The organism is Stenotrophomonas sp. DDT-1 (assembly GCF_001580555.1).
Lineage (GTDB): Bacteria > Pseudomonadota > Gammaproteobacteria > Xanthomonadales > Xanthomonadaceae > Stenotrophomonas > Stenotrophomonas sepilia.
Genome location: NZ_LEKR01000007.1, coordinates 1 through 112,782 on the forward strand (window position 1 = coordinate 1; position 112,782 = coordinate 112,782).

Sequence of the window (112,782 nt, forward strand, 5' to 3'; positions counted from 1 at the left end):
CGCAGCCGCACCGGCCGCACCGGCCGTGGAGGCGCCCGCCGAGGACGCACGTGCGCGCATCGAATCGCTGCTCGGCGATGCCGCGCAGTTCGAGAAGGTCTTCAACGCGTTCAAGACCGCCGTGGTCGGCGGTGATCGTGCTGCGGTGGTCGAGCAAGTGCGCTTCCCGTTGAACATCAGCGGCGGAAAGAAGATCACTGGCCCCGGTGAGTTCCAGCGGAACTACGAGAAGATCATCACCCCGGCGGTGATCAAGGCAGTGTCCGTGCAGGACTTCGGCAAGGTCTTCGTCAACCAGCAGGGCGTGATGATTGGCGATGGACAGGTGTGGTTGAACGGGCAGTGCCTGGACCAGGCCTGCACGAAGACCGAGGTGAAGGTCATCACCATCCAGTAAACGGAAACGGCCCCGCATGCGGGGCCGTTCCGGGAAAAGGTGCCGATCAGGCCTTCGGCGTCAGCTTCAGCAGGCGCGCCTTGCTGCCGTCTTCCAGCAGCCACAGGGCGCCATCCGGGCCCTGTTCCACTTCGCGGATGCGCTCGCCCATGTTGAAGCGTTCGGCCTCGCGCGCGCTGTCGCCGTCGAACGCCACACGCACCAGCGAGGTCGACGACAGGCCGCCGATGAAGCCGCTGCCCTTCCACTGCGGGAACAGGCTGCCGCTGTAGATCACGAAGCCGGCCGGCGAGATCACCGGCGTCCAGCTCACCTTCGGGGCGGCGAATTCCGGCCGGGTATCGTGGTCGGGAATCGGGCGGCCGTCGTAGTGGTCACCGTTGGAAACGATCGGGTAGCCGTAGTTGGCGCCGCGCACGATCAGGTTCAGTTCGTCGCCGCCGGCCGGGCCCATCTCGTGCGCCCACAGCTTGCCGTTGGCATCGAACGCCATGCCCAGGATGTTGCGGTGGCCCAGCGACCACACCTGTGCGGCAACCCCGCCCTGTGAGGCGAACGGGTTGTCGGCGGGCAGGCTGCCATCGTCGTTGAGGCGGATGATCTTGCCGAGGTTGCCGCCCATGTCCTGGGCCGGATCGAACTTCTGCCGTTCGCTGGAACTGATCCACAGCTTGCCGTCCGGGCCGAAGGCAAGGCGATGGCCGTAGTGGCCCTGGCCGCTGACCTTGGGAGTCTGCCGCCAGATCACCTTCAGGTCCTTCAGCTGACCAGCCCCGTTCGCATCCAGCGCCAGCGTGGCACGGGCCACGGCCGCACCGCGGGTATCCAGCGTGCCTTCCTCGGCATAGCTGAGGTAAACGACGTGATTCCGGGCAAAGTCGGGGTGCAGGATGATGTCGCCGAAGCCACCCTGGCCACCGTAGGCGACCTTCGGAACGCCGGTGATCTCATGCTTCTGGCCGCTGGCCAGATCCAGGTGCTGCAGCTTGCCGCGCTTCTCGGTGACCAGCAGGCTGCCGTCAGGCAGGAAGGTCATCGCCCAAGGCTGGTCAAAACGGCTGACTTCGGTGGCGGTGAACGGACGCTGGTCGGCGGCGGAGGAGGCTGCGGGCGCTGCGGTCTGGGCGCCGTTGGCGCCAGGATCGGCGGCGTTGCAGGCGGAGGTGGCGAGGATCGGCACGAGGCCGAGGGCGAGCAGCAGGGGCGTACGGGTCATGGGTATCTCCAGGGCGGGGATGCGGATGGCCGGGCTGCCCCTTGTATACCACCGCAGCCGTGACCGTCGTGGCCCGAAGGTCCTGCGCCCCCTGTGCGACGGCGGCGGGATCGTCTAGGGTGGGCACGCCCGGGCAAAGCATGCCCGTCTGCCTGCCAAGGACCTGCAATGAATACTGCCATGCCTCACAAGCCCTCCACCGCCTTCATCGCCGCCTCGTGGGTGGCCCTGCTGCTGGGTGCGGCGGCCTACCTGATCGGCCTGTTCAATGCCACGATGGCGCTCAACGAGAAGGGCTACTACCTGACCCTGCTGCTGTTCGGCCTGTTCGCGGCAGTGTCGCTGCAGAAGAGCGTGCGCGACCGCGTCGAAGGCATTCCGGTGAGTGGCCTGTACTACGCGCTGTGCTGGTTCGCGTTGCTGTCGGCGCTGCTGCTGCTGCTGGTCGGCCTGTGGAACGCCACGCTGGCACCCAGCGAGAAGGGCTTCTACGGTATGGCGTATGCGCTGTCGCTGTTCGGTGCAGTGGCTGTGCAGAAGAACACCCGCGACCTGATCGCCGCCGGTGGTGGCGAGCGCAAGCGCAGCGCGATCGTGCCGCCGCTGCCGGAACAGGAATGATCGATCCGGTGTAGAGCCGAGCCATGCTCGGCTCAGTCGAGCATGGCTCTACGTTACAGACGTGGTGCGGGAGCCGAGCGTAGGCTCGGCTCTACAGCAGCCTGACGCTATCGCTTCAAGCGCGGATCTGCCAGCTGCGCTTCGTCCCAGCCACGGCGCACGGCGTTACGTGCCTGCGCCCAGTCCAGGCGACTGCGGCCACGTTCGTTGGCCCAGCGCGATTCCAGTTCGGCTTCGACCTGCTCGTACGCGCGGATCATGTCCTGCGCGCGCGCGGCGTGGCCGATCCGGTAGGCCGGCTCGTAGTCCTCGAAGAACAGCTGGTCGTCGTAGTACGGCTCGGCGGTGTAGCGCTCGCGCCAGTAGTTGCTGACCGCGTCGCGCGGCGTGCTGTCGTCCGGTACGCGGCCGGGAATCTGGTACTCGGTCATGGAAGGCTCCGTTGTGGACGAAGCCTGATCGTGCCTGCGTGGCGGTTAACGGCCTGGTCCGGCAGCGTGATCGCCAGATCAATCCGCCGGGCATGGCCCGGCGCTACCGGTCATCCGGCGTCGGCATCCTTGCGCGGCAGCTTGTAGATCACCGCGCCGATGGCAAATGCCACCAGTGCCGCGGCGATGTTCTGCCAGCTGGCACTGGCGAACAGGGCCAGGCACAGCAGCAGCGCCAGCACCGGAATCAGCGGGCCACCGGGCAGCTTCAACGCGCCTGGGCGATCCGCGTAGCGCTTGGCCAGCACCAGGACGGCGGCAGCGGTGCCGATGTAGGCGAACAGGCGCGTGGTCATCGACAGCAGGGCGAGCTGCACGAACGAACCGGACAGCGCCAGTCCGAGCGCGATCAGGCCCTGGCACAGGATCGACGCGGCCGGCGTATGGAAGCGCGGATGCACCTGCGCCAGGATCTTCGGCCCGTAGCCATCGCGGGCCAGTGCGAACAGGAAACGCGGGCCCATCATCATCGTGTTGCTGTTGGTACCCAGGATGGAGATGGTCGCGCCGATGGTGAGGATCAGTGCCAGGGCCTCGCCGCCGAAACCGGCTGCGGCGTCGGCCAGCGGCGTGGCCGAGCTGGCCAGGCCGGCCAGCGTACCCTGCGCCACCACCTGCACCGCGCCATAGATGACGGTGACGGTGATGATCATGGTGATCAGCGCGAACGGAATATCGCGGCGCGGATTGCGGTACTCGCCGGCGGCGGCCGGGATGTTCTCGAAGCCGGCGTAGGCGTACAGCAGCAGCAAGGCGGCCTCGCCCATCCGTTGCAGGTCATGCGGGTCCGGGCGCTGGCCGGAGAAGGCCAGCTGTGGATCGATATAGAACGCGCCGACAGCCACGAACAGCAGCAGCGGCAGCATCTTGCCGATCACCAGCACCACGCCGGTGCGCGCGGCCGAGCGCACGCCGATGATGTTGACGCCGGTCAGGAAGCCCAGCGACACCACGATCACCGCGATGCGGCCCATGCCGGCGCCGGCCCATGGCCAGAAGCGCGCGACCGCATCGGCCAGCGCGTTGCTGAGTGCGGCCGCCGAACTGATGCGGGTCAGCCAGATCATCCAGCCGATCTCGAATCCGGCGAAGCGGCCGAAGGCCTCGCGTGCGTAGAGGTAGCTGCCACCGGGTTCATCGAAGTAGCTGGCGGCCTGCGCGTAGCACAGCACCAGCAGCGCGACGACGATGCCAGCGGCGACCACGCCCCACAGACTGAAGGGGCCGAGCAGGGCGACGGTGGCGGCCGGCAGCAGGTAGATACCGCTACCGATCACATCGTTGATCGACAGGCCGACGATCTGCCAGCGGCTGACCGCGCGCTGCAGCTGTGGTTCGTCCTGCGCGCTCAACGGGCGTCTCCGCTCAGCGCGGGCAGCTGCCACTGGGCCTGCAGGCGTGTGTATTCGCCGCGCGGCAGCAGCACGAAGCGCGGCGTATCCTGCGGCCGCAGCCAGTCCAGCAGCGCCTGCATGCGTGCTTGTGGCATGGCGGTACAGCCGGCGGTGGCCTCGCCGGGCGTGCGCCACAGATGGGCGAAGATGCAGCTGCCCCTGCCGGGCTGGTTGTCCGGGTTGTGGGCGATGACGAAGCCCTCCCGGTAGCGCACGTCGCCCTTGTTGTGCAGGTCCAGCCGCATCGGCTCGGTGGAGCCCTTGACCGCTGTGCTGCCGACCTTCTTTTCATCAACGATGCGGTTATAGAACGGCGAGCTGGGCACGTCCATGCAGTAGCTGCTGTCCAGCATCGGCTGGTAAGGCATCGCGGTGCCGGGGCGTGTGACGGCATAGCCGAACGCGCTGCCGAGCGCGAACACGCCCGCCGGGCTGCGGCCATCGCCTTCCTGCTTCTGCGGGCCGTCGGCCTGCGCCGGGTGCAGGCCCAGGCCCCAGGCACTGCCGGTGCGGCCAAGCGCCACCGGGAACGCCTGTCCATGTGCGTGCCAGCCCTTGCCATCGCGCACATAGGCCTGCAGCTGCCCCTGGGTACTGTCCCAGCCCTCGCTGGTGACCACGATCAGCTGGCGCGCGCCATCCAGCGGCGCCGCGTGAACGGACACCGTCGCAGCAAGCAGCAGCGCAGTGGTAGCGAGGCGAACCAGCGATTTCATCAACAGGTGCTCCGGTCAGGAATCCAGCAGGTGGTCGATCCGCTCCAGGTTCACCGCCAGCTGCTGCTGGCGGTCCGGATTGGTGTGGCAGAGCAGCACGAACAGGAAATCGAGCAGGGCGTGCATGGCGCTACGGTACAGCAGCTGCGCGACCTGCGGCGTGCGGTCGTGCGCGCAGACCACCAGTGCCGCATCAGCATGCGCGCGCAGCGGATTGGCAGTGTGGCGGGTAATGGAAATCACCTTGCCACCCATGTCCTGGAACTGCCGCGACAGCTGCGAAAGCTGTGGCAGGTTGCCGAATTCGGAGAACACCAGCAGCGCATCGCCGGGGCGTGCGGCCGACAGGTTGGCCAGCATCAGGATCGGGTCGGTGTGCGGCACGACCAGCAGCCCGAGCAGCGACAGCCGCATGGCGAACTCGCGGGCATACAGGCCATCGTCACCCAGGCCATGGACGAACAGCTTGGGTGCGCCGTCGAGCAGCTGCACGATGCGCTCGATCTCCCCGCGCGGATTGGCCTGGCGTGTTTCCTCCTCGGCCTGCGCCTTGCTGCGGCGCAGGGCCTCGCCCAGGCGCAGGTAGTCATCGCCGCTGTCGGGTTCGCTGGGCAGCTGTTGTGGATCGGCACCGGCGCGGGCCACGTCCTGGCCGATCGAGTACTTCAGGTCCGGGTAGCCCTTGAAGCCGAGCTTCTGGCTGAACTTCACCACGCTGGACTGGCTGATGCCCAGCGCACTGGCCAGCTGCTGCGACGAGTAGTCGCGCAGCAGGTGGGCGTTGTCGAGGATGAAGTCGGCGATGCGGCGCTCGATGGCCGACATCTGCCCGCGCTCGGAACGGATCTTCAGCAGGGGCGGCATGCGGGGTGTCCGGGCATGTGTGGGCGCGTTGCGGCTGGCAGCGTAGAGCGTGTCATGGAATGGGTCGAGCGGGTTCCAGCCTCGAAGAGGTTACGGAGCGCAGTTGTTGCTTTTGACGTTGAGTCCGCCTTCAAGCGAGCCGAGCACCGCAGGTCCGGCGAGGGCGAAGAGGCGCGGGTGTCTGAGCGCAGCGAGTTCCGCGCCGTCCCTCGGCGGACCGAGGAGCGCAGGGCACCGACGTGCGCAGCACGTCGGCTCGCGGCCGGCGGAGCGTTTCTTTTGGTTACTTTTCTTTTCGCGAAAAGAAAAGTAACGCCCGAACCAAAGTCGGTTTTACGCCAGGCCAGCCGCAAGGCAGGGGTCACCCCAGCATCTCCAGCCCACGCACCTCAGTAATACCCAGCCCCGGCACGTCGCTGATGCTGATCTCCGATTCGTTGAAATGCACACCACCGCTGACCGGGTCGAACTGGCCCAGCGAGGGGCCGTCCAGATCAACCTTGGTGATCACATCGCTCTTGGCCACGGCCAGGTGCACAGCCGCAGCCACGCTGATGCTCGATTCGATCATGCAGCCGATCATGCACGGCACGCCGTAGATGCCGGCGATGTCGGCGATGCGGATCGCGTTGGACAGGCCACCGGTCTTCATCAGCTTGATGTTGATGATGTCGGCCGCGCGCTGCTGGATCAGGTCCATCACCTGGCTGGGGCTGAACACGCTTTCGTCGGCCATCACCGGCGTGTTGACGCGGTCGGTGACGTACTTCAGGCCGCTGATGTCGGCGGCCTTCACCGGCTGCTCCAGCAGCTCCAGTACCACGCCGGCTTCCTCCAGCGTGCGCATCGCATGCACCGCCTGCTTGGCGGTCCAGCCCTGGTTGGCGTCCAGGCGCAGCAGGGCGCGGCCTTCCACGGCGGCATGGATCGCCTTGACCCGTTCGATGTCCAGTCCGATGTCCTTGCCAACCTTGATCTTCAGCGACTCGAAGCCGCGTTCGATCGCCGACAGCGAATCGGCCACCATCTTGTCGATGTAGTCCACGCTGATGGTGATGTCGGTGGTGATCACCGGGTCGCCGCCACCGAGCATCTGGTACAGCGGGGCACCGTGCAGCTGCGCCCACAGGTCGTACAGCGCGATCTCCACCGCGGCCTTGGCGCTGGTGTTGCGCTCCATCGCGGTCTGCACCAGCGTGCACAGGTGGTTGAGGTTGACCACGTCCTGGCCGATCAGGCGCGGGGCGATGAAGTGGCGGATCGCTTCGATGATCGAGCCGTGCGTATCGCCGGTGATCACTGCGGTGGCCGGGGCTTCACCATAGCCGGTGTTGCCGCTGTCGGTGCGGATCAGCACCACCACGTCTTCCACGGTCTCCACCGTGCGCAGCGCGGTCTTGAACGGTGTCTTCAACGGCACGCGCAGCATGCCCAGTTCGATGGCGGTGATCTTCATTCAGGAGTCTTGGCCCGCAGGCGCTGGATGTTGGTGATGCGGTCGATGTAGCGGACGGTGTCGCTGGCCATCATCGGCTCCAGCGGCGTGACCGAAACACCATTGAGATGGGCCTGCACTCGTTTGCCGTCGGTACCGAACCAGCTGCCGCCTGCCGTATCGTGGATGACCCAGGTGCGGCCGTCGACGTGGCCGATGGCCATCATCACATGACCGGGAATGTAGACCAGGTCGCCCACCTGCAGGCGGGTGGCGGCACGGTCGCGCACCGTCTTGCCGTCCTTGCCGGTGAACGGCAGGCGATCCAGCGCCGGACTGACCGCCTGCGCGCTGGTATTGCGTGGCAGCAGCACGCCGAAGCTGCGGTAGATCTCGGAGACGAAACCGCTGCAGTCGCGGGTGTCGTAGTCGTGACCCCAGCCGTAGCGCTCGCCCAGGAACTTGAAGGCCTGCTGCAGCAGCAGGCGCGGGGTCAGCGGCAGGTAATCGGCGGCGGTGTCCTGCGAGCGCGGCAGCAGCGCCGGCACCAGCTTCAATCGACCATCGGCTTCCCGCACCGGCAACTGCACCACCCACGAGGCGTGGGCCTGCTGGCCGTTCACCGGGTCGGCGGCGGGCCAGTCGGCCAGCACCGGCAGGCGCACGCCCATGTCCAGCTGCAGGCGCGAGACGCGCGGCTCCTCCGGGGTATAGGCGGTCTGTGCGGTGGCACCGGTGACGATCCGGTACGGTCCCTTCGCGCCGTAGCCGAGCACCGTGGCCTTGTCGCCGCGGGCAATGGCGTCGGCTTCGATCCACGCGCTGTAGCGCTCGCTGTGCACGAACAGCCAGCGGCCGTCGGCACTGCGATGGACCACGGCGACCTTGTCACCGGGGAACAGTGCCGATTCCTGGAAGCGGTCGATGTCAGTGTCACCGACGCTGCTGAAGACGCGCTCGCGGGTGGGGAAGGTGCGCAGCGCGGCACGCTTCACCACCAGCCCATACTGCGCTGCCACCTGTGTGGGAATCGCATCGAGTCCGAGGTTGGCTTCGATCGCGCTGCGCAGCGCGGGTGTGATCGCCTGGCCCTTGTCGTTGTAGAGGGCGCGGGTGGGCCAGCTCGACAGCGCGGTGATGCTGGCGCGAACCGTCGCCGCATCAAGCTGGGCGGGCAGTGCGGCGATGTCCTGGATGTGGCTGTCCTGCGCCCGCATCCGCGCGTTCTGTGCCTCGATCTGCGCGCGGTCCAGAATCGGCGCATCGGCGTTGTCCAGGCGCGCGGCCCAGTACTGCGGGGTCAGATAGGCCTCGTGCAGGCCGATCACATAGGGCAGCGGCGCACCCGGGTCGGGCGGTGGGGCCGCCTGTGCAAAGGCCGGAGCGGCCAGCAGGCACAGGGCCAGGGTCAAGCGGCGCGGCCAATGCCGGTGCCGTTCGCGGGAAGCCAGGCTCATGCGGTGCACACCCTCCTCGAATGCCTGTTGGAATATTTATTCCTTTTGGCCCCGAAAGCAAGAATAAATTATTGACCAACATCCCGGCCCGTGTTACACAGCCGTTACCACCCGCGCTGGGGAAGTGTCGCTGTGGATCCTGCCGTTCGCAAACCGCGTCTGACTGCCGCCGCCGGCCTGAGTGCCGCGCTGCTGCTGTGGGTGTCGGCCACGCAGGCGGCAGACGGGCGCAGCAGCCAGCAGCGCGCGCGAGGAGTGCAGGTGATCGACCTGATCGACAGCGGCCGTTTCCGCGACGCCGACGCGCTGCTGGCCACTACACCCGCCGCCACTGACGAAGCGTTCCAGCGCGAGCGCATGCGCCGCATCCGCCTGGATTTCGCCCTCGACGAAAACGCCGCCAAGGACGCCGTACGGCGCGGCATTCCCGATCTGACCGACGAGGAATTTGCGCGCTGGGACCAACTCGGCCTGATCGAGCATCTCGATATCGATGGCGAGCGTTGGTACTTCAAGCGCGCACCCTCGAACCTGTTCCTGCTCAGCGACGAAGCACGCGCGCGTCGCCGCGCGGATGCACCGATGCCGCCTCCGGGCCCCAACGAAGTGCTCAATGCCCACCACGCAGGCGTGGTTGCTGCGGCCGAACAGAGTGGCCAGGCGTCGGTTCTGCCGCAGCGCTATGAATTCACCCAGTCGCTCACGGTGAAAGCCGATGTGGTGCCCGCCGGTGAAACGATCCGCGCGTGGATTCCGTACCCGCGCGAGATCCCCGGCCAGCAGGAGCAGGTGCAGTGGCTGGGCAGCGCGCCCGGTAAGGCACGCGTGGCGCCAGCCAGCACCCTGCAGCGCACCGCTTATCTGGAAGCCAAAGCTGTGGCCGGGCAGCCGACCCGCTTCGAGATCCGCTACGCGGTGACGATCTTCGCGCGGCATACCGCGATCGATCCCGCCAAGGTGCAGGCCACACCGAACGATCCCGCATTGAAGCCCTACCTGGCCGAGCAGCTGCCGCATGTGCGTTTCACTCCCGCGCTGAAGCTGTTCTCCGACCAGGTGCTGCAGGGTGAAACGCGCCCGTATGAAGTGGTGCGGAAGCTGTTTGCTACGGTCGACCGCATTCCCTGGGCTGGTGCACGCGAGTACTCCACGATCAGCAACATCAGCGATTACGCGCTGCGGGCCGGCCATGCCGACTGCGGGCAGCAGACCCTGCTGCTGATCGCGCTGCTGCGCATGAACGGTATTCCTGCACGCTGGCAGTCGGGCATGGTGTTCTCCGGCGACGGCAGCGACTACAACAACCTGCATGACTGGGGGCAGGTCTACCTGGCGCCGTATGGCTGGTTGCCGATGGACGTGACCACCGGCGCACTGGCCAGTGATTTGCCGGCTCTCCGTGACTTCTACCTGGGTGGCCTCGACGGCTACCGCATCGCCTTCAACGACGATTTCGGCCAGCCCTTCGTGCCGGCCAAGCAGCACTTCCGCTCGGAAACGGTCGACTCGCAGCGCGGCGAGGCCGAGTGGGCAGGCGGCAACCTGTACTTCGACCAATGGAGCTACGACTTCCAGTGGCGGGTACTGCCAGCCAGGCAACGCTAGCGCGACACATCGCATTCCACACCATTCAATTCTTGCAGGAGAGAGCAGGGGATGAAGGCTTACAGCATCAAGCGGGCGGCATTGTGCGTCGCCCTTGGGGCGTGTCTGGGCGTAGTGCTGCCCGGCATCGCAATGGCACAGAACGTGAGCGGCGCAGTTGCCGGCCGTGCAACCGCGGGTGACCAGGTGACCGTGGTCAGCAACAGTACGGGTCTGACTCGTACCGTTACCGTCGGCGCCGACGGCAGCTACCGCCTCGGCCAGCTGCCGGTAGGTGACTACCAGCTGCAGCTCAGCCGAGATGGCCAGAAGCTGGGCGATCAGGTTGCTGTCAGTGTGGCGGTAGGCGGTACCACCACGGTCAACCTGGCCAGTGGCGGCGGCGTCACCAATCTTGATGCCCTGCAGGTGGTCGGCACCCGAGTGGTCAACCGCGTGGACGTCTACTCCACCGAGACATCCTTCAACATCAATCGTCAGGAGATCTCGCGGTTGCCGGTTGCGCAGGACCTGTCTGCGGTCGCGCTGATGGCGCCGGGCGTGGTCGGCGGCAACTCGTCATTCGGCGGCCTGTCGTTCGCCGGTTCATCGGTGGCCGAGAATGCGGTCTTCATCAACGGCCTGAATGTCACCGACATGTACACCCGTCGCGGCTTCAGCACCGCGCCGTTCGCCTTCTTCAAGGAATTCCAGGTCAAGACGGGTGGCTACTCGGTCGAGTTCGGCCGCTCCACCGGTGGCGTGATCAATGCCGTGACCCGTTCGGGCAGCAACGAATTCGAGGGCGGCGTGGAAGTCACCGCTGAACCCAGTGCATGGCGCTCCAGCGGCGGCGATCACTTCCATCGTGATGGAACCCCGCATTCGTATGGCAGCCGCGACAACAACTCGTTCCTGAAGACCAACGTCTGGGGCTCGGGGCCGATCGTCAAGGACAAGCTGTTCCTGTTCGCGATGTACGAAGACCGCAACGACAAGGGACACACCACCTCGTCCGACGGCAGCACTTGGTTCAAGAATGATTCCGGCAACGGCTTCTGGGGCACCAAGCTGGACTGGAACATCAACGACAATCACAGCCTGGCGCTGCTGGCGTTCTCCGACGAGGGAGACGTCACCAATGCCTCCTATGGGTACAACTGGAACGCAGACGAGCTCGGTGCATGGGGCGGTGATTCGGTCACCGAGACGGGGGGACGCAACTGGTCGGCGACCTATACCGGCCACTTCGGGCAGAACTTCACCGCGCGCGCCATGGTCGGCCAGAACAACCAGCGTGCCTTCACCAATTCATCGCTGGATCAGGCCTGCAGCCCGGTGTTCACCGACAGTACCTACGGCCCGCGCCTGGGCAAGCTGCAGGGCCTGCGCGCAGGCTGCCACCCCACGGGCACGGCAGTGGCCGAGCGTGACGATACTCGTGACGTGGCGCGACTGGACTTCGAATGGCAGCTGGGTGACCACCTGCTGCGCTTCGGTGTCGACCGTGAGCTGATGACCACAAAGCAGTCCACCCGCTACCCCGGCCCGACCGAACTGAGCTACACCGCCTACGTGGCGCGACCCGGCGATGAAGTCTGGGATGGTGCCAATGCCTACGTACCGGCTGGCGTTACCGAAATGCTGCGTGCGCGAAACCGCAAATCGGGCGGCACGTTCGAGACTGAAGCCAATGCCTTCTACGTGGAGGACATCTGGAACATCACGCCGAACCTGATGCTCAACCTCGGCGTGCGCTGGGACCGTTTCGAAAACCGCACCGCCGCCGGCAAGGCGTTCATCAAGATGGATGACCTGATCGCACCCCGTGTCGGCTTCTCGTGGGACATGCGTGGTGATGGCAGCACCAAGCTGTTCGGCAACGCCGGCCGCTACTACCTTCCGGTTACCAACAACATCAACGTGAATTTCGCCGGTGGCCTCACTGACGAATACAGCTACTACGTGCTCAACGGCTGGGAGCGGAAAACCTCGCCGACAGGCTCACCGTACATGGCACCGATCGTCGGCCAGCAGATCGGCCCGACCGACACCCGCATGAACACCGGCGGTGCCGATCTGCGCCAGAGTGTGGATCGCGACCTCAAGGCGGTCTACCAGGACGAGTACATCCTGGGCTTCCAGAACATGATCAACCAGGCATGGTCGTGGGGCGTCAACGCCACCTATCGACGGATGACCCGTGCGCTGGACGACATCCGCATCAATTACACCCCGTGCGGCCCGACCCCGAGCACGCTGTGGCCGATCGCCAACCCGGGCGAGAGCCTGACGATCTGGGGTGACAAGAGCATCGGCTGCGCCAACGAGGGCTGGATCACCATCGATACCGCCAACAGCGGTTATCGCAAGGGTGGCAGCGGCGAGGTGATCGGTTACTCCAAGCCCAAGCGCACTTACAAGGCACTGGAGTTCCAGATCGACCGTGCATGGGACGAGAAGTGGATGTTCAACGCGTCCTACCTGTGGTCGAAGAGCGAGGGCAATTTCGAAGGCCCGGTGAATTCCGATACCAACTACGGCGACACCGGCATGGTTCAGTTCTGGGACCATCCGGCCACCAACGAGCGCTATGGCGTGCTGTTCAACGACTTCCGCCACCAGTTCAAGCTGCGTGCCGCTTACGCGCTGAACAAGCAATGGTCGTTCGGAACCACACTGCAGGTGCAGTCCGGTGGTCCGATCACTGCCTACGGCGTGATGTGGCCAAACGATTCCATCGCCGGTGGCAGTACCTCCAGCGAAGGTAGCGGCGGTGGCACCGGCTGGCTGTGCGTGGCCAACTGTTCCGGCCCGTACAACCAGCGGCAGTTCGAGTACAGCCCACGCGGTGCGTTCGGTCGCCTGCCGTGGACCTGGACCATGGGCGCCAATGTGACCTGGCGTTTGCCGGTGGAAGGCATCGACCTCAGTGCACGGCTGTCGGTGTACAACCTGTTCAACAACCAGAAGACCATCAACGTGCATCAGCGCTATGAAGCGCAGCCCGGCCAGTACCGCGAGGCGACGTTCGCCACCGGGACGCGCTGGCAGGCCCCGCGCTACACCCAGCTGGTGGTGACCTGGAACTTCTGAGGCCACGATCCGCGCCGTCCACCGGTGACGGCGCGGGCAATGGAGGGGCTGCGCGCATGTACCACCTGCTGATCGTCGCGGCGGCACTGGCCGCACCGTCCGCTTCGGCGACCGACATCGCCTCCCTCGATGCCGACGTCGCCGCCGTGGTCCAGCACGAGCACCTGCCCGGGCTGGCCATGGCGGTGGTCGAGCAGGGGCGTGTGGTGTACCAGCATGCCGAGGGCGCGCGCGGCGACGGCGGCCGCATCGACCAGGACACGCTGTTCAAGATCGCCTCCAACAGCAAGGCGATGACCGCCGCGCTGCTGGCGCGGCTGGTGCAGCAGGGCAAGCTGCACTGGGATGATCCGGTGCAGCGGCACTTGCCCAACTTCCGCATGCACGATGCGTGGGTGGGCCAGCAGATGCAGGTTCGTGACCTGTTGATCCACAACAGCGGCCTGGGCCTGGGCGCCGGTGACCTGATGCTGTGGCCGGAGCCGAACACGTTCACCCGCGCCGACATCATCGCCGGGCTGGCGCACCTGAAACCGGTCAGCAGCTTCCGCAGCCGCTACGCCTACGACAACCTGATATATGTGGTGGCAGGTGAAGTGGCGGCGGCGGCGGGTGGCAAACCGTATGACCAGCTGATGCGCGAGCAGGTGTTCGAGCCGCTGGGCATGACGCGCTGCCAGGTGGGGGCGTGGTCGGTGAAGCGCGTGGGCAACGTGGCGCAGCCACACGCTTGGCATGGCGACTACAATGCGGTGGTGAACGCCGATGGGGCGATCAGCCCGGATCTGCCCTCGATGGCGGCCGGGGGCATCCGCTGTTCGCTGCGCGACATGACGCGCTGGATGCAGGTGCTGCTCGATCCCACCCTGGCGCCCGGCTGGTTGGATACGGAGCAGCGCCGCACGCTGTGGACCCTGCACATGCCGATGCCACTGGGCGAGCGCCAGCGGCGCTGGGACAACGCGCATTTCTACGGTTATGGGTATGGCTGGCGGGTGTCGGACATGGACGGGCAGTGGAAGGTGGCGCACACCGGCACCCTGTCGGGCATGTACTCGTCGCTGGCGCTGCTGCCTGACCGCAGGGTGGGCGTGGTGATGCTGATCAACGGTGAAGGCGAGGATGCGCGCATCGCATTGATGCAGGCCGCGCTGAAGCGCTTCACGGCCCCCGATGAGGCGCGTCCGGCGATGGAATACCTGGCCGAACTGAAGGCGGACCAGGCCGCTCGTGCGGCAACCGGGCATCAGCGACCTGTGACTTCATCTGCGCAGCGACTCGCGGCTTCCGATCTGCCGCGCTGGCAGGGCCGCTACACCGATCCGTGGCTGGGGCCGGCCTCGCTTTGCCCTGGCAAGGACGGCCTGCGCTTCAGCGTGGACAAGTCGCCCCGGCTGCAGGGGGCTGTGCTGCAGCTGCAGGGGCGCTGGCTGCTGCGCTGGGATACGCTGGGCGAAGACGCGCAGGCGTGGCTGCAGCCGGGTGAAGGCCTGGCACCGACACTGGACCTGCGCGCCATCGATCCGGACATCGACTTCAGCTATGACTTCCAGGACCTGCATTTCACTCGTACTGGCGATTGCCCTGGCAGCGACCACCCGCGCCGCTGAGCCACCGCGCGTTTCACCGGCCACCGACGCGGCCAGCGCCGGGCTGGTGGAGATCCGAACGTTGTCGCCGCGCATCGACCTGGATATCCGCTATGCGGGTGCCAACAACTTCACCGGCGCGCGCGTGCCCGGCTACGAGGCGCCTTCGTGCTACCTGCTGGCGCCGGTGGCGAAGGCGCTGGCCCAGGTGGAGCAGGACCTGCGCGCCGATGGCTTCGGCCTGCGCCTCTACGACTGCTACCGGCCGGTGCGTTCGGTGCAGGCCTTCATGGCCTGGGTGAACGATCCGCGCGAGCTCTCGCGCAAGGCACAGCAGTACCCGGACCTGGATAAACCGCGCCTGCTGGCCGACGGCTACATCGCCGAGCGCTCCGGCCACAGCCGCGGTGCCACGGTGGATCTGGGCCTGCTGGATTGCCGCAGCGGTGCATGTGCGCCGTTGGACATGGGCACTGACTTCGACTTCTTCGGGCCGCGTGCGCATACGCAGACGAGCGGGCTGAGTGAGACGCAGCAGGCGAACCGGCGGCAACTGGTGCAGGCAATGGCACGGCGTGGTTTCGTGAACTACCCGCAGGAGTGGTGGCACTACACGTTCCAGCCGGAACCGGATCCCGGTACCGCGTACGACGTTCCGGTATGGTAGGGGTATCGGCAGGGCTGCGTCCTGCACCCGCGGTAGTGCCGGCCGCTGGCCGGCAACATCAGACGCAACAGCAACAGCGTGCGTTCCGTGGGTTGGCTGGGCGGTGCCGGAGTGCGGGGACGCCGTAAATCCGTCCATGGAGGCTTGGCAGCCGCATCCATGCGGCTGACACCCCGCACTCCGGCACCGCCCAGCCTCTGACAGTTTCCCGCGCGGTCCGTTGTAGGGCCGAGCCCATGCTCGGCTGCTCTTTGTTCAATCGTCGAACTATTCGATCTCGATGGAGACTCATCCACGCATGGCGTGGATCTACTGTGGCTGCCGATTGGGTCCGAAGTAGATCCCTTACACTGGCCGCCTCTTCATCCCTGCCCACCCGATGAACCTTCCCCTGCACTTCGGCCTGCTCGGCACCCTGGAAGCGGGCGCCATCGCCCTGCTGGTCGGCCTGCTCGTGTACCTCCTGTGGTCGCAGCTGTGCCGCCTGCTGCGGTGGTCGATGGGGCACGCGATCGGCTGGTCCTGCGTCATCGCCGTGATCATCGCCGCCGGCATCGATGCGTGGAAGCTGTTCTACATGGGCATCGTGCGGCTGGAATCGCCGCTGTACGCGCGCATCTTCCTCGCCACCATCCACGATCCGAACGAACTCGGCAGCCGTGTCGTTCTGGAAATCGCCGGTGCGCTCGCCGGTGTTGCTCTTGCATGGGTGTTGTTCAGTTCGCGGTCATCGGAAAAAACCGTCGACTGACGCAGGTTTTTCGTTGCCTGCCGGTTAAATGCAGAGGCGCTGAATGCGCATCTTATGAGCCACTCACTTCACCCTAACCACCGCGCTAACGCATGCGTGGAGGCGAGTGGTTAATCGTCTGTGTGCGGGCCGGTCGCGGCGCAAAATCGATTCAGAAACGCGGTGGCAGGGTAGTGCCGTGCGGAATCAACACGCCGCGCAACACCACCCAATCGGTAGGAGACACCCCTGATGACTATTCGCAACCGCAAGCCCCTGATCGCCCTGATCGTCGCCGCCGGCAGCGTGCTGGCCATCCCGGCGATGGCCCAGTCGGCCAAGCAGCAGGCCGCGCAGGCGCAGAACGAGGCCGCTCAGGCCCAGCAGGCGGCTGCACAGGCCGGCCAGGCCGCCGACCAGGCGACCAATGCGGCCGCAGCGGCATCGGCACAGGCCAATGGCGGTGGCCAGACCTGGGCCAGCATCGATACCGATGGCAACGGCACCATCAGCAAGACCGAGGCGCAGGTGAACGCGGGCCTGGCCCAGGTGTTCGACCAGGCCGATACCAACAAGGACGGCGAACTGAGCGCCGATGAGTACAAGGCCTACGTGGCCGCCCAGCAGGCCGGTGCGGGTGGCGCAGCGCAGGGTGCGCAGGGCAGGTAAGTCCTGCATCGGGGCGTATGGGAACCCGGGCGGCTTCGGCCGCCCGGGTTTTTTTCGTCACCATGGCCCCTGTATCCTTGCGCGATGAACACCCCCACGCCTGCGCCGTCGCGCGCCATCGGCCTGGTCGGTTTTGACGGTGACGATACGCTGTGGAAGAGCGAGGACTACTACCGCAAGGCCGAGCAGGATTACCTTGACCTGCTGTCGCGCTATGTCGACGTGCATGACACCCAGACCGCGCGCCACCTGCTGGAAGTGCAGCAGCGCCACCTGGGCACCTTCGGCTACGGCGTGAAGAGCATGACCCTGTCGATGATCGAAGCGGCCATCGACATTACCGGCCAGCGCATCGAGGCCAAGGACATCCAGCGCATCCTGGAGATTGGCCACGACACCCTGCGCCACCCGGTCGAGCTGATCGACGGTGTGCGCGAAGCGGTGGCGGCCATCGCCGAGCACTACCCGGTGGTGCTGATCACCAAGGGCGACCTGTTCCACCAGGAAGCGAAGATCAAGGTCGCCAACCTGGGCGAGCTGTTCCCGCGCATCGAGATCGTTTCCGAGAAGGATCCGGAGACCTACGCCCGCGTGCTGGCCGAATTCGACCTGCCGATGGAGCGCTTCGTGATGGTCGGCAACTCGCTGCGCTCGGACATCGAGCCGGTGGTGACGCTGGGTGGCTGGGGCGTGCATACCCCGTACGCAGTGACCTGGGCCCACGAGACCCAGCATGGCGTGGCCGACGACGAACCGCGCATGGTCACTGCCGATACCGCCCACGACTGGCCGGCCGCACTGGCGGCGATCGAGGCCAAGGCCGCTGCGGCCTGACAGGGCCCGTCGGCTGCGGCAGAATCGGGGCATGAACCACCGATTGCGCGCGCTGATGTTGTCCCTGCTGCTGGCGCCGGCCACCGTGCTGGCCCAGCAGACGGCTGAGCGTTCGGCCACCTATGAAGTGGACACCGGCGACAGCTGGGTCGATGCCCAGCTGCAGGACATCAACCACTACGCCGAACGCTACCCCGACGCCTTCCTCGACGAAGTGTCGCGCTATGCCGACGTGCCGCGCGGCTACATCAGCGCGCTGTTCACCACCCACGGCTGGCAGGCCGGAGACATCTATTTCGCCTGCTTCTGGGCCAAGGCCAGTGGCCAGACCTGCCGCGACAGCGTGCGTGCCTTCAGCCAGGACCCGGAGGGCGGCTGGGAGGCGGTGGTCAAGCGCATGCCCACCAAGCCGGACAATCTGCACTACCGGGCTGTGCGCCATGCCATCGTGGCCAGCTACCAGCACTGGGACCGGCCGATCACCCTGGATGCCACGCTGAAGCGCCAGTTGAAGCGGTAGTGCCGGCCGCTGGCCGGCAATTGCATCCTTTCCAGGCATCCGGGGTTGCCTGCCAGCGGCCGGCACTACCCGGTCATGTTGCTCTGCGTATCGCCGCCGCCGCGCGCTCCGGCGACAATACGGGTCCGAGCTGTTCCCCGTTCCCGTAATCGAGTGACTGATGAGCGCCTCTTTCGTTTCGCCTGATGTGATCCGCCGCCTGTTCGCGCAGGCCATGTCCCGCATGTACCGCACCGAAGTGCCGCTGTACGGCACGCTGGTGGAACTGGTGGAGCGGATCAACGCGCAGGTGCTTGCCCAGGACCCGGCGCTGGCCGCGCAGCTGCAGCGCAACGACGAGCGTGCGCGGCTGGATGAAGAGCGTCATGGCGCGATCCGCGTCGGTACCGTGCAGGAACTGGCGACACTGCGCCGCCTGTTCGCGGTGATGGGCATGTACCCGGTCGGCTACTACGACCTGTCGGTGGCCGGCGTGCCGGTGCACTCCACCGCGTTCCGCCCGCTGACCGGCGCGGCGCTGGCGCAGAATCCGTTCCGTGTGTTCACCTCGCTGCTGCGCCTGGAGCTGATCGAAGACGAAGCCCTGCGTGCCGAGTCGGCGAAGATCCTCGCACGCCGCCACATCTTCACCGACGGCGCGCTGGCGCTGATCGACCAGGCCGAGCGCGACGGTGGCCTGGCGCAGGCCGATGCCGAGCGCTTCGTCGAGCAAGCACTGGAAACCTTCCGCTGGCACGGCGATGCCACGGTCGATCTGCCGACCTACCAGGCACTGCACAACGCGCACCGCCTGGTGGCTGACGTGGTCAGTTTCCGCGGCCCGCACATCAACCACCTGACCCCGCGCACGCTGGACATCGACGCTGCACAGGCGGCAATGATCGAGCACGGCATGGCGGCCAAGGCGGTGATTGAAGGCCCGCCGCGTCGTGCCTGCCCGATCCTGCTGCGCCAGACCAGCTTCAAAGCGCTGGAAGAGGCCGTGCACTTCCCGGATGCCGAAGGGGGTGATGCCGGCACCCATACCGCGCGCTTCGGCGAGATCGAACAACGCGGCCTGGCGCTGACCCCGAAGGGCCGCGCGCTGTACGACCAGCTGTTGTCGCAGGCCCGCGACGCCGGTGGCGAAGGCAGCACCGGCGGCGACTACGGCCAGCGCCTGCAGGCGGTGTTCGCCAGCTTCCCGGATGACCATGACACCCTGCGCCAGGAAGGCCTGGGGTATTACCGCTACCAGCTGACCGACGCTGGCCGCGCCGCGCCGGAGCGCGTGGCCGATCTGCCCGCTGAAGTGCTGGTGGCCGCCGGCCTAGCCACGGCCGATCCGATCGTCTACGAGGATTTCCTGCCGGTCAGTGCCGCGGGCATCTTCCAGTCGAACCTGGGCGGCGAAGAACAGCGCGCCTATGCCGCACATGCCAACCGTGAGGCCTTCGAGCAGGCCTTGGGCGTGGCGGTGAACGACGAGTTCGAGATCTACGAGCGGCTGCAGGCCGAATCGCTGGCGGCGCTGCGCGGGTAAACCGCTTGCCGTGGAGCCGAGCGTGGGCTCGGCTCTACAGGGATTCTGCGGAGCGGCCCCTTTGTAGAGCCGAGCCATGCTCGGCTGCACAGGGAAGGAGAGTCGAGCATGGCTCGACTCTACAGACGCGGGCCTCAGCCCTTCATCGTGCCGGTATCCAGCCAGCGCTGGTGCCACGACAACGCTTCCGGCAGCAGGTGCGGGGTGTGCTTGCCGTAGCTCTCACGGCTGGCACGGTCGAAGTAATCCTGCAGCTGCGGGCGGAAGTCCGGGTGGGCGCAGTTGTCGATCAGCACCTGCGCGCGCTTGCGCGGGGTCAGGCCGCGCAGATCGGCCAGGCCCTGTTCGGTCACGATCACCGACACATCGTGCTCGGTGTGGTCGACATGGCTGGCCATCGGCACGATCGCCGAGATGGTGCCGTTCTTGGCGGTGGACGGGCTCAGGAACGCCGACAGGAAACCGTTGCGGGCAAAGTCACCGGAACCGCCGATGCCGTTCATGATCCGCGTGCCCATCACGTGCGTCGAATTGACGTTGCCGTAGATGTCCACCTCGATCATGCCGTTCATGCCGATGCAGCCCAGGCGGCGCACCAGTTCCGGGTGGTTGGAGATTTCCTGCGTGCGCATGATGATGCGCTCGCGGTAGAAATCGATGTTCTCCTTGAATGTCTCGTTGGCCTGCGGGCTCAGCGCGAAGCCGGTGCACGAGGCGTAGCTCAGCACGCCGTCGCGCAGCAGGTCGAGCATGCCGTCCTGGATCACTTCGGTGAACGCGGTCAGGTCGCGGAAACCACTCTTGGCCAGGCCGGCCAGCACGGCGTTGGGGATGTTGCCCACGCCCGACTGCAACGGCAGCAGGCTCGGCGGCAGGCGACCCTTCTTCACCTCGTGCTTGAGGAACTCGATCAGGTGCGAAGCGATCTGCTCGCTGGTCGCGTCGATCGGGCTGAACGGGCTGTTGCGGTCCGGGCCGTTGGTACGCACCACGGCCACGATCTTGTCCGGGTCGCAGCGCAGCGCGGTGTCGCCGATGCGGTCGTTGGCGTTCACCAGCGGAATCGGCTTGCGATGCGGCGGCAGCGCGGTGCCGTAGTAGATGTCATGCATGCCGTCGACGCCGGCCGGCTGCCATTCGTTGACCTCGACGATCACCTTCCTGGCCAGGTCCAGCCAGGTCTTGTTGTTGCCGACCGAGGTGGAAGGCACCAGCGAACCATCTTCGCGGATGGCCGAGACTTCGATGACGGCGGTATCGATCTCGCCATAGAAGCCGAACCACACGTGCTGGGCGACGTGGCTGAGGTGGATGTCGATGTAATCCAGCTTGCCTTCGTTGATGCGGTTGCGCGCATCCGGGTCGCTCTGGAACGGCATGCGCATGGCGATGCCATCGGCCTTGGCCAGCGCGCCATCGAGTTCCGGCGCGGTCGAGGCGCCGGTCATCAGCTTGATCTGGAAGGGATTGCCCTGGGCATGCACCGCTTCGATGCGGCGGGCCAGTTCGACGGGAACGGCCTTGGGATACCCGGAGCCGGTAAAGCCGCTCATGGCCACGGTTTCACCGGGCTGGATCAGCGCGGCTGCGGCCTCGGCGGAGACCACGCGGTCACGGAGACGCGCGTTGGCGATGCGATCAACAGACATGACGACAGTGTTTCTGGGGGGAATCCCGATTATCGGCCATCCTCATCCGTACGGGGGGTTCTACCTTTGTGGAATGGCTTTTCCCCCAGGGGCTCACCCATACCCACCGGTTCTGTTTTGCAGTGCAGCGTGCAAAGTGCTTTCGCAGCCCGCACGATGGCCCTGCATCCCGACGTGGGGGAGGGAGCAGAGCCCGCTGGCAGTTCGCTGCAAGCGGGCTTTTTTATTGCCTGTCGCCCAGTATGAATACGCGGCTCCCGGTATCGGTAGTGCCACCCGGCGGCCGGCAACCCCCAGTAACCTTCGGCAGGATCATCGGATTTGCTGGCCAGCGGCCGGCACTACTGGGTCCGTTGCGCCCCAGCCGGGTCGATACAATCAGACCCATGACCCTCGCCCCCGCTGACCTGCCCGCCGCCCTGCAGCCTCTTGTCGACCGCGCGCTGGCGCGCTTGGCCCAGGTCCTGCCCGAGCCCATCCCGCCCGATCTGCTGCCGCTGCTGAGCCGGTTGGCGGTGACCAGCGACTTCGCGCTGGACACGCTGGTGCGGCAACCGGCCCTGCTGGCGCAGCTGGCCGCGCCCGGCTGCCCGCCGATCCCGGCCCCGGTGCTCGATCCGCTGCAACCCAGCGACTGGCCGGCACAGCTTCGGCGCTGGCGCACGGCGATGTCCACGCGGCTGATCTGGCGCGATCTGACCGGTCTGGACGACGTGGCACAGACCCTGGCCGGCGCCACCACCCTCGCCGAGGACTGCCTGCGGCTGGCGCTGGACGCGCTGCAGCAGGAATTCGCCCAGCGGCACGGTGTGGTCCGCGATGGCGAAGGCGCCGCGCAGCAGCTGGTGGTGTTCGGCCTCGGCAAGCTCGGCGGCGGCGAGCTCAACTTCAGTTCCGATATCGACCTGGTCTACGCCTATCCGCACGGCGGCGAATCCGACGGCCCGCGCGCGCTGGCCGCTGAAGAGTATTTCGCCCGCCTCGGCCAGCGCCTGGCCAAGCTGCTGGACGAAACCACCGTCGATGGCTTCAGCCACCGCGTCGACCTGCGCCTGCGCCCGTTCGGCAGCGCCGGCCGCGTCGCGCTGTCGTTCGCGGCGATGGACCAGTATTTCCAGCGCGAAGGCCGCGACTGGGAGCGCTATGCGTGGCTGAAGGCGCGCGCGGTCGCCGGTGATATCGAGGCCGGCGAAGCGTGGCTGCAGACCCTGCGCCCGTTCGTGTACCGCCGCTACCTGGATTTCACTGCGCTCGATGGCCTGCGCGAGATGAAGGCGGCGATCACCGCCGAAGTCGCGCGCCGCGAGCTGCACGAAGACATCAAGCGCGGCGCCGGTGGCATCCGCGAGATCGAGTTCCTGTGCCAGGCGCTGCAGCTGATCCGCGGTGGCCGCGAACCTGCGCTGCGCGAGCGCCGCCTGCTGGTGGCGCTGGACGCGCTGGTGGCTGCGGGGCAGATCGCGCCCGAGGACGGCAGTGCGCTGCGCGAGGCCTACCTGTTCCTGCGCCGGCTGGAGAACCGCCTGCAGATGCTGCGCGATGCGCAGACCCACGTGCTGCCCAGCGATGCACTGGACCGGCAGCGCATCGCCGTCGGCCTCGGCTACGCGGACTGGGACGTGTTGCGCGCGGCGCTGGCCGAACAGCAGCAGCGGGTCAGTACCGAATTCGCGGCGCTGCTGGCACCGCGCAAGGGCCAGGCCGCGCCCGACGCGCTGGCCAATTACTGGCGTAGCCTGCCCGAGGCCAGCAACGCGCCGTTGCTGGCCGAAGCCGGTTTCCTCGATGCCAATGGCGCCGACCAGTCATTGCGTGATTTCGCGCAGGGCACCGGCGTGAAGTCATTGTCCGATGCCGCGCGTGCGCGGCTGGATCGCGTACTGCCCGCGTTGCTGCATGCGGCCACGCGTTCGCCGCAACCCGACGCCGCGCTCAGGCGCGTGCTTGGCCTGCTGCAGGCGGTGCTGCGCCGGACCAGCTATCTCGCGCTGCTGGACGAACAGCCCAGCGCGCTGGCGCGGTTGGTCGACGTGCTGGCGCGCAGCGCGCTGCTGGCCGAGCGGCTGGCCGCGTACCCGCTGCTGCTGGACGAACTGCTGGACGTGCGCGTGTCCGGGCCGATGCCCGATGCGGCCGGCATGCTGGCCGAGTGCCAGCAGGTGCTGGCGGTGGAAGATCCCGAATCCGCACTGCGCTGGCTCAACGAGACGCGGCTGGCGCTCAGCTTCCGCATGGCGATGGCCACGCTGGATGGCCGCCAGGGTGCGGTGGACAGCACGCGGCAACTGGCCGAGCTGGCGCAGGCGGTGGTCACCACCGTGCTGGCGATGGCCGAGGCGGACATGCGCGCCGCGCACGGCGGGATTCCCGGTGGACGTTTCGCGATCATCGGCTACGGCAGCCTCGGCGGGCTTGAGCTGGGCTTCGGTTCCGACCTGGACCTGGTGTTCCTGCACGACAATCCGGCCGGCGTGGAGGCCAGCGATGGCGCACGTCCGCTGGAACCGGGGCGCTGGTATGCGCGGCTGGCGCAGAAGGTGATGGCGCTGCTCGGTGCGGTCACCGCCGCCGGCCGTCTGTACGACATCGACGTGCGCCTGCGCCCGGATGGCGGCAAGGGTTCACTGGTGTCTTCGTTGGCCAGCTACACCGAATACCAGCGCGAACGCGCGTGGACCTGGGAACACCAGGCCTTGGTACGTGCACGCGGCGTGGCCGGTGATGCCAGCCTGCTGGCCGATTTCGAACAGGTGCGTGCACAGACGCTGGGGCGTGAGCGCGATGCCGGTGTGCTGTATGCCGATGTGCTGAAGATGCGCGGCCGCATGCGCACTGAACTGGACCGCAGCGACGCCGCGCGGCTGGACCTGAAACAGGGTGCCGGTGGCGTGGTGGACCTGGAGTTCCTGCTGCAGACCGGCGTGCTGGCGCGTAGTGCGCAGCATCCCGCGCTGCTGCAGCCGCGCGATACACCGTCGTTGATCGATGCGTTGGCGGTTGCCGGTTTCCTGCCGGAAGACACTGCGCAAGCACTGCATGGCGCGCATGCCACGCTGCTGGATGTCGGCCTGGCCTGCACGCTGGACCGGCGCCCGCGACTGGCACCGACCACGCCGGCCATTGAAGAGGCGTGTGCAGCGATTACGGCGGCGTGCAGAGCGGCAGAGCTGCCGTTCGCCTGAGTGCCGGATGGCGGAGGACTGCAGTTGGTAGATGCCAACCTTGGTTGGCATGAATGCCAAGCGCCAACCAAGGTTGACGACTTCCGGATCAATGGCCCTTCGATGGCCCGCTCCTGGTAGGTGCCGACCGTTGGTCGGCACAATCTGTCGGCAGCGATGAGTTCTGCAGGGCGTGCCGACCAACGGTCGGCACCCACCGGCTCGATGGCCCTTCGATGGCCCGCCGTTGGTAGATGCCAACCTTGGTTGGCATGAATGCCAAGCGCCAACCAAGGTTGACGACTACCGGATCAATGGCCCTGCGATGGCCCGCTCCTGGTAGGTGCCGACCGTTGGTCGGCACAATCTGTCGGCAGCGATGAGTTCTGCAGGGCGTGCCGACCAACGGTCGGCACCTACCAGCTCGATGGCCCTTCGATGGCCCGCCGTTGGTAGATGCCAACCTTGGTTGGCATGAATGCCAAGCGCCAACCAAGGTTGGCGACTACCGGCTCAATGGCCCTGCGATGGCCCGCTCCTGGTAGGTGCCGACCGTTGGTCGGCACAATCTGTCGGCAGCGATGAGTTCTGCAGGGCGTGCCGACCAACGGTCGGCACCTACCAGAGCGTGTGCGGTCAGCTGGTCGCGCGCAGCGGCGCCATCTTCCACAGCAGCGCGCGGAATGGGGCCAGCAGGCACACGCCGATCGCCAGCTTCACCGCCAGGTCCCCGGCCGCCCAGCTCACCCACGGCAGGGTGGAACCGGCAAATGCGATCGACCAGAAAATCGTGGTATCCACCGTCGCGCTGCAGGTCGTGGCCACCATCGGTGCGCGCCACCAGCTGCCACGGCGCAGGCGGTCGAACACGGTGATGTCCAGCAACTGCGCCACGATGAAGGCCGAGCACGAGGCAACGGCGATGCGCGGCGTGGCCACCCAGATCGACAACAGCACCGCCACCGCGAAGCCGATCCACGCTACGCGGCGCGCCGGGCCCGGGCCGAAGCGGCGGTTGATCAGGTTGCTGACCAGGAACGCGACCGGATAACTGAAGGCCCCCCAGGTCAGCCAGTCGTTGATCGGGTACTGCACCAGCACGTTGGACAGCAGCACCACCGCGCCCATCGCCAATACCGCCAGCACCAGGGCGCGGGCGGTCAGCGGGGCAAACACAGGGGCAGGACGCACGGACATCGCGAGCCAGGGGGGACAAAGGGGATCGCCCATTATCCGCCCGGCCCGCGGCAAAGCCAAAACCGCTTGTTCAGCTTTACAGCGCTTCGCTCATCACATCGCCCGCGGCATAGGCGGTGGGGACGTAAGCCAGCGCCTGGCCCTGTGCGCTCTTCACGGTCCAGCCGGCACCGGCCTCGGTGGGGTCGAAATGCACCTGCTGGCCGACCACGAAGGCCGCCGTCTGGTCTTCATGCACGCGCGCCGGCCAGCGCAGGGTGGCGGTTTGATCGGCCTTGTCGGGCACCTGCAGCTGCACCTGGCGCTCGCCCGCCGCCGTGGTCTCCACCTTTTTCACTTCCATCGGTGGCAGCGGCACCGCCTTGGTGCGGGCAGCCCTGGCATTGCGTTCGCTGGCCTTGAACGGCGCCTTGGACAGTTCGGACAGGCCCGCCGACGCAGCGAGCGGCACCGAGACCACGATCAGCGAGGTGATCAGCACGCTGGCTTCGCTGCTGTTCAACTCCGGCGCGGCACCGGCATGGACGGTGGGCACCAGCAGCGCGGAGAGCAGCAGGGCAGAAGCGGGAACGCGCAGGCAACGGAACATGGAGACCTCCTGGTCAGCGTGGGGACGGCGGCTCAGCGCCGGGTATCGAAGATATCGCGCGGGCCGGTGGCCTCGGGCAGGTATTCCAGCGGGCGGCCCTGGTTGTCCTTCAGCTGCCAGCCCTGGTCGTTGCCGGTCGGCTCGAAATTCACGGTCTGGCCTACGGTGAACTGCACGGCCGGGTCGCCGATGCCGCGCGGATACTGCATCGATGCGGTGTTCTGCGGATCGTTGGCATCACGCAGCAGCACTTCGCGGCGGCCATCGACGGTGGTGGCGATGGCACTCACCTCCATCTGCGGCAGCTTGATCTGCTGCGGGCGGGTCAGCGGCCGGCCGGCGTCGGCCGCATCCTGGGCTTCCTTCGCTGCTGCGGCGCGGGCCGAGGCCACCATCTGCGTGGACATTTCCAGGCTCGGTCCCTGCGGGCCCGGGTCATGGATGATCACGATGCGGCGTTCGGCGTGGGCGGCCGTCGACCAGGCCAGGCCGGTGACGATCACCATCGACAACACAGAGGCAAGCAGCGGACGCATGTCGTTCTCCTAGCGGAATTCAGGGGGCGGCGGCAGTGGCACCGGCCACCGGCACGTGGGGGATCACCAGTTCCTGCTGCAGCTGGCTGCGCTGGTGCAGGAAGTCGAACACCGATTCCACCGTCACCACCGAATAGTTGCCGGAGATGCGTTCGCCGGCCGGATGGTCGGTGGTGGTGGCGTTGGCCACGAACAGGCGCGCACCCACGCGCTTGCCGAGGCCGATATGCAGCACGCTGGGCTGGTACTTCTGCTGGCGCAGCCACTGCTGTGCCTGTTCGCGCTTGACGATGGCCGGCGCGCCTTCGGCCTGCGCCATCGCCGCCGCCAGCACTTCCAGCACCCACTGGTTGGAGTTCTGGTAGTCGGTGGCGAACGGGTAGGCGACCACGTTGTACTTCGCTTCGTGCAGCGCCTTGGGCTGGATCGAGGGCGGCACCAGCATCGCGCGCAGCGCCGCACGCAACGGCGCCGACGGCACGCCGATGCGCAGGTCGGTATGGCCGCCGCTCTCGCCGACGAAGTTGCCCAGGCCCTCGTGGTACAGCTGCGAGCGGTCGGTCTTGCAGCGGTTGAGCAGGTGCATCGCGCGCCAGCGGCCGTCGTCCTCGCGCAGCAGGAACGCCAGGTGGCTGTGGCGCAGGCCGTAGCGGCTCAGGTCCTGGCCACCGCGCGCGGCCACCGCCACGTCCACCTCGGGCAGCGCGTCCAGGCGTTCGGCGGTGGTCCAGGCCACATCCAGCATCGCCGCCTGCGAGGCCACGCTCGGGTAGCGCTCGCGGCAGGCGGTGCTGTCGGCCCAGGCCGGTGCGGTCGCCAGCAGGCTGGCGATCAGCAGCGCGGCGCGGCGCAGGCGGGAAAAACGATCCATGTCGGTACCTTCAACTGCGGGCAGGCCCGCGCGCCGATCATACGCTGCTCAGCGCAGCGGGCGATCGACGCCCTTGCGCTGGAGTTCCCTGTCGCAGGCATCGCTGATCGGCGCGATCGGCAGCGGCGGGCGCTCGCCCGTCTTCGGATCGCGCAGCGCCGGCTGTTCGCGGTACGCGTCCAGCTGCTGCTGGCATTGATAGGAGATCGGGTCCAGCTCGGTGGGCGCGGTCGAACACGCGGCGAGCAGGGCCAGGGGCAGCAGGAGCAGGGTACGCATGAAGGCATTCGGTCCGATGGGGGACACCGGACTCTAACGATATGGGTGGATTGAAATGTTCAGAAATCGCTGTGCACCCCGGTAGTGCCGGCCGCTGGCCGGCATCGGCAGGGTGTTCGGTAATGCGTGCAGCGTTGCCGGCCAGCGGCCGGCACTACCCCAAGGCCAGGCGCTGCTTCACTTCCGCCGCCACCCGCGCGGTCTCGCGCAGTGGCTCGATGCGGTCGTATTGCCAGTCCAGCCAGTGCGGCTGCAAGCGCCCGCGTTCGCGCAACTGCTGCTGGAAACGGGCCAGCCGGCCCTGCGCGGTATCGGCCAGTGCCACCATCACCGGCATGCGCGTGGCGCAGGCCTCAGAGAGCAGGTTCACCGAATCGGGCGACACCACCACGCGGTTGGCCCAGCCGAGCAGGCCACCATAGGGATTGGTACCGTCGCCACCATCGCCCCAGATCACGTGCGGCAGGCCGACGAACTTCGCGCGCAGGATCTCGGCCAATGCCGGCGGCGTGCGTCGCGAGGTGGTCGCCAGCAGGCTGCCGCCTTCGCTGCGGATCTGCTCGGCCAGCGCCTGGAATACGCCGACCATCGCCGTCTCGTCCCACGGCGCCAGCGGCGTCGGCCCGCCGACCAGCAGTGCGGTGCGCGGGCCGGGCAGGGTGCTGAAGCCGGCGAACGCGGCGCGGCCCCAGGCCAGCCAGTCGTCGTCCACCGGGTTGAGGCTGCCGAGCAGGGTCAGCACATTGCTGCCGCGCAGGGCATCGTGTTCCGGCACCACCACCACGTCCCAATGGCGGGCGCTGATGCGCGGGTCGAGGATCTGCACCACCTGGCTGCCGCGTGCACGCAGCACGCGCAGGGCACCGGCCGCCTGGCGACCACAGCCGATCGCCAGTGCCGGCGCCTCGGCCGCCAGCGTCGCCAAGGCCTCGCCGTAGCCATTCACATCGCCGGGCAGGCGCCGCGGTGACAGCCAGCGCCAGGGTGCGCGCGGTTGCAGGAGCAGCGGTCGGTGGGTGCCCTGGCGCAGTGCCGAGGCCAGCGCGACCGCCTGGCGGACATTGCCCGCACGGCCGTCAGTGACCGTCCATGGCGCGCTCGATCGTTTCACCATTGGCATTAATTCGTTTCAGCCCTGCTGGGTGTTGCAACAGTCGCGACACTCTACACTGCGGCTCGTCGTTTCGCCCCGCGCCGCCCGCGGGCACTGACTTCCTTTCGCCGCCCTGGAGATCCACCGATGTCCCACGCGCTCGACGCCGCCGCCCTTGACCAGCTGTTCCGTACGGCCCGCACCCAGAACGCCTTCCTCGACAAGCCGGTCCCCGAGAGCCTGCTGAAGGAACTGTACGACCTGGTGAAGTGGGGCCCCACCGCGGCCAACACCACGCCGGCGCGCTTCGTCTTCGTTACCTCGAAGGAGGCCAAGGACAAGCTGGCCCCGGCGCTGTCCGAAGGCAACCTGGCCAAGACCATGGCCGCGCCGGTCACCGTCATCATCGGTTTCGACCTGGACTTCCACGAGAAGCTGCCGTACCTGTTCCCGCACACCGATGCCAAGGCCTGGTTCGATGGCCCGCAGGAAGGCCGCCACGAAGCCGCCATCCGCAACGGCAGCCTGCAGGGCGCCTACCTGATCCTGGCTGCGCGCGCGCTGGGCCTGGATGCCGGCCCGATGTCCGGCTTCGACCCGGCCAAGGTCGACGAAGCCTTCTTCGCCGGCACCTCCATCAAGTCGAATTTCCTGGTCAACCTGGGTTACGGTGATCCGGCGGGCCTGTTCCCGCGCCTGCCGCGCCTGTCGTTCGACGAAGCGGCGCGCATCGCGTAAGTCGCTGTATCGGTTTCGGGCCCGCTGTTCCGCGGCGGGCCATTGCTGCACCGTGTACCCACCCTACGATCCGGAGAGTTCCTCAGATGAGCGCCACCCGTAAACTGCTGCTGCCGCTGGCCCTGACCCTGGCCATCGCCGCCTGCTCCAAGCCGGCCGATACCGCTGCCCCGGCGGCCGATGCCGCCGCCCCGGCCACCACCGAGCAGGCCGCCACCCCGGCCGCTGATGCCGCTGCTGCCGCGCCGGCCGCCGAAGCGATCAAGATCGCCTCGGGCACCTACAAGCTGGACCCGAGCCACACCGACGTGCTGGCGCAGTGGAGCCACTTCGGCTTCTCCAACCCGAGCGCGCACTTCGGCAACGTCGAAGGCACCCTGGTGTACAACGCCGAAGACGTGACCAAGTCCACCGTGGAAGTGAAGCTGCCGCTGAGCGGCCTGAACAGCTTCACCGCCAAGTTCGACGAGCACCTGAAGAGCGCCGATTTCTTCGACGCCGCCAAATTCGCCGATGCCACCTTCAAGAGCACCAAGGTGGAAGCGGCCGGCACCAACAAGCTGACCGTCACCGGCGACCTGACCATCAAGGGCATCACCAAGCCGGTCACCCTGGACGTCACCGTCAACGGCGGCGGCGAGCACCCGATGGCCAAGGTTCCGGCGGCCGGCTTCGATGCCACCACCACCCTGAAGCGCAGCGATTTCGGCGTCGGCGCCTATGCCCCGAACGTCAGCGATGAAGTGAAGATCCGCATCACCACCGAAGCCACCGGCGAAAAGCCGGCGGCCTGATGCACCCAACTCACTCGTCGTGAGAAGGCAGAAGGCCCGCTGAAAAGCGGGCCTTCTTTTTGGGTTCCGGTAGAGCCGGCCGCTGGCCGGCTGGGCGCGGGGCGCCGATGTTCCTGGGGTTGCCGGCCAGCGGCCGGCACTACCACGTCGGTGGGTGCGGACCGTTGGTCCGCACGATCCCTCAGCGCAACGCGCCCAACCACGCCACGCACGCCTCGCTCGGACTCTGCTTGGCCTTCACCGTCATCCCGCTCACCCGCACGAACGTCTGCGCCGCCTGCGCCACCACCTGGCGTGCGATCAGCGCCGCCTGCTTCGTCGCAGCCTGCTGCTTGCGCAGCTGCACGATGTTGATCGAAGGCCGACCCACCGGCGCGTACTTCTGGTCGCGGCGCAGCACGTCGGCCACCTGCGCCACTTCGAATTCGGCCTGCAGGTAGCGGTGCTGTGCTTCCACCAGCTCGCGCAGCGGCGCGCGCAGTGCAGCGGTGTCGGCGAAGGCGGCCAGGGCCGCGTCGCAGGCAGCGTCATCAGCGAAGCGGGCACGCAGCGCGTCCACGCTGGCCAGGGTCAGTTTGGCCATGTGGGCCTCGTTGCTGCAGGAAATGAGCGCGATTGTCGCATTGCTTGCCGGCGGATGCGTTGAACCGGGCGATGGAATACCTGTAGAGCCGAGCCCACGCTCGGCTCATCGCGCGTAGCGCGAGGGTTTTCCGATGGCGGAACGAAGAGCAGCCGAGCGTGGGCTCGGCTCTACAATGGCCCGCTGTATCACCCACGGAAGTGCGCGAAGGCCTGCTCCGCGGCATGGTGGAAGACACGCTGGTGGACAAGGCGGGCACCCTCGGCCTGGAGCCCAAGGTGGTGCGCGAGGCGCTGACCATGCACGTGGATGAGCTGCTGCATACCCGTGGCGTGCTGCGGCTGGTGAAGGCGCAGATCAACGGCATGATGCCCGGCGTGTACGTCGGGCTGCTGCTGCCGGTGCTGATCATCGCCCTGCTGGTGGCGCTGGAGATATGGGCCGCGAAGCGGTTCGGGTGGACGCGGCAGGGGGCGCCCAGTGCTCCTGTAGAGCCGAGCCCACGCTCGGCTCATCGCGCGTAGCGCGAGGGTGGATCGAAAAGCAGCCGAGCTTGGGCTCGGCTCTACATGGTCAAGGGCGTGCGGACCAACGGTCCACACCCACCCAGGAAGGTGCGTCAAAGGCGTGCGGACCAACGGTCCGCACCCACCAAGCAGGGTCCGCACCCACCGGTTGCCCGGTCAATCGCCGTCGGTTTCGTCCGGGTGGGCCTTCCAGTAGCCGGTGGAACGAATCCAGTCGCGCGGCACGCCCAGGTGGCCTTCGATGAACTTGCGCATCATCCGCGCGCGGCGTGATTCGGTGGCGATCCAGTAGAAGACATCGCCGTCCGGGGCCTCGAAGTCGGTCAGCATGTCTTCCAGCAGGGTGCTGCTGGCCGCCGGGAAGCCGTTGCGCTCCAGCCAGTGGATGCGCACGTTCTCGTACTGCGGCAGGTCCTGGCGCTCGTCCTCGTCGCGCACTTCAATGAAGGCCTGCACCTCGGCACCGTCCGGCAGCACGTCCAGCCATCGGGCGATGGCCGGCAGCGCAGTTTCATCGCCGATCAGCACATAGGCATCGTAGGTGTCGGCCACCACGAACGAGCCGCGCGGGCCGCCGATCACCAGCATGTCGCCCGGCTGTGCGCGTTCGGCCCACGGCCCGGCCACGCCCTGGTCGTGCAGCACGAAGTCGATGGCCAGCTCGCCGCGCTCGTGGTCCCACCAGCGCGGGGTGTAGTCACGGGCGGGCGAGGGCTCCTTGCCGGCCGGGTAGCTGCGGCCTTCGGCGGTCAGCACCGGCAGCACCATCTCGCCCGCAGCGTTGGGGAAGAACAGCTTGATGTGGTCGTCGGCGCCGGGCGAATCGAAGCCGGCCAGGTCGTCGCCACCCAGCACGATGCGGCGCATGTGCGGGGTGACCTCTTCAGTGCGCAGCACGGTCAGTTCACGGAAGCGCACATCCAGGCGCAGGCGCGTGTTGTTGTGTTCGGTCATGGGGGTTACCTGTAAGGGCGTCGCGCGGGGGCGCGCGGCATGGGGGAGACCTGGCTGGAGTCAGTCTGGCTGGGTCGTTGAAAAGGGTTGGCTCTCGCCACCGGTAGTACCGTTGAGCAGGGCCGAGGCCCGCGTCAGCAGTGCCGCCACTTCGTCCGCCTCACCCTCGGCCCAGCGGCCGTGGTGATGCACCAGCGCCCGCTTGAACTCGCGCAGGGCCGCGGCCAGCGGCGGCGGCAGCGAGGCCTTGGTGATCTCGCGGGCACGGTCGAAGGCACGCCGCTGCGCCAGGCGCACCTGGGTGCGCTGCACCTTCAGCTCGAACTCGCCAGCGGCGGTGATGCGGAAGATCCGCTTGCCATCCACTTCCTCGGCCTCGATCCAGCCGGCCTGCTCGAAGCTGGCCAGTAGCGGGTACATGGTGCCGGCGCTGGGTGTGTAGGCCTGCATGAACTGGTTGCTGATCAGCTGCATCAGCTCGTAGCCATGGCGTGGCTGCTCGCCGATCAGGGCCAGCACCAGCAGGCGCAGGTCGCCGCGGCTGAGCACCCGTGGCTGGCCGTTGCGGCGGGGCACCGCCGAATCGGTGGAACGGGTTCTGGGAGAGGAGGCACGGCTCATTTCGATATATCGGTAAACGAGTGCGCAAACGATATATCGATACGTCGAAAGCGACAACATCCGATCCGGCCACAAGCAGGTGCGATTTGGGCCACGGCCGGCCGCGTGCGCACAGCAAAAGGGGCGCCCCCTGTGAGGCGCCCCGGCGATGCTGTGGAAGGGAGCAGGGCCATCGGGCCCATCACTCGCGACCCACCCTGGGCCCGCGACTGGCAGCGATCCAGAGGCAGGTGCGACATGTTGTCGCCGGTTCAGAACCGCTGCCCGGCGCCCACCTACGGCGGTGCCGGAGTTGCCCTACAACCGTCATCGGCAGCAGTAACACTGCGTCCTGCACATGGGCGCAGCGGCCCGCAAGCGACAGCCCGCGCCGCCGCCAAGGCCCGCCGCAGGGCCGTCAGCGGGCGCGGCAAGCCCCTTGCGGACACTGGCCGGTTGCATCCATACGCCTGCGTAGCCAAGTGACGAAAGCCCTTGGTGCGCTACACTTTGCGGTCTAGAAATCTATACAACAGTCGCGCGCGTGCGTGCGGTTATGGGAGCGCTAATGAACTGGTTGAACGAGGTGCTGAACAACGACCCGAATCCTGTGGAAACCCAGGAGTGGATCGAGTCGTTGAAGGCCGTTATTGATGTCGAGGGCTCCGAGCGCGCGCATCAGCTGCTGGAAGGCATGGTGGAACTGACCCGTCGTTCGGGCGCCTACCTGCCGTTCTCTCCCACCACCGAATACGTCAATACCATCGAACCGCAGTTCGAGGCCAAGAGCCCGGGCAACGCCGAGTTGGAATGGCGCATCCGTTCGATCATCCGCTGGAACGCGATGGCCACCGTGGTGCGCGCCAACCGCAAGCCGGGTGACCTGGGCGGCCACATCGCCTCGTTCGCCTCCGGCGCCACCCTGTACGACGTGGGCTTCAACCACTTCTGGCGCGCCCCCAGCGAGAACCACCCGGGCGACCTGCTGTTCATCCAGGGCCACAGCGCCCCGGGCATCTACGCGCGTTCCTTCCTGGAAGGCCGCATCAGCGAAGAGCAGCTGGACAAGTTCCGCATGGAAGTGGACGGCGGTGGCCTGTCCTCGTACCCGCACCCGTGGCTGATGCCGGACTACTGGCAGACCCCGACCGTGTCGATGGGCCTGGGCCCGCTGGCCGCCATCTACCAGGCGCAGTTCATGCGCTACCTGGAAAACCGTGGCCTGATCGAGAAGTCCGACCGCAAGGTGTGGTGCTTCATCGGCGACGGCGAGAGCGACGAGCCGGAAACCCTGGGTGCCATCGCGCTGGCCGGCCGTGAAGGCCTGGACAACCTGATCTTCGTGGTGAACTGCAACCTGCAGCGCCTGGACGGCCCGGTGCGCGGCAACGGCAAGATCATCCAGGAACTGGAAGGCGTGTTCCGTGGCGGCGGCTGGAACGTGATCAAGCTGCTGTGGGGCGGTTACTGGGATGCCCTGCTGGCCAAGGACACCAACGGCGTCCTGAAGAAGCTGATGATGGAAACCGTCGACGGCGAATACCAGAACTGCAAGGCCTTCGGCGGCGCCTATACCCGCGAGCATTTCTTCGGCAAGTACCCGGAAACCGCCGCGATGGTCGCCGGCCTGAGCGACGACGATATCTGGCGCCTGAACCGTGGTGGCCACGACCCGCACAAGGTGTACGCCGCCTACCACCAGGCCGTGAACACCAAGGGCATGCCGACCGTCATCCTGGCCAAGACCGTGAAGGGTTACGGCATGGGCAGCGCCGGTGAGGCACTGAACCCGACCCACCAGACCAAGAAGCTGGACGACGAAGCGGTGCGCCACTTCCGCGACCGCTTCAACATTCCGGTGACCGACGCGCAGCTGGCCGACGGCCAGGTGCCGTTCTACCACCCGGGCCCGGATTCGCCGGAAGTGCAGTACCTGCAGGAACGCCGTGCCGCGCTGGGCGGTTACCTGCCGCAGCGCCGCCGCAAGGCCGACAAGACCTTCGTGGCGCCGAAGCTGGAAGCGTACGAGCGCCTGCTGAAGAGCAGCGGCGAGCGCAGCTACTCCACCACCATGGCGTTCGTGCAGAGCCTGAACATCACCCTGCGTGACAAGGAACTGGGCCCGCACATCGTGCCGATCGTGGCCGACGAAGCCCGTACCTTCGGCATGGAAGGCCTGTTCCGCCAGATCGGCATCTACGCGCCGTTCGGCCAGAAGTACAAGCCGGTGGACGCGGACCAGCTGATGTTCTACCGCGAAGACCAGAGCGGCCAGGTGCTGCAGCAGGGCATCAGCGAACCGGGTGCGATCAGCTCGTGGATGGCCGCCGGTACCAGCTACTCGGTCAGCAACGTGCCGATGCTGCCGTTCTACATCTACTACTCGATGTTCGGCTTCCAGCGCGTGGGCGACATCGCCTGGCAGGCCGCCGACATGCGTACGCGCGGCTTCCTGCTGGGTGGCACCGCCGGCCGCACCACGCTGAACGGTGAAGGCCTGCAGCACGAAGATGGCTTCAGCCATCTGGTGGCCGGTGGCATCCCCAACGTGCGCAGCTACGACCCGACCTTCGGCTTCGAAGTGACGGTGATCCTGCAGCACGGCACCAAGCGCATGATGGAAGATCAGGTGGACGAGTATTACTACGTCACCCTGATGAACGAGAACTACACCCACCCGGAAATGCCGGAAGGCGCGGCCGAGGGCATCGTCAAGGGCATGTACCTGCTGACCGACGCCGGCAAGCCGAAGAAGGGCGAGCTGCGCGTGCAGCTGCTGGGCTCCGGCACCATCCTGCGCGAAGCCATTGCCGCGGCCGAGTTGCTGGACAAGGACTTCGGCGTGACCGCCGACATCTGGAGCTGCCCGAGCTTCAACGAACTGCGTCGCGATGGTTTCGACGTGGAACGTGCCAACCGCCTGCATCCGGAAGGTGAGCAGCGCAAGGCCTACGTGACCGAGCTGCTGGAAGGCCGCCAGGGCCCGGCGATTGCCGCCACCGACTATGTGCGTGCGTACGCGGACCAGATCCGTGCGTTCGTGCCGATGAGCTACACGGTGCTGGGTACGGATGGGTTTGGTCGCTCGGATACGCGTGCGAACCTGCGCCGGTTCTTTGAGGTTGACCGGTACTACATCGCGCATGCCGCGATTGCGGCGCTGGCGAAGGAAGGGAAGATGACCGCGAAGGACGTGGCCCGGGCGATCAAGCAGTACAAGATTGATCCGGAGAAGGCTAATCCTGTTGGGGTTTGATTCTCTCGGCGTTTCGTAATAAAAGGGCGATCATCTGATCGCCCTTCTTTTTTGATAGACAAGATAGGAGCCAAGGAATGCTCACCACGGACGAAGAAGTTGCGGTAACAGTGGCGATGCGCGAAGGACAACGTCGCGCGGCCAATGCGGTTCGTGAGTATCTTGAAAGGGACTACGCAGGCACGTCATTCTTGGTCGTAATGCCTACCGGCGCGGGAAAGTCAGGACTGATAGCCTCCGTCTGCCAGTCTCAGCCCCGCGGGCCGATCGTTGTACTCAGCCCCCGAGCGGCAGTCTGCCGGCAGCTCGTAGACGACATATCAGGTAGGTTCTTCTCAGAGAGGGGCGTAGTCGTAGAGTCGCTTCGCGAAGTCGACCAACTCGGCGGAGAAATCAAGGATGACTGCATATACGTAGGTACGTTCCAAAAGCTGATTCGAATGGAGTCAACTAAACTCCGCCGCCTAGCTGAAGACTGCTCGCTGCTGATCGTTGATGAGGGCCACTCGGAACCGGCTCCCCTTTGGGGAAGGGCCGTTCGGCAGTTTAACTGCCACAAAATAATAGTGACGGCGACACCATATCGAAATGACTTGTTCCAATTCGACATTGGCCTTGATTCAACCTGCTGCTACACATTCAAGCAAGCGGTCGAGCATCAAGTCATTGCACCGCCGGCATTCGAGCCGTGCACTGTTGCGGATGCCGTCCGCCGCACATTGATCTTTTTATCAGATAACCCTTCCACGAAGGCAATCGTGAAGGCGAAGAGCCTCGAGGATATTAAGAGGCTGAAGGGTCTAATGGAAGCCGCGGGTCTCAGTACCATGGCAATTCACCAAAGGTTACCGGAGGATGTCTCCGCTGGAACCGCAAGATCTGTCCCGCCTGGGTTGAGCTCGCTAGATGTTCGAGTGGTGATTCACCAAAGAAAGCTGGATGAGGGCGTAGACCTTCCTTCCGCAAAGTTGTGTGTCCTCACTTATCCAGTGGCAAGCGGTCGAGAGCTCGTGCAGACCATTGGAAGAATCGTGCGAAAGTTCGAGGGCATACAGCCACTGGTGCTTGACTGCGGCTCATCCAGCAACACAAAGATGTGGGACAACTACCTCGAGTTTGACTCGTCCATCTCCACAGATACAGGATGGGCCAAGTTCGTTAATTCTCTTGACACGGCTAAGCTGATCGAGAGCTACCTCGATACGTTTCCCCAGTACATGTACCTGGGTGCGACCTTCAGGGAGAAGTTCGAGCTATTGAGCCTAGATGTGGATAAAGATATCCGCGTGCCCACCGCATCCGTATGCTTCCTGGGGGTAGAGGAGGGCTTCACCATCGAGTCCTTTGTTGACGCCATGCTTTGGAGGAATCATCACGCTGGGGAATTGGCGAAATGCTATGACTCGGCACACGGATTCAAAGTGGTCGCATCCATACAGTTCGAGAGCTCCAAGTATCTGAGGAGTAAGTTGTTCTTCGAACCCTCTCTTCATGTGGTAATTGTGAAGAAGATTGGCGACTATTTGGCAGTATTCGACAGTCGCTCAATAAATCATGCGGGGGACTCTGTTCTTGGTACCAAGCAGCCCGTCGACCCTCAGCGACTATTTAATCTTTCAGCTCGCGGTGCTGCAACTAGAGTAAAGGAAATGCATGCGAGATCGATAAGCACGGCAAGAAGGAGGCCAGAGCGAGTTTCGCATGTCGGACCGGAACTAACTGCGACTTATTCAGGCCAGTCGGCAGCCAGTTATGCTCTCTCCGTAACGAAGGTCGAAAATCTTGACTTAACACACAGTGTCGAGAGTAGCTACTATCTTAGTGTCGGATCCGGACGAGTCTCTGATCAGAAAGTTGGCTCATTTGACCTGGAGCGCCTGTCGGAATGGGTCGACGAGGTGGTGGCTGTGTTGGATCAGGATGCCTCGCCACTGAGCCCGGTGATCGGCGCGTTTGCTCTGCCTGTCGATGCGATGACGGTTGACGGACCTCTGTCTATGACTATCGATTTCACGGATCTACCGGCGGGCGCCAAGGTTGTCTCCGGCGCAAAATCTGAGCCGCTTGACTCAGGATTTCTCTTTCTAGATTGTCCAGATTGGAGTGTAAAGATCGGACCGTCGAAGCTGAGCTTTTCCTATATGGAAGGCGAGGGGAAGGTGGTCTTCGCTGCAAACTCAGGCGTTAAGTTGGTCTCGCCCAATGGCGAGGCTGTATCACTCGCTCAAGACTTGAATACAAGGTCGCTGAAGATCCTCTTCGCCGATGGTGTCTCATACGTAGATGGGAGGTTTTACAAGTCAGCTTTGCCGACGACAGCGGGACTTGAGCTGGAAAATACCGTCATAGGGTCGTCAATTTATCCTGTTCCTGAGCTTCAGTTGGCAGGCCTGTCCGAGAAGGGACTTTTTCAGGGTAATGAATATGTTGGGACTACCGCGGAAAAATTTGATGCGGACTCAGTATTTAATCTTATCGATAGCATAGCCCGCGGCAACGATAAAAAATATGGTTCGATCCAGTACGGTGTGCTAAGGAGGTTGGTTCCTGACATCGATCTCGTGGTCTGCACCGATATGGGTACGGAGGCAGCAGACTTCATAGTTTCTTCACCAAAGGCGCTTTGCTTTGTACATGTGAAGTGCGGCGACTCAAAGCGTCCAAAGTCGCCAGCCGGTGCCCTTGCCGAAGTGGGGGCTCAGGCGATAAAGAACATTGAATACTTGATTTCGTCGAGCGAATCGCTGTCATTCGGGAATGAAGGACGGCTTGCCCTACCTTGGCCCCATAACGGCGCAATCAATAAGCTCAAACACCGGTTGCGATTCTTGGCTAAGGACGGCGTAGAGCGCAAGATTCCATCAACGCCAAGAGCTTACTCTTCGTGCATCGCCGCTGCAGTTGAAACCATAAAGAAGCGGCGGAGTTCACCCGGATGCAAGAAGGAAGTGTGGATCGTAGTCGCAAACTCTTTTTCTTACAGTTCGTTTAAGAATGAAATTAAGAAAGGGGGGGCGGCTAAGGCGGAATCACTCCAAGCGTATCAATTAATAGACGCATGGCTGGCGGTCTGTAGTGCAAATGACGTGGACCTTAAAATCATGGTCTCACCATAGTATGGAGATGGCCGCCACCCGCCAAGCGCAGCTTTGATCGCTAAGAATTGCCGAACACTTACTACTGATTGAGAAGTTTGGAGATTGAGGATGTCACACACTAAGACCACTGCACTCAACTATGGCGCGATCATTCGAAAGGCTAAGACAGGGCACTACCAGTTGCCCGCGTTCCAGCGGAAGTGGACGTGGACGACACGTCAAGTAATGTCGCTCTACGAGTCGCTGCGACTCGGATATCCGATTGGTGCCTTCCTTTTCCTTACCTCACCCGAGGGAAGAATGTTGGGCCCCAGAGAGTTTCACGGTGCAGGAAAGCTGGCTGCAGGAAATGAAAGCAGCGAAAGTTTGGTTCTGGACGGTCAACAGAGAATCACTGCTGGCCTTTCCATCCTATTTGGATTGGAGGGGGTGGGTGGCAATGAGTACTACATTAACTGTGCAAAACTTGACGCGCTGCTTACAGAGCAGAGCGTGAACTTGGATGACGACGCCGGTGTGGCAAAGTTCGCAGAGTCTATAGATTTGGATTCAGGGTACTTGGTTGCAAAGCCCCACCGTTTGGACAGGAATCACTTCTTCGCAAAATCAGGTCTTGTCTGGACCGGCTACCTGACCCAAGAAAAGCAGTCATACTTGGATGAGCTTCTGGATGCGAGTGACAAGAGAATTAAGTCGATAGTCAGGAAGCTTGTTAGGGTGCACCTTTCTCCAAACGAGAACATTCAAGTTCCGGTTATTGAGCTTGGCGCGGAGTTTGATATGGCGGGGATAAGTAAGATCTTTTCGACGATCAATAGCTCGGGGAAAACGCTTACTCCGTTTGAGCTTGTGGTTGCAATTCTCTATCCAAGTGGAATTAAGCTAGAAGACGACGTTGACTCGCTGAAGCAGCAGTTTCGCTATTATTCAAACATGGATAAGAATGGCGAGATTCTTTTGCAGGTAATTGCCCTTCTGTCTGGGAAGTCTCCGAAGAAGTCGGACCTGCCGAAGACGATTGATCCCGCCAGCTATCAGCGTCACCGCGATGTGGCTGCCGCTGCGCTGAACGAGGTTGGGAAGTTTCTGACCCAGCACGTGGGTCTCGGCTTGGATGTCACGGGAAAGCTCACTCCCTATGACGCTCTGTACGCGCCGATGGCGGTGGTCTATCACCGGGTGATGCTTAGGAAATTGAGCAATGCCGAATTAGGTGAGGCTCAGCGCAAGCTCCGTCGTTGGTTTGTAGCGTCGGCAGTGAGCCAGCGCTATCAAGAGGGCGTACACAGCAAGCAGGAGCGGGACGCTAACGAGATGGAAGCTTGGATACTGGGTGATGCAGAGCCCAAATGGGTTAGTGCAGTTGTGGTTACCCCAAGCTTTAAGTTGGCGAGCCCAACCGGTGCCCTCGGTAAGCTTCTTCTCTGCCTGATAAACTCGAGCGCGCCGTCTGATCCGGTACTGGGCGGAAGCGTCGGGTACAGGGACGGGGTGTCCCTCGCACAGGTTCACCATATATTTCCGACACGGTGGTCTCCTAAGGGGATTTCCGACTACAAGAAAAGTGCAATGGATACAAACATCGCACTCAATACCATGATCCTCGCGGCGGAGACCAATGCAGATTGGCTGAACTTTGATCCAAGGAATCAGGTTGAACAGTCCAAATTCCCAAGGGAACGCTCATTTCATCTGCAGATGATATCCGACGAGGCTATTGGAGTTCTTCTGGAGCCCTCTAAGCGAGTCTCCGACTACGATCGCTTCATTGAGCTCAGATATCGCTCCCTAGTCCAGAGGTTGGCCGAGTTCGGTGTGCAAGAATCGGATCAACCTTTGGAGACAATCGAGCTCGATGACCCCTCAATCATCGAGGAGTGAGTAGGCGGTGTCGGGCATTGTGGGCATTTCTTTCGTCAATCGGGGAAGTGCCTCGACACAAGGCGCCGCGGGGATCTTGCTGGATGCAGACACCACCGATTTTATGGTGATTGCTGTCCTGCAATTTCGAGCCTGTCTGGATAGTTTCGGTTGACGAACTCAAAGCAGGCATTCGCTACATTTTGGGCGCCAAGTTTCGTGCGGCCCTGGAGGGAGCATTCCCAAACCACGATGATTCGCCAATGCAGCTCTCTGAGGGCGTGCTCAACACGCGCGTCGCGTGCTTGGTTTGCTTGAATCTTATTCGTCCAGAACTCCGTTCGTGTTGACGGTATTTTTGCGCGGTAACAAGCATGACCATGCCAGAAACACCCGTGAACAAATACTACGGTCTTGAATCTCGATAGGGCTATATCCGGTGACCCGGGAAGGTCCCTCTTGTTCACCGCGTACCTGAGACCTAGGGAGTGTAGAGCCCGTCGAAGGATCAGCTCTGGCAGCGTATCTATCCCGCGGATTCGCCGCATGTTCAAGCTGCGCTGAGCTTCCGTCAGTCGATCTATCATCGAAGACTCCTGCAGTCGCCTGAGGTGGCCAGCGAGCCGTCTGGCAAGAATGTAGCTCGGCCAGACAGCAAACGCTCCGAGATTACGTGCCTACTCGCTCGCCATTCAGCGGCGCAGCACGCATTTCAATGATTGACTCGGACAGGGTCTTTAGGATCTCAGATGCAATCGCTTTTGCTAGAAGAGGAGGGACAGCGTTACCGATCTGCTTGAACGCAGGATTCATAGTGCCGCTAAACTTGAATCCATCTGGGAAGGACTGAAGCCGAGCCGCCTCACGAACAGATATGGTCCGTGCCTGACTGCTATCGTAGTGAATGTGGCTATAGCTGTCCTTCCCGAGGTGCGCCATCAATGTGCGTGCGGGTTGATCCGCCCACATCTTGCGCCACTTGTTCGGGAACTTAGTAGCATCGTATGGCGGAACAATTGAATCCCAGAGAGCCTTGTAGGCCGCCGACTTCTCTCCCAATTTTTCGCCTCGGGCACGGGCTGCCTCCAACTTCTCCTGGAACATCTCAAGAGCGTGCGTGTAAGCCTCAGGATACTGATCCCCAGGATTCATTCTTGCAAACAGCTCGTAGTCTCTCGGGAGGTACCGAATTACGTGATCGGAGATGCCTTGCTTGGGAGCTTCATGCCCCTCCCACGAACGCATCAGCGTCCCGTAAGCAGTGGGCTTCTTCTTGCCATATGGGATCGGAGTGTCAAAGCGACGCGCGCCACGCACAATCTTCCCCTCCGCAAGAAGCTCGCGTGCGTTGATACTTGGCATATCTGCAAGGGCGTCTGCCGCGGTGACGGCAGGTGGAAGGTCAGGTGAGGCCGCCGGAGGAGCAATGTATGAATGAGCCCCGTCAAAGAGATTGCGCAACGTCTTCAGTGCGACAGAGCGCGAACCCTCATAGCCTGGCGGCAAGACAAGATAGTGAGTCGGCTTGGGGAAAGACACGGTCGCATTGAGTTCGCGCCTGTATGCCATCAGGAACATACGCTCACGCATCTGCGGAACGCCATAGAATGCCGCATTGAGAAGTGTGTACCCGCAGGTATAGCCCTTCGACTCCAGAACCTCACAGGTTTCTTCAGCGATGTTCTGCCCGCCATGGTTGAGCATGTCGGGCACATTCTCCATCAGAACCGCGACGGGCTGGAACGCATCTACGTACTCGAGGTACTTCTTATAGAGTTGAGCTCGCGGGTCGTGAATGAAGGCCTCAGGGTGCTCTTCAATCTCGCGCAGCTTTGAGCGGCCGACGCGAGCGAACGCTTGGCATGGCGGGCCCCCGACGACGATGTCAAATGCGTCAGCGACGCTCCCAAGCCCGAGCTGCATGCAGAGCTCGGCTGGTGTGGTCTTGGTGATATCAATTGGCTTGCTGTGAGCCTCTGCACCACCATGGAAGTTCAAGCCATGCGATCTAGCAGCATCGGGGTCGAACTCAACCGCGGCGCGGAGCTCGAAGCCGGCTGACTCAAAGCCCAGAGAAATGCCCCCGCAGCCAGCGAACAGATCAAGCACGCGAGGCTTAGCGCCCGCGGCGATGCGCTCTAGCTTACGAAGAATGACGTCAGTGTTCATCAATTGGTCCCTTGCCCGTTTGGCAGGCGAAGTGGTGACTCGGTTTGGTTGTTGCAGTCGTCGAGGAAACGTTGGACCGCCATGCGAATGACCCAGGCGGACGAAACGTGATGGCTGTCTGCTAAGGCCTGAACCTGGGTGTGGACGTTTTCGGGCAGCATCACCGACGTCCGCACAGACCTGCGGTCTGGTGAGATAGGGCTTCGAGCCATGACAAGGCCAGCATTGGGATGGTGGCAGCATTGTGGAGTAATCTGCGTATAAATGCACCACATATGCAGCTCCGGAGACGGCATACTTGTATTCATCTGAATAAACACGGTCGACATATGGCCCGCAAGCTAGCCCTCAAGCGTCTCACCGCTTCAGATTTGACTGTTTTTCGCTGGCATTTCACCAATCGACCCGCCGGCAACCAAAAGGCGATCAACCTGGACAGAAGCGTCTTGGTAGACAGCCTGTTCCCTGAGCTGGCCAAGCCGGGGGCGGTGCCCAACCCTCGGTACAACCTCGAGCTCAAGATCTCTGGCCCCGGGGCCTGCGCGCCTCACACGCTGGTCCGCAAGATCCTCAAGCAGCAGAAGAACTGGAGGCTCAACGGCGAATTTATCGATGGACCGATCGATGATCCGCAGAGGTACAACTACCTCGCAGCTGACGACTTTGCCTTCTTTGAGTTCCGCGGCGATCAAGTGCCGGAGGCTATCCATATGCTGCTGGTTTCGGCAGCCGATCCAAAGGATGCACAGCTCCATCAAACCCTCAGTCAGATCTTTGTGACCGGCTCGATGCGTGTCATAGATGAGCACTTCATTCATGATGTATTGGAGCGGAGTGGGGTTGCCGGCCGACACGCGCTGTCTGACTGGGCAGAGGGCGCGCTGCTTGAAGAGATCGGGCTTGGCAGCGCGGCTGCCACTCTTAAGCTCTACGCCCGTCGCAACAGGCGCGGACTGACTCCAGAGGAATTTCTCGAGATCCGAGACCGCGCACAGTCAACGGGAATCTCCGGCGAACTGTACCTCAACGACTGGCTGTTGGACCTGCAGCGAGAGGGAGAGTGCTCTGACGTTGAGTGGACATCTAGCAGCAATGCGATCGCACCATATGACTTCCGACTCAGAATGCCCCCGCATGGCGTCGAACGCCGAATTGATGCCAAGTCGACTACTGGCGAATTTGAAGCCGCACTGCATATGTCGCGCGCGGAGATCGTTGAAGCAGTGCGAGGTGGTGTGTGCTACGACATATATCGTCTCTATCGACTGTCAGAGAAAGGGGCGGAGATGCGGGCTGCATATGATGTTGGGCCCGCCTTGGCTCCTATCCTGGAAGCGCTCGAAGACCTTCCGTCCGGCGTCTCGGTAGATTCGGTCTCCATCCTCCCGCCAATTCTTCAGTTCAGCTCAGACATCCACTATCTGCCGAACTCGGAGCTGGACGACGATAAGTAAGTCTCTGGACTACATCGGTGCTACTTCTCAGTGATCTGATGAGCCGGGCGGAGCGCGACTTCCTCCGGCACCAGGGGGCATGCTCTTCGAACGAATTGCGGCCCTCTTTCGTCTTCATTGCCGCGATTGCCAAGGTGTCGCTCAGTCGGACCGCCCTGTCAGTAGGCCCCTCTGCGCAAGCGCGGTCCGGATAGAGGCGCTGGTGATCAGTAGGTGTGTCGTGGAATCGTCTACCAGCACAGCTGGGGTGCCTCGGATCATAAGTCTGAAGAACTCATCTCCAGAATGAAGACAATCTAGCGCCGAGATCTTTGCAGCCAGATGCAACGCTCTCTCGCGCATATCTGCCAATTCAGCACTGGGGACCTTCTTGTAAGTGCGAAGTTCAAGCGCTGTTGTGGGCGCGTGGGATGCGAAAGGAACTGTGAGCATTCACGCTAAAACGAGCCCTATGGCGAATCTCTCTGACTTCATTGGAAGTCCCGCAGATCGATGACGGACGGATGAGCGCCGACGCTCACAATGCTCTATCAGCGGCGCTCCCCAATTGCGATTGGCGCTGTGAGTTGCCCGCGCTACTCCCGCACCTGCAACCGCTCAGTCACCTGCGCAGTCAACGCCACACAAGCCATCTTCAACCCTTCCATCACCCGATCCCCCAGGTATTCCTCGGGCGCACCGTTCTGCCGGGTGCGCTCCGCAGCCAACATCAGCTCCGCCACCACGCGCAGCCCCGCCAGCGCGCAATCCGCATCCGCCAGCTGAAGGCAACGCCCAGGCAGTTGATGCCGCTCCGGCCAAGGCTGGCCGTCCGCAGCCGCACCGGTTCCGATGCGATGCAGCGTGGCGACGAAGGCGTTGGGATCGACGGACGGTTCGCGCTCGGGTTCGGCGTTGTCCGGATCGTACTGCGCGTGCAGGGAACGGAAGTCCGATGTGTTCATGGCAATGCTCCGTACAGGACAGATAGCAACGCCACCGATAGAGGCGGCGGACGGTGCGTGGTTCGAAAGCCGGACAGTAACCAAGCCGGTGGGTCCGAGGACCCCCACGCACCGCCCGCCATGGAACGCGAACGGATTGCCAGCCGGCGCCACCCAAAAGGTGACGCCGGCTGACAAGCGCAAAACACAAGGTTACTGAGCGGGCTTTCGAACCCCGCGCCACCCTTTTCCGGTGGCATGCCAAGGTGTACTCGCATGGTTGCGAGATGCCAAGAAACCGTAGACCGCAGAGGCCGTAAATGCTGACGCTTACGGCATTGTTGCATGGAGCAGGCGTGGCAGAACCCTTGCGGTGCGGTGGTTTCGGCCGGTGTTAAGTTATCGCCGGAATGCGCATTGAAAAGCACGGTTTGTAGCTCTTCGGGATCCCAAAAGCGACACGTAGCCCACATGCCCCATTCGCGCAGCGTGCCGATTGCGACACAACTTAACTTTGCAGCGCCACCCCCGGCCGAGGCCACAGCGCATCGTCGCGCTCCAGGTCGTAGTCGCTGCCGAACGCCAGTGCCGCCTCGCGCGGCGGAAGGTCTGCGTAGCAGCCCAGCAGGTACTCATCCGTGCCAGCATCGCGGTGGTCGATGGCGAACAGGTAGAGAAGTTCCTTGTCGAACGCTTCCAGCCATGCGGGGTCGATCTTGGTCATGTCATCCTCCAGAGGGGAAAGGGAGGATGGCTGGAGCGCGTCTCAAGACGTGGGACGCATGCTTGACCAGGTTCGGAATCTCGCAGTGATCTGATTGCACCAGGCGCAAGGTCGGGGTAGAACGGGGCAGACTCGCTACGGCGCATCATAGCTAAAGAAGGCGAAAGAGCATGGAAGCATCGAAGTCGAACCAGCCTGTTCCTGGCAGGTACTTCCTCCTGATGCCTGATACCACGCGTGGGGGAAAGGGGCACGGCGTTGTGTTCGAGAACGCGAAGCGGCTGCGCATCCCGCCGCGCCTGATCCTGCGACCCGAAGAGGGCGGCTTTCCGTCCATGGCGGAGAAGCCGTTGCTCGTCTACTCGGCAAAGAAGGGGAGCCTCCCGGAGGATCTGGAGGGGGGCCTGAGCGGCTACTGGATGGTCTCCGAACGATTACGCGGTGCTCTTGTGTCTGTAGATCCGGCTGGCTTCGAGTTTGTGGAGTGTGATTACCGTCTTGCCGATGGATCCAAGGGGCCGCGGTACTTCCTGTGTGATGTAACCCGTGAGCTCGATGCGGTGGACGAAGAAGCCTCGAAACTTCGGATCATCACTGACGCAGGCTATCGAGGTGGGAAGTTCTACGACCTTAGGGGCGGAGCCAGTCTGGCGTTCCGCAAGCAGGTCATCGGTCAAGCCAGAATATTCCGGACGCCTTACTCGGGAAACCTCGTCTTCTGCGACAGAGAGCTCCGCGACGCCGTGTGGAACGCTGGAATCGGTGGGCCGCGCGTATCGCGGGGCCTCTCGTTCACCGACGCGGCCAGGATCTGAGTCAGAGCTCTGAGGATCGGACCCTTGGGCGCCTTCTGGATTCGCTTCAACTGCTTACGAGCGACTTCGATTCACATTCACAGCGTGAGATGACAAGCATGGGATCAGCTTCCACCCATCAGCCGCGCAAGGACGAGTTCTTCAAGCTACGACCGGATGCTACCCGTAGAGGGAAGGGGCACGGGGTGGTCTTTGATAACGAGGGCGCGTTGCTTGCGACTCCCAGGCTGATCCTCTTACCCGAAGCCGGTGGCTTCCCTCCGCTGCGTGAAACCCCGCGCTTGGTCTATCGGGAGCGGCAGGGCGTCCCTCCACAGGATCTGGAAGGCGGGTTGAGCGGCTACTGGCTGGTCTCCGAGCGATTGCGCCAGGTCATGGAAGAGATAGACCCTGACGCGTTCGTTTTCGCTGATACCGACTATCGCTTGGAAGACGGTTCAAAGGGACCAACCTACTTCCTTTGCGACGTGGTCCGTACGCTGGACGCCTTGGATGAAGAAGCCTCCCAGCTCAACATCGTGATCAGCGATGAGTACGAGGCAGGGAAATATTACCGCCTGACCGGTGATATCCGGTTGGCGTTCAAACGCGAAGTGCTGGGTTCGGCTCACGTGTTCAGATTGCCGTTCCATGGCGGGGTATTCTGCGACCGAACGTTCAAAGATGCGGTGGAAGCTGCCGGCATCGTCACGGCCGAGAGATCCAACGGGCTCTGGTTTGAAGATGTGGTGAACTGCTGAGTCGGTCCCACCGGCGCTAACCTCGCGACCTATGCTGCAAGTGTGCGGAGTGCGGTACATGCCTAAAATTGGGAGAGAAACAAGCACATGCCCTCGTCAAAACGTAATCAGCCTGTGCCTGGTGAATTCTATCTGCTGATGCCCGACACGACTCGAAGGGGAAGAGGGCATGGCGTTGAGATCGAGAATGAGGACGCACTGCTGACGCCTCCCAGGCTGATCATCCGCCCCGAAGAAGGCGGCTTTCCTCATCTTTCGCAGAGACCGCGTCTGGTGCTCGATCCAAAGCTGGGGGATCCACCGCAGGACCTCGAAGGAGGAATGAGTGGCTACTGGTTGGTATCAGAGCGCCTCAAGATGGCCTTCACCGAAATAGATCCCGTCGCCTTTGAGTTCGTGGAGTGTGATTACGTGCTTCCGGACGGCACAGAGGGCCCAACGTACCACCTGTGCGAGGTTGCTCGCGAGCTGGATGCCGTCGATGAGGAAGCATCGAAGTTCCGGGTCATCGTCGATGACGGCTATCCGGGCGGGAAGTTCTACGACCTTCGTGGCGGAGCAAGCTTGGCATTCAAGAGGGACGTAATTGGGGACAGTCATGTCTTCAGGAGCCCGTACTCCGGCGATCTTGTCTACTGCGATCGCATGTTCCGGGATGCCATACGCGCTGCGGGAATTGGAAGTGAGTGTGAAATGCGTGGCCTGAGGTTCAAGGACGCAGCCAATGTCTGATATGGCACGCGTCATTCTAAGCATAATCCGCATGTAAAAATTGAAGACGGCTGCGGCGCGTCTCATGGAACGGGATCGGTAGTCGAACTTTAGATCGATTTCATTTTTGTCCGATTGCTTGCCGGTGCAGAACGTTCTAGAAAGCAGTCATGCCTATTCAGTGCTTGAGTTGAAGGCAGAGCGGTAAGAGGCAGGTCGCATCGGTACTTCAGAGCGGCCAGAGGAATTGGAGAGAAGCAGTAGTGCGCTATGTCGGTGGAGGGGACTTCAGGCTGAGAGCGCGCGGGGATGACTCGAAGAAGGCATGGAAGGCTGACACCCTCTGATAAGCTCTTGGCACGCTTATTTAGATGATTCTGAGGTGAGACAAGCAATGAATTCGAATCTGCCAAAGAAGGGCGAGTTCTTCGAGTTGCGCCCAGATGCCCGACGGCGCGGCAAAGGGCATGGCGTCGTTTTTGAGAACGAGTCTTCCCTGAAGACGCCTCCAAATTTCCTCTTGTGTCCCGATCAGGGGGGCTTCCCGCCTCTGCGCGAGACCCCGCGCCTAGTGCATTACCCAAGCGAAGGGTGGCCACCGGAGGATCTTGAAGCTGGGATGAGCGGCTATTGGCTCGTTTCCGAGCGTCTCCGCGAGGTGATGGCGGCCGTGGACCCAGGAGCTTTTGCGTTCAGGGAGACTGACTATCGACTCGCTGATGGAGCAATGGGTGGCCCTTATTTCCTTTGCGATGTCATCAGAACCATTGATGCCTTGGATGAGGCAGCATCCCAGCTGAAGATCATCGTTAGTGACGACTATGAAGAGGGGAAATACTACGATCTGACTGGCGACGTCCGCTTGGCGTTTAAGCGGGAGGTCATCGGCGATGCTCACGTATTCCGGCTCCCCTACTACGAAGGTGTCTTCTGTGGCCACATTTTCAAGAGCGCGGTAGAAGGTGCCGGCATCGTAGCCGCCAGGGCATGCAACGGGCTTCGGTTCGAAGACGTTGTGAACTGTTGAGCCAGACGGCCCTCCGAAGATTGAGTAGTGCTGCGGTTTCGAGCCCAATCTTTAATGTCAATGCGATTGGGTGTGTTCTCTAGTGGCCTCATGAGAGGCGCACCTATCAATCAAAGCTGAAGCGAGGAAAGGCGATGCTGCGATTGGGACAGCGAAGGAAAGCCACGGCTGCTAGTGAAGACAACGACGGACTGTTCGATCTGTGTGTTCCGAACAATGTTCGCCTGAGCTCGCTGACACCAGTGAATAACGAGAATGAATGAGGACGACATGAGTAAAGTTGCCCCCCCTAAAGGTCGCTTCTACGTGCTTAGCCCCGATATGGGCGCACCTGGCCGTGGTCATGGGGTCGAATTGGACAATGAGGAGGAAGTCCCTTGGCCGACCTATATGAGCGAGCCTTCTGAGATGGGCGGGCTTGCGTCACTGAGGGTTGTTCCCAAGCTTCGCTTCGATAGCCAAGTTGGTGATATGCCTTTGGATCTGCAAGGCGGATTCAACGGCTATTGGCTTGTTTCTCAACCCCTAAAGGATGTAATGGAGAACATCGATGCCGAAGGTTTTGTCTTTGCGAAGTGTGCATTTCAGCTCGAGGACGGTTCAGAAGGTGAGCCTCACTACTTGTGTGAGGTGATAAGAATTCTGGACGCGATTGACGAGAATGCATCGAGCGTGAGAGTTCTAGATGGCTACCGGAACGGCAAGTACTACAGCCTCTCCGGTGGCGGCAAGTTGTCCTTCAAAGAAGCAGAAGTGGCTGATGCGCATGTGTTCATGGATATCCATTCGGGCAGCCGTGTCTACTGTGACAGAGTGCTTCGCGACGCGCTCATCGAGCATGGATTTGGAACGGTGATCAATCCGCGCGGCGTGTGGATTGAAGACGCTGCAGGCTACTAGTTAAACAGCACTTTTCGCCCTCTTGGGAATGGAATCCTATGCCCGCAGAAAGCGTAATTCTACAAAGTCATCATGTCTTTGAGCAGGTCGTGTTCAGGGATCATCCTCTCGTCAAGAGGCTTGTCGAGGCGGGATACCTAGCTAAGGATGAGTCGCTCAATCGTCTCTACCTTCCGTTTGGAGGTGGGCTCGCGGAGGACCTCGACACTTCTCCACATCGAGGCCGGACGAGAAGTTCCTATACTAAAGAAATAAATTATGTCCTGAATGACATTCAGGATAGTCCAGCAGGCACTGCTGCAATAAGGAAGAAGGATTCCGCGGCGCTGCGCATTGTTGCAGAGCAAGTGATTGATTTTCGCGATACGGTCAAGCTTGCTCTTATCAATGGAGATGCGTTTGCTACCACGCCCGACGGGATGACTGCGGAGGATGCGAATGCAAGCAACCGCCGCACGATATCCAGTCATGCGCAATACCGTATGGACCACGCGGAGCAGTTCAAGGTGCTGCGGTCAATGGGGCCAGTGGAGTCGGAATGGGCAGCAATCATTCATTCTGATCCGCGTGTTGCTCGCGTCATTGAGGAGATTCAGAGTAACCCTAGGAACTTGGTCGCCGGCCCTGGCGAGCGCGACGCCTTTGCGCGCGAAGTCGCCGGCAGGATGGAGATGCGTTTGGCGGTTTCGGAGGCAGAGCAGGCCGGGCGATTGACGCTGTCTGATGCGACTACTGCTCGCGTCAGACAGACTCTGCTGGACGATCTACCAGCCATCGGCAAGGCTCGAGAAGGAATCTATGATCTTGCTGAGGCATCGCCCAGCCATTACAAGCCCGTCTCGCAGCGCGGCTTTGCCACCATGGGAATGCTCCTCGGCGAAGCCTCTACCAGCCAACTGATTCGCTCCGGCGGCCTGCTCGCATCCGGCGCCGACGCTGTCATCACCGCCCGTCGCACCTCCCAGCTGCTGGAAGAGGGCAACGGCACCGCCGCCCAGTCCGAGCTCACCCACGCCCTGGCGCGCAACGGCGGTGGCTGGGTCGGTGGCATGGCCACCGCGTCGGTGATCGGCACGTCCAGCTTCGTCCCTGCGGCCATTGTCGCGGGCGATGCGCTGCTGATGAGCAAGGCGTTCGACAAGGGTGCCGATCTGCTCGACAACCGCGCCATCTACCGGCAGACCGACAAAGCCGATGTCACATGGCAGTTCGATGGCCGCAACTGGCAGCGCCAGGCGGTCATGGACAGCGCGGGCGATGGCCTGGGCAATGCGACTGAGCGCAGTGTGGGCGCCAGTTACGAGAAGGCCCGCGAGCTGGGCGCATACGCCCATGTAAAAGCGGTAGAGCTGGCGCTGGGCAAGGCACCGCCGCCGCAGGATCCTTTCAGTATTCCGGCGAAGGACGGCGAGGGCCGTCTGGACAATCCCAACTGGCACCGCGATGCGCAGACCGAACAGTGGACGCGGCAGGTCAAGATTGGCGTGTCCGGTGCCAACGACCGGGGTGTGTACGAGACGCAGATCGCCAGCCCCGAACGCGCCAACGAGTTGAATCGCGAGGCGGTGCAGCGCATCGAGAACAACATCGCCAACGGCAAGGCCGCCATTGCCACCAGCTATTTAGAAACCCGTGCTGCCACACGAGCCAGTGATTTCGTGCCGCTGGTGCCGGAAGCGGTGGAGCAGGCCCGTGCCAGGCCCGACGCCATCCAGGGCTCGGACAACCAGCTCTACCAGCGCGATGAAGCAGGGCAATGGCACCACGCTGGCCAGATCGCGCAGGGGAACATGGCGCTGGAATTGGAGCTGACCCGCACCATCCAGCAGCCGTCGCTCGATCAGTTCAACCAGACCATTGCCGCATTGGACGCGCGACCGTTGCCATCTGCGGCGGAAGTGAACCAGTACGAGCTGCGCCACAGCTACTACGCTGCGGGCGTTGCGCTGACCCCGGCGTGGGAGCAGGCCATTGCCCTGGCCACGGCACGCACGCGCGAGCAGCACGGCATTACGGGTCCCACGCTGCAGGAACTGGGGCCTGTAGCCGAGGGCAACGCGGGCGCGTCCCGGCCCATCACCCATTACCAGGTGGGTCAGGATGGCGTGGCGCGTGCCGTCGCGACCACCAGCACGCAGGAGCTGCAGGCCGCATGGAATGAGGTGCGCGCGCGTGCCAATGAGCAGGCGCCGTTGCCCGACTCGCCCGAGCTGCGCATTGCTGCGCTGTCGGCGGGTGAGCAGGAGGCGTACCGGCAGGCACTGCAGGAAGCCAATCGGCTGGGTGCTGCGCAGGTGGATGCAGGGCAGGCTGCACGAGTAGCCGCGCAGGTGGCACATGGCGACAAGCCATCCGAGCAGGATGGGAGCGTGGAAGTGCGGCCTGAAGAGCCGGCGACTGCGCAACCCATCGCGCCTGCGGCGGTTGCGGCAGCGCCGCCCGCGATAAGGGTCACGCCACCGCCTACGCCCGCCCCACAGGACAAGCCCGCGCCTCAACGGCACGCCGAGCAGCGCGATCCGCCGCGGCGTGAGGCGGAGCCCCAACCTCAGCCCCATCCAAACAGCGAGGCGCCCACCGAAAACCGTACCGCCTCACAGACGCCAGAGCCCGCTGGGCCGATGCAGGCGCACCCGGCCGCACCTGAGCGCGCGACGCCACATGTCGCCGCGCCACTGGATGCGGCAACGCAGATGATGCCCGCGCAGCGCACAGAGCAGGCATCGGAGCCGGAGCGGATCGCCCCGGTGCCTGCGGTTGCGCCCACTCCAAAGCAGGACATGGCAGTGCAGGAGGTGGAACCGGTGCCCTTCAAGGAGCCGCTGCCTGCTGAGCCTGCGCGCGATTCATGGCCTTTGGAGCAGGAAGCGGCACAAACCGTGCCAGAGCCCGAACCGACTCCATTGGATGACCTCCAGCCCGTCACTGCGGCTGTCACTGTTCCTGCCGCGCCCACGATTGCGCCAAGCCCTGAGCCAGCCGAACCTGCACCGGATGAGGCATCGGCCCCGAGCCGGGTGGTGCAGGACCCCACCCAGCCCGGCCATCCCGATCATGCGCTGTATCAGCAGATCCGCGAGGGCGTGGAAGCGCTGGACGCCAAGCACGGCCGCAGCTTCGACGAAGTCAGCGAACGCATGACCGCCAGCCTTCTGGTACTGGCCAAGGACAACGACCTGGAGCGGGTGGACCATGTGCTGGTGAGCAACGCTACGCGCGAACACCCGGCTGGGCACACGCTGTTCGTGGTGCAGGGCGAGCCCAGCAATCCGGCACACCAGCGCGCTGCGATGCCGACCGAGCTGGCGGCGCAGACATCGGTGGAGGAATCACTGCAGCAGTTCGATGCAGTCAGCCGTGAAGCGCATCAGCGTGCGCTGGCGAATCAGATGGACCAGCAGCTGGAAGACCAGCGGGTGCAGCACGACATCCAGATTCGTGCGGCGAGCGGGGGATGAGTAGGGCATGCACTGCACTGGCGACCTGGACGGAGGACTGAAGATGACGCCACATGGAATGCGCCGGATATGCATGCTCGCAGCACTACTCGTTCTTCTGGCTACCGCGTGCCGGCCCGATGCGGCTCGCGACGAAGGCTCGATAGCAGAGGCCCATCGTCCGGATCTGGTGCCGCTTGTGCGCGCCATGCCCACCTCGTCAATGGATGCACCATTGACGGTCGAGTTCAATGTGGCTGCTCCCAGCAAAAATTCCTCTCCAACGCTCATGATCGGCATTCGCGTTGACCGCACGGATAACACCGCGGCGTTTTGGGCACTGGCCGATGTTCGGGCGTCCGGGTTCCAGGCGAAGGTTTCCATGCAGCGCCTGGAATCGAGTGGATGGAAGGACGTGCCCTTGCACCGGCTGGAATGGGTCATTGGGGAACCTGCCAGAACAATTCCCATCCCCGCTGATGGTCGAGTGACAAATGCGTGGCTGGACGATGTTGACGTGCTGGCGCTGCAGAATGCAGGGCTGGAACGACCCGATGATAACTATGCACAGCTGGCCTTCGCATGGGCACGCAATCCGTCGCCGGGCCGATACCGGGTTGAAGTGCAACTGCACTCCCCTCTGCCACAGCTTGAGCCGTACCAGCCGGAACTGCTGGTTGCTTACTTGCGCAGGCCTAAATAAGGCAGCCTCGCCACCGCCGGTACGCTGAGTGTCACGGGTAAGTCAGCTCGCCATTCTGCCGATAGACGGGGATCGTATTCATCGGTCTCCCTCTCCGAACTGGACTGCGTAGACGCAGGCTCATGATGGAGGAGAGCTGCGCAGAGGCGTCTTTGGCTGTGATGACCCTCGGTGGGTCCCTGTCCGGGTTGAAGCCACTGTACGACCCGAATGAAGAGCGCCCGGACCTCCATCGTTCACGGCTGAACGCGATATCGTTCCAGAAGATCACGAACGCTGGTTTCCAGGCGCTGCCAGTCGCTCAGCATGACGCGTGCATAGTTCATCTCGATGGCGATGCTGTCGCCCGCGTCCACGATGGAATGGCGGCACATTGCGATCTGGCCTTCGCCGGCGCGTTCAAGTGTCTTTCCCTGAACTACAAGTCCGTCAGGAATGCGGTCTGCCGGGTCGCAGCTGATGAACGTTGTCAGTTGGCCCGCCGTCGAGCGGGCCACATACCAGTCTGGTTCCATTCCTGGGTTGTGCACGTAAGGCCTGCCCAGCGCAGCCTCTGACTCCTTTGCATAAGCTGACATCAAAGATGGGTCAATCGCATACGGCGTCAGACCCCAGCGCTCGGGTTGTGCAACGCGCAGCGTAAGATTCTCTACCGGGTCCCTTCGCTCCAGTGATCCCGGTGCGCTGGTGGCCTCACTGCTGGACCGACGTGCCAGATAGTTCTGGATGGGAACGCGATCGATGTATCTAAGCTCGACCAGTACCTGCCGCCGGCTGTCCTGCGTGCTGCGCACCGGGCGATCACCGGGAGGCGCTGCATCGAAATCCGGCCAGAACACCGTGAGCATGACGCCCCCATCGGCCAGGGCGCCCGTCTGGTTGTAGTAGAGGTTGGCCGGGAACATGAAGCGGTGCGGGCCAAGCCGAGCCTCTACCGGCTGCGTCGTGTAGGTCTGTCCGCTCACCGTACGTGGGCTGGTTGCGGTTTCGGACATGGGGGTTCCGCTCGGGGCCTTTTCCGTGGATGGGGCCTTCGCGCAGGCGGTGGTGCTCAGCACGGCCACCAAGGTGAAGGAGGCAAGCCGGCAAGCCGGTGCTCTGCTCATGGGCGATTCCCTTGCATGATCGGAACGACTCATAGAACGGTGGAATGGCAAGCTCCAGTCGCTGCGGGGACCTTGCTCGCGCCAAGGCCCATTACTGCATGCTGGCTCACATATTCAGCAAGTCGTGATCGACGCCTTCTATCCCTCCACCTACCCCCGATCCCACCTATGCCATCATCCAGCCAGGACCGCAGTACCTATCAAGGCTGAACAGGCATGGAGCAGGCAACACGCTACACCGTAACCCTTTATCTGGCCGCGCCCGGCACCCCGCTGAAAAGTGGGGGCATCTCGCCGCGGGGCCATATGTACCTGCAGGTCGCTGCGGGCGACGAGACGCACAGCTATGGCTTCGCACCACCGCACCTGGCACCGGGCGAAACCCGCACCGGCGTGCAGTACGCACAGGTGCGCCACGACGATGCCGACGAGCATCTGGACCCGTACTACAGCCGCACCCTGGAAATCACCGAGGAGCACTACGGCTGCCTGCGTGATTTCGCCGAGGAACCCGCCGAGTTCGAATTCGATGTGGATCGCCCGGCCACCATCAACCGCTGCAGCGACTTCGTTTGGGCGGCCCTGCACTACGCCGGGCTGCATCCGCTGCCGGCGCCGCTGGATGGCAGCAGCAATCTGGGCGAGTTCGCGGTGCTGTTCAACCTGCCGGAGATCCAGTGCATCGCCGCGCCGTTCCCGGGCAGCGACCTGAATGCCGAAACCCACCACGCGATGCCCGAGCGCGAGGCCGAGCATCATCGCCAGGGCGACCGTGCCAGCGATGAGCCGCCGCCGACGCCGATTGAAGTGGCCGGTACGCTGCTGGACCCTTCGCATCCGGACCATCGCCTGTTCTCGCAGCTGATCCAGAAAGTGGCCGAGCTGGATGCCGCGCATGGGCGCCCGTTCGATGCGGCCAGCCAGCGCATCAGCGCCAGCCTGCTGGTGCTGGCCAAGCAGAACAATCTCTCGCGCGTGGACCACGTGCTGCTCAGCCGGCCGACCCAGAACAGCCATGCCGCCGAGAGCATCTTCATCGTGCAGGGCGACCGCAACGACCCGGGGCACCGCCGCGCCAGCATCGCCACCGAGGTGGCGGCCAAGACCGATGTGGCCGATTCGCTGCGGTTGAAGGAGCAATGACGCGTCCAGTTCGGCGGGGGCTGGTGGTACTGGCGGTGCTGGGCGCGCTGGCGGCATGCCGTGCGTCACCAGCGCCTGAGGTTGCGCCGTCCCTGCTGACGCGCGCACAGGCCGAGGCGCGCACGGTTGTGCCGCTCACGCGGGCCGTGCAGTTGCAGAAGGCCGGTCGGATTGCCGAGGTCACGTTTGATTTGCCGGCGTCCCAGAAGCCGGCCATTCCGATCCTGAACATCGGGTTGCGGCTGCAGGATACCGATGGGCGACGGCTGCTGGATGCTTCGGAGAAGATCACGCTGGGACGGCTGCCAACGCGGCTGCGCCTGGAGCGTATTGATGGCGGTGCACCTGGTCCTGTGCAGCTCTGGCAGCGTACTCGCGATGGATGCGATTCTCAGAAAATCGGGGAGGATGGCGTGGTAACAGACCTGACGACGGGGAGCGTGGACATCAACAGCTTGGCCGAGGCCGGGTTGTACTCTGAAGAGGTGCTCTATCGCACGTTGCAGTTGGCGCAGGTCGGAGGCATTGCACCCGGGCGCTACGTTCTGCGGGTGGACCTTGTGGAGGATCGGCCCCGGCTGGAAGGCCTGAAAGCAGAACTGATCGTTGGCTACCAATCACTAGGAAAGTAGACATGCACAAGGACGATGCCGAACGCTACAGCGTAACCATTCATCTGGCGGCCCCCGGCACGCCGCGCTACGGCCGTGATGCTGAGGGAAACAGGTTTCTGCTGGAGCCATCGTTCGCGGGGCACATGTTCCTGTCGCTGCGCCGTTCGGGTGAACCCTTGCCGGAGAGCATTGGCTTCACCCACGCAGGCACCAAGGACGAGCCGAACAGGGGCAAAGTCGATGACATGGATGTGTTGGTCTACGACAAACCCCGCTTCGAGCGCACGATCGAGATCAGCAAGGCGCAGTACGACCGCATCCTCGAGTTCTCCGCGGACCCGAAGAAGCACGGCTTCGACATGGAATACGACTTCTTCTCCAACGCGTGCACCGATTTCGCATGGGGTGCCCTGAACCACGCTGGGCTGCGCCCGGTCGGGCTGGCCGGGGAGATCACCAACTACGAGGGCGCTACCAGGGTCCTGGACAACATCCGCGCGGTCAACGCCATTCCGCAGCAGGTGAAGGGCAGCGAGCTGGACAAGGTGCAGTGGAACCCGATGCCGAAGCAGACCTTCCGCGAGTGGATGTTCACCGAGAACGGCGAGCAGTGGCGCGGCAACAGCACCCTCGCGGCAAGCGGCACGCCCGCAGACCCGGCGCACGACGATCATGCCCGCCTCAACCAGATCCACCAGCAGGTGGCCGACCTCGGCGCTTTCGGTGCACGCAACGGCAATGTCAGCGCCAGCCTGCTCGCGCTGTCGAAGGAGCAGCAGTTCTCGCGCGTGGACGAGGTGGTGCTGGGCGAGCAGCGCGGTGATACCGCACCGAAGCTGTTCATCGTGCAGGGGGACCGCAGTGACCCGGCACACCAGCGCGCCAGCATGCCGGCGGAGTTGGCTGCGCAGGCACCTGTGGAGGCCTCGTTCGATCGCGTCGCGCAGTTGCAGCAGAACGAGCCGCAGCGAGACGCGCAGCGCCTGCAGGAGGAGCAGCAGCTTCAGCAGAGCCACGGTCCACGGATGGCATAGCGGCGGGCGCAGCATCGAGGTCGAGCGTCGGCCATGCCCGCGCCGGCGCACGCCACGCCCCCCACCTGCTACCATTCCCCCGCAACCCCAGCCAGCCCACCCCGCGCAGACAGATGTGGGGCGGGCCGTCGCAGTACGGCCCAGCGAGCCAGGACACCTTCCCGTGCCCATTCAAGGACGCTCGCATGTTCCGTAATCCTCTCTTCCGCTCGGCCGCGCTGGCCGTTGCCGTTTCGCTCAGCCTCGGCGTGCCCTCCGCGTTCGCCGACAACGCGCCCGCCGCCAGCGCCACCACCGCCGTGCAGCGCAAGGCCGTGGCCAAGGGCCTGTACGAGCTGGCCTACAGCCCGAAGCAGAACGCAGTCTTCGTCGCCTCGTCCGGTGGCTTCGGTGATGACGCCGGCCCGGCCCAGGTGCTGCGCCTGAACCCGGCCACGCTGGCCGTGGAAACCCGCATCCCGCTGGAGCGCAAGGCGTTCGGCGTGGTGCTGGATGACGCCCACGACCGCCTGTACGTGGGCAACACCGTGGACCTGTCGGTGACCGTGGTCGACACCGCGCAGAACAAGGCCGTCGGCACCATCCAGCTGATGGAGAAGAAAGCCGGCAAGGACGGCAAGGCCGCCTACACCCACGACCTGCGCGAGCTGGTGGTCGACAGCGCGGCCAACCGCCTGTACGTGACCGGCCACAGCAGCCAGCCGGACGTGAGCAGCGTGCTGTTCGTGATCGATACCACCACGCTGAAGGTGGTCAACACCATCGACGGCCTGGGCAATGCCAAGGCACCGGGCCTCGCACTGGATACGGCCAACAAGCGCGTGTACACCAGCAACCTGCTGGCCGACCTGGTGGTGGTGGGGACCGATTCGAACAAGGTGGTGGCGCAGCACAGGATCGCCGCCGAGCAGCCGATGAACATCGCGCTGGACCCGGCGGGCAAGCGCCTGTTCGTGACCGATCAGGGCTCGGAATTCCTGCGTGGCTATCAGGCCAAGAGCAGCGGCCTGGTCAGCAAGCACCCGGGCCAGCGCGTACTGGTGCTCGACCGCGGCACCGGCAAGGAACTGGCCAGCATCCCGACCGATGCCGGCCCGCTGGGTATCCTGCTGGATGCACCGCGCAAGCGCCTGTACGTGACCAACCGCGAAGCCGGTACGGTGACCGCATACAACAGTGACAGCTACCAGAAGGTGGCCACCTACACGGTGCCGACCCACCCGAACAGCCTGGCGCTGGATGCGAAGAACAACGTGCTGTTCGTGAGCATCAAGAACGGCGATAAGGATGACAAGGGCGCTGACGAGAGCGTGGCGCGCATCCAGTTGTAAGGAGTCGAACGAGTGACCACTGTGGACTTGATCCACAGTGGTCAACAAATTGATGAACCTGCAGAATGCTGGCCGCTCCTACTGAGTTCGGAAAACATGGAAATTCTTGCGCGCACTGTTGATCGCCTCAGAGCGCTGGATTTGGAGAAAAAATTCTACCTGCTCGGAGTATCACTGCTGGCGGTGTGGATTTTTGAGGTGGTAAGAACCGGGAATCAGTACAGCTGCCAGGCTGCTCTTGTCCTTGGCTATACATTGATGGCGCTGGGGTTGATGACCTGGCTTATCCCAATTTTTCAGGGGGCATGGAGGTATGGCTATGTGCGCAGGCTAATGCTGATGCTGCACTTGGGGGTTATTCTTGGGGCGGCCATGATCGCGCGAAACATCATGACCAGCGCAACCGGTCTTCCGGGGCAGGATTTCGTCATGGCTACCGGAGCACTAGCGCTTCCGCTTTACATATTTGTTTGGCTGACGCTGGCAATGTTGCTTGTAGGCTTGGCGACCGTTGTCTGGCAAATCACGTTGGGATTGGTGGCGCTCGGAGTGCCACTTCTGGCGATGCTGATCCCTTCTGTCGGCCGGCGTGTAAAGAATAGATTGGAAGGGAAGAAGAACATCGCATTGGCACGGCTTCTGGGCGTAGTTGGGTTGTTCGGCGGGCTTCTTGTCTCAAGTCAACAGTTGAGGGATTTTCAACCAGAGCTTGAGTGGGTAGGGCTTTGGATTGCGTACTATGGCGATTATCAAGCAGCCGACAAGTATCCGGGCTTGCCCGCCGACGATCGCACGCTGATGCACGCCAACGGTGTTTACTCTGTGGCGAGACGTCAGCCGGGCGGCGCTATCTCTATTGAGGTCCATTACTGGAAAATGCCGTAAATCGTGAAGATAGCTTCAGAGAAGCATCACCCCAGCCGCGGCGCGGGGTTCTGCATTTCCTGCGCCTGCGCCTCAACCTGCTGCTGCACACCCAACCCCAACTTCTGCATCGACTGCTCCACCGGCGTCTGCGCCGCCACGGCCGTCGGCATCATCGCGCGCAGGTGCGCCGGATTGGCCGGGTCGCCCTGCACCACGAAGATGTTGTGCCCGGCCGGGTGCTGGGCCGTGGCGTTGCTGACCAGCACGTGGTCGACCTGCTGCAGGCCCTGTTCGCGGGCGAGCACGGTCAGGCTGGCGGTCAGGCGTTCGCTGGTCTGGTCGAACGGACGTCCATGCTGGGCGTCCAGTGCGGCCACGCCCTGGCGGACCTGCTGGTTGAGGCCGTAGTCGGGGTGGTTGGGGGTGATCTCTGCCATGGCGATCGAACGGTAGCGGTGGGTCGGGGTGAACCCCGCCAGTATAGATCCGGGCGGTGAAGGGCGCCGGAAAGGTCAGTCCGCCGGCCGATGGTCATAGCTGATCACCCGTTCGGCCAGCCAGTGCCCGTCCACGCGGCGCCAGACCTGGATGAAGCGGGCCTGGCCGGTCCAGCGTTCCACGCCGTCCTTGCCGCGCTCGTAAAAGCGGTGGTCGCCGATTTCGAGCGCCCGCTCATCGTGCAGCGGAAACACCTGCAGCGAAGATTCCACCAGCTCGCGGCGCAGCTGCCAACCACCCTTGCGCGCGCTGCTGCACAGGTTGGCCACGCTGTGGCGGAAGTCCTCGCGGCTGCTGGCCGACTTGCCATCCTTGTCATGGAAGAACTCCATGTCGTCGGTCGTCATCGCAGCAGCCTTGTCGGCATCGCAGGCCTCGAAGGCCGCAGCGAACAGCTGGGTATCGGCCTGGCGGATCTGCACGCGCAGGGTGTCGGCGGGCGCTGGCGCGACAACGAGGCCGGCGGCCAGCAGGGGCAGGGTGGGCAGCAGCATGGCGAGGCTCCAGGGAGGGTTCACGCAGGCTCGCATGGCGTTTGGGCCACTGCAGCCGGCTTCCGACGAAACGGCCCTGCCACGGAATGAATGCCCATATTGGCGGCCCGGTTCCAGCCTAGAGGCCGTTGCCTGTGCAGGGGATGTCATGAGCGGCCGGGATTCCCTCACAGCCGCCACAGGTGACGACCACTAGCCTGAAATCCTTCCCTTCCACAGGAGCGCCCATGCCTGCTTCCCGCATCCGCCTGCACGTTGAAGACACGGGTGGCGATGGCCGCCCGGTCATCCTGATCCACGGCTGGCCGCTGTCCGCCGATGCCTGGAAGACGCAGGTGGCGATCCTGCGCGACGCCCAGTATCGGGTGATCAGCTACGACCGGCGTGGCTTTGGCCGCTCTGACAAGCCGGCCGAAGGTTATGACTACGACACGCTGGCGGCGGACCTGGCGGGGCTGATCGAGGAGCATGACCTGCGCGACGTCACCCTGGTCGGTTTCTCGATGGGCGGCGGCGAGGTGGCGCGCTACGTGGCCAACCATGGCCAGGATCGACTGCACAGTGTGGTGTTCGCTGCGGCCGTGCCGCCGTTCCTGCTGCGCAGTGACGACAATCCGGAAGGTCCACTGACCCAGGCCAAGGCCGATGAAATGCGCAGCGGATTGGAGAAGGACCGCGAAGCGTTCTTCGATGGCTTCACCCGCGACTTCTTCAGCGCCAACGGCCAGCTGATGGTCACCGAGGAGACGCGCCAGGCGGCGATCGCGCTGTGCCATCAATCCGACCAGGCGGCGGCGCTGGGCTGCATGAAGGCGTTCGCCACGACCGATTTCCGGGATGACCTGAAGAAGATCACGGTGCCGACCTTGATCCTGCACGGCGACAGTGACGCCATCGTGCCGTTCGAGGGCTCTGGCCAGCGTACCCACAAGGCCATCAAGGGCAGCGAAGTGGTGATCCTGGAGGGGGCGCCGCACGGCTGCAACACCAGCCACGCCGACCGCTTCAATCTGGCGCTGCTGAACTTCCTGAAGCGGTAAGCTGCGGCGATGCGCGAGCCAAAGACACCCCCGTGGAAAAAGCCCAGGCCCAAAGGGCAGACGTCGCAACCGCTGTCGGATGCGCAGAAGGCGGCGGCACGGCAACGTGCCGAGGAGAACGGGCGGCGGTATCCGAACCTGGTGGACAACATGTGGGCGGCGAAGCTGCCGCGTGGGTCGTGATTCACAACCTGGGTGTGGGCTTGATCTAGAGCCGAGCCGATGCTCGGCTGGCGCGCGCAGCGCGTGCCGTCCGGGGAAGGGGCAAAGGGCAGCCGAGCATGGGCGCGGCGCTACGGGCCGGGCAGTGGCCGCCAGCCCGACTCTCTCCACGGCGCAACGTCGCGTTGCTGTACGTCAATGGCCTCGATTGGCAACCCGGCCAGCCGTGCCAATTCTGCGCGCAGCATTTCAGCGTCTACCGGTCGCGCGACGGCCACCTGCAGGCGATCACCCTGCAGCCGTACCTGCACGGGTACGACCGCATGGGCTTCATGCTCGCCGCCGGTGCGAGCAATCGGATAGCGCATCGCTACGGGCCTTCCCAGGTGTGCCAGTACGGGGCGCCATGCCTGCAGCACGACAGGCTGTGCTGCTGCGGGAACACGCACCTCGATGATGGTTCCCGGGTAGCCCATGACATTGCCCACCATCACCTGGAAGCGCGCGCCATCGGGGATGGCGACCACAGTGGCGGCCAGCACGCCTATCGACAGGACGGCTGCGGCGAGGCGCCAACTGCGCGGCGCGGCGGCGGCGCGGGTTGCCGTGCGCAGCCCCGGCTTGCGCCGCAGCTTGCGCGCGTAGATGCGCCGATCCTTCCTGCGCGGGCTGCTGCTGTGCGCCGGCAGGTTCAACGGGACGCGTGGCAGCCGGGCGACGCGCGCGTCGATCAGGCAGGCGAGCAGCCACCACGCGAGCACGAATGCCAGCAGGGGCAGCAGCGTTCGTACGATCAGGTACAGCATCACCATCGGGAACACCAAGGAAAATTCGCATTCAAACAACCGTGCCATCGTAACGGCGCTGCATGGTGTGTGTCGCATCCGCCAGCCGACACGTGCGAAGCGCTTGGTTAGGATGGCTCTTTGCTGTCATGGATGAACCGATGAGCGCCGCCACCTCCCGAATCCGCCGCATCTGTGGGCAGGGGCCGATCCTGTTGATGCTGCAGTGGGTCGCGCTGCTGTCTGTGGTACTGGCTGCCGGCTTCTTCCATTACCGTGTGGAGCTGTTGCTGGAGCCGGTGACGGTGGCCTGTGGCGGCCCGGACGCGCACGCGCGATTGAAGGTTGCCGAACAGGTGATGGCGCGTGCGGGCGCACTGGATGACTGGCAACCCCTGGGCTGGATTCCATGGGCAGGCGTGGTGCTGGCGTTGCTGGGGGCCATGGCGGTGTGCGCAAGCCGTGCGCTGTGGCTGCGCGATCGGCTGCGCACGGCGAACGTGGCGCTTATGGTGCTGCACGGTGGTGCACTGGCTTTGGCCGGATGGGTCCTGCACCTGTACGAGAATGCGTGGAGCAATGTGGCGCGGCTGTCACCCACGGCGTGCCTGGTGGAGCTGGTGTCGGAGGGTGATGTACCGCTGGAGCAGGCGCAGCGCGTGGTGTTCCACATCCTGACGCGGGTGAACGCGCCACTGCTGCGCAATCCGGATGATCTGGCGCTGGTGTTGACGGTGCTGTTGTTGGCCGCGATGGCCGGCGGCGTTGCCCTGTGGCGCGCGATCGCGTGGGCCCGGGCGGGCTGAGCACGCTCGGCGGCGCGCGGCAATCGCGCTACAGTCGACGCCTCGCCACTCCAGGGAAGACCCGATGCGCTTGTTGCTGCGTGCGTTGCCGTTGTTGCTGTGTTCGCTGGCCGTACACGCCGCCGAGGTGGACCGTCGTATCGCGGTGACCATCGATGATCTGCCATGGGCACGGCTGGACCAGATCGTGCCGCCGGATCTGCAGGCCCGGCACGAAGCGTTGATGGCCCAGCTGCGCGAGGCCGGCGTGCCGGTGGTGGGCTTCGTCAACGAGAACAAGCTTGAGGTGAATGGACAGGTGCAGCCGGCGCGGGTGCAGATGCTGCGCGACTGGCGCGATGCGGGCTATGTGCTGGGCAACCACACGTACTCGCACATGGATCTGAATGCGAAGGGCGTGGCGGCGTTCCAGCAGGATTTCCTGCGCGGCGAAACGGTGCTGCGGCCGCTGCTGGCCGAGAAGGGGCAGGCGCCACAGTGGATGCGCCACCCCTACCTGCGCGCCGGGCGCACCGCGGATGAGCGCGTGCAGATGGAGGCGTTCTTCAAGCAGCATGGCTATCGCGTGGCACCGGTGACGGTGGACAACGGGGAATGGGTGTGGGCGTTCGCCTATGCCAACGTGATGAACGAGCAGGCGGATTCGCCGGCGCGCGACGCGACGCTGGCGCAGCTGCGCAAGGGCTACGTGCCGTACATGCTGAACAAGCTGGATTACTACGAGAAGCAGTCGCAGGCGCTGCTGGGGTACGCGCTGCCGCAGGTGTGGCTGATGCACGCCAACGAGCTCAATGCGGCCACCTTTGCCGAACTGGTGGCGGCCACGAAGCGCCGCGGCTATCGCTTCATTTCACTGGACGAAGCGATGCGTGATCCAGCGTATGCGCGGGGTGCGGAAGGCTACAACGGCCGCTATGGCCCGAGCTGGCTGCATCGCTGGGCGATGGCGGAGAACAAGCCGAAGGACTTCTACGCCGGCGAACCCGAGGTGCCGGCGTGGGTGATGAAGCTGGCCAAGGTCGACTCGGAGTGAGGCTCAGCGCTTGACGGCCAGCACGCCGTCGAGCGCCAGTTCCGCCTTGAAACCAGCCTTTTCCAGGCGTTTGGCCACTTCACGCGGCACGTCGCGGCCGCTGGTCAGCTTGTTCGGCGCGCCGGTGTAATGGAACAGGCGACCGCCCTTGCGGATGACGCGGGCGAGGTGGTCGTAGAACACCTGCGAGTACAGCTCGCCGGCGATGCCGAAGCGCGGTGGGTCGTGCAGGATTGCGTCGACACTGTTGCTGGCCACCTGTTCGATCTGCTGCGAGACGTCACCGTGGCTGAACTGCAGGCGGCCACCGGCGGCAGCAGAGTCTGGATCCGGCGACCACGGGTTGAGCGTGCGCAGCCACATCACATCGGCGTTCTTCTCGAACGAACGGATCTGGCCGACACCGGCCTCCAGCGCGCAGGCGGCGAAGTAACCGAGGCCACCGCAGGTATCGAGGATGACCTTGCCGGCCGGGGCGACCAGCTCCACCTTGCGGCGCGCATCCTCGAACGGCGACAGCTTGGAGGTCGGCAGCATCTTGATGCCGTCGATCTCGAAGGTCGGTGCGCCCCATTCGGTCGGCACCAGCTTGATCAGCGAGCCGCTGTAGCGCGAGATCGGCGCGAAGTCCTCGCCATCCCAGTAGTACAGCGTGCGGTCCTTCAGCTTGCCCGGCCACGGGTAGGGCTGGCCCCGGAAGTGGAAGCTGTCCGCATCCAGCGCCACGCTGTCCTGGCTGCGGCCGAGGTCGAGCGAGCCCTGCCAGTCGGCGGCGCCCTTGTCATGGGCACGGCGCAGGGTGTCGGCGCTGTCGCGGGTCAGCAGGGGGCCGGTGTAATGGGGCACGGTGGGTACCGGGGCGGTTCGGGGGAGGGCATGGTACCGCAGCTGTTGCCGGGGCCACGCGTGGCTGCCGCAGTAGATCCACGCCCTGTGTGGATGCAGACGGGGAACAGCCGGGCGTGGGCGCGAGGCTACCGCTGGCTGGTGCAGCTATAGCCGTGCGCGGTCCCTTCCCCCGCGATCATGCCGACGCCACGCGACGGCTGCATGCCCTGCCGCGCGCACGATTGGCGATGGACCTCCTGGGTTTGCGGTGGCTGCCGATCGAAGTCGTAGCGCATGCGGCCGTCCTCCTGCAGCAGCCAATGCACGGTAACGCGCTCATGGCGACCATCACCGAGATCCCAGTCCAGGATGCGCATGATCAGGGTCTGGCCATCGGGCAGCTGCCGGACTTCGTCATAGGCCCCCTGAGACTGTATTGCACCGGCCATCAGCAGGAGGGACAGCATGTTCCAATATCCAAGACTGAATGTCATTTCGTCAGTCCTTTGCCAGTGAGTAGATGGCGTTGATGCATGGACGAGAGATGCCCTGCCTTTGGGCATGGGCATCTCCCTCTAGGAGCTATTGAGCGAAGATCGTCCCTCTATTGGTGGCACATTGCTTGGGGATGCAGGTCTCCATCATGGTGTTTGCAAACTTGGACTGCGAAAAATAGCAATTGACGCCAAACTGGGTTCTGCCTCTGAACGGCCCAGCGTAGTGGTCGATTTCCTGTGCAATACAGCGTCCATTGTCCACGCTGAGGGTTGAACGTCTCATGCCGCCAATAGAGCTCTCCCAACTCCCGCTCCCAATGGGAAAGATATTCTGACCAACGGGTACCCGACCACTTGGTGCAGTCGCCGTTGCCCAATCAATACTGTTCACAGGGTCGGCAGGGGGCGCGGGATCATCGCTGTAGCAAGACCAGCCGGTGGAGGGACCCGACAACGTCATGGTCCCGCTTGAGGGTGTCATTTCCATCGACTCGCAATAGGCTTGGTGATAGAGCTGAGTGGCTCTACTCTGGTCTTCATAGCGATAGCTGAGTCTCCCAAAATCATCTTGTTTCAGGCGCTGTGTCACGTCCACGATGCCGCCATTGAAGTCTGGCCAGCTGCTTGTCCTATCTACGCTGACACTTCCGTCTGGATTCGCGACTACGACATCTATGCTTAGGCGCTCGCTAGCGCCAATCGCGGTCGCGGGCAGAAAGGCCGCTATCAAAAAGGCGAATTGCTTCAACTTCATGTCTCAGCTCCTCTTTTGGGATGGAGAGCTGATGCTGAACTGAGTTCTGGTCGCCCGACGAGATACCTATCCAGTTATCGTTGTTTTGAAACTTTTCTTATGTTTCAGACTGTTAACCACGAAAGAAGCTGTAGCAAACGTCTGCTCAAATGCACTTCACCGCATACACCGGCCCAGCACCGATCAGCATCAACGCCATGTAGTCGCTGTCGCTGGCCTTGCCCTTCAGCGTCGCGCCCTTGTTGAAGTGGAAGATGCCGAAGCCGCCGGCCATGCGGATCAACGCGCTGTCGATCTGCTCGGCGTCATCGCGGAAGTAGCGGCTGATCTCGCTGCGGGTGGCCTTGTGCAGCGCATTGGGCTCGCGCTGCCACTGGTCGCCGCGGCTGAAGGAGACGAAGTACTGGCCGCCTTCCTTGTCGATGCGGAAGTCGGCCGGCTTGCGCGCGCCGGTGGCGAAGCAGCCCTGCAACGGGTCGGCGCTGAAAGGAAGCCCGGCGTCACCACTGCAGGCGGTGAGCAGGAGGAGGGCACCGGGCAGCAGCAGGCGGAGCGTGCGCATGGGATGTCCCTACAGGGCAGGTGCGGCTAGTGTAGGCGGCATGCGGGCGTGGCCCGTACAGAAATTCGGCAAGGACACAGGGGTTTTCGGATGGCGCAAGGCAAGGCACCGTGGTGCGGCGTGGCCAGTTGGCTGGGTATTGCAGTGGGGTGGGGGGCAGGCACCGTGGCGGCACAGGCGGCGGTCGCTGCGGGTGGCAATGGCATGGCCGCAGGGCTGGGCGTGGGCGTGCTGGGTGCGTCGCTGGTGGGTGGCGGCCTGGCCGTAGCCTCGCGCGTGCGCGGTGAGCGCTGGCCGTGGATCGGCATCGGCGGTGCAGTGCTGAGTGCGCTGCCGCTGCTGATGTACCTGCTGCGGATGATGCTGAAGCTCTGACTGTAGAGCCGAGCCCGTACTCGGCTGATGGCCTGCGACAGCCGAGCATGGCTCGGCTCTACAGATTCGACCGCAGTCGCGCAGGATCAGCTACGGTGGATCTCCACCGTTACGTGCACCAGCTCTTCATGGATCGCCAGCGCGTTGCGCACGGTATCGGCATCCAGCGTGGCGTCACTGGTGACTACGCTGGCGCTGACCGCGTACTTGCCGCGACCCACCTGCCAGACGTGCAGGTCGGCCAGGCGCGCCGGCCACGGGCCCTGTTCGATCACTTCGCGTACTTCGGCCACCACCGGCGCGTCCATCTGCGCGTCGAGCAGGATGCGGCCGCTGTCGCGCAGCAGGCCGATCGCCCACACCGTGACCAGCACGGCGCCGACCAGGCCCATCACCGGGTCCAGCCAGGTCAGGCCCAGCAGCTTGCCGCCGAGCAGGGCGATGATGGCCAGCACGGAGGTGGCGGCGTCGGCCAGCACGTGGACGTAGGCCGAGCGCAGGTTGAGGTCGTGACCGTGCGCATGGGTGTGATCGTGGTCGTGGCCGTGGTGGTGATGCGCGTGGCCCGGGCTGTGGTGCAGCCACCAGGCGCACAGCAGGTTCACGCCCAGCCCGACCGCAGCGATGGCGATGGCTTCGTTGTAGTGGATCGGCGCCGGTACCCACAGCCGCTCCAGCGATTGCACCGCCATCAGCGCGGCGACGCCAAGCAGGGCGATGGCGCTGGTATAGCCGGCCAGGATCTCGATCTTCCAGGTGCCGAAGGCGAAGCGCGGGTCGAGCGCGTAGCGGCGCGCGCAGCGGTAGGCGAACACTGCCAGGCCCAGCGCGAGTGCGTGCGAACTCATGTGCCAGCCGTCAGCGAGCACGGCCATGGAGTTGAACCACCAGCCGCCGACAATTTCCACCAGCATCATGCTGACGGTGAGCCACAGGGCGCGGCGGGTATTGCGTTCGGCCAGCGGGTTGCCGTCGTCGAAGCGGTGTTCGTGGCGACGGGCGGCGGCGAGGGCATCCAGGTGCATGGGAAGACCAGAGGGTGGAAGGATACCCCCATAGGGTATACGATGCGCCCATGGCCCATGTACACACGAATCGAAAGCAGCTGCTGACCCGGGTACGCCGGATCGGCGGCCAGGTGGCGGCGTTGGAGCAGGCGCTGGACAGGCCGGAAGGTGAGGTCGGCGACTGTGCGGACGTGCTGGTGCAGGTTGCTGCGGTGCGCGGCGCCGCCCACAGCCTGCTGATGGAGCTGCTGCACGAGCACCTGCAGGAACATGTGGTCGGCGCCGACGACCCGCAGCAGCGGGCGGCCGAGGCCGAAGTGCTGGTCGAACTGCTGCGCCGCTACGGCAAATAGCAAGGGTAGTGCCGGCCGTCCGCGGTGTTCATGGGGTTGCCGGCCAGCGGCCGGCACTACCCGTGCCGGTGCCGCGCGTTCCAGATATGCGTGGCGGCCAGCAGCAGGCTGCCGATGACCGTCATCGGTGTCTCCCAGTCGTGCGAGGGCAGCGCCAACGCGCCGGCCAGCAGCAGGCCGAGCCCCGCGCCGGCGGTGGCCCAGGCCAGCACCGGCAATGGATGGCGGCGCTCGGCACGCCACAGCGCGTAGCCGGTCAACGGCAGGGCGATGGCCACGAACAGCAGGTGGACCCATTCCGCTTCGGCCCAGCTGCCGAACAGCGGCAGAGCGGCGGCAAGCAGGGGCAGCGCCAGGCAGTGCAGCAGGCACAGGCTGGACAGGGCGACCGCGCCGGCATCGAGCAGGGCGGCAGACGGCGACTTCATCGGGGGACGTTCCTTGCGCAGATAGTGTTATACAGTAACATTTCCGCTCCGCAGCCAACCCGCTCCGACATGAACACTGTTTCCCGCGCCGACCGTCGCCTTCCGGTCACCGTGCTGTCCGGCTTCCTCGGGGCCGGCAAGACCACCCTGCTCAACCAGATCCTGCGCAACCGCGCCGGCCTGCGTGTGGCGGTCATCGTCAACGACATGAGCGAGGTCAACATCGACGCGCAGCTGGTGCGCGAGGGCGGCGCCGAACTGCGCCGCACCGAAGAGACGCTGGTGGAGTTCAGCAATGGCTGCATCTGCTGCACGCTGCGCGATGACCTGCTGCAGGAAGTGCGGCGCCTGGCCGACGCCGGTCGCTATGACTACCTGTTGATCGAGTCGACCGGCATCGGTGAGCCGATGCCGGTGGCGGCCACGTTCGCGGTGCGCGACGAGCAGGGCTTCAGCCTGAGTGACATCGCGCGCCTGGACACGATGGTGACGGTGGTGGATGGCAGCGCGTTTCTCGCCGACTTCGGCTCGACGTTGCGCCTGGCCGAGCGCGGCCAGCAGGCCGGGCCGGATGACGACCGCGGCGTGGTCGACCTGCTGTGCGAGCAGGTCGAGTTCGCCGACGTGATCGTGGTCAGCAAGGTCGACCAGGTGGATGACGAAGTGCTGCAGGACACGCTGGCCGTGCTGCGTGGCCTGAACCGCGACGCGAAGCTGCTGCTGTCCCGCTTCGGTGACGTGCCACTGGCCGAGCTGCTGGACACCGGCCGCTTCGACTACGAGCGTGCGCAACGTGCGCCGGGCTGGGTGAAGGAACTGCGTGGCGAGCATACGCCGGAGACCGAAGAGTACGGCATCGCCAGTTTCGTCTACCGCTCGCGGCGACCGTTCCATCCCGCGCGCTTCGCCCGCGCGCTGCAGTCGGGGATGCCCGGCGTGATCCGCAGCAAGGGCTGGTTCTGGCTGGCCAATCGCATGGACTGGGTGGGTGAGCTGAACACCGTGGGTGCCGCGACGCGAACGCAGGCGGCGGGGTTCTGGTACGCCGCGCGTGATCGCGTGCGGGCTGGGCTGGAGGACACCGCGCCACTGCTGCCGCCCACGCCGCTGCCGTACAGCGACCTGGGCTGGGCGCGGCAGCAGGCCGACTGCTGGAGCGCACCGTTGCCGGGTCTGGAAGACTTCCCGGATGCGGCCGCGTATTTGGCGATGCAGCGGCTGTGGCACCCGCTGTGGGGCGACCGCCGCCAGGAGCTGGTGGTGATTGGCGTGCACATGGATGAGCGCGCGGTGCGTGCGGAGCTGGACGCGTGCCTGCTCAACGACCAGGAACTGCGTGCGGGGCCGCTGCTGTGGCAACAGCTGCCGCAGGCGTTCCCGGTGTGGAAGCGGTGACGGTGCCCTGAGGATCCATGGGTTGCCGGCCAGCGGCCGGCACTACCCCTGGTCGATAGGCCATGCATGCATCCACGCATGGCCTAGCCTGTAGAGCCGAGCCGACGCTCGGCTGCTGCAGCAGATCCACGCATGGCGTGGATCTACAAGGCGTCACGCCACTGCCAACCCCCGGTGCCCACCTGCAGCACGTGGGTCGGCCGCAACGCCTGCAGCAGGTGCCGGTCGTGGCTGACCATCAGCAGCGCGCCCGGCCATGCCGCCAGCAGTTCTTCCAGTGCCTGCAACGCGCTCAGATCCAGCGCGTTGCCCGGCTCGTCCAGCAGCAACAGCTGCGGTGCGGGATCGGCATACAGCGCGCTGGCCAGCGCGCCTTTCACCCGTTCACCATCGCTGAGGCTGTGGGCTGCGCGCTGAATGCGCTGTGCGTCCAGCCCGAGCAGGGCCAGTCGTGTTCGCAGTTCGCTGGGGTCGGCACGCGGGTTGGCGGCCTGCACGGTGTCAAGGATGCTGCACTGGCCGGACAACCCCAGCAGCTGCTGGTCGAGCAGCGCCAGAGGTGCATGGCGCTGCACGATGCCGCTGCGTGCAGGCAGCTGGCCGGCCAGCACGCGCAGGAGCGTGGACTTGCCACTGCCGTTGTCACCGACCACGGCGATGCGCTGGCCGCGGCGGATCTCCAATTGCAACGGTGCACTGCAACCCTGTGGCAGCACCAGCGACTCCGCCTGCAGCAGACGTGCGTTGCCGCGTTCACCGTCACCGGCGAACAGCGCCAGCTCCGGCGCGGCGTGAACTGCCGAAGCCGCTGCGCGCAGCTGGTCGGCGCTGGCCTGCAGACGATCGGCCTGTACCTGTTGCGCGCGCCCGCGGCTGGCCTCTGCACGCTGTTTCTGCCGGCCAAGCAGGATCGGTGCCTGGTTGGCCTGCTTCGCATCGCGATTACCACGCGCCTGGCGCTGCTGCTGACGTTCCTGCTGCTCGCGCGCGCTGCGCTGTTGCTGCCGGTGCTGGGCGCGGGCGTGGTCGAGCTGTGCGGCGGCCGCTTCGCGTTCGGCGGACCGCGCGTCGGCGTAGTGCTGCCACGGGCCGCCATAGCGATGCAGCCCGCGCGCGTCGAGCTCGACGATCTGCTGCATCTGCGCCAGCAGCTCGCGATCATGGCTGATCACCAGCAGGGCGCCGCGCCACTGCTGCAACCGTTCGTACAACTGCTGGCGATGGCGGCCATCGAGGTGGTTGCTGGGCTCGTCCAGGATCAGCCAATCGGCGCCGCTGGCCCAGGCGCCGGACAGCGCCACCTGCATGGCCTGGCCGCCACTGAGACGCGCGGCGGGTTGGGCGGGATCGAGATCGTCGGGCAGGCGGAGCGCCTGCCATTGCTGCTGCAGGCGCTCGCGCAGATCCCAATGGTCGCCGACGCAGGCGAAGTCGGCCTCATCCACGCTGCCGGCTTCGATGCGTTGCAGCGCGGCCAGTTCCGCGCCGACGCCGGCCAGTTCACCGACCGTGCCGGCGGGTGGATAGCCGGGCGTCGGCAACAGGAACACGCGGCCGCTGCTGCGCACCTGCCCGTTCTCTGGTCGCACCCGACCGGCCAGCAGGCGTGCGAGCACGCTCTTGCCGGTGCCATTGGCACCGACCAGGCCTGTGGCGACCGGATCGAAGGAGAACGACAGATCGGAAAACAGCGGGCGGCCGTCGGCCAGCCGATACGACACGCGATCGAGCGTGAGGGAATGTGTGGTCATGCGACCTCCATGGATGCCGGGTTCTCCCCTGCGCGCAGGGGCGGGAAGAGTCAGGCCGTCTTTTGGGAAGACGGCGGCATCAATGGCGCATTGGTCGCGAGCCTCTGGGAGGAATGAGCGGGCAGTATAGCGGCAGTGGCTGAATGGTCAGGTGTGCGGCCGCCGGGCATGGCCCGGCGCTACCGATGGTCGGGTGGTTCTGTAGAGCCGAGCCGATGCTCGGCTTCCTTTCGCCGCGAGACGCATCCATGCATGGCGTGGATCTACGGCACGGTGTCCAGGCGGGCGCCGACGAAGTCGATGAACACCCGCAGCTTCGGCAATACGTGTCGGCCCGACGGCCACAGCAGGTGGAAGGTGCCGCAGGAGTGCACATGATCCTCCAGCACGGTGACCAGGCGGCCGCCGGCCAGCGCATCGCGCACCGAGTGCACCGGCACGAAGGCCAGGCCGGTATCGCGCAGCGCCAGCGCCACCCGCGCCTCGATGGTGTTGGCCACCATGTGCACCGGCAGCTCCTGCGGTGTTTCGTGGTCGGGCCAGTGGATCGGCCACGGCTCCAGCTTGCCGGTGCTGGGGAAGCGATAGTGCAGCAACGTGTGCTGCAGCAGGTCGGCCGGCGTGCGTGGAACGCCGCGACGCTGCAGGTAGCCCGGCGAGGCGACGACACGCCGCGGGAACACCCCCAGCCGGCGCGCGTTCATCCGCGAGTCGCTGGGTTCGCCAACGCGCAGCACCGCATCGAAACCTTCCTCGATGACATCGACCAGCCGGTCGCTGAAATCCAGGTCGAGGCGGATGTCCGGATACGCGGCCATGAATTCGGCCATCAACGGCAGGGTGAGGTCGCCTACCAGTGGCAGGCTGATCCGCAGCGTGCCGCTCGGTGCAGCGTGCGGTTGCGCCAGTTCGGTGCGCGCGGCATCGCGTTCGTCGAGGATGCGCCGGCAGCGCACCAGGAACAGCTGGCCCTCGGCGGTGAGGGTGATGCTGCGCGTGCTGCGGTGGAACAGGCGCACGCCCAGTGCGTGCTCCAGCCGCGCAACGCATTTGCCTGCGGCCGATGCCGAGATGCCCTGCAGGCGCCCGGTCTCGACGAAGCTGCGGGTGTCGGCGGCGTGGACGAAGGTCTGCAGGTTGGCGAGGTTGTCCAGGACTGACATGGGCGTACCGGCGATGAAAACGGCAGGGTAGGGGCGGGTGATCGCGGCACGCGGCGCGGCCGTCGCAACACTGTGGTGCGGGGCCTCGGGCAGCCCTTGCGGCGTTCCAGTTCCGGGCATCATGCCGATTGCGGACTGCACGGTCCATGATGCCCGGAGCGGCAACCGGCTTTTTGCGCCGCGTCGTGCTGCCTAACGTGGCGGGCCTCTCCCCACGGATCACCGCGATGAATGCCGCTCTTTCCCTTGAACCTGCACCGACGCTGCCTTCGGTGCAGCGGCTGCTGCAGCAGGTCCACCCGCTGCGCCTGGTCGGTGCGGTGGTGCTGGTGCGCGAGCACGGCGTGCTGCGCCATGCCAGCGCGACCGGGCTGGCCGATCGCGAGTCGGCCAGGCCGATGCAGCGCGATCAGCTGTTCCGGCTGGCATCGGTCAGCAAGCCGTTGCTGGCCACGGTGATCCTGCGCCTGGTGGCCGAAGGCGTGCTCGACCTCGACACACCGGTACAGCGCTGGCTGCCGGACTTCCGCCCGGCGCTGGCCGATGGCCGCACGCCGCCGATCAGCCTGCGCCAGCTGCTCAGCCACAGCAGCGGGCTGGGCTATCGCTTCCTGGAGGCTGATGCGGTGGGGCCCTACGCGCGCGCTGGGGTCAGCGATGGCATGGACGCCAACCCGCTTTCCCTGGCCGAGAACGTACGCCGGATCGCGCAGGCGCCACTGCTGTTCGAGCCGGGCAGCCAGTGGCTTTACTCGTTGGGCGTGGACGTGGCCGGTGCGGTGGCCGAAGCCGCGACCGGTGAAACGCTGCAGGCGCTGTTCCAGCGTCTGCTGGCTGCCCCCTTGGGCCTGCGCGACACCGCGTTCGCCACGCGCGATGCAGAGCGGCTGGCCACGCCGTATGTGAGCGACACGCCGCAGCCGCATCGCCTGCAGGAAGGCGAGACGGTCGCGCCGTTCGAGGGCACGGTCGGCATCGAGTACAGCCTTGCGCGTGCCACCGACGCCAGCCGGTTCGCTTCGGCCGGCGCCGGCCTGGTCGGTACCGCCGATGAGGTGATGGCGGTGCTCGAGGCCTTGCGCGACGTACAGCGCTCTGGCCTGTTGCCACTCGCGCTGGCGGAGGAGATGGCCACCGGGCAGGTGGGCGAACAGGGGCCGCCGGAACCGGCCGGCTGGGGCTTCGGGCTGGGCTTTGCGGTACTGCGCGACGCCGCCGCCAGCGGCACGCCACAGCGCGAAGGCACCTGGCGCTGGGGCGGTGCCTACGGGCACAGCTGGTTCGTCGACCCGTCGCGTGGGCTGAGCGTGGTGGCGCTGACCAACACCCTGTACGAAGGGATGGATGGCGTATTCGTCGATGACCTGCGCGATGCGATTTATGCCGACCTGGGGGCAACGCGATGAGCGGCCATGCCATCGATGCCGCCAGTCCGCCCGGCGAGGCCACGCGCCTGCCGTGGGCGGGCCTGCTTGCCTTGGCCGGTGGCGGCTTCATCACCCTGTTGACCGAGACCCTCCCGGCGGGTGTGCTGCGGCCGATGGGCGAAAGCCTGGGCGTGAGTGATGCGGCGGTCGGCCAGCTGGTGAGCGTGTATGCGCTGGGTTCGGTGATGGCTGCACTGCCGATGACCGCGCTGACCCAGCGCCTGCCACGGCGTCCGCTGCTGCTGGCGGCCATCGCTGGCTTCGTGGTGGTCAATACGCTGACGGCGTTGAGCAGCAGTTACGCGCTGATCCTGGCTGCGCGCTTCCTGGCCGGCGTGAGCGGTGGCCTGCTGTGGTCGCTGGTGGCCGGTTATGCCGCGCGCATGGTGGTGCCGTCGCTGCAGGGACGGGCCATCGCGGTCGCGATGGTCGGTTCGCCGCTGGCGCTGTCGCTGGGGGTGCCGGCAGGGACGCTGCTGGGCCAGCAGATCGGCTGGCGCTGGGCGTTCGCGCTGATGAGCGTGCTGGGTCTGCTGCTGCTGGCCTACGCGCGCTGGGCGTTGCCTGCGCTGCCGGCCGCTGAGGCCGGGCAACGCACTTCGCTGGCGACCGTGTGGCGCCTGCCCGGTGTACGCAGTGCGCTGCTGGTGATGGCGCTGTACGTGCTGGCGCACAACGTGCTGTACACCTATATCGAGCCGCTGGCGGTCGACGCGGGTGCCGGTGCTTGGCTGGACCGGCTGCTGCTGGCGTTCGGCATGGCGGCGATTGCCGGCATCGTGATTGCCGGCTGGGGCGTGGATCGCCACCTGCATGCGCTGGTGTGGGCGGCGGTGATCGGCTTCATCGTGCCGGTGCTGGCTTTGCTGGTGTGGCCTGGCGTGGCGAGCGCACTGCTGCTGGCGACGATCCTGTGGGGCGTGGCGTTCGGCGCCGTGCCGACCCTGTTCCAGACCGCCTTGGCACGGCGCGCTGGGGCCGCTGCGGACCTGGCGCAGTCGATGCTGGTGACCGGCTGGAACCTGGCCATTGCGGCCGGCGGCGTGGCAGGCGGCGTGCTGCTGCAGGCCAGCGGCCCACGCCAGCTGGGATGGCTGCCGTTGCTGCTGCTGGCGGTGACCGCCGCGTGGCTGCTGGCACGGCCGAAGGCCTGGGCGTAGGCGCAGGCCAAACGTTGGAGGTGCCGGCCAGCGGCCGGCACTGCCGTGGTCCACGCCATTCACGCATGGCGTGGATCTACCGAGCGCAGCGACCCGCGTTTGCCTTTGCTTTCGCTTTCTTCCGTTGATTCCGTGGCGGAACGCCGCCGCAATGTGCCCCTGGCCGGGTGGGTGGGTTGGGCAGGAGGCCCAACCCCGGTCTTGCCCACCCGCCCCACCTGATGGATCCACCGGGCGCGATCCGCCACGAGGGGCTCCGCCGTTCGCCGTCCTATTCCACTCCCTCACGCTCGATCGGCACGCTGCGCGGGTTCTGCATGTGTTCGCGTGCAGCGCCGTACTGCTGCTGCCGCTTCTGATGGAAGGCGACGAACTCATCGCGCGGCAGTGGCCGCGAGAACAGCCAGCCCTGTCCGAATTCCACATGCCGGCTGTGCAGGTAGGCCAGCTGCGCTTCGGTTTCCACGCCCTCGGCCACCACCCACAGGCCCAGCTCCTTGGCCATGTCGATGATGTGCGGCGTGACCGGGCTGGTGGCGCTTTCGGTACCGATCGCATCGATGAATGATTTGTCGATCTTCAGCGCATCCAGTGGCAGCTGCTGCAGGTATTGCAGGCTGGAGAAGCCGACCCCGAAATCATCGATGGCCACGCTGTGGCCGGCGCGGCGGGCGGCGGCGAGCATGGTGCGCGCGCGGTCCAGATCGAGGAAGCCACGTTCGGTGGCCTCCATCCAGATCTGCTGCGGCAGGATGCCGCTGCCGGCCATGTGCCGGGAGATCATCTTCAGGGCGCGACCGCTGCTGATGTCTTCGGCGGCGAGGTTGATCGCGATGTGCGCGCTGCGGTCGGCGACCAGCAGCATGTCGCGCACCACGTTCTCGATCACCAGGTCGGTGACGTCGGCGATCATGCCGGCCTCTTCGGCCAGCGGAATGAACAGGTCAGGGCGCACCTGGGTGCCATCCGGGCGTTGCCAGCGCACCAGCGCCTCGGCGCCGACGCAGATGCCGGTGTCCAGTTCGATGATCGGCTGGTAATGCAGGTACAGCTCGCGGCGGCGGATGGCGGTAGCCAGTTCGCCGCGCAGGGAGAGGCGACGCCGCGACAGCCAGATCACCAGCCCGGCGCCGGCGGCGGCCAGCAGCAGGCCCACCGGCACGTACAGCCAGGCTTGTTGGCGGAAGGCCGCGGCAAGCGCGGTGCGCGGTGTAGTGGCGACGGCCAGCCATTCCTCGTTGCGCGCGGTAGCGAACAGCGTGGTGTGGTCCAGGCCTTCGCCCGGGTCGCGCAGCAGTGCCTGCAGCAGGTCCGGATCCAGGCCGGGCTGTTTGGCCAGCAGGCGTCCATCGGGGCTGGCCAGTGCCAGCCGCACATTCGGGTCGGCGATGACATCGACGAAGCGGCGTGGGTCCACCAGAGCGTCGTAGGACCCATACAGGATCGCCAGCACCTGGCGTCGCCCGCTGATTTCCGGGCGCACGTCCACTGCGATGCCGGCGCCGTCGCTGGTGACGTGGTCCGGCCTGGGCTGATCCACATCCGACAGGAACGGCCCCCAGGAGGTGCAGCGCAGCTTGCCTCCTTCGAAGTAGCCCATCTGGTCAATCGATGGGGTGGTCATCACCAGGGTCTGCATGCGCCGGATGTGCTCGGGGCTGCAGGACACGTAGGCACCGGCTTCGGCGGATTTCAGCGCCGCCAGCGCCTCCTGGTAGGACAGGTCGGAGCGGCGCAGGGTGCGATCGGCGATGTCGCGCAGGCGCTGCTGTTCGACGCTGACCGCGCGGTCCCAGGTGGCGTAGGCCATGACCGCGATCGGCACCGCAGCGGCCAGCAGGGCCAGTGCGGTACCGCCGATGATGACGCGCAGGCGGCTCATGGCCGGGGCTCCAGCGGGGCGGGCGGGGCAGGGCGCATGGTCGGGCCGGTCCTTGGGCAGATGCGGCTATCTCAGCATGGCACCGGGCCGGGCGGAATGGGATCAATACGGTATTCGGTCACATTGTGGTGAAAGCGGCCTGCTTTGACGCAATGGGGCCGTCTGGCGCTGGCGCTCGGCGCCGCGGAGGACTACCGTCGAACGCTTCGCCCGCCCCTTCCCGCGCCCATGACCGAGCCCGCCACGCCCCCCGAGCACCTGCGCCGCAGCCTGTCCAACCGCCACCTGCAACTGATCGCCATCGGCGGTGCCATCGGCACCGGTCTGTTCATGGGCTCGGGCAAGACCATCAGCCTGGCTGGCCCGTCCATCGTCTTCGTCTACCTGATCATCGGCGCGATGCTGTTCTTCGTGATGCGCGCGATGGGCGAGCTGCTGCTGTCCAACCTGCAGTACAAATCCTTCATCGACTTCTCCACCGACCTGCTCGGCCCGTGGGCCGGGTTTTTCTGTGGATGGACGTACTGGTTCTGCTGGATCGTCACCGCCATTGCCGACGTGATCGCGATTGCCGCCTACGCACAGTTCTGGTTCCCGGGGCTTGAAGCCTGGAAACCGGCGCTGGCCTGCGTCATGCTGCTGCTGGCGTTGAACCTGGTGACGGTGAAGCTGTTCGGTGAAATGGAATTCTGGTTCGCGCTGATCAAGATCGTGGCGATCTGTGCGCTGATCATCACCGGCGCCGGTCTGGTGGCGTGGGGCTTCACCTCGCCCAGCGGCCACACCGCGTCGCTGTCGAACCTGTGGAATGACGGCGGCATGTTCCCGATGGGCCTGGTCGGCTTCTTCGCCGGGTTCCAGATTGCGGTGTTCGCCTTCGTCGGCATCGAGCTGGTCGGCACCACCGCCGCCGAAACCGCCGACCCCGAGCGCAACCTGCCCAAGGCAATCAACTCGATCCCGGTGCGCATCATCATCTTCTATGTGCTGGCGCTGATCGCGATCATGGCGGTCACCCCGTGGCGCCAGGTGGTGCCGGACAAGAGCCCGTTCGTGCAGCTGTTCGTGCTGGCCGGCATTCCCGCCGCCGCCAGCCTGATCAATTTCGTGGTGCTGACCTCGGCCACGTCCTCGGCCAACAGTGGCATCTTCTCCACCAGCCGCATGCTGTACGGCCTGGCCGAAGAGGGCCACGCTCCGCGCGGGCTGTCGAAATGTCGCGCGCTGCGGTGCCGGCCCGTGGCCTGCTGTTCTCGTGCCTGTGCCTGCTGGGCGGCACGCTGCTGATCTACCTGATTCCCAACCTGGTAACCGCCTTCACCCTGGTGACGACGCTGGCCACGGTGCTGTTCATCTTCGTCTGGTCGCTGATCCTGGTGGCCTACATGGCCTATCGCCGTCGCTACCCGGAGCGCCACGCTGCCTCGATCTTCAAGATGCCCGGCGGCGTTGCCATGTGCTGGGCCTGCCTGGTGTTCTTCGCCGCCGTGCTGGTGCTGCTGAGCCTGCAGGGCGACACCCGCCAGGCGCTGATCGCCAGCCCGGTGTGGTTCGTGCTGCTGGGCGCGGGGTATTGGGTGCGCCGGAAGGCCGCGAAGTGATCCAACGTCTCCGTTCCATCGATTGATCCATCGTCTCCAGAGAGTTTCATCCACGCATGGCGTGGATCTACCGCCAGCTGCTGGGAACTGTCGAAGGCGGGGTGGGTCCGGTTGTGGGGGCGTGAGCCGCATGGATGCGGCGACCGAGCTTACATGGACGTACTTGCAGCGTCCCCCACAGCCGGACCCACCCCGCCATCCTTCAGCCAACTGCTGTTGCTCTTGATCTGGCCTCTGCAGGTGCAGGGCGCAGCCCTGCCGCCCCCCGTTCACCCAACATTCGCGGGCGCGGCCGGATCATCCGGCCGCCATGTCCCATCGACCTCTCCTGCTTGCACTGGTGCTGCTGCCCACCCTGTGGCCCGGGATGGCTGCCGCGCGCACGGTCTATCGCTGCGTGCAGGGCAACACCGTCAGCCTGGCCACCGCACCGGAGCCGGGATCGCGGTGCACGCCGAAGGAGATCGACGACAACGCCATCCAGGCCCCGAACCTGTGGGGCAACATGGGCGTGTTCAGTGGTGTGCTGTACGAGCGCGAGCAGGACGGCGTGCTGGTCTATTCCACCCGCAACCTGCCCGGCTCGCGGGTATTCCTGAAGTTCACCGTGGCCACGCCGCCGGGCGAGCCGGCGCATGAGGGCCTGGGCAAGGTCGGCAAGCCGCAGCTCGCGCAGCACGCCAGGCAGTTCAAGGCCGCGGCCAAAGCTACCGGCGTCGACGATGCCTGGCTGCGTGCGATCGCCCATGCCGAAAGCAATTTCGATCCGCTAGCGGTCTCGACCAAGGGCGCACAGGGCGTGATGCAGTTGATGCCGGAGACCGCACAGGAATACGGCGTGCGCGATCCGTTCTCGCCACAGCAGTCGATCGAGGGCGGCGCGCGCTACATGCGCGCGCTGCTGCGCCGTTACAACGGCGATCGCCCGTTGGCGGCGGCTGCCTACAACGCGGGCATCGGTGCGGTCACCCGCTACAAGGGCGTGCCGCCCTACGCCGAAACCCTGGCCTATGTGGACAAGGTGATGGCGCTGTACGCGCGCTACCGCGAAGCGATGGGCATCCGCACCGAAGTGCCAGCCCGCTAGCGGACGGTGCTGCCTGCACGTGGCGTTGTAGAGCCGAGCCGATGCTCGGCTGCGCCAATTGCAGCCGAGCATCGGCTCGGCTCTACACAAAAGCCGCTCAGCGCGAGGTGGAAGTGCTGACCAGGTCGTAGCGCTCGATGCGGCCGACGCGTGCCACTTCGGCCTGCACGTCGGCACGCTGCTTGAGTGCACGCCACGCGGCATCGATGCGCACATCGCCCGGCAATGACGGATAGGTGCGCATGTCCTGCAGGCTGGCCAGGGTTTCACCGCGTTCAACCGGCGAGCGCAGCTGTTCGATCAGCACAGCGGCGGCACCGTCCAGGTCGCCTTCTTCCAGCAGCATTTCGCGGTGGAACAGGCGGGCATCGTCGCGCTGGGCCAGGATCACCGCGCGTGCTGCATCGCGCGCCTTGGCATCACCGCGCTCGCGGGCCGCGGCGAACTGCAGCAGCGCCTGTGCGGCCTTGCCGTAACCGGCGAGGCCCGGCATGTCATTCACTGCCTGCGCAGCGTCCTGCATACGTCCCAGCGAACTGAACACGAAGCCGACATTCATCTGGTGCTCGACACCATCCGGGCCGAGCGCGCCGATGCGGGCGGCCTGCTTCGCCGTGGCCAGTGCCTCATCGGTGCGGCCCAGCCGGCGCAGTGCGGTGAGCCGGCTGTTGAGCAGCCAGGCCACCCATTCCGCTTCTGTGGCGGCAGGCGATTCGCCGTTGCTGGCGGCAGCGGCCATGCCCTCGGTCAACGACAGCACTTCCTCGTTGCGGTCCAGCATCAGCAAGGTGGTGCTGAACTCGGCCATGCGCGCGTCCAGTGCGCGGTCGAGCAGGCCGGAAACACGTAGTTCATCGAGGTGGCGCTGTGCCGCCTGCACTGGATCGAAACGCGCATCACCGCGATCGACATAGCGATCGAAGCGCTTGTCGCTGCGCAGGCGGATGATCTCGGCCGGGCTGTCGATGCGCGCCAGCGTGGCCGGAATGCTGGCGCCACGGCCGTTGTCGGCCTGCAGCGTGGCCAGCGCCAGCCACAGCCCGGTGGGTTCCAGGCCGCCACTCTTCCAGCCGTTGTCAAACAGCGCCTGCAGCAGGTCCATGCGCTTCTGCGGCTGGTCACGCAGGCGGTACTGCAGGTAGTTGACCGCGTGGTGATCGATCGGCAGGGGCGCGTCGGCGTGCTGCAGTGCCTTCACCAGCAAGGTGGTGGCTGCGGCCGGCTGGTTGTCCGACAGTTCCACCGACACCAGGGTGAGCAGGATCTGTGCATCCTCCGGCAGGGCCTCCTGCGCCCGCTGCAGGTAGCGGCGGGCCTGATCCGGCTTCTTCTGCATCAGAGCGGTCCAGCCGGCGACCTGCGAGGCGCGGCCGCGACGCTCGGCATCGAAGTCGTCCAGCAAAGGATCCTCCATCAGCCGCTCCATGCTGATCAGTGCACCCAGCGTGTTGCCGCCGCGTGCCTGCTGGATGGCTTCATCCCAGCGCGTGGCGTACGCCGCGTGTAGTGCATCGGCGGTGGCCGATGGCTTCTGCGGGGCCACCGTGATCGAAGCGGAGGCGGGTGCACTGGCCAATGCGGCCAGCAGCAGTGCGGTGAGGGGGAGAGCGCGGGGCATGGAGAATCTCCATCCGTGGGAACCGCATTGAACCTGCTACGGCCAGCGAGGACAAGCACGACGAAGCGAATCTGGCCTTCAGCCGCATGATCGGCCGTGGCGGATCGCACGCGCAGCGTCTATTGTCGGTGCCTCTTCAAGCGGCAGGCAGAGGCAGCGCAACACGATGGCACGGTGGCAATGGATGGCGGCAGGGGTGGCGTTGGCAACGGCGGTGGGCTTGGCTGCAACCTGGTGGGACCCCCCGCTGAAAACGCTGGCCGGCCCTGCCGGCCCGGTGCCCACGCCACTGGCCTGGACCGCGCAGATCGAGCCGCTGGCCGGCGATGGTCACCCCGGCGACCGCGACGGTACGTCCGCGCAGGCGCGCTTCGCCGACCCGTATGCACTGCTGCGCGGCACCGATGGCAGTGTCTATTTCACCGATGCCGGTGACAACAACCGGATCCGCCGCCGCCTGCCCGATGGCCGCGTTGAAACCGTGGCCGGGCAGGGTGAGGGCCGTGTCGATGGTCCTGCGCTGCAGGCCAGCTTCAATACGCCCTCGGGCATTGCCGGCGATGCGCAGGGCAACCTGTACGTGGCCGACACCGGCAACCATGCGATCCGCCGCATCGGCACCGATGGCCAGGTGACCACGCTGGCCGGTGGCGAACAGGGCCACGCCGACGGCCCGGCCACGCAGGCCCGCTTCGATGCACCGATGGGCGTTGCGGTGGACGCGCAGGGCCAGGTCTACGTGGCGGACACGTTCAATGACCGCATCCGGGTGATCGGTACCGATGGCAGTGTGCGCACCCTGGCTGGTGGTGATCGGCCAGGCTTTGCCGATGGCGTGGGCGCCGCTGCGCGTTTCGATACGCCGGTGGCGCTGGCCTTCGACGCGCAGGGTGCGTTGCTGGTGGCCGATCTGTTCAACAACGCCGTGCGCCGGGTGGGGGCCGATGGCACGGTCAGCACCGTGGTCGCCGCCGGTGGCGTGATCAATGGGCCGCTGTCGCTGGCCACCACCCACGACGGCGTGCTGTACGTGGGTGATCTGGATGGCCGCATCGTGCAGGTGACGCCGCAGGGCCACCAGATCGCGCTGGTCGGCAATGGTCGCCTGCCGCGCCTGGCCCGCCCCAGTGGATTGGCGATGGATGCCGATGGCAGCGTGCTGGTGGCCGACGCCGCAGGCTACCGCCTGCATCGCCTGCGCCCGCTGCCGGTGGGCGAACTGCCGGCACCGGCACTGGTCGGCCCGGCCGCTGATGCCGCGCTGCCGAAGACGGGGGGCCGTTGGCCGCTCGCACCGCAGGACGGCTGGCACGAAGTGGTCGGCACCCTGGGCGAAGTGCGCGGCAACTTCAGCGGTGAGAGCCGCCACCACCTGCATGGCGGCTTCGACGTGCGCGGTGATGTGGGCCAGACCGTGCTGGCGATTGCCGATGGCAAGATCAGCAGCCCGGTGGCGGCCTGGAACCTGGGCGAGCAGGCCGAGGGCCTTGCGGTGGACCGCCTCAAGTACATCCACATGCGCGTCGGCCGCACCCCGCGCGACGTGCCGTTCGACGCGCGCTGGCAGGCGCTGTACGACGAGCAGGGCAAGCTGCAGCGGATGCGCGTGCGCCGTGGCATGCGCATCCACGTGGGTGACCGCCTGGGCAGCATCAACAACCAGGCGCACGTGCACCTGGCGGTGGGCACCGGGGGGTTCGAGACCAATGCGGTGGCGCTTGGCTTCCATAACTACGCCGATCACTTCGCACCGCGCATCACTGATGTAGCACTGCTGGACGACAACGACCAGCCGATGGCCGCAGGCAGCGGTGGCGTGGTGATGGTTGCGCGGCAGGGGCGTGGCGTGCAGATCGTGGTGGAGGCCTGGGACCAGGTCGACAACAATCTGCCACGCCGCCGCCTGGGCATGTACCAGGTGGGTTACCAGATCCTCGATGCTACGGGACAACCGCTGCAGGGCTACGAGCAGCCGCGCTGGAACATCGTGTTCAACCGCATGCCGCCGCAGCGGGAAGCAGTGCGCGTGGCCTACGCACCGGACAGCGGCATCACCGTGCATGGCAGCGCGGTGACCCGGTTCCGCTACTTGGCCACCAACACCGTGCGTGATGGCCTGATGGAAACCGGACGCTGGCAGCCGGCGGCGTTGCCGCCGGGCGAGTACGTCGTGCGCGCCAGCGTGCGCGACTACAGCGGCAACGAAGGCGTCGGCCCGCGCGAGATCAGGGTACGGCTGCTGCCATAGCCGCAGCCGGGGCGCCGCAGCGTTCGCGCTCGGCGTCCATGTCTTCCAGCGGCCGCACTTCGATGCTGCCGAAGCGCGCCCACGGGAAATCGCGGGCGATGCGCATGGCTTCGTCGCGGTCGCGGGCGACGATCAGGTTGAAGCCGGCCAGCAGTTCGCGGGTCTCGGCGAAGGGGCCATCCAGTACGCGGCTGTGGCCATCACGCACGCGCAGGGTCTGCGCGGTGTCGACCGGCTGCAGTTTCTGTGCGGCCAGCAGGGTGCCTTCGGCCTGCAGCTTGTCGGCGTGGGCCAGGCAGTCGCGCATCAGCGCGTTGAATTCTTCGGTGGGCAGGGCCTGCAGCAGGGCAGGCTCGATGTAGATCAGAAGCAGGTACTGCTGCATGGCATGGTCCTGGCGGGGGCGGGGGTCCATGATCGCGCAGGATTGCGCACGGGCATGTTGCAGCGCAGAAGCGCGCCTTCGGCGGGGATCGGCGAACGGCGGAGCCCCTCCGTGGTGGAGTGGGGTTGGTCGCTGAAAGCGGGTTTCCTGAGGGTGGGCCGAGCGGGTGGGATTGGCGGGGACGCCGTGAATCCGTCCCTGGAGGCTTAGCCGCGCCATCCATGGCGCGGATACCCCGCCAACCCCACCCGCCCGGCCCCAGACAGATTCCGGCGGCCGATCCACCACGGGAAATCAACAACAAGAGCAAAAGCGGGTCGCTTCGCTCGCAAAGCCGAGCCCGCCAGCCAACCGCCATTGCTGTTGCTGTTGCCTTTTCTCTTGATCTTCCCGTGGTGGGTACCGGAGGCTGGAAACTGTCCAGGGCCGGGCCAAACCCATGAACCGAGCTTTCAGCGACCAACCCACCCCACCACGGAGGGGCTCCGCCGTTCGCCGACTCCCGCCGAAGGCGTGCTTTCCGCGGAAGAAAAAAAATTCCAACAGACGTGTCGATTCCCAGTCCCCTGGTTCGTTGTACCCAGTGAAGGGCACGCACCACGCGTCCCACGGGAGACCAAAATGAAAGTGATGGTGATCGTGAAGGCCAACGCCGACTCCGAAGCCGGCCGCATGCCCAGCGAACAGGAACTGTCCGAAATGGGCGCCTTCAACGAACAACTGGTGGCCGCCGGCATCATGCTGGCCGGTGAAGGCCTGCACGCCACCCAGCGCGGCCGTCGCATTCATTTCGGCGCTGGGGCACCCAGGGTCGAGGCCGGTCCGTTCGGTCCTGCCAGCGAACAGATCGCCGGCTTCTGGCTGTGGGAGGTGCGGTCGCTGGACGAGGCCGTTGAATGGGCCAGCCGTGCGCCGTTCGGCGAGGGCGGCACGCTGGAACTGCGTCCCCTGATCTCCGCAGAAGACTTTGGTGAAGCCTTCACCCCCGAATTACAGCAGCAGGAACAGCGTCTGCGTGCACAGCTGGAAGGCTGACCCGATTCCTCTCCCAACCGGGCACGCCCCGGCACTACCACCCTGAACCGCACAACGGAGTATTGCCATGAGACTGATTCCCTTCCTCGGCTTCAGCGGCCAGGCCCACGAGGCAATGGCGTTCTATGCCAAGGCACTCGGTGGCCAGGTCACCTCGGAAATGAAGTACCGCGACATGCCGCCCTCCGATGGCTCGCCGGGCTGCAACGAAATGCCGCCGGAAACCCTCGACCACGTCGCGCACAGCCAGCTCGAGATCGGCAACGCCATCCTGATGGCAGCCGACGGCCCCGGCGGTGGCGAGGGAGGCTCGACCACCATCAATGTCGATGTCGACAGCATCGAAGAAGCCGAACGCGTGTTCGCCGCGCTGGCCGAAGGTGGCCAGGTACAGATGCCGATCGGCGAAACGTTCTGGGCACATCGCTGGGGCATGCTGATCGACCGTTACGGCAAGCCGTGGATGGTCAACTGCATGAAGCAGCCCTGATCCCGCCTCTGTCATCCACAAGGAGCTTCAACGATGAGTGCACCACAACCGCAGATGATCTTCGTCAACCTGCCCGTGCAGGACCTGGAGAAGTCCAAGGCGTTCTTCACCGCGCTGGGCTACAGCTTCAATCCGACCTACACCAACGACGACGCGGCCGGCATGGTCATCAGCGAAAGCATCTACGTGATGCTGCTGACCCAGCCCTTTTTCCAGCAGTTCACCAACAAGCCGATTGCCGACGCGCACACCCACACCGAAGTGATCAACGCACTCTCGGCACCCAGTCGCAAGGCCGTTGACGAGTTGGTGGACAAGGCCCTGGCCGCCGGCGCCAGCGAACCGCAGCCGGCGCGCGACTACGGCTTCATGTACCAGCGTGGCTTCCAGGACCTGGACGGCCATCTCTGGGAGATCGCACACATGGATGGCGAGCCGGGCTGACGGCCGCCGCAGGAGAATCCGTATGGCTTACGTGGACGCTTACGTGCTGCCGTGCCCGCAGGACAAGGTGGCGGCCTACCGCCGCCTTGCCCGCAAGGCCGGCGCGGTGTGGAAGGACCATGGCGCGCTGCAGTACATGGAATGCGTGGCCGACGATGTGGAACCGGGCAAGAGCACCTCGTTCCCGCGCGCGGTCAAGGCGAAACCGGGCGAGACGGTGATCGTCGCCTTCGTGGTGTTCCGCTCGCGCGCGGCACGCGACCGCATCAACGCAAAGGTGATGGCCGACCCGCGACTGGCGTCGCTGGGCCCGAAGGACATGCCGTTCGATACGAAGCGCATGTTCTGGGGCGGCTTCAAGCCGATTGTTGAAGCGTGAGCTGCGGCGCTTGTGCGGGCCGGGCGTGCGTGCTGTGATCGGCGCATGCTCGAGCCCGCACTGACGCAGCGTCTGGAAACCCTCTGGCGGATGGAGTCGCCAGTGCTGATCGCGCGCCTGGCGCGGCTGCTCGGTGGCGATGTCGGCCGTGCCGAGGAACTGGCCCAGGACACCTGGCTGGCCGCGCTGGAGCGTTGGCCGGAGCAGGGCATCCCGGACAACCCCGGAGCCTGGCTGATGACCACCGCGCGCAACCGTGCCATCGATGTGCTGCGCCAGCACCAGCGCGTGGCTCAGCAGCACGCGCAATGGGGCGAGGAACTGCATCCGGCGGCGCTGCCGGCACCCGATGACAGCCAGGCGTTGGAGGACGACCTGGGCGATGACCTGCTGCGGCTGATGTTCGTGGCCTGCCATCCCGTGCTGCCGGCCGATGCGCGCGTGGCGCTCACCCTGCGCCTGCTCGGTGGCCTGACCACCGTGGAGATCGCGCGCGCGTTCCTGCAGCCGGAACCGACCATCGCCCAGCGCATCGTGCGCGCCAAGCGCACCCTGACGCAGAAGCAGGTGCCCTATGAAGTGCCGCGCGCGGAGGCGATGCCGGAGCGCCTGGCCTCGGTGCTGGAGGCGATCTACCTGGTGTTCAACGAAGGCTATGCGGCCAGCGCCGGCGACGACTGGATGCGCCCGGCGCTGTGCGAGGAAGCGCTGCGGCTGGCCCGCATCCTGGCCCATCGGTTGCCGGTGCCGCCGGTACTGGGCCTGCTGGCGCTGATGGAGCTGCACGCCTCGCGCGCAGCGGCGCGGGTGGACGCGCAGGGCGTGCCGGTGCTGCTGGACCAGCAGAACCGCGCACGCTGGGATTGGCTGCAGATCGAACGTGGGCAGCAGGTGCTGGCGCGTGCGCTGGCCGCGGGTGGTGGCGACGATCCCTACGTGCTGCAGGCGCGCATTGCGGCCTGCCATGCAGCGGCGCGCCGCCCCGAGGATACCGATTGGCCGCGCATTGCTGCGCTCTATGCACAGCTTCTGCAGGTGCAGCCTTCGCCAGTGGTGGCATTGAACCGGGTGGTGGCGATCCTGCGCAGCGACGGTCCCTTTGCCGCCTGGGCGCAGCTGCAGCCCTTGCTGGTCGACGCGCGCCTGCGTGACTACGCGCCGCTGCAGGTGGTGCGTGGCGAGCTGTTGCAGGCACTGGGGCGCGAGCAGGATGCGCGTGACGCTTTTGGCGAGGCGGCTCGGCTCAGCCAGAACCAGGCCGAGCGCGGACTGTTGCGGCAACGGGCGGGCCTGCCCCCCACGGACTGAGCCGACAAGGACAGCACTTGTCGCCGCGCGCCTTAGCGGCTATGTTTCGCGCCCAGCGGACGCATCAGCGCCCGCGTTCCGTGCGTATTGACCGAGGAGCGGTTGGATGTATTCAAGGACGAAGAGCGCATCGCGCGCTTTTGCGCGCCTGCTTGCCTGTGCCCTGTGCCTGGCCGTATGGCCGATGGCCGTGCAGGCCGCGGACAAATCGCAGCAGGCCTATTGGGCCGGTTTTGCCTATACCGCTGATGCTGCCGCCGTGCAGGCGACCACCCCGCATGCGCATGCGGTGCTGGAACGGCGTGGCCTGGTCCCGCTGAACCAGACGCTGGCGCAGTCGCTCAAGCGCCGCGCACCGGCCCACCTGGAGCTGATCGACCAGCCGGTGGCGATGCTCGACGGCACCACCAGCGCCACCGTGCTGGCCGCCGCGCTGGACCGCGAACTGGTCTCGGTCGAGCCGATCGGTGACCAGTACAAAGTGCTGGTGGAAGTGGCGCTGCAGGCGTTGTTCTTCGACTTCCGCGAGCGCCAGGTGATCGCGTCCTATCCGCTCACGCTGCAGCGCATCGACGTGCAGGATTACCGACCGGACAACGACGATATCGACGCGATCGTCGCCGATCTGCTGTATGGCGGGGCCGATACCAGCCTGTCGCAGGTGCTGGCGGCCAGCCTTGCCCAGGCCAGGTTGCCCGACGCGGCGGTGCGCCGTCTGCAGGTCGGTGGTGTAACGCTGTCCGACGCGGTGCGCGCCAAGCTGCCCGACCCGAAGTGGGAAGCGCCGCTGCGCGCCACCCTGGCCCATGAACTGTCCAAGACGCTGTCGTCCAACACCGGCGTCGGGCTGCTGCCGCCGGCCTCGGGCCAGGCGATCGGTGGCGCGATGGCTGCCCGCTTTGCCGACGGCAAGGTCTACCAGCTGAAGATTCCCGAGCCCGACTACGTCATCAACCTGCAGGTCGATGCGCTGAAGAACGGCGTGATCCAGGAAACCCCGGCGATGAAGACGATGCTGTTCGGCGCCTTCTTCACCGCCAGGGTGACTGAGCCGTTCTCGGGGAAGGTCTATTTCGAACAGCCGCTGCGCAAGGGCGCCACCAAGGTGGTGCCGGCCACGCAGTGGCAGGTCGACCAGTGGTCGGCCAGCTACGAAACCCTGCTGGCCGGGCTCGACGCCTTCGCCGGCGCCGCCGCCAAGCGTGCCGATTCGCGCGCCTGGCTGGACGAACAGAAGCCGGGCGGCCGCCCGTTGCAACAGCAGACCCAAGCCCTCCAGGAGTTGATCAAGTCATGTCGTTGATGCGTACCATCCTGCTCATCCTCATCGCGCTGGTGGTGGCCTCGCCGGTCGCTGCACAGACCGCGAGTTCGCGCGGCACCGGCTCGGCCAGCTACGGCCTGCGCCTGAGTGCCGATACCCGTGCCCAGGCCCTGAACAAGGCCAAGGTCAATGCCCTGGAGGCGTACATCGCCGAAACCGGTGCGGCCAAGCTGCGCCTGTTCGAAGCGCGTCGCGCCGAGTTCATCGGCGAGATCGACCGCTACGTGCTCAGTGCCGTGCCGCTGTCGGACACCGAAGACAAGAAGGCCAAGACCTACACCGTCACCGTCCGTGCCGAGATCAACACCACCCTGCTGCAGACCAAGCTGGATGCGGGTTCGGCCGTGGCCGGTGCCACCGCCGCGCAGCGCTCGCTGCTGACCTTCCTGTTCATGGCGCGCTCGCAGGACACCGTGCAGTCGTTCCAGGACAAGGAATACCGCCGCGTCGACGCCAGCAGCAGCTACAGCGAGAACACCCGTGAGGGTGACAGCTTCCGCGGCAACTCGGTCAGCACCAACGGCAGCATCAACCAGAATGGTTCGGTGTCGGTCACCAGCGGCGGCAGCACCACCGCGCGCGCCGACAACATCACCTGGAAGGTGGCCAACGCCGCCGAGGTCAACACCGCGATGACCGGGGCCTTCAGCGCCGCCGGCTACGAAGTGGTTGAAGCCGAATACGTGGAAGGCGAGTCGCGTGGCCTGCTCAGCATCGAGCGCATCCGCAAGGACTTCAGCACCGGCAACGACCTGGCCCCGGCCACCCTGCGCGACACCGCCAACGGCATCCGTGCGGCCAACATTCCGTACATCGCCGTCGGCACCCTCGACATCGGCATGCGCGACCGTGATCCGGCCAGTGGCAACACCCGCGTGTTCGTCACCGTCACCGGCAAGGTGCTGGATGTGACCGGTCGTTTCCCGCGCACCGTGTCGTCGGTCGGCCCGGTGCAGTTCTCCGGTACCGGCCCGAATGAAACCGTGGCCCGTACCAATGCCCTGCAGCTGGCTGCCGAAAAGGCCGCCCAGCAGATGATCAACGAACTGAACGTCAAGGCGGTCCGCTGATCCGCCACCCCGGTGGGTACCGAGCGCGCTCGGCATCCACCGGGGTTACCGATTCCCCACGTGCCGCACCGCGGCCGTCTCTCCCAAAGGACTCTCACATGATCCGCAATACCGCTCTTGTCCTGGCCATCGCGGCCGCCACCCTGTCGATGCCGGCGCACGCTGGCCTGGGCAAGCTGAAGGACCTGGCCGGCGCCGCCACCGGTACCTCCAGCAGCAGCGCCTCCAGCGCCGCCGCACCGGATGAAGCCGCGCAGGAAGCACTGGTGCGTCGTTTCGTCAGCTCGCAGTCGCACTCGCTGCAGGCCCAGACCTCGTTCGCCCGTGCCTTCGGCCTGGCCGAGCAGGTGCAGCTGCTGGAAGCCGAGCGCCAGGCGCTGTCGTCGGGTTCGGTCAGCGTCGATGCGATGAAGAAGTCGGTGTCGGTCAGCGAAGCCGCCCAGGCCGCGATCGACGAGCGCCAGGCCGCGCAGCCGGAGCTGAACGCTGAATCCAAGCAGCACTACGCCGAAGGCCTGGTCTCGCTGCTGGCGTCGGCTGCCGAAGCGCAGAAGCTGGGCGGCGAAGCCAGCAACTTCACCGCCGGCATGAAGAACCTGGGCGCCACCCAGATGGCCACCGTCGGCCGCAAGCTGGCTGCCGGTGCATGGGTGGCCAAGGAATCGCCGGGCTTCATCCAGGGCCTGTACGGCTCGACCAAGTCGGCCGTGACCTTCGCCAAGAAGAGCAAGGTGAAGGTGCCGTCGAACGCCGATTCGATGCTCGACTCGATCTGATCCGAGGATCAACCCCATGCGTACGACCTCCCGTTTGATCGGCCTGGGCTTGGCTGCCGTGCTGCTTGCAGCCTGCGGCAAGCAGGACACCCCGGCCGCCGATGCGCCCACACCCGCCAAGGACAAGGCAACCAGTGCACTGGCCAGCAATGCGCCGGTGGAAGCCGCGCCCCTGCGTGGCACGCCGGATTTCGGCGGCACCACCCAGGTCGCGCGCGAGGCCGACGGCATCGGCAGCACCCCGGAACTGGCGGTGCTGGCGGCGCTGCAGTCGGCGGTGGCGCAGGTCAACGGCGTACGCGTGGCCAGCCAGATGCAGAGCCTGCGCGCAGGCCTGCATGTGGACGTGGATGATGAACACGTCGGCGATATCCGCGCCGACGCGTTCACCCAGCAGATGATCGCCGGCTCGCAGGGCGCGGTGCTGGGCTATGAAATCCTGTCGCAGGACGAAGTGCGGCAGCTGGACGAGGAAACCATCGCCCGCGTGCGCGCCAGCGATGAAGGCTGGAGCTTCAAGGGTTCGGCCTCTGCCAGCGCCTCTGGCGAAGCCACGGCCAAGGGCGGCGGTGCCTCGGCCAGTGTCAAGGAGCGCTACGACGAGAAGGTCAGCGTCGATGCCAAGCGTGGCGCAAGCTCGTTCGATTCCGACGTGACCCACCGCAGCATGCGCAGCTACTGGAAGGTACGCGTGCGTGCCCAGATCGCCCAGTACCGCGCACCGGACGAGCAGGGCAAGCCGAAGATCGTGGTCGCGCTGCCGCGTACCAAGGCCGGCAGCTATGCCGTGGGCGACGGCCGTGTGAGCGCCGATGAAGTGGCCGACGCGATCCGCGCACGCCTGTCCGACACGTTGACCCAGACCCAGCGCTTCATCGTGCTGGATCGCGAGTTCGGCGACGAACTGCAGGCCGAGATCGACCACATCAACAGCGGCAACGTGCGTTTGCAGGACACTGCCCGCGTCGGCCAGCAGCTGGCGACCGACCTGATCCTGATCCCGACCATCGAACGCTTCGAGTACCCGCGCAGCGTGCGCAACCTGCGCATGTCCGACCGTCAGGTGACCTCATACTCCGGTGGCGGCCGCATCACCCTGCGCCTGGTCAACGCCACCACCGGCCAGGTGGTGATGTCCGACAGCTTCGACCACCAGTTGGCCTCGACCGGCCCGAGCACCCTGCCGCGTGTGGTGAACGGCCGCAACATGGCGGCGGCGATGATGGAGTCGCTGTCCGGCCAGATCGGCACCAGCATCGTCACCACCCTGTTCCCGGTATCGGTGGTGTCGGTGGACGGTGACCAGGTGGTGCTGAGCCAGGGCGGTGACACCGTGCAGGCCGGCCAGCGCTGGCAGGCTGTGCGCCTGGGCGAGGAACTGAAGGACCCACAGACTGGCCGTTCGCTGGGCCGCAGCGAACACCCGTGCTGCACCATCCGCATCGACCGCGTGGCTGCGCAGACCTCGTACGGCACCATCGAAGATGGCGTCGACGCGATGCGCGGCGGCTTCCGTCCGGGCCAGATCGAACTGCGCCAGAAGCTGGGCAGCAAGCCGGCTGCCGCCGCTGCTGGCGCAACGGCCTCGGCAGCACCGGCTACCGCCGCGCGCCCGGTGGCCAAGCCGAAGCCCAAGCCTGCTGCCGCCCCGGCCGAAGACCCGAACTGGTAACACGCCCAAGCAACACACAGATGGGGTCAGAGCCCTTTCCTGCCGGGAAAGGGATCTGCCCCCTTCGTGTTTCCGTTCGTGTCGACCAAGGTCGACACCCCACCAACAGCAGCCGGACCCACCCCGCCTACCCTCAGGAAACCCGCTTCTGCTGTTGCTTCGGCTGTTGCCGTTGTTTCGGCAGGCGCAGGGCGCAGCCCTGCCGAATCCCATTACACTCCAGAAGGATTTCCCTGCTGGAGAGAGCAATGAAACGAGTGGTACTGGGCGTGCTGGCCCTGTCGGTGTCGAGCGCACTGATGGCGGCCACCCCGAAATTCGATGGCGCGCGGATCTCCGCCGACGTCAAGGAACTGGCCTCCGACGCCTACGAAGGCCGCTCGCCGGCCACCGCCGGCGAAGAGAAGACCATCGCCTATCTCAGCAAGCAGTTCGCCGATGCCGGGCTGCAGCCGGGCGGCGACCTGAAGGACGGCAAGCGCCTGTGGACCCAGGCCGTGCCGCTGCGCAAGGGCGATATCGTCGGCACACCGCAGCTGGCGCTGCACCAGGGCGGCAAGACCGTTGCGCTGGAGCAGGGCAAGCAGATTGCCGTGCGCGCCGCCATGAACGGCGCCAGCAACGTCGACATCAGCAAGGCCCCGCTGGTGTTCCTCGGCTATGGCGTGAAAGCGCCGGAGCGCAACTGGGACGACTTCAAGGGCGTGGACCTGAAGGGCAAGATCGCCGTCGTACTGATCAACGATCCGGACTTCGAGACCGGCCAGGGTGATTTCGACGGCAAGGGCATGACCTATTACGGCCGCTGGACCTACAAGTACGAGGAAGGCGCGCGCCAGGGGGCACTGGGCGTGCTGATCGTGCACGAGACCGCACCGGCCTCCTATGGCTGGGCCACCGTGGCCGGTTCCAACACCAACACCATGTTCGACGTGGTGCGCGACAACCCGGCCGAAAGCCACCCGCTGCTGGAAGGCTGGATCCAGCGCGACCTGGCGGTGGAGCTGTTCCGCTCGGCCGGGCAGGACTTCGAGGCGCTGAAGAAGAAGGCGCAGCAGCGCGACTTCACCCCGGTGCCGCTGACCGGCGCCAGCCTGGACGCCAAGTACGCGGTGAAGACCGAAGTGATCACCTCGCACAACGTGGCCGCACGCCTGGAAGGCAGCCGCCACCCGGACGAGACGATCATCTACAGCGCGCACTGGGACCACATCGGCGTGGGTGAGCCGGACGCGCGCGGTGACCGCATTTTCAACGGCGCACTGGACAACGCCAGCGGTACCGCCTCGCTGATCGAGCTTGCCCGTGGCTTCGCCAAGGAAAAGCGCCCGCAGCGCTCGCTGCTGTTCCTGGCGGTCACCGCCGAGGAAAAGGGCCTGCTGGGGTCGGAGTACTACGCCACCCATCCGCTGTACCCGCTGGAAAAGACCGTGGCGGTGATCAACATGGACGGCATGGCGCCGTTCGGCCCGTCGCGTGACTTCGGCATCTACGGCGCCGCGCGTTTCGAGCTGCTGGACCAGCTGAAGGACGTGGCCAAGGGCTGGGACATCCGCTACACGCCGGACCCGAAGCCGGAAGCGGGCCTGTTCTTCCGCTCCGACCACTTCCCGTTCGCCAAGCGTGGCGTGCCGGCGCTGTCCTGGTCGGCCGGCCAGGACTGGGTGGACGGTGGCGTCGCCGCAGGCAAGAAAGCCTCCGAGGACTACACCGCCAAGCGTTACCACCAGCAGGGCGACGAATGGCAGCCGGACTGGGTGTTCGCCGGTGCCGCCCGCGACCTGGAAGTGCTGTACACGCTGGGCAACCAGCTGGCCAACTCCCGTGCCTGGCCGAACTGGAGCAAGGACGAGTCGTTCCGCGCCGTGCGTGACGCCAGCGCCGACCAGCGCAAATAAGGGAAGGCGGGGCGCGATGCCCCGCCAGCCCTGGTAGCGCCGGGCCATGCCCGGCGTTGCACTGAAGGCTTCCATCCCCGCTTTCCGGCCCTTCGTCGCAGGCCGCTTGCTTGCCCGGCCGGCCGCCCTATGCTCGGCTCACCCCCTTCCTCCAAGGCGCCGCCGTGTTCGCCAGCCTCTCACTTCTGTTCCGTCACCTGCTGGCCTGGGCTGCGGCGCTGTTCGTCGCTGGCATGGTCTGGAGCGGCATCTTCAGTGGCATGAACGATGGCCCAGGCTGGATTTTCGGCCTGCTGGCGATGTTCCTGATCATTTCCGCGCTGGGCAGTGCCATCACCCACATCCGCCGGGTCTGGCTGGTGGCCGGTCGCCTGGACGCCACCACCCTGTCCGGTCGCCAGCGCCGCCAGATCGAACTGCCGATGGACGCCGGCCACGCCTTCTCGGTGGTGGAGGCGGCAATCTCCGAACTACCCCGCGTGGAAGACGTGGAAAGCTCGGCCGGCAGCCTGCAGGTGCGCGCCTATGTGCGCCGGGTCGATCTCTGGAATGGCCGCCAGCCGTCGCGCTGGAACCTGCCTGCGCGGCTGGCGATCAAGCGCAACAGCGTGCTGGCAACGGTCACGCCGGGGCAGGGCACCAGCACCGTTACCCTGCTGTTCGAACCCGATGCCGGCTGGTGGGCCGACCTGCTGGCGCTGGACGAGGGCAGCAACTTCGAGAACGCCGAAGCAGTCACCCGTGCGATCAGTCGCCGCGTCGCCGACCAGCGCCGCGACGAACAGGCTGCAGCCGAACAGACCCAGGTGGAAAAGGAACTGTCGGTGGCGCGGCTGAACCTGCTGCATGCGCAGGTGGAACCGCACTTCCTCTACAACACGCTGGCCAACGCGCAGGTATTGACCCGCACCGACCCGGCACGGGCCGAGCAGATGCTCGGCCACCTGATCCAGTACCTGCGCAGCTCGTTGCCACAGGTGGACGAATCGGTGTCCACGCTGGGCGTGGAGCTGGAACGCACCCGCGCCTACCTGGAGATCCTGCGCATCCGCATGGGCGCACGGCTGGCGGTGGAAGTGCAGGTGCCCAACGAACTGCATGGCGTGCACCTGCCGGCGATGGCGCTGCAGACGCTGGTGGAAAACGCGATCAAGCATGGCCTTGAACCCAAGCCCGGCGGAGGCACGATCTGGATCCTGGCGCGCGGCTTCGACGACCACGTGACGGTGACCGTGGCCGACGATGGGCTCGGCTTCGGCCAGGGCACCAGTGGTACCGGCATCGGCCTGAAGAACCTGCGCGAGCGCCTGCGCCTGACCTGTGGTGAGCAGGCCGGCGTAGCGATCGTCGCCAACTTCCCCAGCGGCGTGGCAGCGACCATGACCCTGCCGCAGTCGCACAAGGAGCGCAGCCATGCCGCTTGAGGCACTGATCGCTGAAGACGAAGAACTGCTGCGGCAGTCGATGGTGGAGCAACTTCGCCGGCTGTGGCCGGACCTGAAGCTGGTGGCCGAGTGCGAGGACGGCGCCAGCGCGCTGGAGCAGCTGGCCGAGAAGCAGCCGGACATCGCCTTTCTCGATATCCGCATGCCTGGCATCAGCGGCATCGAGGTGGCACGCTCGCTGTCCGAGCTGAGCCCGCGCACCCAGGTAGTGTTCGTCACCGCCTACGACCAGTACGCCATCGATGCGTTCGAGCAGGGCGCGATGGATTACCTGTTGAAGCCGGTCAGCGACGAGCGCCTGCTGGCCACCCGCGAGCGCATCCTGTCGCGGCTGCCATCGACGCGCCAGGACGATGCCGTGCTGGAGCGCCTGCTGCAGCGGTTGGGCCCGTCGCAGGGTGCAGCCGAGCGCCCGCCACTGGCCTGGATCACCGCCAGCAACGGCCGCGAGACGCAGCTGATCATGCTGGAAGACGTGGCGTACTTCCGCGCGGACAACAAGTACACCACCGTGGTCACCGCCAGCGGCGAAAGCCTGCTGCGCACGCCATTGCGCGAGCTGCTGGAAGTGCTTGATGCGCAGCACTTCCGCCAGATCCATCGTTCGACCATCGTCAACATGAAGGCAGTGGCGGCGGTCAGCCGCGACGATACCGGGCGCGGCGTGCTGCGGCTGCGCGGGCGGACGGAGACGCTGGTGGTCAGCCAGCCGTTCATGAGCCTGTTCCGCGGCATGTAGCCGCAGCCGCATCCCCCTGCACCGAGGAATGAACATGTCCCGTCTGCTGATTGCGTGCGTTGCAGTGCTGGCACTGGCCGGCTGCGAAAAATCCCGCAACACCTCGATCACCCGCACCCATGCCAACGGCGTGGACACGCTGTACAGCAAGAGTACGGTGGTCGATGGCGAGGCGCGCTTCCAGTGCATTGCCAGCAGCAGTGGCCACTGCCATTACCTGGTGCTGGACCCAGCGTGCAGCACCGATGCCGCGTGCACTACACCGCCGCTGCGCCGGTTCGCCGTTGCAGCAGGCAAGACCGAGGCCATGCGTGGGCTACCCGACGGCTTCCGCCAGTGCGTCAGCCAGGACCCGATGGAACACTGCCACCGTGAGTGATCACGGTGGCAGTGTGGGTCCCCCCGCTTCCCTGAAGGCTCAGTAGGCAGGTTGCAGTGTCAGGTCGTGATGGTGCTCGGTCTCGCCCACATGGTTGAGGCGGCCGACCAGTTCCGAGTGCTGCTTCATCCGGCCGATCTCGGTCATGATGCGGATGTCCTCGTGGCGCAGTTCGCGCTTGGCGGTGACCGCCTGCTTGTAGTCCAGCACTTCCGGGTAGTGCTCGGCCAGGTCCAGCGCCTCGGCCACGTGCTCCACGCTGTCGGCCTTGGAACTGATGCGGGCGCGGCTGTTGAACGCCTTCATCCAGCGCTCGAAGCCGGCCTGCTGATCGAACATGTTGGCCATGAACCAGATCACGAACAGGATCGACACCCACGAGCCGAACACGATCACCACGCGGGTGAAGGTGATATGGAAGTCGTCGCGCCACAGGTAGTTGGCGATCAGGCCCAGGATCAGCAGCGAGGCCGCCTGCCAGCCGACGATCGAGGCGATCAGCCACTGGCACTTGGCCTGGGCCAGCACAGCCACTTCATCGCGGATCTGCTGCTCGCTGAGGTTGCGCCAGTGCGCCACCTGTTTGTCGAACGGGCTGCTGTAGAGCTCGTTGTCGCGAAGCAGAATTCCCAAACCCTTGAACAAGGCAATCATGGCTGGCTCCTTGTGGAACGTGCGTCGATCAGCATTGGACGGTGTGGCGGATCCAGTTCTAGCACTTCCAGCGAGCCGTGCAATGGGGGCAATGCCAAGCGGCGCAAGGGTTTGACCGGTGGGAGTGAAAATTGATGCGATGCAGCATCGCAGTCACGGCCTGCGACAGGATGTCGCAGGGTGAAACGTGCTGCGGCCGCACATGAAACCGTCGCTGAGCGGGGAGGCTCGCCGCCGGAGGCGTGATCGCCGAGAATCGGAGCCAACCGCGCAAGACGCGACTGTTCTTCCGCCTCTCCTGGACCTGTGATGCCGGCTTTGCTGCAGCGACTCTCCCGCCCCGTCACGGCGCCGATCCGACGCTGGGTACTGGACGCCTTCCCGCGCGGCCAGAGTGGTATCGACTACGACCATCCGCAGGGCGACCCGGGCTGGTTCGGCCCGGACAGCGTCACCTGGCGGCTGCACGCCGAATTTCCCTCGATGCTCGCCGGTGGCCTGTGCGCGCTGATGCTGCAGACCCTGCACCCACGTGCGCTGGCCGGGGTCTATGACCACTCCAATTTCCGCCAGGACCTGGTGGGTCGGCTGCGCCGCACCACGGCCTTCGTTGCCGGCACCAGCTATGCGCCCAGCGGCGAGGTGGAGGCGCTGGTGGCCAGGGTGCGCCGCATCCATGCGCAGATCCGCGGCCAGACCGCGCAGGGCGAGCCTTACGCCGCCGACGATCCGCAGTTGCTGACCTGGGTGCACGTGACCGAAGCCTTCGGTTTCCTGCAGGGGTTCCGACGCTACGGGCGCGAGGTGCCGGCGCACATCGCCGATCGCTATTACGACGAGTACCGTTGCGTGGCCGAGGCACTGGGCGCGGTGGATGTGCCGCGCAGCGAAGCGGAAGTGGCGGCGTACTTCTGTGCACGTCAGCCGGAGCTGCGTGTGGATGAGCGCTCGCGCGAGGTGCTGGAGGTGCTGTCCGGCGTGCGCCTGCCGGTACCGGTGCCGGGGCTGTCGCGCGAGGTGTTCCTCGGTGCGGGCGCGGCGCTGCTGCCGGACTGGGCCGAAGGCATGCTTGCACGCAGTGGCCGTCAGCGCGCCCAGGCTGCGGCGTCTGCGAAGCTGATGCAGGGCATGGCGCCGCTGTTCCGCCGTGCGCTGCCCGACGGCTTGGCCAGCCGCGCCTGTGCACGCATGGGCGCGCCGGTGGAGATCCTGTGCGAGTGGCCCGCGGTTGCCTGGTAGGTGCCAACCTTGGTTGGCACGCTTTTCGCGGTGCCGCGGAAGCGCCAACCAAGGTTGGCAGCTACCCGCAAGTGAAACGGGCGCCTTGCGGCGCCCGTTCCGGTTACATCACCACACCTTGACCCGCTTGTCCGGGGCCAGGTACAGCTTCTGGCCTTCCTTCACCTCGAACGCCGGGTACCAGGCGTCGATGTTGCGCACGGTCAGTGCGCGGAACTGGCCCGGTGCATGCACATCGGTCAGCAGCGAGTTGCGCAGCGCCTGCTCGCGGCTCTTGCTGCGCCACGCCTGGGCGAAGCCGAGGAAGAAGCGCTGGTCCGGGGTAAAGCCTTCCAGGGTCTGGCCCGGCTTGCCCTGCAGCGACAGCTGGTAGGCATCGTAGGCGGTGCCCAGGCCGGCCACGTCGGCGATGTTCTCGCCCAGGGTCAGCTTGCCGTTCACATGCACGCCCGGGAACGGCTCGTAGCTGCTGAACTGCGCGGCCAGCGCATCACCGGCGGCGTTGAACTGCTTCAGGTCCTCGGCGGTCCACCAGTTGTGCAGCTTGCCGGTTTCATCGAACAGCGCACCGGCGTTGTCGAAGCCATGGCTGATCTCGTGGCCGATCACCGCGCCGATCGCACCGTAGTTCACCGCGTCGTCGGCGGCGCCGTCGAAGAACGGCGGCTGCAGGATCGCGGCCGGGAACACCAGGCGATTCTCCAGCGGTACGTTCATCGCGTTGATGGTCTGCGGCAGCATCGCCCACTCGCTGTGGTCGACCGGCTTGCCCAGCTTGGCGATGTTGCGCTGGTACTCGAACAGCTCGGCGCGCTGCGCATTGCCCAGCGGGTCATCACGGCGGATCTCAAGGCCAGTGTAGTCGCGCCACTTTTCCGGATAGCCCATGCCCACGGTCAGGCCGGCCACCTTCGCCTTGGCGCTCGCCTTGGTCTGCGGCGACATCCACGACAGCGCGTCGATGCGCTTGGCGAAGGCGGCAATGATGTTCTTTGCCATCTCGTCCGCGCGTTCCTTGGTCTTCGCGTCGAAGTGCTTCTCGACATAGCGCTTGCCGATGGCTTCGCCGACGGCATGGTTGGCATCGTCCACGGCGCGCTTCCAGCGGTCGCTCTGCTGCGGCGTGCCGCTCAGCGCGGTGCCATGGAAGGCGAAGCGGGCATCGGCGAACTTCTTCGGCAGGTAGGCGGCGGCACGGTCCAGCGCGTGGAAGGCCAGGTAGTCCTTCCACACCTCCAGTGGCTCGGTGGCGACCAGCCTGGACAGGCCGGCCACGGCCTTGGGCTGCCACACGATGAAGTCCTGCTGGTTGCCCAGCGCGGCGGCGTCAAGGAAGGCGTTCCAGTCCATGCCCGGCGCCTTGGCGTTGAAGTCGGCCTGGGTCCACGGATTGGCACCCTTGGTCACATCATTGGTTTCTTCCTGGGTGGCATGCGCCTGCGCGATCTTCGTCTCCAGCGCCAGGATGCGTTGTGCCTTGCCGGCCGGATCGGCCACACCGGCCAGCTGCAGCATCTGCGCGATGTAGGCCTGGTACTGCTTGCGCAGCTCGGCCATGCGGCCGCCGCCCAGGTAGAAATCGCGGTCGGGCATGCCCAGCCCGCCCTGCACCAGGTACGGCGCGGTGCGGTCCGGCTGCAGCAGGTCCACCGACACCCACAGGCCGAACAGGCGGTCGGTATAGAAGTTGGTGGCATTGAGCAGGTCGACGTCGGCGCGCAGGTCGCCGCCGAGGGCGCGGGCCAGCCCGGCCTTGTCGGCGATCGCATCGATCGCCTTCAGCTGCGGCTCCACGGGTGCAACGCCGCGCTGCTCGATGCCGGCTTCGTCCATGTAGGCAGCGTAGTAGTCGCCGATCAGCTTGTCGTCACCGCTGGCCTTGGTGTTGCCCGCCGCCCCTTCAAGGATGGCGCGGGTATCGGCCAGGGTCTTCTCGGCAATGACGTTGAAGCTGCCGAAGCGCGAGCGGTCGGCCGGAATCTCGGTGTTCTTCACCCAGGTGCCATTGGCGAAGCCGAAGAAGTCGTCGCCGGCGGCGATGCTGCGATCCATGCCGCTGGCATCGAAGCCGAAACTGCCCAGCATCGGCTTGGCCGCAGCGGGGGCGGCATCGGCCGGCGCGGTGGCACCGGCGGCCGGTTCGGCCGGGCGGTCACAGGCGGCCAGGGACAGGCTGGCAACGATGGCCAGCGCCAGGGTGGGACGGCGCAGCTTGGACATGGACTTCTCTTGCAGCGGAAAACCCCAAGTCTAATCCGCTCCGGCGCCACTGGCCGCGTCCTTGCGCCGCCCGTCCTGTGCAGGATCTGGCTGAACGCGCAGACGCGATCTTCACGCCGTCACCGGGGTGGTGCATGCTGGACCCTGGAGCCCTGCGCGGACACGGGGAGGTGGCCATGCGGGGGCGGGTCAGGCGTCAAGAATGGCGTCCACCGGCCGTTGAGGTCGGGGACGTGGAGGATTCGTTCGCGCATGAAGCCAGCCGACTGCACAAGGAACACCCGCCGATGCCCGCGCTGAAACGCGCGTTGGCCCGCCCGCTGCGCGCCATTACCTGGGGCGGAGTGCTGCTGGGCGTGCTGCTGGTAACCGGCCTGACCCTCATGCTGGTCAATGACTACCACCGCCGCCTGGAAGCGGCACAGCGGCAGAGCCGGGCGCTGGCGGTGGGCAGCGAGCGCCTGCTGGCGCTGGAACTGCGCAACCTGGAGCGCGCCATGTCCGGCATCGCGGCCGACGCCGCCGAGCTGTTCCGCAGCGTGCCGGCGCAGGCGCCGGCCTTGATGGATGCCTCCATCGGCGGGGTGCTGGGCCGGCATGCCGAACTGCACAGCATCGCCGTGCTCGACCGCCATGGCCGACCGTTGACGGCCGGCGAGGGCGACCTGCAGCTGCCGCTGTGGACCGACCCGCAGCGTCGTGGCCAGGGCAGCGCCCTGTACATCGGCCCGCCGCAGCGGGCCAGCGATGGCGGTTGGGTGGTGCCGTTGGCGCTGCCGATGGCCGGCGAACGCTGGCTGCTGGCACGGCTGCGCTGTGGCGAACTGCAACGCATCGTCGGCGGCCTCGATGTCGGCCCCAACGGACTGGTCTCGATCAGCGATGCCGAGGGTTACATGCTGGCCCGCGTGCCTGATCCGCACGGCACGGTGGGCCGCCGCTACGGCCTGCCGCGCCGTGACCTGCTCGGCACGCAGGCGGTGGTCGAGCTGGGCAGCGTGCCGGGTGTGGTCGACGGCGTACCGCGCATCATGACCATCAGCACGCTGGAACACAGCCCGCTGGCGGTGCAGGTCGGCCTGGCCGACGAAGACGTACTGGCGCCGTGGTGGCCGTACCTGCAGGCGTCGGTGGCGATCGTACTGGCTTACATCGCGGTGTTGCTGGTGCTGCTGTACGCCGTGCGGCGCAGCACCCGCAGCCAGCAGGCGATGGCCGAGGAGCTGAAAACAGGCCACGCCGAGCTGCGTCTTGCGCACCAGGTCGGTCGTGTCTGTACCTGGTACGTGGATGAGGACGCCGCATTGCTGCGCTGGTCGCCGCTGGCGCGCGAGATCTTTGGCGTGCAGACCGATGCGCTGCCGGTGGCCGATTTCTTCGCACGCGTGCACCGCGACGATGCCGCGCGCCTGCAGCATGCCTTTGACCAGGCATTCGCCGGCAGCGCCGTGCTCGACCAGGTGTTCCGCCTGGTACTGCCCGGGGGCGAGGTGCGCTGGGTGGGCGCACGTGGGCAGCGGGTGGAAGTGGCCGACAGCGAGCGGCGCATGATCGGCGCGCTGACCGACCTGAGCGAACGCTATCAGGCGCGCGAGCAGATGAGCGAAGTGGAACGGCGCTTCCGGCTGCTGTTCGACCGCAATCCGGCGCCGTTCTGGGTATTCGACCCGGATACGCTGCGCTTCATCGAGGTCAACGACGCTGCGGTGCGCCAGTACGGCTACAGCCGAGACGAGTTCCTGGCGATGAGCATCCTCGACATCCGCCCGCGCGAAGGCTGGGACGAGGTGCGGGGTGCCATCCAGCGCGCACAGGTGGGCGATCCTCCGGACGCGACCGTGCGCCTGCACCGGCGCAAGGACGGCAGCGTGTTCGAGGTGCGCGCACACCTGTCCAAACTCGATTTCGACGGACAGCCGGCGTGCCTCGTGCTGGCCGAGGATGTGAGCGAACGGCTGGCCTACGAGCGCGACCTGGCCTACCAGGCACGGCACAACCCGGCCACTGGCCTGCTCAACGTGCGCGCCCTGACCGAACAGCTGGACGAGCAGCAGCAGGGCTACACCATCGCCTTCGTGCAGTTGCGTGGCCTGCAGCTTGTGGCCGATACGCTGGGCCGTGAGATCGGCGATGCGGTGCTGCAGTCGATGGCGACCCGGCTCGGTGGACTGGGGGCGCGTTGCGGCACGCTGGCATTCCAGCCGGCGGAAGACTTCGTGTTCGCGATCGGGGCCGAGCACGATACCCAGCGCGTGCTGGATGACCTGCTGCAGATCGTGTCAGCGCCGATGCGTGGCAAGGATTCACTGCACCAGTTCGAACCGCGCATCGGTGTGGCCGTGCACACTGCCGGCGACGGCCACAGCGCCGAGCAGGTGATCGGCATGGCCGCACAGGCCGCGCACGCGGCGCGTGCCGAGGGCAACGTGGTGGTCTGGTTCGATGCGGCAGTGACCACGCGGCTGGCCGACCGCCTGCGCCTGGCCGGGCGCATCCACGCCGCCATCGACAACGAGTTCCAGCTGTACTTCCAGCCGATCCGGCACGCCAGCGATGGCAGCCCGGCCGCGCTGGAGGCCCTGCTGCGCTGGCCGCAGGCCGATGGCAGCTTCATCCCGCCCAACGAGTTCATCCAGCTGTGCGAGGACACCGGGTTGATCCTGGCACTGGGCCGCTGGGTGATCCGCGCTGCGGCGAAGGCACAGCGCCGGTTGGTCGAGGCCGGTTGGGGCGAGCTGCCGATCGCGGTCAACGTGTCGGCAGTGCAGTTCTTCAACAGCGACCTGGTGGCCGAATTCACCCGCGTCCAGCAGGAGTTCGGACTGGCCCGCGGCGCACTGCACGTGGAGCTGACCGAGAGCAGCCTGATGCGCAAGCCGGCGCAGGCGATGCAGACCATGCAACGCCTGCACGAGCAGGGCATCAGCGTGTCGCTGGACGATTTCGGCACCGGCTATTCCAGCATGTCCTACCTGCAGCACCTGCCGCTGGACATCCTGAAGATCGATCGCAGTTTCGTCGCCGACGTGGAAACCAACCCACGCAATGCCTCGATCTGCCGCGCGCTGTTGTCGCTGGGGCACAGCATGGGCCTGACCATCATCGCCGAGGGCGTGGAAACGCCGGGGCAGCTGGACTGGCTGGCCGCGCACGGCTGTGACCAGGTGCAGGGTTATCTGCTGGGGCGGCCGGCGCCGCTGGAGCGGATCATCGACGCGCTGGATGAAGTCCCTGCCTGATCGGGGCTTCGTATTTGCCGGCCAGCGCGAGACTCGGCTACACCCCGGCCTCCACCAGGTGGTCGATGAAACTGCGCACCTTCGGCGCCAGGTGGCTACGGCTGGCATACACCGCGAAGATGCCGATCGGCGAGGCCTCCCATTCCGGTAGCACGCGCACCAGGCGGCCATCGGCCAGCGCGTCTTCCAGCAGGAAGTCGGGTTGCAGGATCACCCCCATGCCGGCGATCGCCGCTTCGCGCAGCACGTCGCCGTTGTTGGCGTGCAGCAGGCTGTTCACCGCCACCTTCACTTCACCGCCGGGTCCCTGCAGCGGCCAGTGGTCGCCAGCGGCCCAGTAGCTGTAGCTCAGGCACGCGTGATTCTGCAGGTCCTGCGGCGTCTGTGGGGTACCGCGTGCAGCCAGGTAGGACGGCGCCGCGCACAGGCTCACCCGCGATTCGCCCAGCCGGCGCGCGATCAGCGCCGGGCTCGGCTCGCGGGTGATGCGGATGGCCACGTCGTAGCCTTCCTCGACCATGTCCACCAGGCGGTCGGACAGGGCCAGGTCCAGTTCCACCTGCGGGAAGCGCTCGCGGTAGCTGGCCAGCAACGGGCCAAGGCGGGCGATGCCCCAGCTGACCGGTGCGTTGATGCGCAGCGTGCCGGAGGGTTCCAGCGCCTGCGCGCCGATGCTGGCCTCCAGCGCGTCGAACTCGGCCAGCAGGCGCACGCACTGGGCGTAATAGGCGGCGCCGGTGCTGGTGGGGCTGACCCGCCGCGTGGTGCGGTGGAGCAGGCGGGTGGACAGGCGCTTTTCCAGTGCCGCGACCTGGCGGGTGACGCCGGCGGTCGACATGTCCAGGGCGTGTGCCGCGGCACTGAAGCCGTTGCGCTCGACCACCGCTACGAACACGCGCATCGCCTCGAGGGTGTCCATTGTTGCGTCTTCTGAAATAAATACGGTCAAGCGATCGTATTTATCGGCTCGTAAAGGCGCAATAACCTGTCTCCACTCCCTTCAAGGTGCTTTGCCATGCACACCACGACCGCTCCTGTCTCGCCGCTGGCCCCGTACGGTGCCACCCTGCTGCGCCTGGCCCTGGGCGTGCTGTTCCTGGTCCATGCGCTGATCAAGCTGCTGGTATTCACCCCGGCCGGTACGGCGGCATTTTTCGAATCGCTGGGCCTGCCCGGCGTGCTGGCTTACCTCACCATCGGCGCCGAGCTGGTGATCACCACTGCGCTGCTGCTGGGCATCTACGCGCGCTGGGTGGGCCTGGCCGGCGTCCCGTTGCTGCTGGGCACCATCGTCACCGTGCACGGCGCCAACGGCTTCGGTTTCGCCAATGCCGGCGGCGGCTGGGAATACCCGGCGTTCTGGGCGCTGGCGCTGGTGGTGCTGTTCCTGGTCGGCGATGGCAAGTGGACCCTGCGCTCGCGCTGATCGCCGCCTGACCCTGCAACCGGAGGATTCCATGTCCCGCCTGCCTTCGCTGTACATCTCCCATGGTTCGCCGATGACCGCCCTGCATCCGGGCCAGGTCGGCGTGCGCCTGGCCGAGCTGGCGCAGGATCTGCCAACCCCGCGCGCCATCGTGATGGCCTCGGCGCACTGGCTGGGCCGGCAGCCGCAGGTCGGCGCGCATCCGCAGCCGCCGACGATCCATGACTTCGGCGGCTTCCCGCGCGCACTGTTCGAACTGCAGTACCCGGCGCCGGGCGATCCGGCGCTGGCCGAAGAAGTGGCCGGCCGCATCGCCGCTGCCGGCCTGCCGGTGGCGCTCGACCCTCAGCGTGGCCTCGACCATGGCGCGTGGGTGCCGCTGCGGCTGCTGCGCCCGCAAGCCGACATCCCGGTGGTGCCGCTGTCGATCCAGCCGCTGCTCGGCCCCGGGCACCAGTTCGCGCTGGGCCGCGCGCTGGCGCCACTGCGAGAGCAGGGCGTGCTGCTGGTCGGCTCGGGCAGCATCACCCACAACCTGCACGACTGGGGCGACTACCAGGACGGCAAGGAAGCGCCGTACGTGCGGCCCTTCATCGAGTGGGTCGAGCAGCGCCTGGCCGCCGATGATCGCCAGGCCCTGTTCGACTACCGCCGGCAGGCGCCGTTCGCCGACCGCGCGCACCCGACCGACGAGCACCTGCTGCCGCTGTTCTTCGCGATGGGCGCAGCCGGCGAGGACAGCTTCGGTGCGCGGCGCATCGATGCCGGCATCGACGCCGGCTTCCTCGCCATGGACCTGTACCGCTTCGACGGGGCATGAGCCGGGGCTGACGCGCGACCGCCCCGGCCGTCGCGCTCATGGCCGCATGTGGTAGTTTTTTCCGGGTTTCCGGCGCTGGCCTTCGAGCCTCCCCGCGCGCCGCTTCCTGGAAGAAGCATGCATACCATTGAAGTCGTCCTGGCGATGCTGGTGGCCGTTGTCGCCAGCGGCTACCTGGTTCGCGTCCTCCCGTTCTCGTTGCCGCTGCCGCTGGTGCAGATCGGCCTGGGCGCGGTCATCGCCGGGGTGTTCAACCGCGGCCACGCGCTGGAGCCGGAAGTGTTCTTCCTGCTGTTCCTGCCGCCGCTGCTGTTCCTTGATGGCTGGCGCATCCCCAAGCAGGGCCTGTTCCGCGACAAGGGCGCGATCCTCGAACTGGCGTTCGGCCTGGTGGTGTTCACCGTCATCGGTGCCGGCCTGCTGATCCACTGGATGATTCCGGTGATGCCGCTGGCGGTGTGCTTCGCGCTGGCCGCCATCGTCTCGCCGACCGATCCGGTGGCGGTCGGCGCGATCGCTTCCAAGGCACCGATTCCCAAGCGACTGATGCACATCCTGGAAGGCGAGTCGCTGCTCAACGATGCGTCCGGCCTGGTCTGCTTCCGCTTCGCGGTGGCGGCGGTGATGACCGGTTCCTTCTCGCTGGCCACGGCCTCGCTGACCTTCGTGTGGGTGGCGGTGGCCGGCCTGGCCGTGGGCGTGGCGGTTACCCTCGGCGTGTCCACGTTCCAGCGCTGGCTGTGGCGCCGCTTCGGCGAGGAACCGGGTGCGGCGATGCTGGTCAACCTGCTGATCCCGTTCGCGGCCTATCTGCTGGCCGAAGAGATCCATGCCTCGGGCATCCTGGCTGCCGTGGCGGCCGGCATCGCGATGAGCTACGTCGAGCTGACCGGCCGTGTCTCCGGCAGCATGCGCGTACAGCGCGCGGGCGTCTGGAACATGCTGCAGTTCAGCTTCAACGGCATCATGTTCGTGCTGCTGGGCGAGCAGCTGCCCGGCATCGTCGAACGCGCCACAACCACCATGAACGAGTCCGGCCACCAGAGTGCATGGTGGCTGCTGGTGTACGTGGTGGTGATCAACCTGGCGCTGATCCTGTTGCGCCTGCTGTGGGTATGGCTGTCGCTGCGCTGGAACCTGCTGCGTGCACGTCGCCGAGGCCTGGAACGCGGCGAGGCACCGAACTGGCGCATCGTGGTGGCGACCTCGGTGGCCGGCGTGCGCGGCGCGATCACCCTGGCCGGCGTGCTGACCCTGCCGTTGTTCCTGCCTGATGGCAGCGCGTTCCCGGCGCGCGACCTGGTGATCTTCCTGGCCGCGGCGGTGATCCTGTTCTCGCTGGTCGGCGCCAGCGTGGCGCTGCCGCAGCTGCTGAAGGGCCTGCAGCTGCCGGCCGATTCGGGCGAGCGCAAGGAAGAGGACCTGGCACGCCGGCTGTCGTCCAAGGCCGCGCTGGCCGGGGTCGAGCGCATGCGCCAGCAGCTGGTGATGAACCAGAACACCGAGAACGTGCAGCTGTACAACGACGCCGCCTCGCGGGTCAGCCTGCTGTACCAGCGCCACCTGGAGAAGGACAGCGACGGGCCCGATGTGGACCCGGAGAAGGTGCGGCGCATGGAGCTGGGGTACCGCCAGCTGCGCAGCGCCGGCCTCAATGCCGAGCGCGAGGAACTGTTCCGGTTGACCCGGCGCGGGGTGATCTCCGACGAGATCTCGCGGCGCCTGATCCGCAACCTGGACCTGCTGGAATCGCGCAAGCGCGAATGACGCCTGGGACCGGGCGTTGCAGACGCTGACGCGGATTCCGCCCTGGCATGTAGAGCCGAGCCCATGCTCGGCTGCGCTTGCTTCAGGCGTCATGAACCCGGAACGAAAAGCAGCCGAGCACAGGCTCGGCTCTACATGCCGGTGCCGGTTATTCCGGCTTCTGGTCCAGGAAATACACCTCGACCTTGCCCTTGACCTTGATGGTCATCGGGTTGCCACGGCGGTCGCGGGCCTTGCCGGCCTGCACGCGGATCCAGCCTTCGCTGACCGAGTATTCCTCGACGTTGTCGCGCTCGACGTCGTTGAAACGCACGCCGACGCCGCGCTCCAGCGCCTGTGCATCATGGAAGGGGCTGGCCGGGTTGATCGCCAGGTGGTCGGGAGGGGTATCGCTCATCGCTTCATTCACAGTGACGGCCACCAAGGCCGGCTTCAGCGGCACAGGATAAACCGTAGAATGCCGGCCTGCCCCAGAGGACGTTCCGCCATGCCCGACAACAGCGACTATTTCGACTTCGAGGAAGACATCCACGACTTCGACGAGGATGGATTCGAGGCGCGGGTCTGGAACCTGCTGGTGCTGATCAACCCGGGCGACGAAGAGTTGGCCCTGCAGCAGTTCAACCGCTGGCGCGAGCACCTGTCCGAGGACGGGCAGCCGCTGGAAGCGGACAGCGACTGGCTGCCGGCGCTGTTCACCGCCATCGCCTGGCAGTCCGGTTTCGATGTGGAGCGCGACGACCTGGAATCGCTGCAGTCGGCGGTGAACGAGCTGTCGGCGCGCTTCAACCTGCAGCTGGACTGGGGTGGCGACCTGGACGACGAGGACTTTGCCGAAGGCCTGGACGGCGTGCAGCTGATGGCCACCGCCTTCGACCGCCTGCGCGAGCACAACTACACGCTGTGGAGCGTGGATGCCGGCAGCGACGGCTTCACCGGGGTGATGGCGCTGACCCGTGACGACGACGCGATGCTGGCGCTGTGCTCGCTGCTGAACGTGGAAATCCGCCTGGGCAGCGACCCGTTCTGATCGGGCCTGTAGAGCCGAGCCCGCGCTCGGCTGCAGTCCGCGAAGAGCAGCCGAGCATCGGCCCGGCTCTACAGGAGGCAAACGGCAGCCGAGCCTATGGCCGGTATTGCGCCCGGGCGTTGGCGATCACCGCCTTGACCAGTTCGCGCTCGGTGTGCCGGGAAATCGCTCGCGCGCCAAGCGCGATCGCCTGCGCGCGCAGCTCGACCGTGACATCGTAATGGGCACCGCTGGCCTTGTTCTGGAAGGCCCGCGGGGGGATGCCGAGCTGCGCCGCCATCGCGTGCAGCTCGGCCAGGGTGTCGGCCATCAGGTGCGCCCAGCGCTGTCCGCGCCAGGGATGCACCGCGTCATCGACGTAGACCGTCACCGCCGCGGCCGGTTCAGGCCTGCGGCTTGCTGTCGCTGTCAGCGGCCGGGGGGGCCTCGGCGTCGGCAGCAGCTTCAACCACATCGCCTTCGGCGGCCTCAGTGGCTTCTTCGCCTTCTTCGGCTTCCACGGTCTCGAACTCGGACACCAGCTTGTCCAGATACTCGTCAGCGGTCTGGCCGGATTCAGCGGCCAGGGTGTCCAGCAGCTTCTGCAGCAGCTCGGAATACTCCAGGTTGACCTTGCGGCCTTCCTTTTCCTGCACGTTGGACAGGTGCTTGAGCATGGCCAGCATCGGCACCGGGTTCTCGGCGTTGCCCATGGTCTGGCCACCGATGGCCAGCAGCCATTCGCGGCCCTGCAGGCCGATGGCGGCGACCACCTGGCCGTCTTCGTTGGTCAGCACGGCATGGTTCTGCACCTGCTGCTGGGCA

General features: G+C 65.6%; 101 protein-coding genes and 2 pseudogenes (1 of these 103 only partly in view). 61 read left to right on the plus strand and 42 right to left on the minus strand.

From position 1 onward, the window contains the following. The coding region (locus tag AB839_RS21685) for a hypothetical protein (protein ID WP_061478551.1) at nucleotides 1–397 on the plus strand (397 nt) is incomplete at its 5' end. 46 nt (nucleotides 398–443) lie between these two features. Here the strand turns inward: AB839_RS21685 and AB839_RS05210 are convergent. Further along, entirely contained in the window at nucleotides 444–1,613 is a 1,170-nt protein-coding gene (locus AB839_RS05210) for a PQQ-dependent sugar dehydrogenase (protein ID WP_061478552.1), read from the minus strand. Nucleotides 1,614–1,781: 168 nt separating this feature from the next. On the opposite strand from AB839_RS05210, the gene yiaA reads away from it, so the two are divergent. Next, nucleotides 1,782–2,234, plus strand: coding sequence for an inner membrane protein YiaA (yiaA, locus tag AB839_RS05215; RefSeq protein WP_061478553.1), 453 nt, complete (start codon nucleotides 1,782–1,784; stop codon nucleotides 2,232–2,234). 107 nt (nucleotides 2,235–2,341) lie between these two features. Here the strand turns inward: yiaA and AB839_RS05220 are convergent, their stop codons facing one another. The 6 genes from AB839_RS05220 to AB839_RS05245 all read right to left on the minus strand — a co-directional run bounded on the left by AB839_RS05220 (nucleotide 2,342) and on the right by AB839_RS05245 (nucleotide 8,591). Continuing rightward, on the minus strand, nucleotides 2,342–2,665 hold the full coding sequence (locus AB839_RS05220; RefSeq protein WP_061478554.1) for a hypothetical protein: 324 nt from the start codon (nucleotides 2,663–2,665) through the stop codon (nucleotides 2,342–2,344). 110 nt (nucleotides 2,666–2,775) lie between these two features. Further along, a complete protein-coding gene (locus AB839_RS05225) occupies nucleotides 2,776–4,077 on the minus strand; it encodes an amino acid permease (RefSeq protein ID WP_061478555.1) in 1,302 nt (433 codons plus the stop codon). Next, nucleotides 4,074–4,835 (minus strand): L,D-transpeptidase family protein, encoded by a 762-nt coding sequence (locus AB839_RS05230; protein ID WP_061478556.1) that lies wholly within the window; start codon nucleotides 4,833–4,835, stop codon nucleotides 4,074–4,076. Before AB839_RS05230 ends, AB839_RS05225 begins: the two co-directional genes overlap by 4 nt. Before the next feature lie 15 nt (nucleotides 4,836–4,850). Continuing rightward, entirely contained in the window at nucleotides 4,851–5,699 is an 849-nt protein-coding gene (locus tag AB839_RS05235; RefSeq protein WP_061478557.1) for a MurR/RpiR family transcriptional regulator, read from the minus strand. Between the two features lie 361 nt (nucleotides 5,700–6,060). Continuing rightward, nucleotides 6,061–7,155, minus strand: coding sequence for a dipeptide epimerase (locus AB839_RS05240; RefSeq protein ID WP_005415027.1), 1,095 nt, complete (start codon nucleotides 7,153–7,155; stop codon nucleotides 6,061–6,063). Then, nucleotides 7,152–8,591: an SH3 domain-containing protein gene (locus tag AB839_RS05245; protein WP_061478558.1), complete on the minus strand. Its 1,440-nt coding sequence runs from the start codon at nucleotides 8,589–8,591 to the stop codon at nucleotides 7,152–7,154. The genes AB839_RS05240 and AB839_RS05245 overlap by 4 nt, the downstream gene beginning before the upstream one ends. A gap of 132 nt (nucleotides 8,592–8,723) precedes the next feature. Here AB839_RS05245 and AB839_RS05250 point away from each other — a divergent pair, with 132 nt between their 5' ends. The 9 genes from AB839_RS05250 to AB839_RS05290 all read left to right on the plus strand — a co-directional run bounded on the left by AB839_RS05250 (nucleotide 8,724) and on the right by AB839_RS05290 (nucleotide 19,802). After that, the gene (locus AB839_RS05250; RefSeq protein WP_061478559.1) at nucleotides 8,724–10,196 is read left to right on the plus strand and encodes a transglutaminase-like domain-containing protein; all 1,473 of its coding nucleotides are present in this window, start codon (nucleotides 8,724–8,726) and stop codon (nucleotides 10,194–10,196) included. A 51-nt stretch (nucleotides 10,197–10,247) separates the two neighbouring features. Beyond that, on the plus strand, nucleotides 10,248–13,271 hold the full coding sequence (locus AB839_RS05255; protein WP_061478560.1) for a TonB-dependent receptor: 3,024 nt from the start codon (nucleotides 10,248–10,250) through the stop codon (nucleotides 13,269–13,271). A 56-nt stretch (nucleotides 13,272–13,327) separates the two neighbouring features. Beyond that, complete coding sequence (locus tag AB839_RS05260) at nucleotides 13,328–14,881, plus strand: serine hydrolase domain-containing protein (protein ID WP_061478561.1); 1,554 nt, start codon at nucleotides 13,328–13,330, stop codon at nucleotides 14,879–14,881. Further along, a complete protein-coding gene (locus AB839_RS05265) occupies nucleotides 14,814–15,527 on the plus strand; it encodes a M15 family metallopeptidase (protein ID WP_061478562.1) in 714 nt (237 codons plus the stop codon). Before AB839_RS05260 ends, AB839_RS05265 begins: the two co-directional genes overlap by 68 nt. 379 nt (nucleotides 15,528–15,906) lie before the next feature. Then, complete coding sequence (locus AB839_RS05270) at nucleotides 15,907–16,278, plus strand: hypothetical protein (RefSeq protein ID WP_049413267.1); 372 nt, start codon at nucleotides 15,907–15,909, stop codon at nucleotides 16,276–16,278. Nucleotides 16,279–16,509: 231 nt separating this feature from the next. Further along, nucleotides 16,510–16,926: an EF-hand domain-containing protein gene (locus AB839_RS05275; RefSeq protein WP_019662197.1), complete on the plus strand. Its 417-nt coding sequence runs from the start codon at nucleotides 16,510–16,512 to the stop codon at nucleotides 16,924–16,926. 84 nt (nucleotides 16,927–17,010) lie between these two features. After that, nucleotides 17,011–17,760, plus strand: a complete 750-nt coding sequence (locus tag AB839_RS05280) for an HAD family hydrolase (protein ID WP_061478563.1) — start codon at nucleotides 17,011–17,013, stop codon at nucleotides 17,758–17,760. Nucleotides 17,761–17,791: 31 nt separating this feature from the next. After that, nucleotides 17,792–18,280, plus strand: a complete 489-nt coding sequence (locus AB839_RS05285; RefSeq protein WP_061478564.1) for a hypothetical protein — start codon at nucleotides 17,792–17,794, stop codon at nucleotides 18,278–18,280. A gap of 160 nt (nucleotides 18,281–18,440) precedes the next feature. Beyond that, nucleotides 18,441–19,802, plus strand: coding sequence for a VOC family protein (locus tag AB839_RS05290; RefSeq protein WP_061478565.1), 1,362 nt, complete (start codon nucleotides 18,441–18,443; stop codon nucleotides 19,800–19,802). Nucleotides 19,803–19,936: 134 nt separating this feature from the next. On the opposite strand, the gene AB839_RS05295 is transcribed toward AB839_RS05290, so the two are convergent. Beyond that, entirely contained in the window at nucleotides 19,937–21,451 is a 1,515-nt protein-coding gene (locus AB839_RS05295) for an acetyl-CoA hydrolase/transferase family protein (RefSeq protein WP_061478566.1), read from the minus strand. Between the two features lie 386 nt (nucleotides 21,452–21,837). Here AB839_RS05295 and glnE point away from each other — a divergent pair, with 386 nt between their 5' ends. Beyond that, a complete protein-coding gene (gene glnE / locus AB839_RS05300) occupies nucleotides 21,838–24,633 on the plus strand; it encodes a bifunctional [glutamate--ammonia ligase]-adenylyl-L-tyrosine phosphorylase/[glutamate--ammonia-ligase] adenylyltransferase (RefSeq protein ID WP_061478567.1) in 2,796 nt (931 codons plus the stop codon). 615 nt (nucleotides 24,634–25,248) lie between these two features. Here glnE and AB839_RS05305 read toward each other — a convergent pair. The 6 genes from AB839_RS05305 to AB839_RS05330 all read right to left on the minus strand — a co-directional run bounded on the left by AB839_RS05305 (nucleotide 25,249) and on the right by AB839_RS05330 (nucleotide 29,198). Beyond that, complete coding sequence (locus tag AB839_RS05305; protein ID WP_005415040.1) at nucleotides 25,249–25,809, minus strand: queuosine precursor transporter; 561 nt, start codon at nucleotides 25,807–25,809, stop codon at nucleotides 25,249–25,251. 76 nt (nucleotides 25,810–25,885) lie between these two features. Continuing rightward, on the minus strand, nucleotides 25,886–26,398 hold the full coding sequence (locus tag AB839_RS05310; RefSeq protein ID WP_061478568.1) for a hypothetical protein: 513 nt from the start codon (nucleotides 26,396–26,398) through the stop codon (nucleotides 25,886–25,888). 32 nt (nucleotides 26,399–26,430) lie between these two features. Next, a complete protein-coding gene (locus AB839_RS05315; protein WP_061478569.1) occupies nucleotides 26,431–26,934 on the minus strand; it encodes a hypothetical protein in 504 nt (167 codons plus the stop codon). A 19-nt stretch (nucleotides 26,935–26,953) separates the two neighbouring features. Then, nucleotides 26,954–27,805, minus strand: coding sequence for a DUF2145 domain-containing protein (locus AB839_RS05320; protein ID WP_061478570.1), 852 nt, complete (start codon nucleotides 27,803–27,805; stop codon nucleotides 26,954–26,956). 48 nt (nucleotides 27,806–27,853) lie between these two features. Continuing rightward, nucleotides 27,854–28,084, minus strand: a complete 231-nt coding sequence (locus tag AB839_RS05325) for a hypothetical protein (protein WP_005415044.1) — start codon at nucleotides 28,082–28,084, stop codon at nucleotides 27,854–27,856. Between the two features lie 154 nt (nucleotides 28,085–28,238). Then, nucleotides 28,239–29,198 (minus strand): mitochondrial fission ELM1 family protein, encoded by a 960-nt coding sequence (locus AB839_RS05330; RefSeq protein WP_061478571.1) that lies wholly within the window; start codon nucleotides 29,196–29,198, stop codon nucleotides 28,239–28,241. A gap of 126 nt (nucleotides 29,199–29,324) precedes the next feature. On the opposite strand from AB839_RS05330, the gene AB839_RS05335 reads away from it, so the two are divergent. Together AB839_RS05335 and AB839_RS05340 are read left to right on the plus strand one after the other, a co-directional pair. After that, nucleotides 29,325–29,915 (plus strand): malonic semialdehyde reductase, encoded by a 591-nt coding sequence (locus AB839_RS05335; protein ID WP_005415046.1) that lies wholly within the window; start codon nucleotides 29,325–29,327, stop codon nucleotides 29,913–29,915. Nucleotides 29,916–30,001: 86 nt separating this feature from the next. Further along, complete coding sequence (locus AB839_RS05340; protein ID WP_005415047.1) at nucleotides 30,002–30,709, plus strand: YceI family protein; 708 nt, start codon at nucleotides 30,002–30,004, stop codon at nucleotides 30,707–30,709. A gap of 181 nt (nucleotides 30,710–30,890) precedes the next feature. On the opposite strand, the gene AB839_RS05345 is transcribed toward AB839_RS05340, so the two are convergent. Further along, entirely contained in the window at nucleotides 30,891–31,292 is a 402-nt protein-coding gene (locus AB839_RS05345; RefSeq protein ID WP_061478572.1) for a hypothetical protein, read from the minus strand. A gap of 197 nt (nucleotides 31,293–31,489) precedes the next feature. Here AB839_RS05345 and AB839_RS05350 point away from each other — a divergent pair. Next, a pseudogene (locus AB839_RS05350) lies at nucleotides 31,490–31,816 on the plus strand (hypothetical protein); the annotation flags it as partial. 159 nt (nucleotides 31,817–31,975) lie between these two features. On the opposite strand, the gene AB839_RS05355 reads toward AB839_RS05350, so the two are convergent. Together AB839_RS05355 and AB839_RS05360 are read right to left on the minus strand one after the other, a co-directional pair. Further along, entirely contained in the window at nucleotides 31,976–32,773 is a 798-nt protein-coding gene (locus AB839_RS05355; RefSeq protein ID WP_061478573.1) for a siderophore-interacting protein, read from the minus strand. 60 nt (nucleotides 32,774–32,833) lie between these two features. Further along, nucleotides 32,834–33,394 carry a PadR family transcriptional regulator gene (locus AB839_RS05360; protein ID WP_061478574.1) on the minus strand — a complete coding sequence of 187 codons (561 nt, stop codon included), beginning with the start codon at nucleotides 33,392–33,394 and terminating at the stop codon, nucleotides 32,834–32,836. A 547-nt stretch (nucleotides 33,395–33,941) separates the two neighbouring features. Here AB839_RS05360 and aceE point away from each other — a divergent pair. The 3 genes from aceE (at nucleotide 33,942) to AB839_RS05375 (ending at nucleotide 41,608) form a co-directional block, all read left to right on the plus strand. Next, entirely contained in the window at nucleotides 33,942–36,629 is a 2,688-nt protein-coding gene (gene aceE, locus AB839_RS05365; RefSeq protein WP_012478970.1) for a pyruvate dehydrogenase (acetyl-transferring), homodimeric type, read from the plus strand. A 77-nt stretch (nucleotides 36,630–36,706) separates the two neighbouring features. After that, the gene (locus tag AB839_RS05370) at nucleotides 36,707–39,745 is read left to right on the plus strand and encodes a DEAD/DEAH box helicase family protein (RefSeq protein WP_061478575.1); all 3,039 of its coding nucleotides are present in this window, start codon (nucleotides 36,707–36,709) and stop codon (nucleotides 39,743–39,745) included. Nucleotides 39,746–39,835: 90 nt separating this feature from the next. After that, nucleotides 39,836–41,608 (plus strand): DUF262 domain-containing protein, encoded by a 1,773-nt coding sequence (locus AB839_RS05375; protein WP_061478576.1) that lies wholly within the window; start codon nucleotides 39,836–39,838, stop codon nucleotides 41,606–41,608. Between the two features lie 101 nt (nucleotides 41,609–41,709). Here AB839_RS05375 and vsr read toward each other — a convergent pair whose 3' ends face one another. Both vsr and AB839_RS05380 read right to left on the minus strand, forming a co-directional pair. Then, nucleotides 41,710–42,174 (minus strand): DNA mismatch endonuclease Vsr, encoded by a 465-nt coding sequence (gene vsr / locus AB839_RS21005; protein ID WP_082783293.1) that lies wholly within the window; start codon nucleotides 42,172–42,174, stop codon nucleotides 41,710–41,712. Nucleotides 42,175–42,256: 82 nt separating this feature from the next. Beyond that, entirely contained in the window at nucleotides 42,257–43,756 is a 1,500-nt protein-coding gene (locus AB839_RS05380; RefSeq protein WP_061478577.1) for a DNA cytosine methyltransferase, read from the minus strand. Nucleotides 43,757–44,085: 329 nt separating this feature from the next. On the opposite strand from AB839_RS05380, the gene AB839_RS05385 reads away from it, so the two are divergent. Further along, nucleotides 44,086–45,210 (plus strand): DUF3883 domain-containing protein, encoded by a 1,125-nt coding sequence (locus tag AB839_RS05385; RefSeq protein ID WP_061478578.1) that lies wholly within the window; start codon nucleotides 44,086–44,088, stop codon nucleotides 45,208–45,210. A 575-nt stretch (nucleotides 45,211–45,785) separates the two neighbouring features. Here the strand turns inward: AB839_RS05385 and AB839_RS05390 are convergent. Both AB839_RS05390 and AB839_RS05395 read right to left on the minus strand, forming a co-directional pair. After that, nucleotides 45,786–46,154, minus strand: coding sequence for a hypothetical protein (locus tag AB839_RS05390; RefSeq protein ID WP_010484179.1), 369 nt, complete (start codon nucleotides 46,152–46,154; stop codon nucleotides 45,786–45,788). Nucleotides 46,155–46,641: 487 nt separating this feature from the next. Continuing rightward, complete coding sequence (locus AB839_RS05395; protein ID WP_061478579.1) at nucleotides 46,642–46,857, minus strand: hypothetical protein; 216 nt, start codon at nucleotides 46,855–46,857, stop codon at nucleotides 46,642–46,644. Nucleotides 46,858–47,027: 170 nt separating this feature from the next. Here AB839_RS05395 and AB839_RS05400 point away from each other — a divergent pair, with 170 nt between their 5' ends. From AB839_RS05400 to AB839_RS05430, 7 genes are all read left to right on the plus strand, one after another. Further along, nucleotides 47,028–47,672, plus strand: coding sequence for a DUF1629 domain-containing protein (locus tag AB839_RS05400; protein WP_061478580.1), 645 nt, complete (start codon nucleotides 47,028–47,030; stop codon nucleotides 47,670–47,672). A 98-nt stretch (nucleotides 47,673–47,770) separates the two neighbouring features. After that, a complete protein-coding gene (locus AB839_RS05405; RefSeq protein ID WP_061478650.1) occupies nucleotides 47,771–48,412 on the plus strand; it encodes a DUF1629 domain-containing protein in 642 nt (213 codons plus the stop codon). 87 nt (nucleotides 48,413–48,499) lie between these two features. Continuing rightward, nucleotides 48,500–49,144: a DUF1629 domain-containing protein gene (locus AB839_RS05410; RefSeq protein WP_061478581.1), complete on the plus strand. Its 645-nt coding sequence runs from the start codon at nucleotides 48,500–48,502 to the stop codon at nucleotides 49,142–49,144. 373 nt (nucleotides 49,145–49,517) lie between these two features. Then, a complete protein-coding gene (locus tag AB839_RS05415) occupies nucleotides 49,518–50,150 on the plus strand; it encodes a DUF1629 domain-containing protein (protein WP_061478582.1) in 633 nt (210 codons plus the stop codon). A 270-nt stretch (nucleotides 50,151–50,420) separates the two neighbouring features. Further along, nucleotides 50,421–51,050: a DUF1629 domain-containing protein gene (locus AB839_RS05420; protein WP_061478583.1), complete on the plus strand. Its 630-nt coding sequence runs from the start codon at nucleotides 50,421–50,423 to the stop codon at nucleotides 51,048–51,050. A gap of 38 nt (nucleotides 51,051–51,088) precedes the next feature. Continuing rightward, nucleotides 51,089–54,508, plus strand: coding sequence for an XVIPCD domain-containing protein (locus AB839_RS05425; RefSeq protein ID WP_156476617.1), 3,420 nt, complete (start codon nucleotides 51,089–51,091; stop codon nucleotides 54,506–54,508). 73 nt (nucleotides 54,509–54,581) lie between these two features. Further along, a complete protein-coding gene (locus AB839_RS05430) occupies nucleotides 54,582–55,190 on the plus strand; it encodes a hypothetical protein (RefSeq protein ID WP_156476618.1) in 609 nt (202 codons plus the stop codon). 236 nt (nucleotides 55,191–55,426) lie between these two features. Here AB839_RS05430 and AB839_RS05435 read toward each other — a convergent pair whose 3' ends face one another. Beyond that, nucleotides 55,427–56,296 carry a hypothetical protein gene (locus tag AB839_RS05435; protein WP_061478586.1) on the minus strand — a complete coding sequence of 290 codons (870 nt, stop codon included), beginning with the start codon at nucleotides 56,294–56,296 and terminating at the stop codon, nucleotides 55,427–55,429. Nucleotides 56,297–56,512: 216 nt separating this feature from the next. Between AB839_RS05435 and AB839_RS05440 the strand changes: the two genes are divergently transcribed. The 5 genes from AB839_RS05440 (at nucleotide 56,513) to AB839_RS05460 (ending at nucleotide 61,303) form a co-directional block, all read left to right on the plus strand. Continuing rightward, nucleotides 56,513–57,439, plus strand: coding sequence for an XVIPCD domain-containing protein (locus tag AB839_RS05440; protein ID WP_061478587.1), 927 nt, complete (start codon nucleotides 56,513–56,515; stop codon nucleotides 57,437–57,439). Further along, nucleotides 57,436–58,071, plus strand: coding sequence for a hypothetical protein (locus AB839_RS05445; protein ID WP_061478588.1), 636 nt, complete (start codon nucleotides 57,436–57,438; stop codon nucleotides 58,069–58,071). Before AB839_RS05440 ends, AB839_RS05445 begins: the two co-directional genes overlap by 4 nt. 2 nt (nucleotides 58,072–58,073) lie before the next feature. After that, nucleotides 58,074–59,087: an XVIPCD domain-containing protein gene (locus AB839_RS05450; protein ID WP_061478589.1), complete on the plus strand. Its 1,014-nt coding sequence runs from the start codon at nucleotides 58,074–58,076 to the stop codon at nucleotides 59,085–59,087. Nucleotides 59,088–59,272: 185 nt separating this feature from the next. Then, nucleotides 59,273–60,418, plus strand: coding sequence for a YncE family protein (locus tag AB839_RS05455; protein ID WP_061478590.1), 1,146 nt, complete (start codon nucleotides 59,273–59,275; stop codon nucleotides 60,416–60,418). 12 nt (nucleotides 60,419–60,430) lie between these two features. Then, nucleotides 60,431–61,303 carry a hypothetical protein gene (locus AB839_RS05460; RefSeq protein ID WP_146256750.1) on the plus strand — a complete coding sequence of 291 codons (873 nt, stop codon included), beginning with the start codon at nucleotides 60,431–60,433 and terminating at the stop codon, nucleotides 61,301–61,303. 26 nt (nucleotides 61,304–61,329) lie between these two features. On the opposite strand, the gene AB839_RS05465 is transcribed toward AB839_RS05460, so the two are convergent. Then, complete coding sequence (locus AB839_RS05465) at nucleotides 61,330–61,722, minus strand: XVIPCD domain-containing protein (protein ID WP_061478592.1); 393 nt, start codon at nucleotides 61,720–61,722, stop codon at nucleotides 61,330–61,332. Nucleotides 61,723–61,797: 75 nt separating this feature from the next. Continuing rightward, a complete protein-coding gene (locus AB839_RS05470) occupies nucleotides 61,798–62,277 on the minus strand; it encodes a nuclear transport factor 2 family protein (protein ID WP_061478593.1) in 480 nt (159 codons plus the stop codon). Nucleotides 62,278–62,504: 227 nt separating this feature from the next. Between AB839_RS05470 and AB839_RS05475 the strand changes: the two genes are divergently transcribed. Then, nucleotides 62,505–63,317 carry an alpha/beta hydrolase gene (locus AB839_RS05475; RefSeq protein ID WP_061478594.1) on the plus strand — a complete coding sequence of 271 codons (813 nt, stop codon included), beginning with the start codon at nucleotides 62,505–62,507 and terminating at the stop codon, nucleotides 63,315–63,317. Nucleotides 63,318–63,610: 293 nt separating this feature from the next. On the opposite strand, the gene AB839_RS05480 is transcribed toward AB839_RS05475, so the two are convergent. Further along, nucleotides 63,611–64,291 (minus strand): hypothetical protein, encoded by a 681-nt coding sequence (locus AB839_RS05480; RefSeq protein ID WP_061478651.1) that lies wholly within the window; start codon nucleotides 64,289–64,291, stop codon nucleotides 63,611–63,613. Nucleotides 64,292–64,425: 134 nt separating this feature from the next. Between AB839_RS05480 and AB839_RS05485 the strand changes: the two genes are divergently transcribed. Both AB839_RS05485 and AB839_RS05490 read left to right on the plus strand, forming a co-directional pair. After that, on the plus strand, nucleotides 64,426–65,070 hold the full coding sequence (locus AB839_RS05485) for a hypothetical protein (protein ID WP_081280950.1): 645 nt from the start codon (nucleotides 64,426–64,428) through the stop codon (nucleotides 65,068–65,070). Nucleotides 65,071–65,134: 64 nt separating this feature from the next. Continuing rightward, nucleotides 65,135–66,103 carry a polysaccharide deacetylase family protein gene (locus AB839_RS05490; protein WP_061478596.1) on the plus strand — a complete coding sequence of 323 codons (969 nt, stop codon included), beginning with the start codon at nucleotides 65,135–65,137 and terminating at the stop codon, nucleotides 66,101–66,103. Nucleotides 66,104–66,106: 3 nt separating this feature from the next. Here AB839_RS05490 and AB839_RS05495 read toward each other — a convergent pair whose 3' ends face one another. From AB839_RS05495 to AB839_RS05510, 4 genes are all read right to left on the minus strand, one after another. Next, a complete protein-coding gene (locus AB839_RS05495; RefSeq protein WP_061478597.1) occupies nucleotides 66,107–66,949 on the minus strand; it encodes an MnmC family methyltransferase in 843 nt (280 codons plus the stop codon). A gap of 128 nt (nucleotides 66,950–67,077) precedes the next feature. Continuing rightward, nucleotides 67,078–67,398, minus strand: coding sequence for a hypothetical protein (locus tag AB839_RS05500; protein ID WP_061478598.1), 321 nt, complete (start codon nucleotides 67,396–67,398; stop codon nucleotides 67,078–67,080). A 115-nt stretch (nucleotides 67,399–67,513) separates the two neighbouring features. Next, nucleotides 67,514–68,182 (minus strand): hypothetical protein, encoded by a 669-nt coding sequence (locus AB839_RS21435; RefSeq protein ID WP_134969151.1) that lies wholly within the window; start codon nucleotides 68,180–68,182, stop codon nucleotides 67,514–67,516. Nucleotides 68,183–68,327: 145 nt separating this feature from the next. Beyond that, nucleotides 68,328–68,744, minus strand: coding sequence for a hypothetical protein (locus tag AB839_RS05510; protein ID WP_061478600.1), 417 nt, complete (start codon nucleotides 68,742–68,744; stop codon nucleotides 68,328–68,330). Nucleotides 68,745–68,834: 90 nt separating this feature from the next. Between AB839_RS05510 and AB839_RS05515 the strand changes: the two genes are divergently transcribed. After that, a complete protein-coding gene (locus AB839_RS05515) occupies nucleotides 68,835–69,119 on the plus strand; it encodes a hypothetical protein (RefSeq protein ID WP_061478601.1) in 285 nt (94 codons plus the stop codon). Between the two features lie 86 nt (nucleotides 69,120–69,205). Here AB839_RS05515 and dmeF read toward each other — a convergent pair whose 3' ends face one another. Then, nucleotides 69,206–70,144, minus strand: coding sequence for a CDF family Co(II)/Ni(II) efflux transporter DmeF (gene dmeF, locus AB839_RS05520; protein ID WP_061478602.1), 939 nt, complete (start codon nucleotides 70,142–70,144; stop codon nucleotides 69,206–69,208). 50 nt (nucleotides 70,145–70,194) lie between these two features. Here dmeF and AB839_RS05525 point away from each other — a divergent pair, with 50 nt between their 5' ends. Further along, complete coding sequence (locus tag AB839_RS05525; protein ID WP_061478603.1) at nucleotides 70,195–70,479, plus strand: metal-sensing transcriptional repressor; 285 nt, start codon at nucleotides 70,195–70,197, stop codon at nucleotides 70,477–70,479. A gap of 56 nt (nucleotides 70,480–70,535) precedes the next feature. Here the strand turns inward: AB839_RS05525 and AB839_RS05530 are convergent, their stop codons facing one another. Next, a complete protein-coding gene (locus AB839_RS05530; RefSeq protein ID WP_061478604.1) occupies nucleotides 70,536–70,907 on the minus strand; it encodes a MerC domain-containing protein in 372 nt (123 codons plus the stop codon). A 69-nt stretch (nucleotides 70,908–70,976) separates the two neighbouring features. Between AB839_RS05530 and AB839_RS05535 the strand changes: the two genes are divergently transcribed. Beyond that, on the plus strand, nucleotides 70,977–72,302 hold the full coding sequence (locus tag AB839_RS05535) for a GTP-binding protein (RefSeq protein ID WP_061478605.1): 1,326 nt from the start codon (nucleotides 70,977–70,979) through the stop codon (nucleotides 72,300–72,302). A gap of 143 nt (nucleotides 72,303–72,445) precedes the next feature. Here the strand turns inward: AB839_RS05535 and AB839_RS05540 are convergent, their stop codons facing one another. Then, nucleotides 72,446–74,053 (minus strand): ATP-binding cassette domain-containing protein, encoded by a 1,608-nt coding sequence (locus AB839_RS05540; protein ID WP_061478606.1) that lies wholly within the window; start codon nucleotides 74,051–74,053, stop codon nucleotides 72,446–72,448. A gap of 263 nt (nucleotides 74,054–74,316) precedes the next feature. After that, a complete protein-coding gene (locus AB839_RS05545; RefSeq protein ID WP_061478607.1) occupies nucleotides 74,317–75,216 on the minus strand; it encodes a LysR family transcriptional regulator in 900 nt (299 codons plus the stop codon). Nucleotides 75,217–75,443: 227 nt separating this feature from the next. Here AB839_RS05545 and AB839_RS05550 point away from each other — a divergent pair, with 227 nt between their 5' ends. Continuing rightward, nucleotides 75,444–76,622 (plus strand): serine hydrolase domain-containing protein, encoded by a 1,179-nt coding sequence (locus AB839_RS05550; protein WP_061478608.1) that lies wholly within the window; start codon nucleotides 75,444–75,446, stop codon nucleotides 76,620–76,622. After that, nucleotides 76,619–77,803, plus strand: coding sequence for an MFS transporter (locus AB839_RS05555; protein ID WP_061478609.1), 1,185 nt, complete (start codon nucleotides 76,619–76,621; stop codon nucleotides 77,801–77,803). Before AB839_RS05550 ends, AB839_RS05555 begins: the two co-directional genes overlap by 4 nt. A 271-nt stretch (nucleotides 77,804–78,074) precedes the next feature. Here the strand turns inward: AB839_RS05555 and AB839_RS05560 are convergent, their stop codons facing one another. Further along, a complete protein-coding gene (locus AB839_RS05560; protein WP_061478610.1) occupies nucleotides 78,075–79,685 on the minus strand; it encodes an EAL domain-containing protein in 1,611 nt (536 codons plus the stop codon). A 228-nt stretch (nucleotides 79,686–79,913) separates the two neighbouring features. Between AB839_RS05560 and cycA the strand changes: the two are divergent. Next, nucleotides 79,914–81,286, plus strand: a pseudogene (cycA, locus tag AB839_RS05565) (D-serine/D-alanine/glycine transporter). A gap of 310 nt (nucleotides 81,287–81,596) precedes the next feature. Beyond that, nucleotides 81,597–82,373, plus strand: coding sequence for a lytic transglycosylase domain-containing protein (locus AB839_RS05570; protein WP_061478611.1), 777 nt, complete (start codon nucleotides 81,597–81,599; stop codon nucleotides 82,371–82,373). Between the two features lie 97 nt (nucleotides 82,374–82,470). On the opposite strand, the gene AB839_RS05575 is transcribed toward AB839_RS05570, so the two are convergent. After that, nucleotides 82,471–83,991 (minus strand): tetratricopeptide repeat protein, encoded by a 1,521-nt coding sequence (locus AB839_RS05575; protein ID WP_061478612.1) that lies wholly within the window; start codon nucleotides 83,989–83,991, stop codon nucleotides 82,471–82,473. Nucleotides 83,992–84,157: 166 nt separating this feature from the next. Between AB839_RS05575 and AB839_RS05580 the strand changes: the two genes are divergently transcribed. Further along, on the plus strand, nucleotides 84,158–86,239 hold the full coding sequence (locus AB839_RS05580; RefSeq protein WP_061478613.1) for a gluconolaconase: 2,082 nt from the start codon (nucleotides 84,158–84,160) through the stop codon (nucleotides 86,237–86,239). On the opposite strand, the gene AB839_RS05585 is transcribed toward AB839_RS05580, so the two are convergent. Further along, nucleotides 86,217–86,624 carry a YciI family protein gene (locus AB839_RS05585; protein WP_004153945.1) on the minus strand — a complete coding sequence of 136 codons (408 nt, stop codon included), beginning with the start codon at nucleotides 86,622–86,624 and terminating at the stop codon, nucleotides 86,217–86,219. The two genes, AB839_RS05580 and AB839_RS05585, sit on opposite strands and share 23 nt — an antisense overlap. A 621-nt stretch (nucleotides 86,625–87,245) precedes the next feature. Here AB839_RS05585 and AB839_RS05590 point away from each other — a divergent pair. The 13 genes from AB839_RS05590 to AB839_RS05650 all read left to right on the plus strand — a co-directional run bounded on the left by AB839_RS05590 (nucleotide 87,246) and on the right by AB839_RS05650 (nucleotide 99,583). Then, nucleotides 87,246–87,659: a YciI family protein gene (locus AB839_RS05590; protein WP_061478614.1), complete on the plus strand. Its 414-nt coding sequence runs from the start codon at nucleotides 87,246–87,248 to the stop codon at nucleotides 87,657–87,659. A gap of 67 nt (nucleotides 87,660–87,726) precedes the next feature. Then, complete coding sequence (locus tag AB839_RS05595; RefSeq protein WP_061478615.1) at nucleotides 87,727–88,149, plus strand: VOC family protein; 423 nt, start codon at nucleotides 87,727–87,729, stop codon at nucleotides 88,147–88,149. A 33-nt stretch (nucleotides 88,150–88,182) separates the two neighbouring features. Continuing rightward, complete coding sequence (locus tag AB839_RS05600; RefSeq protein ID WP_005415091.1) at nucleotides 88,183–88,593, plus strand: VOC family protein; 411 nt, start codon at nucleotides 88,183–88,185, stop codon at nucleotides 88,591–88,593. Nucleotides 88,594–88,615: 22 nt separating this feature from the next. After that, a complete protein-coding gene (locus AB839_RS05605) occupies nucleotides 88,616–88,972 on the plus strand; it encodes a DUF1428 domain-containing protein (protein ID WP_032128771.1) in 357 nt (118 codons plus the stop codon). 45 nt (nucleotides 88,973–89,017) lie between these two features. Beyond that, on the plus strand, nucleotides 89,018–90,280 hold the full coding sequence (locus AB839_RS05610; protein WP_061478616.1) for a sigma-70 family RNA polymerase sigma factor: 1,263 nt from the start codon (nucleotides 89,018–89,020) through the stop codon (nucleotides 90,278–90,280). Between the two features lie 106 nt (nucleotides 90,281–90,386). Further along, nucleotides 90,387–91,583: a hypothetical protein gene (locus AB839_RS05615; protein ID WP_061478617.1), complete on the plus strand. Its 1,197-nt coding sequence runs from the start codon at nucleotides 90,387–90,389 to the stop codon at nucleotides 91,581–91,583. After that, nucleotides 91,574–92,674, plus strand: a complete 1,101-nt coding sequence (locus AB839_RS05620) for a hypothetical protein (protein WP_061478618.1) — start codon at nucleotides 91,574–91,576, stop codon at nucleotides 92,672–92,674. Before AB839_RS05615 ends, AB839_RS05620 begins: the two co-directional genes overlap by 10 nt. 98 nt (nucleotides 92,675–92,772) lie before the next feature. After that, nucleotides 92,773–93,450, plus strand: a complete 678-nt coding sequence (locus tag AB839_RS05625; RefSeq protein WP_005415096.1) for a hypothetical protein — start codon at nucleotides 92,773–92,775, stop codon at nucleotides 93,448–93,450. 16 nt (nucleotides 93,451–93,466) lie between these two features. Beyond that, the gene (locus AB839_RS05630; RefSeq protein WP_061478619.1) at nucleotides 93,467–95,122 is read left to right on the plus strand and encodes a CsgG/HfaB family protein; all 1,656 of its coding nucleotides are present in this window, start codon (nucleotides 93,467–93,469) and stop codon (nucleotides 95,120–95,122) included. 248 nt (nucleotides 95,123–95,370) lie between these two features. Beyond that, on the plus strand, nucleotides 95,371–97,020 hold the full coding sequence (locus tag AB839_RS05635; RefSeq protein ID WP_061478620.1) for a M28 family metallopeptidase: 1,650 nt from the start codon (nucleotides 95,371–95,373) through the stop codon (nucleotides 97,018–97,020). A 164-nt stretch (nucleotides 97,021–97,184) separates the two neighbouring features. After that, nucleotides 97,185–98,444: a histidine kinase gene (locus tag AB839_RS05640; protein ID WP_061478621.1), complete on the plus strand. Its 1,260-nt coding sequence runs from the start codon at nucleotides 97,185–97,187 to the stop codon at nucleotides 98,442–98,444. Next, nucleotides 98,434–99,204, plus strand: coding sequence for a LytTR family DNA-binding domain-containing protein (locus AB839_RS05645; RefSeq protein ID WP_061478622.1), 771 nt, complete (start codon nucleotides 98,434–98,436; stop codon nucleotides 99,202–99,204). Before AB839_RS05640 ends, AB839_RS05645 begins: the two co-directional genes overlap by 11 nt. A gap of 34 nt (nucleotides 99,205–99,238) precedes the next feature. After that, a complete protein-coding gene (locus tag AB839_RS05650) occupies nucleotides 99,239–99,583 on the plus strand; it encodes a hypothetical protein (protein WP_061478652.1) in 345 nt (114 codons plus the stop codon). 39 nt (nucleotides 99,584–99,622) lie between these two features. Here AB839_RS05650 and AB839_RS05655 read toward each other — a convergent pair whose 3' ends face one another. Next, nucleotides 99,623–100,237 (minus strand): hypothetical protein, encoded by a 615-nt coding sequence (locus AB839_RS05655; RefSeq protein WP_005415104.1) that lies wholly within the window; start codon nucleotides 100,235–100,237, stop codon nucleotides 99,623–99,625. 309 nt (nucleotides 100,238–100,546) lie between these two features. Here AB839_RS05655 and AB839_RS05660 point away from each other — a divergent pair, with 309 nt between their 5' ends. Continuing rightward, a complete protein-coding gene (locus tag AB839_RS05660) occupies nucleotides 100,547–101,476 on the plus strand; it encodes an oxygenase MpaB family protein (RefSeq protein WP_061478623.1) in 930 nt (309 codons plus the stop codon). Between the two features lie 108 nt (nucleotides 101,477–101,584). Here the strand turns inward: AB839_RS05660 and AB839_RS05665 are convergent, their stop codons facing one another. Beyond that, nucleotides 101,585–103,696, minus strand: coding sequence for a M13 family metallopeptidase (locus AB839_RS05665; protein ID WP_061478624.1), 2,112 nt, complete (start codon nucleotides 103,694–103,696; stop codon nucleotides 101,585–101,587). Nucleotides 103,697–103,872: 176 nt separating this feature from the next. On the opposite strand from AB839_RS05665, the gene AB839_RS05670 reads away from it, so the two are divergent. Continuing rightward, complete coding sequence (locus AB839_RS05670) at nucleotides 103,873–106,935, plus strand: EAL domain-containing protein (protein WP_061478625.1); 3,063 nt, start codon at nucleotides 103,873–103,875, stop codon at nucleotides 106,933–106,935. A gap of 37 nt (nucleotides 106,936–106,972) precedes the next feature. Here the strand turns inward: AB839_RS05670 and AB839_RS05675 are convergent, their stop codons facing one another. Beyond that, nucleotides 106,973–107,854, minus strand: coding sequence for a LysR family transcriptional regulator (locus AB839_RS05675; RefSeq protein WP_061478626.1), 882 nt, complete (start codon nucleotides 107,852–107,854; stop codon nucleotides 106,973–106,975). Nucleotides 107,855–107,950: 96 nt separating this feature from the next. Between AB839_RS05675 and AB839_RS05680 the strand changes: the two genes are divergently transcribed. The 3 genes from AB839_RS05680 (at nucleotide 107,951) to AB839_RS05690 (ending at nucleotide 110,948) form a co-directional block, all read left to right on the plus strand. Next, nucleotides 107,951–108,361, plus strand: coding sequence for a DoxX family protein (locus AB839_RS05680; protein ID WP_061478627.1), 411 nt, complete (start codon nucleotides 107,951–107,953; stop codon nucleotides 108,359–108,361). 31 nt (nucleotides 108,362–108,392) lie between these two features. Beyond that, a complete protein-coding gene (locus AB839_RS05685) occupies nucleotides 108,393–109,181 on the plus strand; it encodes a class III extradiol ring-cleavage dioxygenase (RefSeq protein ID WP_061478628.1) in 789 nt (262 codons plus the stop codon). A 117-nt stretch (nucleotides 109,182–109,298) separates the two neighbouring features. Beyond that, nucleotides 109,299–110,948: a Na+/H+ antiporter gene (locus AB839_RS05690; protein WP_061478629.1), complete on the plus strand. Its 1,650-nt coding sequence runs from the start codon at nucleotides 109,299–109,301 to the stop codon at nucleotides 110,946–110,948. Between the two features lie 148 nt (nucleotides 110,949–111,096). Here the strand turns inward: AB839_RS05690 and AB839_RS05695 are convergent, their stop codons facing one another. After that, a complete protein-coding gene (locus tag AB839_RS05695; RefSeq protein ID WP_005415112.1) occupies nucleotides 111,097–111,345 on the minus strand; it encodes a DUF3297 family protein in 249 nt (82 codons plus the stop codon). 90 nt (nucleotides 111,346–111,435) lie between these two features. On the opposite strand from AB839_RS05695, the gene AB839_RS05700 reads away from it, so the two are divergent. Next, nucleotides 111,436–111,978: a hypothetical protein gene (locus AB839_RS05700; protein ID WP_061478630.1), complete on the plus strand. Its 543-nt coding sequence runs from the start codon at nucleotides 111,436–111,438 to the stop codon at nucleotides 111,976–111,978. Between the two features lie 94 nt (nucleotides 111,979–112,072). Here the strand turns inward: AB839_RS05700 and AB839_RS05705 are convergent, their stop codons facing one another. Both AB839_RS05705 and AB839_RS05710 read right to left on the minus strand, forming a co-directional pair. Continuing rightward, the gene (locus AB839_RS05705; protein WP_061478631.1) at nucleotides 112,073–112,348 is read right to left on the minus strand and encodes a DUF4031 domain-containing protein; all 276 of its coding nucleotides are present in this window, start codon (nucleotides 112,346–112,348) and stop codon (nucleotides 112,073–112,075) included. Nucleotides 112,349–112,361: 13 nt separating this feature from the next. Beyond that, nucleotides 112,362–112,782 carry the 3' portion of a hypothetical protein gene (locus tag AB839_RS05710; protein ID WP_061478632.1) on the minus strand. 74 nt of this gene lie beyond the right edge of the window, so 421 of the gene's 495 nt are visible here — the last part of the coding sequence; the start codon falls outside the window, past its right edge — the gene reads right to left on this strand; it ends in the stop codon at nucleotides 112,362–112,364.

Bases quoted from the DNA above. Each gene is read 5' to 3' on its own strand.
- AB839_RS05210 (WP_061478552.1), bottom strand. From the start codon at position 1,613: ATGACCCGTACGCCCCTGCTGCTCGCCCTCGGCCTCGTGCCGATCCTC.
- yiaA (WP_061478553.1), top strand. From the start codon at position 1,782: ATGAATACTGCCATGCCTCACAAGCCCTCCACCGCCTTCATCGCCGCC.
- AB839_RS05220 (WP_061478554.1), bottom strand. From the start codon at position 2,665: ATGACCGAGTACCAGATTCCCGGCCGCGTACCGGACGACAGCACGCCG.
- AB839_RS05230 (WP_061478556.1), bottom strand. From the start codon at position 4,835: ATGAAATCGCTGGTTCGCCTCGCTACCACTGCGCTGCTGCTTGCTGCG.
- AB839_RS05235 (WP_061478557.1), bottom strand. From the start codon at position 5,699: ATGCCGCCCCTGCTGAAGATCCGTTCCGAGCGCGGGCAGATGTCGGCC.
- AB839_RS05240 (WP_005415027.1), bottom strand. From the start codon at position 7,155: ATGAAGATCACCGCCATCGAACTGGGCATGCTGCGCGTGCCGTTGAAG.
- AB839_RS05245 (WP_061478558.1), bottom strand. From the start codon at position 8,591: ATGAGCCTGGCTTCCCGCGAACGGCACCGGCATTGGCCGCGCCGCTTG.
- AB839_RS05255 (WP_061478560.1), top strand. From the start codon at position 10,248: ATGAAGGCTTACAGCATCAAGCGGGCGGCATTGTGCGTCGCCCTTGGG.
- AB839_RS05260 (WP_061478561.1), top strand. From the start codon at position 13,328: ATGTACCACCTGCTGATCGTCGCGGCGGCACTGGCCGCACCGTCCGCT.
- AB839_RS05265 (WP_061478562.1), top strand. From the start codon at position 14,814: ATGACTTCCAGGACCTGCATTTCACTCGTACTGGCGATTGCCCTGGCA.
- AB839_RS05270 (WP_049413267.1), top strand. From the start codon at position 15,907: ATGAACCTTCCCCTGCACTTCGGCCTGCTCGGCACCCTGGAAGCGGGC.
- AB839_RS05275 (WP_019662197.1), top strand. From the start codon at position 16,510: ATGACTATTCGCAACCGCAAGCCCCTGATCGCCCTGATCGTCGCCGCC.
- AB839_RS05280 (WP_061478563.1), top strand. From the start codon at position 17,011: ATGAACACCCCCACGCCTGCGCCGTCGCGCGCCATCGGCCTGGTCGGT.
- AB839_RS05285 (WP_061478564.1), top strand. From the start codon at position 17,792: ATGAACCACCGATTGCGCGCGCTGATGTTGTCCCTGCTGCTGGCGCCG.
- AB839_RS05290 (WP_061478565.1), top strand. From the start codon at position 18,441: ATGAGCGCCTCTTTCGTTTCGCCTGATGTGATCCGCCGCCTGTTCGCG.
- AB839_RS05295 (WP_061478566.1), bottom strand. From the start codon at position 21,451: ATGTCTGTTGATCGCATCGCCAACGCGCGTCTCCGTGACCGCGTGGTC.
- glnE (WP_061478567.1), top strand. From the start codon at position 21,838: ATGACCCTCGCCCCCGCTGACCTGCCCGCCGCCCTGCAGCCTCTTGTC.
- AB839_RS05305 (WP_005415040.1), bottom strand. From the start codon at position 25,809: ATGTCCGTGCGTCCTGCCCCTGTGTTTGCCCCGCTGACCGCCCGCGCC.
- AB839_RS05310 (WP_061478568.1), bottom strand. From the start codon at position 26,398: ATGTTCCGTTGCCTGCGCGTTCCCGCTTCTGCCCTGCTGCTCTCCGCG.
- AB839_RS05315 (WP_061478569.1), bottom strand. From the start codon at position 26,934: ATGCGTCCGCTGCTTGCCTCTGTGTTGTCGATGGTGATCGTCACCGGC.
- AB839_RS05320 (WP_061478570.1), bottom strand. From the start codon at position 27,805: ATGGATCGTTTTTCCCGCCTGCGCCGCGCCGCGCTGCTGATCGCCAGC.
- AB839_RS05325 (WP_005415044.1), bottom strand. From the start codon at position 28,084: ATGCGTACCCTGCTCCTGCTGCCCCTGGCCCTGCTCGCCGCGTGTTCG.
- AB839_RS05330 (WP_061478571.1), bottom strand. From the start codon at position 29,198: ATGGTGAAACGATCGAGCGCGCCATGGACGGTCACTGACGGCCGTGCG.
- AB839_RS05335 (WP_005415046.1), top strand. From the start codon at position 29,325: ATGTCCCACGCGCTCGACGCCGCCGCCCTTGACCAGCTGTTCCGTACG.
- AB839_RS05340 (WP_005415047.1), top strand. From the start codon at position 30,002: ATGAGCGCCACCCGTAAACTGCTGCTGCCGCTGGCCCTGACCCTGGCC.
- AB839_RS05345 (WP_061478572.1), bottom strand. From the start codon at position 31,292: ATGGCCAAACTGACCCTGGCCAGCGTGGACGCGCTGCGTGCCCGCTTC.
- AB839_RS05355 (WP_061478573.1), bottom strand. From the start codon at position 32,773: ATGACCGAACACAACAACACGCGCCTGCGCCTGGATGTGCGCTTCCGT.
- AB839_RS05360 (WP_061478574.1), bottom strand. From the start codon at position 33,394: ATGAGCCGTGCCTCCTCTCCCAGAACCCGTTCCACCGATTCGGCGGTG.
- aceE (WP_012478970.1), top strand. From the start codon at position 33,942: ATGAACTGGTTGAACGAGGTGCTGAACAACGACCCGAATCCTGTGGAA.
- AB839_RS05370 (WP_061478575.1), top strand. From the start codon at position 36,707: ATGCTCACCACGGACGAAGAAGTTGCGGTAACAGTGGCGATGCGCGAA.
- AB839_RS05375 (WP_061478576.1), top strand. From the start codon at position 39,836: ATGTCACACACTAAGACCACTGCACTCAACTATGGCGCGATCATTCGA.
- vsr (WP_082783293.1), bottom strand. From the start codon at position 42,174: ATGATAGATCGACTGACGGAAGCTCAGCGCAGCTTGAACATGCGGCGA.
- AB839_RS05380 (WP_061478577.1), bottom strand. From the start codon at position 43,756: ATGAACACTGACGTCATTCTTCGTAAGCTAGAGCGCATCGCCGCGGGC.
- AB839_RS05385 (WP_061478578.1), top strand. From the start codon at position 44,086: ATGGCCCGCAAGCTAGCCCTCAAGCGTCTCACCGCTTCAGATTTGACT.
- AB839_RS05390 (WP_010484179.1), bottom strand. From the start codon at position 46,154: ATGAACACATCGGACTTCCGTTCCCTGCACGCGCAGTACGATCCGGAC.
- AB839_RS05395 (WP_061478579.1), bottom strand. From the start codon at position 46,857: ATGACCAAGATCGACCCCGCATGGCTGGAAGCGTTCGACAAGGAACTT.
- AB839_RS05400 (WP_061478580.1), top strand. From the start codon at position 47,028: ATGGAAGCATCGAAGTCGAACCAGCCTGTTCCTGGCAGGTACTTCCTC.
- AB839_RS05405 (WP_061478650.1), top strand. From the start codon at position 47,771: ATGGGATCAGCTTCCACCCATCAGCCGCGCAAGGACGAGTTCTTCAAG.
- AB839_RS05410 (WP_061478581.1), top strand. From the start codon at position 48,500: ATGCCCTCGTCAAAACGTAATCAGCCTGTGCCTGGTGAATTCTATCTG.
- AB839_RS05415 (WP_061478582.1), top strand. From the start codon at position 49,518: ATGAATTCGAATCTGCCAAAGAAGGGCGAGTTCTTCGAGTTGCGCCCA.
- AB839_RS05420 (WP_061478583.1), top strand. From the start codon at position 50,421: ATGAGTAAAGTTGCCCCCCCTAAAGGTCGCTTCTACGTGCTTAGCCCC.
- AB839_RS05425 (WP_156476617.1), top strand. From the start codon at position 51,089: ATGCCCGCAGAAAGCGTAATTCTACAAAGTCATCATGTCTTTGAGCAG.
- AB839_RS05430 (WP_156476618.1), top strand. From the start codon at position 54,582: ATGCTCGCAGCACTACTCGTTCTTCTGGCTACCGCGTGCCGGCCCGAT.
- AB839_RS05435 (WP_061478586.1), bottom strand. From the start codon at position 56,296: ATGAGCAGAGCACCGGCTTGCCGGCTTGCCTCCTTCACCTTGGTGGCC.
- AB839_RS05440 (WP_061478587.1), top strand. From the start codon at position 56,513: ATGGAGCAGGCAACACGCTACACCGTAACCCTTTATCTGGCCGCGCCC.
- AB839_RS05445 (WP_061478588.1), top strand. From the start codon at position 57,436: ATGACGCGTCCAGTTCGGCGGGGGCTGGTGGTACTGGCGGTGCTGGGC.
- AB839_RS05450 (WP_061478589.1), top strand. From the start codon at position 58,074: ATGCACAAGGACGATGCCGAACGCTACAGCGTAACCATTCATCTGGCG.
- AB839_RS05455 (WP_061478590.1), top strand. From the start codon at position 59,273: ATGTTCCGTAATCCTCTCTTCCGCTCGGCCGCGCTGGCCGTTGCCGTT.
- AB839_RS05465 (WP_061478592.1), bottom strand. From the start codon at position 61,722: ATGGCAGAGATCACCCCCAACCACCCCGACTACGGCCTCAACCAGCAG.
- AB839_RS05470 (WP_061478593.1), bottom strand. From the start codon at position 62,277: ATGCTGCTGCCCACCCTGCCCCTGCTGGCCGCCGGCCTCGTTGTCGCG.
- AB839_RS05475 (WP_061478594.1), top strand. From the start codon at position 62,505: ATGCCTGCTTCCCGCATCCGCCTGCACGTTGAAGACACGGGTGGCGAT.
- AB839_RS05480 (WP_061478651.1), bottom strand. From the start codon at position 64,291: ATGGTGATGCTGTACCTGATCGTACGAACGCTGCTGCCCCTGCTGGCA.
- AB839_RS05485 (WP_081280950.1), top strand. From the start codon at position 64,426: ATGAGCGCCGCCACCTCCCGAATCCGCCGCATCTGTGGGCAGGGGCCG.
- AB839_RS05490 (WP_061478596.1), top strand. From the start codon at position 65,135: ATGCGCTTGTTGCTGCGTGCGTTGCCGTTGTTGCTGTGTTCGCTGGCC.
- AB839_RS05500 (WP_061478598.1), bottom strand. From the start codon at position 67,398: ATGCTGTCCCTCCTGCTGATGGCCGGTGCAATACAGTCTCAGGGGGCC.
- AB839_RS21435 (WP_134969151.1), bottom strand. From the start codon at position 68,182: ATGAAGTTGAAGCAATTCGCCTTTTTGATAGCGGCCTTTCTGCCCGCG.
- AB839_RS05510 (WP_061478600.1), bottom strand. From the start codon at position 68,744: ATGCGCACGCTCCGCCTGCTGCTGCCCGGTGCCCTCCTCCTGCTCACC.
- AB839_RS05515 (WP_061478601.1), top strand. From the start codon at position 68,835: ATGGCGCAAGGCAAGGCACCGTGGTGCGGCGTGGCCAGTTGGCTGGGT.
- dmeF (WP_061478602.1), bottom strand. From the start codon at position 70,144: ATGCACCTGGATGCCCTCGCCGCCGCCCGTCGCCACGAACACCGCTTC.
- AB839_RS05525 (WP_061478603.1), top strand. From the start codon at position 70,195: ATGGCCCATGTACACACGAATCGAAAGCAGCTGCTGACCCGGGTACGC.
- AB839_RS05530 (WP_061478604.1), bottom strand. From the start codon at position 70,907: ATGAAGTCGCCGTCTGCCGCCCTGCTCGATGCCGGCGCGGTCGCCCTG.
- AB839_RS05535 (WP_061478605.1), top strand. From the start codon at position 70,977: ATGAACACTGTTTCCCGCGCCGACCGTCGCCTTCCGGTCACCGTGCTG.
- AB839_RS05540 (WP_061478606.1), bottom strand. From the start codon at position 74,053: ATGACCACACATTCCCTCACGCTCGATCGCGTGTCGTATCGGCTGGCC.
- AB839_RS05545 (WP_061478607.1), bottom strand. From the start codon at position 75,216: ATGTCAGTCCTGGACAACCTCGCCAACCTGCAGACCTTCGTCCACGCC.
- AB839_RS05550 (WP_061478608.1), top strand. From the start codon at position 75,444: ATGAATGCCGCTCTTTCCCTTGAACCTGCACCGACGCTGCCTTCGGTG.
- AB839_RS05555 (WP_061478609.1), top strand. From the start codon at position 76,619: ATGAGCGGCCATGCCATCGATGCCGCCAGTCCGCCCGGCGAGGCCACG.
- AB839_RS05560 (WP_061478610.1), bottom strand. From the start codon at position 79,685: ATGAGCCGCCTGCGCGTCATCATCGGCGGTACCGCACTGGCCCTGCTG.
- AB839_RS05570 (WP_061478611.1), top strand. From the start codon at position 81,597: ATGTCCCATCGACCTCTCCTGCTTGCACTGGTGCTGCTGCCCACCCTG.
- AB839_RS05575 (WP_061478612.1), bottom strand. From the start codon at position 83,991: ATGCCCCGCGCTCTCCCCCTCACCGCACTGCTGCTGGCCGCATTGGCC.
- AB839_RS05580 (WP_061478613.1), top strand. From the start codon at position 84,158: ATGGCACGGTGGCAATGGATGGCGGCAGGGGTGGCGTTGGCAACGGCG.
- AB839_RS05585 (WP_004153945.1), bottom strand. From the start codon at position 86,624: ATGCAGCAGTACCTGCTTCTGATCTACATCGAGCCTGCCCTGCTGCAG.
- AB839_RS05590 (WP_061478614.1), top strand. From the start codon at position 87,246: ATGAAAGTGATGGTGATCGTGAAGGCCAACGCCGACTCCGAAGCCGGC.
- AB839_RS05595 (WP_061478615.1), top strand. From the start codon at position 87,727: ATGAGACTGATTCCCTTCCTCGGCTTCAGCGGCCAGGCCCACGAGGCA.
- AB839_RS05600 (WP_005415091.1), top strand. From the start codon at position 88,183: ATGAGTGCACCACAACCGCAGATGATCTTCGTCAACCTGCCCGTGCAG.
- AB839_RS05605 (WP_032128771.1), top strand. From the start codon at position 88,616: ATGGCTTACGTGGACGCTTACGTGCTGCCGTGCCCGCAGGACAAGGTG.
- AB839_RS05610 (WP_061478616.1), top strand. From the start codon at position 89,018: ATGCTCGAGCCCGCACTGACGCAGCGTCTGGAAACCCTCTGGCGGATG.
- AB839_RS05615 (WP_061478617.1), top strand. From the start codon at position 90,387: ATGTATTCAAGGACGAAGAGCGCATCGCGCGCTTTTGCGCGCCTGCTT.
- AB839_RS05620 (WP_061478618.1), top strand. From the start codon at position 91,574: ATGTCGTTGATGCGTACCATCCTGCTCATCCTCATCGCGCTGGTGGTG.
- AB839_RS05625 (WP_005415096.1), top strand. From the start codon at position 92,773: ATGATCCGCAATACCGCTCTTGTCCTGGCCATCGCGGCCGCCACCCTG.
- AB839_RS05630 (WP_061478619.1), top strand. From the start codon at position 93,467: ATGCGTACGACCTCCCGTTTGATCGGCCTGGGCTTGGCTGCCGTGCTG.
- AB839_RS05635 (WP_061478620.1), top strand. From the start codon at position 95,371: ATGAAACGAGTGGTACTGGGCGTGCTGGCCCTGTCGGTGTCGAGCGCA.
- AB839_RS05645 (WP_061478622.1), top strand. From the start codon at position 98,434: ATGCCGCTTGAGGCACTGATCGCTGAAGACGAAGAACTGCTGCGGCAG.
- AB839_RS05650 (WP_061478652.1), top strand. From the start codon at position 99,239: ATGTCCCGTCTGCTGATTGCGTGCGTTGCAGTGCTGGCACTGGCCGGC.
- AB839_RS05655 (WP_005415104.1), bottom strand. From the start codon at position 100,237: ATGATTGCCTTGTTCAAGGGTTTGGGAATTCTGCTTCGCGACAACGAG.
- AB839_RS05660 (WP_061478623.1), top strand. From the start codon at position 100,547: ATGCCGGCTTTGCTGCAGCGACTCTCCCGCCCCGTCACGGCGCCGATC.
- AB839_RS05665 (WP_061478624.1), bottom strand. From the start codon at position 103,696: ATGTCCAAGCTGCGCCGTCCCACCCTGGCGCTGGCCATCGTTGCCAGC.
- AB839_RS05670 (WP_061478625.1), top strand. From the start codon at position 103,873: ATGCGGGGGCGGGTCAGGCGTCAAGAATGGCGTCCACCGGCCGTTGAG.
- AB839_RS05675 (WP_061478626.1), bottom strand. From the start codon at position 107,854: ATGGACACCCTCGAGGCGATGCGCGTGTTCGTAGCGGTGGTCGAGCGC.
- AB839_RS05680 (WP_061478627.1), top strand. From the start codon at position 107,951: ATGCACACCACGACCGCTCCTGTCTCGCCGCTGGCCCCGTACGGTGCC.
- AB839_RS05685 (WP_061478628.1), top strand. From the start codon at position 108,393: ATGTCCCGCCTGCCTTCGCTGTACATCTCCCATGGTTCGCCGATGACC.
- AB839_RS05690 (WP_061478629.1), top strand. From the start codon at position 109,299: ATGCATACCATTGAAGTCGTCCTGGCGATGCTGGTGGCCGTTGTCGCC.
- AB839_RS05695 (WP_005415112.1), bottom strand. From the start codon at position 111,345: ATGAGCGATACCCCTCCCGACCACCTGGCGATCAACCCGGCCAGCCCC.
- AB839_RS05700 (WP_061478630.1), top strand. From the start codon at position 111,436: ATGCCCGACAACAGCGACTATTTCGACTTCGAGGAAGACATCCACGAC.